This window comes from Paracoccus angustae, assembly GCF_042648745.1.
Lineage (GTDB): Bacteria > Pseudomonadota > Alphaproteobacteria > Rhodobacterales > Rhodobacteraceae > Paracoccus > Paracoccus angustae.
Genome location: NZ_JBHRXY010000012.1, coordinates 1 through 96,803 on the forward strand (window position 1 = coordinate 1; position 96,803 = coordinate 96,803).

The 96,803-nt window shown below is 67.5% G+C and carries 91 protein-coding genes, 1 pseudogene and 1 riboswitch; of the genes and pseudogenes, 43 read left to right on the forward strand and 49 right to left on the reverse strand.

Features of this window, described 5'->3' with window-relative positions:
* Positions 1-167: 167 nt before the first annotated feature.
* The 4 genes from ACFOM8_RS13895 to ACFOM8_RS13910 form a co-directional block, all read right to left on the reverse strand.
* Positions 168-791 (reverse strand): protein-methionine-sulfoxide reductase heme-binding subunit MsrQ, encoded by a 624-nt coding sequence (locus ACFOM8_RS13895; RefSeq protein WP_377762306.1) that lies wholly within the window; start codon positions 789-791, stop codon positions 168-170.
* On the reverse strand, positions 791-1,687 hold the full coding sequence (msrP, locus tag ACFOM8_RS13900) for a protein-methionine-sulfoxide reductase catalytic subunit MsrP (protein ID WP_377762308.1): 897 nt from the start codon (positions 1,685-1,687) through the stop codon (positions 791-793). The genes ACFOM8_RS13895 and msrP overlap by 1 nt, the downstream gene beginning before the upstream one ends.
* Positions 1,688-1,772: 85 nt before the next feature.
* The gene (recQ, locus tag ACFOM8_RS13905; RefSeq protein ID WP_377762310.1) at positions 1,773-3,803 is read right to left on the reverse strand and encodes a DNA helicase RecQ; all 2,031 of its coding nucleotides are present in this window, start codon (positions 3,801-3,803) and stop codon (positions 1,773-1,775) included.
* On the reverse strand, positions 3,803-4,096 hold the full coding sequence (locus ACFOM8_RS13910) for a YggT family protein (protein WP_377762471.1): 294 nt from the start codon (positions 4,094-4,096) through the stop codon (positions 3,803-3,805). Before ACFOM8_RS13910 ends, recQ begins: the two co-directional genes overlap by 1 nt.
* Positions 4,097-4,227: 131 nt before the next feature.
* Between ACFOM8_RS13910 and ACFOM8_RS13915 the strand changes: the two genes are divergently transcribed.
* The 6 genes from ACFOM8_RS13915 to ACFOM8_RS13940 all read left to right on the forward strand — a co-directional run bounded on the left by ACFOM8_RS13915 (position 4,228) and on the right by ACFOM8_RS13940 (position 9,835).
* Positions 4,228-4,788 (forward strand): acyl-CoA thioesterase, encoded by a 561-nt coding sequence (locus ACFOM8_RS13915; RefSeq protein WP_377762312.1) that lies wholly within the window; start codon positions 4,228-4,230, stop codon positions 4,786-4,788.
* Positions 4,789-4,832: 44 nt separating this feature from the next.
* Positions 4,833-6,203 carry an MFS transporter gene (locus tag ACFOM8_RS13920; protein WP_377762314.1) on the forward strand — a complete coding sequence of 457 codons (1,371 nt, stop codon included), beginning with the start codon at positions 4,833-4,835 and terminating at the stop codon, positions 6,201-6,203.
* On the forward strand, positions 6,200-7,063 hold the full coding sequence (mepA, locus tag ACFOM8_RS13925; protein ID WP_377762316.1) for a penicillin-insensitive murein endopeptidase: 864 nt from the start codon (positions 6,200-6,202) through the stop codon (positions 7,061-7,063). The genes ACFOM8_RS13920 and mepA overlap by 4 nt, the downstream gene beginning before the upstream one ends.
* Positions 7,036-7,929 (forward strand): esterase-like activity of phytase family protein, encoded by an 894-nt coding sequence (locus tag ACFOM8_RS13930; RefSeq protein WP_377762318.1) that lies wholly within the window; start codon positions 7,036-7,038, stop codon positions 7,927-7,929. Before mepA ends, ACFOM8_RS13930 begins: the two co-directional genes overlap by 28 nt.
* Before the next feature lie 89 nt (positions 7,930-8,018).
* Positions 8,019-8,621 (forward strand): VUT family protein, encoded by a 603-nt coding sequence (locus tag ACFOM8_RS13935; RefSeq protein ID WP_377762320.1) that lies wholly within the window; start codon positions 8,019-8,021, stop codon positions 8,619-8,621.
* 311 nt (positions 8,622-8,932) lie between these two features.
* The gene (locus ACFOM8_RS13940; RefSeq protein ID WP_377762321.1) at positions 8,933-9,835 is read left to right on the forward strand and encodes a DMT family transporter; all 903 of its coding nucleotides are present in this window, start codon (positions 8,933-8,935) and stop codon (positions 9,833-9,835) included.
* 1 nt (position 9,836) lies between these two features.
* Here the strand turns inward: ACFOM8_RS13940 and ACFOM8_RS13945 are convergent, their stop codons facing one another.
* The gene (locus ACFOM8_RS13945; protein WP_377762323.1) at positions 9,837-11,012 is read right to left on the reverse strand and encodes an acetyl-CoA C-acyltransferase family protein; all 1,176 of its coding nucleotides are present in this window, start codon (positions 11,010-11,012) and stop codon (positions 9,837-9,839) included.
* Between the two features lie 119 nt (positions 11,013-11,131).
* On the opposite strand from ACFOM8_RS13945, the gene ACFOM8_RS13950 reads away from it, so the two are divergent.
* The 4 genes from ACFOM8_RS13950 (at position 11,132) to ACFOM8_RS13965 (ending at position 14,098) form a co-directional block, all read left to right on the forward strand.
* The gene (locus ACFOM8_RS13950) at positions 11,132-11,488 is read left to right on the forward strand and encodes a winged helix-turn-helix domain-containing protein (protein ID WP_377762325.1); all 357 of its coding nucleotides are present in this window, start codon (positions 11,132-11,134) and stop codon (positions 11,486-11,488) included.
* A complete protein-coding gene (glpK, locus tag ACFOM8_RS13955; RefSeq protein WP_377762327.1) occupies positions 11,485-12,963 on the forward strand; it encodes a glycerol kinase GlpK in 1,479 nt (492 codons plus the stop codon). The genes ACFOM8_RS13950 and glpK overlap by 4 nt, the downstream gene beginning before the upstream one ends.
* A gap of 70 nt (positions 12,964-13,033) precedes the next feature.
* Positions 13,034-13,615, forward strand: a complete 582-nt coding sequence (locus tag ACFOM8_RS13960; protein WP_377762329.1) for a transglycosylase SLT domain-containing protein — start codon at positions 13,034-13,036, stop codon at positions 13,613-13,615.
* 57 nt (positions 13,616-13,672) lie between these two features.
* Positions 13,673-14,098 carry a PaaI family thioesterase gene (locus ACFOM8_RS13965; protein ID WP_377762331.1) on the forward strand — a complete coding sequence of 142 codons (426 nt, stop codon included), beginning with the start codon at positions 13,673-13,675 and terminating at the stop codon, positions 14,096-14,098.
* Here the strand turns inward: ACFOM8_RS13965 and ACFOM8_RS13970 are convergent.
* From ACFOM8_RS13970 to ACFOM8_RS13995, 6 genes are all read right to left on the reverse strand, one after another.
* Positions 14,086-14,304, reverse strand: a complete 219-nt coding sequence (locus ACFOM8_RS13970; RefSeq protein ID WP_377762333.1) for a hypothetical protein — start codon at positions 14,302-14,304, stop codon at positions 14,086-14,088. The genes ACFOM8_RS13965 and ACFOM8_RS13970 overlap by 13 nt on opposite strands.
* A 96-nt stretch (positions 14,305-14,400) precedes the next feature.
* Positions 14,401-15,609 carry a BaiN/RdsA family NAD(P)/FAD-dependent oxidoreductase gene (locus ACFOM8_RS13975; protein WP_377762335.1) on the reverse strand — a complete coding sequence of 403 codons (1,209 nt, stop codon included), beginning with the start codon at positions 15,607-15,609 and terminating at the stop codon, positions 14,401-14,403.
* Positions 15,606-16,634, reverse strand: a complete 1,029-nt coding sequence (holA, locus tag ACFOM8_RS13980) for a DNA polymerase III subunit delta (RefSeq protein WP_377762337.1) — start codon at positions 16,632-16,634, stop codon at positions 15,606-15,608. The genes ACFOM8_RS13975 and holA overlap by 4 nt, the downstream gene beginning before the upstream one ends.
* Before the next feature lie 7 nt (positions 16,635-16,641).
* Positions 16,642-17,124 carry an LPS assembly lipoprotein LptE gene (gene lptE, locus ACFOM8_RS13985; protein ID WP_377762339.1) on the reverse strand — a complete coding sequence of 161 codons (483 nt, stop codon included), beginning with the start codon at positions 17,122-17,124 and terminating at the stop codon, positions 16,642-16,644.
* Positions 17,111-19,648 carry a leucine--tRNA ligase gene (leuS, locus tag ACFOM8_RS13990; protein WP_377762341.1) on the reverse strand — a complete coding sequence of 846 codons (2,538 nt, stop codon included), beginning with the start codon at positions 19,646-19,648 and terminating at the stop codon, positions 17,111-17,113. Before leuS ends, lptE begins: the two co-directional genes overlap by 14 nt.
* A 93-nt stretch (positions 19,649-19,741) precedes the next feature.
* Positions 19,742-20,221 (reverse strand): DUF3576 domain-containing protein, encoded by a 480-nt coding sequence (locus ACFOM8_RS13995; protein WP_377762343.1) that lies wholly within the window; start codon positions 20,219-20,221, stop codon positions 19,742-19,744.
* A gap of 268 nt (positions 20,222-20,489) precedes the next feature.
* Between ACFOM8_RS13995 and ACFOM8_RS14000 the strand changes: the two genes are divergently transcribed.
* The 7 genes from ACFOM8_RS14000 to hspQ all read left to right on the forward strand — a co-directional run bounded on the left by ACFOM8_RS14000 (position 20,490) and on the right by hspQ (position 26,909).
* Complete coding sequence (locus ACFOM8_RS14000) at positions 20,490-21,554, forward strand: porin (RefSeq protein WP_377762345.1); 1,065 nt, start codon at positions 20,490-20,492, stop codon at positions 21,552-21,554.
* Positions 21,555-21,623: 69 nt separating this feature from the next.
* Positions 21,624-22,277: a YggS family pyridoxal phosphate-dependent enzyme gene (locus ACFOM8_RS14005; RefSeq protein ID WP_377762347.1), complete on the forward strand. Its 654-nt coding sequence runs from the start codon at positions 21,624-21,626 to the stop codon at positions 22,275-22,277.
* Positions 22,278-22,364: 87 nt separating this feature from the next.
* The gene (locus ACFOM8_RS14010; RefSeq protein WP_377762348.1) at positions 22,365-23,513 is read left to right on the forward strand and encodes a phosphoserine transaminase; all 1,149 of its coding nucleotides are present in this window, start codon (positions 22,365-22,367) and stop codon (positions 23,511-23,513) included.
* Positions 23,514-23,607: 94 nt separating this feature from the next.
* Positions 23,608-25,197: a phosphoglycerate dehydrogenase gene (gene serA / locus ACFOM8_RS14015; protein ID WP_377762350.1), complete on the forward strand. Its 1,590-nt coding sequence runs from the start codon at positions 23,608-23,610 to the stop codon at positions 25,195-25,197.
* Positions 25,198-25,253: 56 nt separating this feature from the next.
* Positions 25,254-25,991, forward strand: a complete 738-nt coding sequence (locus ACFOM8_RS14020; protein WP_377762352.1) for a metallophosphoesterase — start codon at positions 25,254-25,256, stop codon at positions 25,989-25,991.
* Positions 25,982-26,446, forward strand: a complete 465-nt coding sequence (locus ACFOM8_RS14025; protein ID WP_377762353.1) for a CreA family protein — start codon at positions 25,982-25,984, stop codon at positions 26,444-26,446. Before ACFOM8_RS14020 ends, ACFOM8_RS14025 begins: the two co-directional genes overlap by 10 nt.
* Positions 26,447-26,576: 130 nt before the next feature.
* On the forward strand, positions 26,577-26,909 hold the full coding sequence (hspQ, locus tag ACFOM8_RS14030; RefSeq protein WP_377762355.1) for a heat shock protein HspQ: 333 nt from the start codon (positions 26,577-26,579) through the stop codon (positions 26,907-26,909).
* On the opposite strand, the gene ACFOM8_RS14035 is transcribed toward hspQ, so the two are convergent.
* Both ACFOM8_RS14035 and ACFOM8_RS14040 read right to left on the reverse strand, forming a co-directional pair.
* On the reverse strand, positions 26,902-27,321 hold the full coding sequence (locus ACFOM8_RS14035) for an ATP-binding protein (RefSeq protein WP_377762357.1): 420 nt from the start codon (positions 27,319-27,321) through the stop codon (positions 26,902-26,904). The genes hspQ and ACFOM8_RS14035 overlap by 8 nt on opposite strands.
* 70 nt (positions 27,322-27,391) lie before the next feature.
* Positions 27,392-27,718, reverse strand: a complete 327-nt coding sequence (locus ACFOM8_RS14040; protein ID WP_377762359.1) for an STAS domain-containing protein — start codon at positions 27,716-27,718, stop codon at positions 27,392-27,394.
* 274 nt (positions 27,719-27,992) lie between these two features.
* Here ACFOM8_RS14040 and ACFOM8_RS14045 point away from each other — a divergent pair, with 274 nt between their 5' ends.
* From ACFOM8_RS14045 to ACFOM8_RS14065, 5 genes are all read left to right on the forward strand, one after another.
* The gene (locus tag ACFOM8_RS14045) at positions 27,993-29,402 is read left to right on the forward strand and encodes a circularly permuted type 2 ATP-grasp protein (protein ID WP_377762361.1); all 1,410 of its coding nucleotides are present in this window, start codon (positions 27,993-27,995) and stop codon (positions 29,400-29,402) included.
* A 15-nt stretch (positions 29,403-29,417) separates the two neighbouring features.
* Positions 29,418-30,374, forward strand: a complete 957-nt coding sequence (locus ACFOM8_RS14050; protein WP_377762362.1) for an alpha-E domain-containing protein — start codon at positions 29,418-29,420, stop codon at positions 30,372-30,374.
* Positions 30,375-30,377: 3 nt separating this feature from the next.
* On the forward strand, positions 30,378-31,220 hold the full coding sequence (locus tag ACFOM8_RS14055) for a transglutaminase family protein (RefSeq protein WP_377762364.1): 843 nt from the start codon (positions 30,378-30,380) through the stop codon (positions 31,218-31,220).
* 109 nt (positions 31,221-31,329) lie between these two features.
* Positions 31,330-32,055: a peptidase gene (locus ACFOM8_RS14060; protein ID WP_377762366.1), complete on the forward strand. Its 726-nt coding sequence runs from the start codon at positions 31,330-31,332 to the stop codon at positions 32,053-32,055.
* A 94-nt stretch (positions 32,056-32,149) separates the two neighbouring features.
* Positions 32,150-34,429, forward strand: a complete 2,280-nt coding sequence (locus tag ACFOM8_RS14065; protein WP_377762368.1) for an NADP-dependent malic enzyme — start codon at positions 32,150-32,152, stop codon at positions 34,427-34,429.
* Between the two features lie 22 nt (positions 34,430-34,451).
* Here the strand turns inward: ACFOM8_RS14065 and ACFOM8_RS14070 are convergent, their stop codons facing one another.
* On the reverse strand, positions 34,452-35,600 hold the full coding sequence (locus tag ACFOM8_RS14070; protein ID WP_377762370.1) for a calcium-binding protein: 1,149 nt from the start codon (positions 35,598-35,600) through the stop codon (positions 34,452-34,454).
* 23 nt (positions 35,601-35,623) lie between these two features.
* On the reverse strand, positions 35,624-36,553 hold the full coding sequence (gene trhO, locus ACFOM8_RS14075; protein WP_377762372.1) for an oxygen-dependent tRNA uridine(34) hydroxylase TrhO: 930 nt from the start codon (positions 36,551-36,553) through the stop codon (positions 35,624-35,626).
* A gap of 95 nt (positions 36,554-36,648) precedes the next feature.
* Here trhO and pncA point away from each other — a divergent pair, with 95 nt between their 5' ends.
* Entirely contained in the window at positions 36,649-37,245 is a 597-nt protein-coding gene (gene pncA / locus ACFOM8_RS14080; protein WP_377762374.1) for a bifunctional nicotinamidase/pyrazinamidase, read from the forward strand.
* A 5-nt stretch (positions 37,246-37,250) separates the two neighbouring features.
* Entirely contained in the window at positions 37,251-38,543 is a 1,293-nt protein-coding gene (pncB, locus tag ACFOM8_RS14085; protein WP_377762376.1) for a nicotinate phosphoribosyltransferase, read from the forward strand.
* Positions 38,544-38,549: 6 nt separating this feature from the next.
* Here pncB and ACFOM8_RS14090 read toward each other — a convergent pair whose 3' ends face one another.
* The 6 genes from ACFOM8_RS14090 to ACFOM8_RS14115 all read right to left on the reverse strand — a co-directional run bounded on the left by ACFOM8_RS14090 (position 38,550) and on the right by ACFOM8_RS14115 (position 42,789).
* The gene (locus ACFOM8_RS14090; RefSeq protein ID WP_377762378.1) at positions 38,550-39,986 is read right to left on the reverse strand and encodes an inorganic phosphate transporter; all 1,437 of its coding nucleotides are present in this window, start codon (positions 39,984-39,986) and stop codon (positions 38,550-38,552) included.
* A 9-nt stretch (positions 39,987-39,995) separates the two neighbouring features.
* Positions 39,996-40,448 (reverse strand): NUDIX hydrolase, encoded by a 453-nt coding sequence (locus tag ACFOM8_RS14095; RefSeq protein WP_377762380.1) that lies wholly within the window; start codon positions 40,446-40,448, stop codon positions 39,996-39,998.
* Complete coding sequence (arfB, locus tag ACFOM8_RS14100) at positions 40,445-40,867, reverse strand: alternative ribosome rescue aminoacyl-tRNA hydrolase ArfB (RefSeq protein WP_377762382.1); 423 nt, start codon at positions 40,865-40,867, stop codon at positions 40,445-40,447. Before arfB ends, ACFOM8_RS14095 begins: the two co-directional genes overlap by 4 nt.
* Positions 40,868-40,952: 85 nt before the next feature.
* Positions 40,953-41,810 carry a carbon-nitrogen hydrolase family protein gene (locus ACFOM8_RS14105; RefSeq protein ID WP_377762384.1) on the reverse strand — a complete coding sequence of 286 codons (858 nt, stop codon included), beginning with the start codon at positions 41,808-41,810 and terminating at the stop codon, positions 40,953-40,955.
* Positions 41,807-42,391: a GNAT family N-acetyltransferase gene (locus ACFOM8_RS14110; RefSeq protein WP_377762386.1), complete on the reverse strand. Its 585-nt coding sequence runs from the start codon at positions 42,389-42,391 to the stop codon at positions 41,807-41,809. Before ACFOM8_RS14110 ends, ACFOM8_RS14105 begins: the two co-directional genes overlap by 4 nt.
* Positions 42,388-42,789 (reverse strand): ketosteroid isomerase-related protein, encoded by a 402-nt coding sequence (locus tag ACFOM8_RS14115; RefSeq protein ID WP_377762388.1) that lies wholly within the window; start codon positions 42,787-42,789, stop codon positions 42,388-42,390. Before ACFOM8_RS14115 ends, ACFOM8_RS14110 begins: the two co-directional genes overlap by 4 nt.
* Positions 42,790-42,927: 138 nt before the next feature.
* Between ACFOM8_RS14115 and ACFOM8_RS14120 the strand changes: the two genes are divergently transcribed.
* Positions 42,928-44,316, forward strand: coding sequence for a phosphomannomutase (locus tag ACFOM8_RS14120; protein ID WP_377762390.1), 1,389 nt, complete (start codon positions 42,928-42,930; stop codon positions 44,314-44,316).
* 118 nt (positions 44,317-44,434) lie between these two features.
* On the opposite strand, the gene ACFOM8_RS14125 is transcribed toward ACFOM8_RS14120, so the two are convergent.
* From ACFOM8_RS14125 to cysQ, 8 genes are all read right to left on the reverse strand, one after another.
* Positions 44,435-45,826: a hypothetical protein gene (locus ACFOM8_RS14125; RefSeq protein WP_377762392.1), complete on the reverse strand. Its 1,392-nt coding sequence runs from the start codon at positions 45,824-45,826 to the stop codon at positions 44,435-44,437.
* Entirely contained in the window at positions 45,823-47,526 is a 1,704-nt protein-coding gene (locus tag ACFOM8_RS14130) for a DUF5927 domain-containing protein (protein WP_377762394.1), read from the reverse strand. The genes ACFOM8_RS14125 and ACFOM8_RS14130 overlap by 4 nt, the downstream gene beginning before the upstream one ends.
* Positions 47,523-48,578, reverse strand: a complete 1,056-nt coding sequence (locus ACFOM8_RS14135; RefSeq protein WP_377762396.1) for a glycosyltransferase family 2 protein — start codon at positions 48,576-48,578, stop codon at positions 47,523-47,525. The genes ACFOM8_RS14130 and ACFOM8_RS14135 overlap by 4 nt, the downstream gene beginning before the upstream one ends.
* A gap of 66 nt (positions 48,579-48,644) precedes the next feature.
* Positions 48,645-49,694 (reverse strand): glycosyltransferase family 2 protein, encoded by a 1,050-nt coding sequence (locus ACFOM8_RS14140; RefSeq protein ID WP_377762398.1) that lies wholly within the window; start codon positions 49,692-49,694, stop codon positions 48,645-48,647.
* Positions 49,691-50,677 carry a UDP-glucose 4-epimerase GalE gene (gene galE / locus ACFOM8_RS14145; protein ID WP_377762399.1) on the reverse strand — a complete coding sequence of 329 codons (987 nt, stop codon included), beginning with the start codon at positions 50,675-50,677 and terminating at the stop codon, positions 49,691-49,693. Before galE ends, ACFOM8_RS14140 begins: the two co-directional genes overlap by 4 nt.
* A 4-nt stretch (positions 50,678-50,681) precedes the next feature.
* Positions 50,682-51,578 (reverse strand): UTP--glucose-1-phosphate uridylyltransferase, encoded by an 897-nt coding sequence (locus ACFOM8_RS14150; RefSeq protein WP_377762401.1) that lies wholly within the window; start codon positions 51,576-51,578, stop codon positions 50,682-50,684.
* A 176-nt stretch (positions 51,579-51,754) separates the two neighbouring features.
* On the reverse strand, positions 51,755-52,555 hold the full coding sequence (locus ACFOM8_RS14155; protein WP_377762403.1) for a 3-deoxy-manno-octulosonate cytidylyltransferase: 801 nt from the start codon (positions 52,553-52,555) through the stop codon (positions 51,755-51,757).
* 1 nt (position 52,556) lies between these two features.
* Positions 52,557-53,354 (reverse strand): 3'(2'),5'-bisphosphate nucleotidase CysQ, encoded by a 798-nt coding sequence (gene cysQ, locus ACFOM8_RS14160; protein ID WP_377762405.1) that lies wholly within the window; start codon positions 53,352-53,354, stop codon positions 52,557-52,559.
* 130 nt (positions 53,355-53,484) lie between these two features.
* Between cysQ and ACFOM8_RS14165 the strand changes: the two genes are divergently transcribed.
* The 8 genes from ACFOM8_RS14165 to ACFOM8_RS14200 all read left to right on the forward strand — a co-directional run bounded on the left by ACFOM8_RS14165 (position 53,485) and on the right by ACFOM8_RS14200 (position 63,047).
* Positions 53,485-54,306, forward strand: coding sequence for an ABC transporter permease (locus tag ACFOM8_RS14165; RefSeq protein WP_377762407.1), 822 nt, complete (start codon positions 53,485-53,487; stop codon positions 54,304-54,306).
* Between the two features lie 165 nt (positions 54,307-54,471).
* Entirely contained in the window at positions 54,472-56,388 is a 1,917-nt protein-coding gene (dnaK, locus tag ACFOM8_RS14170; RefSeq protein WP_377762408.1) for a molecular chaperone DnaK, read from the forward strand.
* An 80-nt stretch (positions 56,389-56,468) separates the two neighbouring features.
* Positions 56,469-57,629, forward strand: coding sequence for a molecular chaperone DnaJ (dnaJ, locus tag ACFOM8_RS14175; RefSeq protein ID WP_377762409.1), 1,161 nt, complete (start codon positions 56,469-56,471; stop codon positions 57,627-57,629).
* 48 nt (positions 57,630-57,677) lie between these two features.
* Complete coding sequence (gene radC, locus ACFOM8_RS14180; RefSeq protein ID WP_377762411.1) at positions 57,678-58,445, forward strand: RadC family protein; 768 nt, start codon at positions 57,678-57,680, stop codon at positions 58,443-58,445.
* A gap of 267 nt (positions 58,446-58,712) precedes the next feature.
* On the forward strand, positions 58,713-59,273 hold the full coding sequence (petA, locus tag ACFOM8_RS14185) for a ubiquinol-cytochrome c reductase iron-sulfur subunit (protein ID WP_377762413.1): 561 nt from the start codon (positions 58,713-58,715) through the stop codon (positions 59,271-59,273).
* Positions 59,274-59,285: 12 nt separating this feature from the next.
* A complete protein-coding gene (gene petB / locus ACFOM8_RS14190) occupies positions 59,286-60,608 on the forward strand; it encodes a cytochrome b (protein ID WP_377762415.1) in 1,323 nt (440 codons plus the stop codon).
* A 631-nt stretch (positions 60,609-61,239) separates the two neighbouring features.
* Entirely contained in the window at positions 61,240-62,052 is an 813-nt protein-coding gene (locus ACFOM8_RS14195; protein WP_377762472.1) for a cytochrome c1, read from the forward strand.
* 110 nt (positions 62,053-62,162) lie between these two features.
* Positions 62,163-63,047 carry a ribokinase gene (locus ACFOM8_RS14200; RefSeq protein ID WP_377762417.1) on the forward strand — a complete coding sequence of 295 codons (885 nt, stop codon included), beginning with the start codon at positions 62,163-62,165 and terminating at the stop codon, positions 63,045-63,047.
* Here ACFOM8_RS14200 and phoB read toward each other — a convergent pair.
* The 8 genes from phoB to mutS form a co-directional block, all read right to left on the reverse strand.
* A complete protein-coding gene (gene phoB / locus ACFOM8_RS14205; RefSeq protein ID WP_377762419.1) occupies positions 63,044-63,733 on the reverse strand; it encodes a phosphate regulon transcriptional regulator PhoB in 690 nt (229 codons plus the stop codon). The two genes, ACFOM8_RS14200 and phoB, sit on opposite strands and share 4 nt — an antisense overlap.
* Positions 63,734-63,737: 4 nt before the next feature.
* Positions 63,738-64,463 carry a phosphate signaling complex protein PhoU gene (phoU, locus tag ACFOM8_RS14210; protein ID WP_377762421.1) on the reverse strand — a complete coding sequence of 242 codons (726 nt, stop codon included), beginning with the start codon at positions 64,461-64,463 and terminating at the stop codon, positions 63,738-63,740.
* A gap of 24 nt (positions 64,464-64,487) precedes the next feature.
* A complete protein-coding gene (pstB, locus tag ACFOM8_RS14215) occupies positions 64,488-65,285 on the reverse strand; it encodes a phosphate ABC transporter ATP-binding protein PstB (protein ID WP_377762423.1) in 798 nt (265 codons plus the stop codon).
* A gap of 21 nt (positions 65,286-65,306) precedes the next feature.
* A complete protein-coding gene (gene pstA, locus ACFOM8_RS14220) occupies positions 65,307-66,665 on the reverse strand; it encodes a phosphate ABC transporter permease PstA (RefSeq protein ID WP_377762424.1) in 1,359 nt (452 codons plus the stop codon).
* On the reverse strand, positions 66,662-67,867 hold the full coding sequence (gene pstC, locus ACFOM8_RS14225; RefSeq protein WP_377762426.1) for a phosphate ABC transporter permease subunit PstC: 1,206 nt from the start codon (positions 67,865-67,867) through the stop codon (positions 66,662-66,664). Before pstC ends, pstA begins: the two co-directional genes overlap by 4 nt.
* 62 nt (positions 67,868-67,929) lie before the next feature.
* On the reverse strand, positions 67,930-68,958 hold the full coding sequence (locus ACFOM8_RS14230; RefSeq protein WP_377762428.1) for a substrate-binding domain-containing protein: 1,029 nt from the start codon (positions 68,956-68,958) through the stop codon (positions 67,930-67,932).
* A 124-nt stretch (positions 68,959-69,082) separates the two neighbouring features.
* Positions 69,083-70,198, reverse strand: a complete 1,116-nt coding sequence (gene aroC / locus ACFOM8_RS14235; protein ID WP_377762430.1) for a chorismate synthase — start codon at positions 70,196-70,198, stop codon at positions 69,083-69,085.
* Complete coding sequence (gene mutS / locus ACFOM8_RS14240; RefSeq protein ID WP_377762431.1) at positions 70,195-72,840, reverse strand: DNA mismatch repair protein MutS; 2,646 nt, start codon at positions 72,838-72,840, stop codon at positions 70,195-70,197. The genes aroC and mutS overlap by 4 nt, the downstream gene beginning before the upstream one ends.
* A gap of 47 nt (positions 72,841-72,887) precedes the next feature.
* Positions 72,888-72,984, forward strand: a riboswitch (TPP riboswitch).
* Between the two features lie 31 nt (positions 72,985-73,015).
* On the opposite strand from mutS, the gene ACFOM8_RS14245 reads away from it, so the two are divergent.
* The 3 genes from ACFOM8_RS14245 to ACFOM8_RS14255 are packed head-to-tail and all read left to right on the forward strand — an operon-like array spanning position 73,016 to position 76,204.
* Positions 73,016-73,996, forward strand: coding sequence for a thiamine ABC transporter substrate-binding protein (locus tag ACFOM8_RS14245; protein WP_377762433.1), 981 nt, complete (start codon positions 73,016-73,018; stop codon positions 73,994-73,996).
* A complete protein-coding gene (locus ACFOM8_RS14250) occupies positions 73,972-75,519 on the forward strand; it encodes a thiamine/thiamine pyrophosphate ABC transporter permease ThiP (RefSeq protein ID WP_377762435.1) in 1,548 nt (515 codons plus the stop codon). Before ACFOM8_RS14245 ends, ACFOM8_RS14250 begins: the two co-directional genes overlap by 25 nt.
* Positions 75,512-76,204, forward strand: a complete 693-nt coding sequence (locus tag ACFOM8_RS14255) for a thiamine ABC transporter ATP-binding protein (RefSeq protein WP_377762437.1) — start codon at positions 75,512-75,514, stop codon at positions 76,202-76,204. The genes ACFOM8_RS14250 and ACFOM8_RS14255 overlap by 8 nt, the downstream gene beginning before the upstream one ends.
* Here ACFOM8_RS14255 and truB read toward each other — a convergent pair.
* The 3 genes from truB to rbfA form a co-directional block, all read right to left on the reverse strand.
* Entirely contained in the window at positions 76,201-77,094 is an 894-nt protein-coding gene (gene truB, locus ACFOM8_RS14260) for a tRNA pseudouridine(55) synthase TruB (protein WP_377762439.1), read from the reverse strand. The two genes, ACFOM8_RS14255 and truB, sit on opposite strands and share 4 nt — an antisense overlap.
* Positions 77,095-77,202: 108 nt before the next feature.
* Positions 77,203-77,958, reverse strand: coding sequence for a phosphodiester glycosidase family protein (locus tag ACFOM8_RS14265; RefSeq protein ID WP_377762474.1), 756 nt, complete (start codon positions 77,956-77,958; stop codon positions 77,203-77,205).
* Positions 77,948-78,361 (reverse strand): 30S ribosome-binding factor RbfA, encoded by a 414-nt coding sequence (gene rbfA, locus ACFOM8_RS14270; protein ID WP_377762441.1) that lies wholly within the window; start codon positions 78,359-78,361, stop codon positions 77,948-77,950. Before rbfA ends, ACFOM8_RS14265 begins: the two co-directional genes overlap by 11 nt.
* A gap of 72 nt (positions 78,362-78,433) precedes the next feature.
* Here rbfA and dapB point away from each other — a divergent pair, with 72 nt between their 5' ends.
* Positions 78,434-79,270 (forward strand): 4-hydroxy-tetrahydrodipicolinate reductase, encoded by an 837-nt coding sequence (dapB, locus tag ACFOM8_RS14275; protein ID WP_377762443.1) that lies wholly within the window; start codon positions 78,434-78,436, stop codon positions 79,268-79,270.
* Between the two features lie 289 nt (positions 79,271-79,559).
* Here the strand turns inward: dapB and ACFOM8_RS14280 are convergent, their stop codons facing one another.
* Entirely contained in the window at positions 79,560-80,162 is a 603-nt protein-coding gene (locus ACFOM8_RS14280) for a COG3650 family protein (protein WP_377762445.1), read from the reverse strand.
* A 103-nt stretch (positions 80,163-80,265) separates the two neighbouring features.
* Here ACFOM8_RS14280 and tsaE point away from each other — a divergent pair, with 103 nt between their 5' ends.
* Genes tsaE through trxA form a run of 5 tightly spaced genes read left to right on the forward strand, consistent with a single transcriptional unit; the run spans position 80,266 to position 89,021 of the window.
* A complete protein-coding gene (gene tsaE, locus ACFOM8_RS14285; RefSeq protein ID WP_377762447.1) occupies positions 80,266-81,666 on the forward strand; it encodes a tRNA (adenosine(37)-N6)-threonylcarbamoyltransferase complex ATPase subunit type 1 TsaE in 1,401 nt (466 codons plus the stop codon).
* A complete protein-coding gene (locus tag ACFOM8_RS14290; RefSeq protein WP_377762449.1) occupies positions 81,654-82,322 on the forward strand; it encodes a nucleotidyltransferase family protein in 669 nt (222 codons plus the stop codon). The genes tsaE and ACFOM8_RS14290 overlap by 13 nt, the downstream gene beginning before the upstream one ends.
* Positions 82,315-85,278 carry a double-strand break repair protein AddB gene (gene addB / locus ACFOM8_RS14295; RefSeq protein ID WP_377762451.1) on the forward strand — a complete coding sequence of 988 codons (2,964 nt, stop codon included), beginning with the start codon at positions 82,315-82,317 and terminating at the stop codon, positions 85,276-85,278. Before ACFOM8_RS14290 ends, addB begins: the two co-directional genes overlap by 8 nt.
* Positions 85,271-88,642, forward strand: coding sequence for a double-strand break repair helicase AddA (addA, locus tag ACFOM8_RS14300; RefSeq protein ID WP_377762453.1), 3,372 nt, complete (start codon positions 85,271-85,273; stop codon positions 88,640-88,642). Before addB ends, addA begins: the two co-directional genes overlap by 8 nt.
* A gap of 58 nt (positions 88,643-88,700) precedes the next feature.
* Entirely contained in the window at positions 88,701-89,021 is a 321-nt protein-coding gene (gene trxA / locus ACFOM8_RS14305) for a thioredoxin (protein WP_377762455.1), read from the forward strand.
* A 347-nt stretch (positions 89,022-89,368) separates the two neighbouring features.
* Here trxA and ACFOM8_RS14310 read toward each other — a convergent pair.
* The 4 genes and pseudogenes from ACFOM8_RS14310 to ACFOM8_RS14325 form a co-directional block, all read right to left on the reverse strand.
* Positions 89,369-89,515, reverse strand: a pseudogene (locus tag ACFOM8_RS14310) (IS630 family transposase); the annotation flags it as partial.
* A 709-nt stretch (positions 89,516-90,224) separates the two neighbouring features.
* Complete coding sequence (locus ACFOM8_RS14315) at positions 90,225-90,515, reverse strand: BrnA antitoxin family protein (protein WP_377762457.1); 291 nt, start codon at positions 90,513-90,515, stop codon at positions 90,225-90,227.
* Complete coding sequence (locus ACFOM8_RS14320; RefSeq protein WP_377762459.1) at positions 90,512-90,760, reverse strand: BrnT family toxin; 249 nt, start codon at positions 90,758-90,760, stop codon at positions 90,512-90,514. Before ACFOM8_RS14320 ends, ACFOM8_RS14315 begins: the two co-directional genes overlap by 4 nt.
* 148 nt (positions 90,761-90,908) lie before the next feature.
* Positions 90,909-91,259 carry a zincin-like metallopeptidase domain-containing protein gene (locus ACFOM8_RS14325; protein ID WP_449301496.1) on the reverse strand — a complete coding sequence of 117 codons (351 nt, stop codon included), beginning with the start codon at positions 91,257-91,259 and terminating at the stop codon, positions 90,909-90,911.
* A 43-nt stretch (positions 91,260-91,302) separates the two neighbouring features.
* On the opposite strand from ACFOM8_RS14325, the gene ACFOM8_RS14330 reads away from it, so the two are divergent.
* On the forward strand, positions 91,303-91,473 hold the full coding sequence (locus tag ACFOM8_RS14330; RefSeq protein WP_377762461.1) for a hypothetical protein: 171 nt from the start codon (positions 91,303-91,305) through the stop codon (positions 91,471-91,473).
* Here the strand turns inward: ACFOM8_RS14330 and ACFOM8_RS14335 are convergent.
* From ACFOM8_RS14335 to ACFOM8_RS14350, 4 genes are all read right to left on the reverse strand, one after another.
* Positions 91,452-94,394, reverse strand: a complete 2,943-nt coding sequence (locus tag ACFOM8_RS14335; protein WP_377762463.1) for an FAD-binding and (Fe-S)-binding domain-containing protein — start codon at positions 94,392-94,394, stop codon at positions 91,452-91,454. The genes ACFOM8_RS14330 and ACFOM8_RS14335 overlap by 22 nt on opposite strands.
* A gap of 246 nt (positions 94,395-94,640) precedes the next feature.
* Positions 94,641-95,327, reverse strand: coding sequence for a GntR family transcriptional regulator (locus ACFOM8_RS14340; RefSeq protein WP_377762465.1), 687 nt, complete (start codon positions 95,325-95,327; stop codon positions 94,641-94,643).
* A 138-nt stretch (positions 95,328-95,465) separates the two neighbouring features.
* Positions 95,466-96,254, reverse strand: a complete 789-nt coding sequence (locus ACFOM8_RS14345; protein ID WP_377762467.1) for a GntR family transcriptional regulator — start codon at positions 96,252-96,254, stop codon at positions 95,466-95,468.
* Positions 96,251-96,676, reverse strand: a complete 426-nt coding sequence (locus tag ACFOM8_RS14350) for a GlcG/HbpS family heme-binding protein (protein WP_377762469.1) — start codon at positions 96,674-96,676, stop codon at positions 96,251-96,253. The genes ACFOM8_RS14345 and ACFOM8_RS14350 overlap by 4 nt, the downstream gene beginning before the upstream one ends.
* Positions 96,677-96,803 lie beyond the last annotated feature (127 nt).

A 96,803-nucleotide genomic window follows, 5' to 3' on the forward strand; every position in this document is an offset into this window, starting at 1 on the left:
TTCCTCAAGGTCCACAAACCAAAAAGCCCGCTTCCCCGTCCCCATCAGCGTTCCCGCCTTCGGTGAAGCGGTATTTACGGAGAGCCGTCAGAAGCCGCAAGTCCCTTTGCGCATTTTTTTTCGCCGAACCGTTACATTTTTCATAACATGCTGTTTAACAAAGATCATTACTTGGCCGCCGCCGGGGCGCCCCAGCGGATCGGCCGCGGAACCGCGATTCGGGACGCCAGAAGCAGCAGAATCGCGGACAGCCACAGGACCGGCTCCAGGGGGAATGTCTTCAAGGCCCAGATCCAGTGCAGCGTCACCAGGGGCGCGGCCAGATAGGCAAGCCGATGCAGCCTGCGCCAGGCCTGCGCGCCCATGCGGCGGACCGACCAGTTGTTCGAGGTGATCGCCAGCGCAAGCAGCATGACAAAGGCGGCCATCCCGAAGACCAGATAAGGTCGCTTGACCACGTCGCGCGCCATCGCGCCCCACAGCAGCGCCATGTCCATCAGCATCCAGGACAGCACATGCAGCCCGGCATAGGTGAAGCACAGCAGGCCCAAGGCGCGGCGGAAGCGCATGAAGCTTATGCCCAGGATGCGCAGGGCGGGCGTCACCGCCAGGCTGGCAACCAGGAAATAAAGCGCCGTGCGTCCCAGCCGGTGTTCGATGTCGCGGATCGGATCGATCCCCAGGCCGCCCGTCAGGGTGTCCCAGACCAGCAGCGCCAAGGGAACCAGCCCGCCCAGCCACAAGGCCCAGACCGGAAGGCGGCGCAGCCAGCCATTCAGCGCGGCCCGCATCAATAATCCTTCGCCAGATCCATTCCGGCGTAAAGCCGGGCCACCTGGTCGCCATAGCCGTTGAACATCAGCGTTTCCTCGCGCCCGCCGAACAGGCCCGCGCCGATGCGGCGTTCGGTGGCCTGGGACCAGCGGGGATGGTCCACCTGCGGGTTCACGTTGGCGTAAAAGCCGTATTCACGGGGCTGCATGGCCTGCCAGGTCGAGACCGGCTGGCGGTCGGTCAGGGTGATCCTGACGATCGACTTGATGGACTTGAAGCCGTATTTCCACGGCACCACCAGCCGGATCGGCGCGCCGTTCTGGTTGGGCAGCGCCTCGCCGTAAAGCCCGGTGGCCAAAATGGTCAGCGGGTGCATGGCCTCGTCCAGGCGCAGGCCCTCCTTGTAGGGCCAGTCGAGGATCGGGCGGTTCTGCCCCGGCATCTGTTCCGGGCGGTGCAGCGTTTCAAAGGCCACGAACTTCGCGCCGGGCTGCACGCCCGCCCTGTCCAGCACCCCGGCCAGGGGCACGCCGATCCAGGGGATCACCATCGACCATGCCTCGACGCAGCGCAGGCGGTAGATGCGCTCCTCCAGCGCGTTCGCGGGGGCGAGGTCGTCCACCGCGTAGCTGCCGGGGCGGTCCACCATGCCGCCGATCTCGACCGACCAGGGGTCGGTGTCCAGTGCGCCCGCGCGGCGCGCGGGATCGGTCTTGTCCATGCCGAATTCGTAGAAGTTGTTGTAGTTGGTGATCTCCTCCAGCGTGTTGGGCGTCTGATCCGTCGAATAAGGCGACGGCTTGCCGGTCAGCGCCCAGGCGGGCGCGGCCAGCGCGGCGGCGCCCGCGGCGATAAAGGCGCGGCGGTTCAGGTAGTCTTTCTTCGGCGTGACATCGGACCAGCGAAGCGGCATGGCGTTTCTCCCATCGGGCACAGGCGCAACGCGGATCATAGGCGCGCCGCGCCGCGATGCCTGTTCACATTACCCTGAAAAGATGTCAGGCGTCCGCGATTTCCCGCAGAAAAGCCTCGCCGAACCGGTCCAGCCGGGCCTCGTCCAGGTGGCGGGCCAGCCCGGCCCGATCGGCGGGCCTCGCCTCCGCGATGCGGCGGATCTGGGCGGTGGAACAGGACAAGGGCTTTTCCGTGCCGTCCGGCCCGCGCAGCAGGTCGGCCTGCACCGCGACCAGCCGGTCGAACAGCGCGCCTTCGGGGCGGCCGGCCAGCTTGCGGCGCTGCGGGTGCATATCCGGCACGTCGCCCGCGATGACCGACAGGAAGTCGCGGCCATAGCTTTCCAGCTTCTTGGCGCCCACCCCGCCGACTTGGGCCATCTGGTCTAGGGTCCGGGGGCGTTTTTCGGCCATCTCGATCAGGGTGCGGTCGGGAAAGATGACATAGGCGGGCACCCGCGCGGCCTCGGCCAGGGCGCGGCGCTTGGCCTTGAGCGCCGAAAGCAGCGGCTCGTCCTCCTCGCTGACCTGGGTGCGCAACACGGTGGCGGGCTTCGAGCTGGTGGTGTCGTGGCGCAGGGTCACGCTTTCCTCGCCGCGCAGGATCGGGTGCGCGGCGGCGGTCAGGTGCAGGGCGCCGTGGCGTTCGGGATCGGGGCGGCACAGGTCGCGGCCCATCATCTGCCGGAAGATCGCCTGCCATTGGGCACGGTTGTGTTCGCGCCCCACGCCAAAGGTCGGCAGGCGGTCGTGGCCGCGCTCGCGCACCTTGTCGGTGGTGCTGCCGGTGAGGATGTCGATCAGATGCGTGGCGCCGAACCATTCCCCCGTGCGCACCATCGCCGACAATGCCTTGCGCACCGCCTGCGTGGCATCGAACAGCCGGGGCGGGGCCAGGCACAGGTCGCAGTTCCCGCAATCCCCCGCCGGATCCTCGCCGAAATAGGCCAGGAGCTTGCGGCGGCGGCAGCCGGTCGCCTCGGCCAGGCCCAGAAGCGCGTTCAGGCGGGCGTGGTCGGCGGACTTGCGGGCCGGCTCGGCCAGGCCTTCGTCGATCTGGGTGCGGCGCAGGCGGATGTCGTCGGGACCGTAAAGGGTCAGCGTGTCGGCCGGATCGCCGTCGCGGCCCGCCCGGCCGATTTCCTGGTAATAGCCCTCGATGGACTTGGGCAGGTCGGCGTGCAGCACCCAGCGGATGTCGGGCTTGTCGATGCCCATGCCGAAGGCGATGGTGGCCACCACGATCAGCCCGTCCTCGCGCTGGAACCGCGCCTCGACCTGCCGCCGCGTCTCGGCCTCCAGCCCCGCGTGATAGGCCACCGCCGCGTGTCCCGCCTCGGTCAGCGCCTGCGCCAGCGTTTCGGTCCGCGCCCGGCTGGCGCAATAAACGATCCCCGACTGCCCGCGCCGGGCCGCAACGAAAGCCATCACCTGCTTGCGCGGGCTGTCCTTGGGCTGGAAGGCCAGCCGCAGGTTGGGCCGGTCGAAGCCGCGCAGAAAGGTCACGGGGGCCTGGCCGTCGAACAGGCGCGCGACGATCTCGGCCCGGGTTTCCACGTCCGCCGTGGCGGTGAAGGCCGCCAGCGGCACGTCCAGCGCGCGCTTGAGATCCCCGATGCGCAGGTAGTCGGGGCGGAAGTCGTGACCCCACTGGCTGACGCAATGCGCCTCGTCCACGGCGATGGCGGTCACGCCCGCGCGCCGCAGCAAGGGCAGCGTCCCGCCCGAGGCCAGCCGTTCCGGCGCCATGTAGAGAAGCTTCAGCTCGCCCCGCGACAAGGCCCCGAACACGGCGTCGGTTTCCTCGTCGGTGTTGCCGCTGGTCAGCGCGCCCGCCGCCACCCCCGCCTCGCGCAGCGCGCGCACCTGGTCGCGCATCAAGGCGATCAGCGGGGATATGACCACCGTCACCCCGTCCCGCATCAGCGCGGGCAACTGGAAGCACAGCGACTTGCCGCCGCCCGTGGGCATGATCGCCAGCACGTCGCGGCCCCGGGCCACGGCCTCGACGATCTCTTGCTGGCCGGGGCGGAAACCGTCGAAGCCCCAGACCTGTCGCAGCAAGTCCCCCGGCATCACATCCCGTAAAAGAAGCCCGCGTTGTTGGCCAGCGCGCGTTGCAGGATGATGATGATAATGAACAGCACCAAGGGTGCCAGATCCAGCCCGCCGGTGTTCGGCAGCACGCCCCGGATCGGACGGTAGATCGGCTCCAGCAGACGGTTGAGGCCGTCCCACAGCTGCGCCACGAGCGGCTGGCGCAGGTTCAGCACCTGGAAGTTGATAAGCCAGGACATGATGATGTGGACGATCATCACGAACCACACCACTTGCAGGATCAGTTGCAAGGCCTCGTAAAGCGTTCCCATCATGCCCTCTTTCCGTGTTCGGGCCTGTTATGGGGATGCGCGCCCCCCTTCGCAAGCAAGTTGCCGCAGCGTCCTGGTTGACGATCGCGTGGGCCGGGGCCACCCCTGCCCGGCAACCCCCAGGAGGCGCGATGTATCCCCTGTTCCGCTTCGCCAAGGAGATGGTCAAGTTCCGCAACGCCCCGCGGCTTGCGGTGACGGAAACGCATGTCTCGACCCATGTCTGCTGGCCCTGGGATCTGGACCCCTGGATCGAGTTGAACAACGGCCGCACCCTGACCCTGTTCGACCTGGGCCGCATCCCCATGGCGCAGCGCAGCGGGCTGATCCCGATCCTGCGGCGGCGGGGATGGGGCATCACGGTGGCGGGCAGCTCGGTCCGCTACCGCCGCCGGATCCGCGCCTTCGACCGCTTCACGATGATGTCGCGCGTGGCGGGATGGGATCACCGCTTCCTTTACATGGACCAGTCGATGTGGAAGGGCGGGGATTGCTGCAATCAGGTGCTGATCCGCGCCGCCATCACCTCGGCCCGGGGCATCGTGCCCCCGGCCGAGGTGATGGCGGCGCTTGGCGCCTCGGCCGACAGCCCGCCCCTGCCCGGCTGGATCGCCGCCTGGGCCGAGGCGGACGCCCTGCGCCCCTGGCCGCCCGAGCTTCCCCCTGACGCAAAAGCCCACTTGCCAGCCTGACGGCCCTTGGGCCTTATGACGCCGAACGCGCGCAAGAGGGGCGGATGGACCGCAAACGGATCTGGGGCTGGTGGTTCTTCGACTGGGCCAGCCAGCCTTTTCATACGCTTCTGCTGACCTTCGTCTTCTCGGTCTATTTCGCCGAGGTCGCGCAGCGCCATTTCCTGAACGTCAGCGGCGATCTGCGGCTGGCGGGCGCGCAGGCCCAGGCCTTGTGGGGATACGGGCTGTCGGCCGCCGGCATCGTGATCGCCCTTTGCGCGCCGATCCTGGGGGCGGTCGCCGACACGACGGGGCGGCGGATGCCGTGGATCCGGTTCTTCTCGGTGCTTTACGTCGCGGGCTCCGCCGGGCTGTGGCTTCTGATGCCCCAGCAGCCCGCCTTGATCCAGGCGGTGGTGCTGTTCGGCATCGGCCTGATCGGGGTCGAGTTCGCCACCATCTTCACCAATGCCCTGCTGCCGGGCCTCGCCCCGCGGAACGAGATCGGGCGGCTGTCGGGATCCGGCTATGCCTTCGGATACCTGGGCGGCGTCCTGTCGCTGGCGGTCATGCTGGCGTTGTTCCAGGAAACGCCGGGGGGCAAGACGCTGATCGGCATTGAGCCGCTGTTCGGCCTGGATCCGGCGGCGCGGGAAGGCACGCGCTTTGTCGGTCCCTTTGTGGCGATCTGGTATGCCGCCTTTATGATCCCCTTCTTTCTCTGGGTCCGCGAGCCGCGCGGCCCGCGCCGGCCCGTCCGCATCGGCGCCGCCATGGCGGATCTGGTGGCGCTGATCCGCAGCCTGCGCCACCGCCGCAGCCTTGCCGCCTGGCTGGCGTCGTCCATGCTGTCGCGCGACGCGCTGAACGCGCTTTACGGGTTCGGCGGCGTTTATGCGGGCACGGTGCTGGGCTGGCCGGTCTTCCTGGCGGGCGTCTTCGGCGTGGTCAGCGCCGTGGCCGCCGCCATCGTCAGCTGGGCGGGCGGGCGGGCGGACCGGGCTTACGGCCCCAAGCCCGTGATCGTCGCCACCATCCTGATCCTGACTGGCGTCTGCCTGGTCGTGGTCGGCATGGACCGCCAGACGCTGTTCGGCCTGGCCGTGCCGCAAACCCCCGTCTTGGGGCGGTTTTTCGTGCCCGATCTGGTGTTCTTCCTGTGCGGCGCGTTGATCGGCGGCGCGGGCGGCGCGCTGCAAGCCGCAAGCCGCACCATGATGGTCCGCCACACGACCGAGGCCCGCGCCGCCGAGGGTTTCGGCCTTTACGCCCTGTCCGGCAAGGCCACGGCTTTCCTTGCCCCCCTGCTGATCGCGATCGTCACCGATGCCAGCGGCAACCAGCGGATCGGCATTTCGCCGCTGATCGCGCTATTCATCCTGGCGCTGATCCTGCTAGTCTGGGTCAAACCCGAAGGAGAGGTAGAGCAGTGATCCGAAAAATCCTGACCGCCGCCGCCATCGTGGCTGGCCTTGTCCTGCCCGCGTCCGCCGACCCGCTGGCCAAGGATGTCTTCGGCAGCTTCCGGGCCGCGTCCCGGGGTCCGGCCGTTTCCATCGGCTTTTACTCCAAGGGCTGCGGGCAGGGTTTCGTGCAGCTGCCCGAAAGCGGGCCGAGCTGGCAGGCCATGCGCCTGTCCCGCAACCGCAACTGGGGCCATCCCGAGCTGGTGAACTTCCTGATGGGCCTGTCGCAGGCCGCCCGGCAGGCGGGCTGGCGCGGCCTTTACATCGGCGACATGAGCCAGCCGCGCGGCGGGCCGATGACCTCGGGACATGCCAGCCACCAGCTCGGGCTGGACGCCGACATCTGGATGCTGCCGCCGTCTTCCCTGAACCTGTCGCCCCAGCAGCGCGAGAACCTGTCCTCGGTGTCGATCACCGACCGGCGGGGGATCGGGCTGACGAATGTCTGGAACGGCGGCCACATGGCGATCATGCGCGCCGCCGCCCGCGATCTGCGCGTGGAACGCATCCTGGTCGATCCGGTCGCCAAGGTGGCGATGTGCCAGATGGAGCGCGGCGATCGGTCCTGGCTGCGCAAGGTGCGCCCCATCAACGCCCACAACTATCACTTTCATGTCCGGCTGTCCTGTCCGCGCGGATCGGTCTGCGACCGCCAGCCCGCGCCCCCGCCCGGCGACGGCTGCGCCGAGGCCGCCGAATGGATCAGGAACCGCATCGACCCCGGCCGGGTCGCGCCCACGCCGCCCGATCCCGATTACCGCCATCCCCGAACCTTCCGTCTTTCCGAACTGCCGTCCCAATGCCGCACCGTCGCCGGCGCGCCCTAGGCGCGCTGTTACCGCTGTTCCTGACGGCGGCCGGCCTTCCCGCGTCGGCGGCCTCGCTGGACTATGTCGGCACCTTTGTCTGGTCCGGGGACGACGACAGCTTCGGCGGCTTTTCCGCCGTCGAACTGAACGCGGACGGCAGCCGCTTCCATGCGCTGACCGACCGCGCGAATCTGTACTGGGGCAGCATCGACCGCGATTCGCAGGGCGTGATCCGCGCGCTGAACATCGCGGGGCGCGCGCATCTGAAGGACAGCAAGGGCATCCCCCTGCCCCCCGGCTATACCGGCGACAGCGAGGGGCTGGCCCTGGGCGAGAACGGCCGCATCTGGATCAGCTTCGAAGGCCTGGACCGCGTCGCCCGCTATGACGATCCCGACGCCAGGGCGGCGGCGCTGCGCCCGCCGCCGAAAACGCCGGGCATGCGGATCAATTCGGGGCTGGAGGCGCTGGCGATCCGGGACGGCACCCTTTACGCCGTGCCCGAACGCTCGGGGCGCGAGGACCAGCCCTTTCCGATCCTGACCTTCCGCGACAACCGATGGGGCCGGGCGGGGGACATCCGGCGCGATCCACGCTGGCTGGCGGTGGCCGCCGATTTCGGCCCGGACGGCTGGTTCTACCTGCTGGAGCGCGACTTCCGGGGCATCCTGGGCTTTGCCTCGCGCGTCAGGCGGATGCAGCTGACCGAGAAAGGCCCCGTGAACGAGGAAATCCTGCTGACCACCCGGCCCCTTCAATACGACAACCTGGAAGGGCTGGCGGTCTGGCACGACGGACAGGGGATCCGGATCACCATGATCTCGGACGACAATTTCCTGGCCTTGCAGCGCACCGAACTGGTCGAATACCGGCTGCGCGATTGACAAGCGCCCGCCCGCTCGCCTAAGGCGCGCTGTCCCGCGGCGCGCGCGGGGCCGAGTTGTTCCGCGACCTTGTAAAACGGAAACCGTCAATGACCCGCTTTCTGCCCGGCATCCTTGCCATGGCCATCATCGTCGTGGCCTCGAACATCCTTGTGCAGTTCACGGTCGGCCTTTGGCTGACCTGGGGCGCCTTCACCTATCCCTTCGCCTTTCTCGTCACCGACGTGATGAACCGCGTCTACGGCGCCCCCGCCGCGCGCCGCGTCGTGCTGGCGGGCTTTGTCATCGGCGTGATCTGCTCGCTGGTCGCGGCGGGCATCGACAAGACCACCCTGCGAATCGCGGTCGGCTCGGGCGCGGCGTTTCTTGTCGCGCAGCTGACCGACATCGCGATCTTCGACGCCTTCCGCAGCCGCCGCTGGTGGGTCGCGCCCTTTCTGTCATCCTTCGCGGGCTCGGCGCTCGACACCGCGCTGTTCTTCGGAATCGCCTTCAGCGCCGCCCTGCCCCACGACATCAACACCGGCTGGGCCAACGAGGCCGTTCCGCTGCTTGGCCAAGGGCCGGTCACGGCGCTGTGGGTTTCGTTGGCAACTGCCGACTGGATGGTCAAGATGAGCCTGGCGGTACTGGCCCTTGTGCCTTTCCGGCTGATCGTGCGCAATTTGTTGCGGGCCGGGCGAACAATCTGATTGACACACCCCCGATCTGTGGCACCCTTCCCTTGCAACGGCAACCAATTGAAAGGAGGTGGTCCAGTGTCGAGAGTGATATTGGAGAGAGGTGTCGGAACAGTCAGGGGGGCCGTGGCCTGAGGGCAGCCCCAAGGGTCGTAAACCCTGGTTGGGACCGGAACATCCGCCATCCCTAACCGGACCATCTCCGTGGATCTCGCGGGCCGCCTTGATCTAGGGCGGCCCGTTCCTTTCGGGGCCCGCGCCCACTTGCCTTGACCGCGCGGATGGGGGACTGCTTGGCGGTTCGCCGCTGACAAGGGCCGGTCATGTCCCATCACAACGCCCGCCTGGGGGCCGCCTACAACCTGCGGGGCGCCGTTTTCATGGTGCTGTCCATGGCGGGCTTCGCCGTCGAGGATTCGCTGCTGAAGCAGGCCGCCGTCAGCCTGCCCCCGGGGCAGGTGCTGATCACCTTCGGCGCCTTCGGCACCGCGGCCTTCGCCGTCCTGTCGCTTCTGGCGGGCGAGGCGCCCCTGACCCGCGCCATGCTGGGCCGCGCGATGATCCTGCGGTCGCTGTCCGAGGTGACCGGCCGGCTGTTCTACATGCTGGCCATTGCGCTGACGCCGCTGTCCACCGCCTCGGCCATCCTTCAGGCGACGCCGCTGGTGGTGATGGTGGGCGCGGCCGTGCTGTTCCACGAACGGATCGGCCCGCGCCGCTGGCTGGCCGTGGCCCTGGGCTTCGGGGGCGTTCTGCTGATCCTGCGGCCGGGGACCGAAGGGTTCGGGCCGCTGTCGCTGCTGGCGATCATGGCGATGCTGGGCTTTGCCGGACGCGACCTGGCGACCCGCGCCGCGCCGGTGTCGCTGTCCTTCCGGCAGCTGGGCGTGGCGGGCTTTTTCATGCTGATCGTTGCCGGACTGATCGTTCTGCCCTTCGGTGGCCCGCCGGCCGCGCCCGACGGGGCAACCTGGGCCGGCCTTCTGGCGGCCTCGGCCACGGGGGTCTGCGCCTATGCGCTCCTGACGGCAGCAATGCGCACCGGACAGGTCGGCGCGGTGACGCCTTTCCGCTATACCCGCCTGATCTTCGCGATGGTCGCGGGTGTCGCGCTGTTCGGCGAACGCCCCGACCGCTGGACGATCGCCGGCAGCGCCGTGATCATCCTGGCGGGGATCGTGGCCCTGCGCCTGTCGCGGCAGCCCGCAACCGCGCAGGCCGCCTGAGTCACATCCGCTCGATCGCCAGGGCGATCCCCTGCCCGCCGCCGATGCACATGGTGATCAACGCGCGTCTGCCGCCGATCCGTTCGAGCTCATGCAGCGCCTTGATGGTGATGATCGCGCCGGTCGCGCCGACCGGGTGGCCCAGGGCGATGGCCCCGCCATTGGGGTTCACGCGGGCCGGATCCAGCCCGAGGCCCTTGTTCACCGCCAGGGCCTGCGCCGCAAAGGCCTCGTTCGATTCGATCACGTCGAAATCGTCCGCCGACAGGCCGGTCTTTTCCAGCAGCCGCCGCACCGCCGGAACCGGGCCGATCCCCATCACCTCGGGCCGCACGCCCGCCACCGCATGGCCGAGGATCCGCGCCCGGGGCGTCAGCCCCGCCGCCTGCGCCGCATCGGCCCGCGCCAGCACAAGGGCCGCCGCGCCGTCGTTGATGCCGCTTGCGTTGCCCGCCGTCACGCTGCCGTCCTTCTTGAAGACGGCCTTCAGTCCCGCCAGCTTGTCCAGCGCGGTTTCCTTGGGATGTTCGTCGGCATCGAAGACCACCGGACCCTTGCGGCCCTTGACCTCGACCGGGACGATCTGGTCCTTGAAACGCCCTTCGGCGATCGCGGCCGCCGCGCGGCGCTGCGATTCCAAGGCGAATTCGTCCTGCGCCTGGCGGCTGATGTCGTGTTCGGCCGCGACGTTCTCCGCCGTCACGCCCATGTGGCCCGTGCCCATCGGGCAGGTCAGCGCACCGGTCATCATGTCCAGCATCCGCTGGTCGCCCATCTTGGCCCCAAACCGCGCCGAGGAAACGGCATAAGGCGCGCGGCTCATGCTTTCGGCCCCGCCCGCGACCGCGAAATCCGCCTCGCCCAGCATCAGAACCTGGGCGGCGGACACGATGGCCTGCGCCCCCGACCCGCAGAGCCGGTTCACGTTCATCGCGGGCGTGGCGTCGGGAATGCCCGCAGACAGCATCGCCACGCGCGACAGATACATGTCGCGGGGTTCCGTGTTGATCACATGGCCGAAAACCACCTGCCCGATCCGGTCGGGCGCGACCCCCGCCCGTTCCATCGCGGCGCGGGTCACGATCGCCGCCAGGTCGATCGGCGGAATGGCGGCCAGGCTGCCGCCGAAGGTGCCGATGGCGGTGCGGGCGCCGGACAGGATGACAATCTCGGACATGATGACCCTCTGCTGGTTTTCCGGGCAGCATAGGCGAGGCAAACCGACAGGCCAAGCCCGCCGTGGCGTCGCAGGGAAACCGGGGCTAACCTGCTGCAAAGACGGGAAACCGAATCGCGATGAACAGGGACGCCCCCCGCATCAAGCTGCGGCTGGAATACGACGCGCCGCTGGTGCTGGGGCCGGGCAAGGCGCAGCTTTTGCGGCTGATCGGGCAGTTGGGCTCCATCTCGGCCGCAGGGCGCCGGATGGGGATGAGCTACAAGCGCGCCTGGTCCCTGGTCGAGGAGATGAACGCGGCCTTTGCCGCGCCCCTGGTGGACAGCAGCCGGGGCGGCGCGGGCGGCGGCGGGGCCGCGGTGACGCCGACCGGCCAGGCGGTGCTGCGTCACTTCGATGCTTTGGAACGATTGCTGCGGGACAAGGGGGCCGCCGACCTGGCGGCCATCGGTGCGCTGATGAAAGGGGAGGATTGATGACGATTCTGGCGATGGATCAGGGGACGACCTCGTCCCGGGCGGTGGTGTTCAGCGACGGCTTGCAGGTGCAGGCCGCCGCGCAGCACGAATTCCCCCAGCATTTCCCCCGCTCGGGTTGGGTCGAACACGACCCCGGGGACATCTGGACCTCCAGCGCCGGAACCGCCCGCGCCGCCATCGAAAAGGCGGGCGCCCCCCGCATCGACGCCATCGGCATCACCAACCAGCGCGAGACCGTGGTGATCTGGGACCGCGAAACCGGCCAGCCCGTCCACCGCGCCATCGTCTGGCAGGACCGCCGCACCGCCGACCTGTGCGACCGGCTGCGCGACGAAGGGGCCGAGGATCAGGTGACGGACACCACCGGCCTGCTGCTGGATCCCTATTTCAGCGCCACGAAGATCGCTTGGCTGCTGGATCACGTGGAAGGCGCCCGCGCGCGCGCCGAAGCGGGCGGGTTGGCCTTTGGCACCATCGACAGCTTCCTGATCTGGAAGCTGACCGGGGGCCGGGCGCATGTGACGGATGCCACAAACGCCAGCCGCACGCTGCTGTACGACATCCGCAAGGGCGATTGGTCGGACGACATGTGCCGCCTGTTCGGCGTCCCCCGCGCCCTGCTGCCCGAGGTACGCGACAGCGCCGACGATTTCGGCACCACCCGCCCCGATCTGTTCGGGCGGGAGATCCCCATCACCGGGGTCGCGGGCGACCAGCAGGCGGCGACCGTGGGCCAGGCCTGTTTCCGGCCCGGCATGATGAAATCGACCTACGGCACCGGCTGCTTCGCGCTGCTGAACACGGGCGACCAGGCGATCCGGTCGAAAAACCGCCTGCTGACCACCATCGCCTATCGCCTGGACGGCCAAACCACCTACGCCCTGGAAGGCAGCATCTTCATCGCCGGCGCCGTGGTGCAATGGCTGCGCGACGGGCTGCGGCTGATCCGCGAGGCGCAGGAAACGCAGGCTCTCTCGCAGCAGGCCGACGACTGCCAGCAGGTCATCATGGTTCCGGCCTTTACCGGACTTGGCGCGCCTCACTGGGCGCCCAACGCCCGGGGCGCCATTTTCGGCCTGACCCGCAACACCGGCCCCGCGGAATTTGCCCGCGCCGCCCTGGAAAGCGTGGGCTTCCAGACCCGCGACCTGCTTCAGGCGATGCGCGCCGACTGGCCCGCGGCGGGCGAGGCCGTGCTGCGCGTCGATGGCGGCATGACCGCCAGCGAACCGGCCATGCAGTTCCTGGCCGACATCCTGGGCGCCCCCGTGGACCGGCCGAAGAACCCCGAAACGACCGCCCAGGGCGCCGCCTGGCTTGCGGGCTATCGCGCGGGTCTCTGCCCGGCGCCCGACGAATACGCCAAGGCCTGGCAGCTTGACCGCCGGTTCGAACCCCGAATGTCCGGGGAGGTCCGGGATCGGCGATACTCCGCCTGGACCCGCGCGGTGCAGGCGGTGCTGGCGGTCTGATCTTCCGGCTTTGTGATTTCACCCCCGCGTGATTTTCCGTAAGATCGCCCCAAAACGACAAGAGGGCAGGATGAGCAGGCTTCTGAAACTCGCGATTGTCGGGCTGGTCGCGTCATGCGGCGGCGGCAACTATTCGGCGCCCCGTCAGCTGGACAACGCCTGCGCCATCGTGGCCGAACGGCCCGCCTATTACCGGGCGATGAAGGCCACGGAACGCAAATGGGGCATTCCGATCCATGTCCAGATGGCCGCGATCCACCAGGAATCGAAGTTCATCGGCGACGCGCGCACCCCCCATCAATACGCGCTCGGGGTGATTCCCATCGGCCGCCAGTCCAGCGCCTTCGGCTATTCCCAGGCTCTCGACGGCACGTGGGAGGAATACCAGAAGGAAACCGGCAACCGCCGCGCCAAGCGCGACAACATCCGCCACGCGACGGATTTCATGGGCTGGTACATGCACAATTCCTCGCGCAGGTTGGGCATCTCGAAATGGGACGCGACGGGACAATATCTGGCCTATCACGAAGGCCGGTCGGGATTCGCGCGCCAGTCCTATCTGGGCAAGCCCTGGCTGGTGCGGGTGGCGAACCAGGTGGGCCAGCGCGCGCAGATGTATCGCGCGCAGCTGGTGGCCTGCCGCAAGGCGTGAGGGCTTGCCCCGGCGCGCCTGCCCGGTTGATATGACCGGGCAGCGGAAGGGAAGCCCATGAACGACGATCACATCAGGCGCGATGCCGACGACCAGCCCGAATTCGCCGTCCATATCGGCGCGCGCCTTGTGTCCGCCACGCCGGAACGGGTGGAGTTCGAGATGCCCGTGACGCAGGCGCTCGCCAACCGCAACGGCGTGCTGCACGGCGGCGCGATCATGGGCCTGGCCGACAATGCCGGCGGCACCGGCACCTTTCTGAACCTGCCCCAGGGGAAATCGACCACCACGCTGGAAAGCAAGACCAACTTCCTGCGCCCCGTCCGGCTGGGCGACGTGGCCCGCGCCGTCAGCCTGCCGCTGCATATCGGGCGGACCACGCAGATCTGGCAGACCACCGTGAGCCGAGGCGACGGAAAGGTCGCGGCCATCGTCACGCAAACGCAGCTGGTGATCGACTGGAAGGCCGGTCAAAGCCAGTAGGTGTCGCGAAACACATGGGCGGGGATCCGGTCGCGGGTCAGGCCCATCCGGGCCAGTTCCTCGTCGGACCTCGCCTCCAAGGCCTCGATTTCGGCGCAGCGGGCCCGCGCTTCGAGATAGGCGTTCATGCCCTGGCCGAACCGGTTGAAGAAGGCGTCGATGCGGCTGCGCGTTTCGGGCGCGAAATGCGTGATCGTGTAGGCCATCGGAAACCCTTTCCTTGCGGTTGTCGGTTTCCTCCCATGCCCGGCAGGATAGGTCGCGGCCTTTGTCCCATCAAGAGCGCAAAAGCCGCAAGCGGCTCAGCACCGGTCCAAGGCGGCCAGACGCGCGGCGGCTGCCCGCCCGGCGCGCAGACCGCTGCCCAGGCAGGCGGTCAGCAGATAACCGCCGGTCGGCGCCTCCCAATCCAGCATCTCTCCGGCCACGAAGACACCAGGCATGGCGCGCAGCTCCTGCGTGTCTGCCACCGCTTCCCAAGTCACGCCGCCAGCGGACGAGATCGCGGTCTCCAGCCCCATCGGCCCGTCATGAAGCAGCGGCAAGGCCTTCGCCCGCGCCGCCCAATCCGCCGGATCCGTCGGCAAGGGCCTGCCCCATTCCAGCAGCAACGCGACCTTGACGGGATCCTCCAGCACCCGGCGCAGCCGGTTGCCCAGGGACAGCTTGCCCTTCGCCTTCGCAAATCGCGCGGCCAGCGCCGCGTGATCCAGATCGGGCGCCAGATCGACATGGCCCGCCGCCCCGTCGCGCAGCGCCGCCGAGATCTCGTAAACCCCGCCGCCCTCGATGCCCTTGGCACCGATCACCCATTCGCCCCGGCTGACCAGACCGCCCGCCGCCAGCGCGGTCCCCTTGACCGCCGTTCCGAAATGCCGCGCCATCGGTTCGGACCAGGCCGCCCGGAACCCCATGTTGGCGGGCCGGAACGGCGCCACCGCGACCCCCTCCGCCTTCAGCCAAGGCACCCAGGCCGCATCCGACCCCAGCCGGGGCCAGCTTGCCCCGCCAAGCGCCAGCACCGCCACGCGGGGCCGGATCACCCGCACCCCTTCGGGCGTGTCGAACCGGAACCCGCCGCCGATCCAGCGCCAGCGGGTCCGCAGCTCCGCCCCGCCCGCCCGCAACCTCGCCAGCCAGGCCCGCAGCAGCGGCGAGGCCTTCATTCCCACCGGAAACACCCGTCCGGTCGATCCGGTGAACAGCTCGATCCCCAACCCCCTCGCCCAGGCCATCACCTCGGACGGGCCGAACCGGCTTTCATCTTCGTCTAAATATCCCGGGGTCCGGGGCAGAGCCCCGGTGCCGACGGCGAACCTGCGCGCAAACGCCCCGAACGGCTCGTTCTTGGTCAGGTTCAGCCCCGACTTTCCGGCCATCAGGAACTTTCGCGCGGGCGTGGGCATCGCCTCGGCCACCACGACGCTGCGGCCCGGCGCCGTCAGCGCCTCGGCCGCCATCAGCCCGGCAGGCCCCGCCCCGACGATCAGCGCATCGACCGCTTCGCTCACCGCCGTCCCCGGGGCGTCATCGCCAGGCGGATCAGCGCGCGTTCGACCAAGGCCATCTGCGGCGCGCGGGTGGTGCTGCGCAGGGTCAGGTCGCAGTCCAGCAGCGACCGCACCGCGTCCTCCAGCGGCCCCATGCCCCAGCCTTGCGCCTGCCGCGCCATGCGATCGCGGCGCGGGCCGAAGACCGGCGGTCGCATCCGCGACAGCGCCGCCCCCGGCCCCGCGGGGTCGGCGGCGGCAAGATGCAGGGCGCGGAAATGGCGCAGCGCGGCGATGCAGAGCGTGACCGGGTTCACGCCCTGGCCCTCGATGCGGCGCATCATGGGGCCGAACTCGGCCTCGCGGCGCTCGGCGACGATGTGGATCAGCTCGTCCAGATCGGCCTCGACGGTGGCGGGGGCCAGCAGGGCGATTTCATCGGCCGTCAGCGGGGTGTCGTCGCCGTGCTTGTAAAGCCCGATCTTCTCGATGGTCTGGCGCAGGTCGCCGGGATCCAGCGCGCGGGCCAGATCCATCATGTCCTTCATCGCAGGCGGGGGCACCTGGCGCAGACCGGCGTCCGCCAGCCAGCGCGCGACCTCCTCCTCGGCCGGCGGGTCGTCGTAGATGGGGGCGGTCACGGCGGTCGGGTGCGGCTCGAACAGCTTGCGCAGGGCCGAGGATTTGCCCAAGGCCCCCGCCGTCACCACCATCGCCGCATCGCCGGGCTTCCATTCCGACAGCGCGGCGCGAATCGCGTCGGCGGCAAGATCCGGCGCATCTTCGGCCAGCACCACGCGCGGGCCGGGGAAAAAGCCCACCTCCTTGATCGCGTCCAGCAGCTGCGCGGGATCCTTCTTCAGGCCCGCGCCGGACAGGCGGGTCAGGCGCATCTCCTCGTCGGCCTTCTCGCCGACCAGGGCCTTGACCGCCTCGGCCCGCTTCATCGCGACCCGCATGGCGTCCCCGCCATAGATCAGCAGCGCCGGGCGCGAGGGGTCGGGCCGCGCCAGATAGCGCGCGATTTCCGCGCCCCTGAGGATCATGCGGGAATCATCCGGGCAGTTGCGCGGATGCCGCCAGCAGCCGCGTGACCACCTGATCGGCCAGCATCTCGGCCAGGCGGGACCGGGCGTCGCCCTCGGCCGACAGCGTGGCGATGGTGGTGCCGGTCGTGGAGTAAGAGGTGAAGTTGCTGACCCGCCCCTGCGCCAGCACCCGGCCCGCCCGGTCGGTCAGGACGAAATCGGCGGTGCCGTTGAGGGAATAGCGGTTCGTCACCTCGTCGGTGGTGATGGCCTGCGGCACGACGCCCACGTTGATGCGGTAATCCAGATCGTAATCCGCGCCCTCGCCCCCCAGCCGTTCGGCCAGGCGGCGGTTGAAGGCGAAATCCTGATAGGTTCGGGGATCGCGCGGCCGGACCTTGCCGAACAGCCGCCGGCCCGCGCCGTTCGGGCCGTAAACCGGCGTCAACCCGCAGCCCGCCAGCGCCAGCAGCCCCGAAAGGGCGGTCCGGCGGTCAGGCGACCACATTGACGATCCGCCCCGGCACGACGATCAGCTTCTTGGGGGCGGCACCCTCCAGGAAGCGGCGCACGGTCTCGTCGGCCAGCACCATGGCCTCGATCTGGTCGGCGGGCATGTCCTTGGCGACCGAAATCTCGGCCCGGCGCTTGCCGTTGATCTGGATCGGCAGAATGACGGTCTCGTTCTCCAGCATCGCGGGGTCCGCCTTGGGCCAGGGCGCATCGACCAGCAGGCCCTGCCCGCCCGCCATGGACCAGACATCCTCGGCCAGGTGCGGCACCATCGGTCCCATCAGCTGCGCCAGGATCCGCAGAACGGCGCGGCGGGCCTCGCCGCCTGCCTTGGACTTGCCGACGGCGTTCGCCAGTTCATAGATTTTCGCCACGGCCTTGTTGAAGGCGAAGCCCTCGATGGCTTTCGTGACATCGGCGATGGCGCGATGCGCGGCGCGGGTCAGGTCGGGATCGTCGCCCCCCTCGCCCGGCTCGTCGGCCAGACGCCAGACGCGGGCCAGGAACTTGTTCGCGGCCTCGGCCCCGGCGGCGGTCCATTCCACGTCCCGTTCGGGCGGGCTGTCGGACAGCATGAACCAGCGCGCGGTGTCGGCCCCGAAGGACTGCACGATATTGACCGGATCGACGACGTTCTTCTTGGACTTCGACATCTTGGCCGAAGGGATGATCTCGACCGGCGTCCCGTCGGCCAGCCTGCCGTCCGTCACGTCCTCGGGCAGGTGGTAAACCGGACGGCCCCGGTTGTCGCGGGTCATGTAGATCTCGTGCGTGACCATGCCCTGCGTGAACAGCGCGTCGAACGGCTCCTTCGCGCTGTCCGGCAGATGCCCGGTCCTGACCATCGCCCGGGCGAAGAACCGCGAATACAGCAGGTGCAGGATCGCGTGCTCGATGCCGCCGATATACTGGTCCACGTTCATCCAGTAGTCCGCATCCGCCCGGTCGGTCGGCGTCGCGGCATGGGGCGAGGTGAAGCGCGCGTAGTACCACGACGAATCGACGAAGGTGTCCATTGTGTCCGTTTCGCGCAGGGCCGCGCCGCCACATTGCGGGCAGGTGGCCTGCCGCCAAGTCGGATGGCGGTCCAGCGGATTGCCCGGCACGTCGAAACTGACGTCCTGCGGCAGCAGCACCGGCAGGTTCCCCTTGGCCTCGGGCACCGTGCCGCAGGCGTCGCAGTGCAGGACCGGGATCGGGCAGCCCCAATAGCGCTGGCGCGAGATGCCCCAGTCGCGCAGGCGGAACTTGGTCACGCCCTCGCCATAGCCGTTCGCTTCGGCATGGGCGATGGCGGCGTCCACCGCGGCCTCTCCGGTCTGGTCGGCCTTGCCCGCGAAGCCGCGGACATAGGTGACGGCTTCGGATTTCAGCGGCACATAGGGCGCCTTGGCGACCAGGGCGTCGGCCTGGTCCAGCGACATGCCGCGTTCGCCGAAGGTGGCGCGGATCGGCAGCCCGTATTTCGTCGCGAACTCGTGGTCCCGCTCGTCATGGGCGGGCGAGCCGAAGATCGCGCCGGTGCCGTAATCCATCAGCACGAAGTTCGCGATCCAGATCGGCAGGCGCCACCCTTCATCCAGCGGATGCTTGACGGTCAGGCCGGTGTCGAAGCCCAGCTTGGGCGCGGTCTCGATAGCCTCCTCGGTGGTGCCGATCTTGCGGCATTCCTCGACGAAAGCCGCCACTTTCGGGTCCGCCGCGGCCAGATCGCGGATCAGGGGATGATCCGGCGACAGCGCCACAAAGGACGCCCCCATCAGCGTGTCGGGGCGGGTGGTGTAAACCTCGATGGCGGCGAACCCCTCGGGCGCATCCACCGTTTCGAACCGGAACTGCAATCCGCGCGACTTGCCGATCCAGTTGGCCTGCATCAGCCGCACCTTGTCGGGCCAGCCGGTCAGCCCGTCCAAGGCGGACAGAAGTTCGTCCGAATAATCCGAGATGCGGAAGAACCATTGCGTCAGTTCGCGCCGTTCCACCGTCGCGCCGGACCGCCAGCCCTTGCCGTCGATGACCTGTTCGTTGGCAAGCACCGTCATGTCCACCGGATCCCAGTTCACCTGGGCCGACTTTCGGGTGATCAGCCCGGCCTCCAGCATGTCCAGGAACATCGCCTGCTGCTGGTGGACGTAATCGTCGTCGCAGGTGGCGAACTCGCGGCTCCAGTCGATGGACAGGCCCAGCGGCTTCAACTGCTCGCGCATGGTGGCGATGTTGGCATAGGTCCAGTCGCGCGGATGGCCGCCCTGCTCCATCGCGGCGTTCTCGGCGGGCATCCCGAAGGCGTCCCACCCCATCGGGTGCAGCACGCTGAACCCTTGCGCGCGCTTGAAGCGCGCCACCACGTCGCCCATCGTGTAGTTGCGCACATGGCCCATGTGGATGCGCCCCGACGGATAGGGGAACATTTCAAGCACGTAATACTTGGGACGCTCGTCGCGGGTGGCGGCAAAGCTGCCCGCATCCGCCCAGGCGGCTTGCCAGCGGGATTCGGTGCTGGAGGGATCATAGGGCATCGTGCGGACCTTTGGCGTCATTCGTCGCGCCCGGGTTTATACGCCGCCCCCCATCGGGTCCAGCCCGTAGGGCGGGGTTTCACCCCGCCATGGTCAAAGCCGCCCGTCCTGGATCCGCAACTGGCGGGCGCGGGTCAGGATCGCGTCCTCGACCGCGCGCACGGTGCCGGGCTCCACCGCCGCCCCGCCGGGGCCTTGCAGCGACAGCTTCAGGCTGCGCGCGTCCAGCGCCGGATCGGCGATCTTGATGGTGGCGCGATAGGACCGCCCGCCGCCCGGCGGCGTGCCGTAGCCGGTCTGGATGACGCCGGTAAAGGGATCGACGGTCTGCACCGGCAGGAAGTTCAGCACTTCCAGGCTGGCGTTCCAAAGGTACTTGTTCACGCCGACGCTGGTGTTGGGGTTCTCCGAACTGCGGAAGGTGTCCCAGATCGTCGTGCGCCGAACCTCGGGACGCATGTCGGAACCGCCATAGGACGCGCTGTTCCGCGCGCCGGCGTTGCCGCCGCAGGCGGCCAGTCCGGCGCAAAGGGCCGTTGCGATCACCAGGCGCGCGGCTTGTGCGGTCTTCATGCGGTCCCCCGTCCTTGTCGGCGTCTTTCCTGTCGGCGCAAGCCTTAGCGCGGATCGCCCCCGCCCCACAAGCGCCTTGGTCCGGGCGCCGCGGGCGGGCGGCGGGAACGTTCACAAGAAGGTGTGGCCCTTGTGCATCACAGGATCGGCCAAGGCCGGGGGGGCCGCGCGATTCCGTTGCATCGTGAGTGCGGACGGGGGAAACAAGCAGCATACCCAAGGCGGTAATGCCGGTTTGGGCATCAGAGAGACAAGAGGGAACTTGACCATGAAAAAGGCTCTTATCGCCTCCACCGCGCTGGTCCTGACCGCCGGCGCCGCCGCCGCCGACGTGACCATCTCGGGCTACGGCCGCACCGGCGTGATCTATTACGAAGACGGCCTGCAGAACGAGGTGGTTGAAGGCGGCATCCTCCGCAGCGGCAGCGACTCGCAAGTGATCTCGCGCCTGCGGATGAACATCGACGCCGCGACCTCAACTGACCAGGGCGTGGACTTCGGTGCCCGCTTCCGCATCCAGTGGGACCAGAACGGCGACAACTCTGGCGAACTGAACGCCGGCAAGCTGTACGTCACCTCCAGCGGGCTGACCGTTGAAGTCGGCAACGTTGATACCGCGCTTGACTCGGCCGGCCTGATCTACGGTTCGGAACTGGGTTCCTACGACCGCTCGGTCGGCGGCAACGCCCTGGGTTCGTTCTTTGCTTATGAAAGCGAAGCTTACGAAGACGATGACCGCCTGGGCGTCGCGGCGACCTACGCCGTGGAAAACCTGGAAGTCCGCTTCTCGTATGTGGACCCGGATCAGACCGGCCTGAATGAAGATTTCATCCCTGACGATCCGTTTTCGGGTGATGATGAAGAATTCAATGCCAAGGAAGAATTCAGCTTCTCGGTGGACTACACCTGGAACGAGCGCCTGGAACTCTCGGGCGGCTTCGCTTTGAACGGCGCTGGCATTGACGATCACGACGTGTACTTCGTCGGTGCCCGTTACGCGGTCATGGAAAACGCCCGCATCGGCCTGAACTGGATCGACAACGGCGATGCCGGCAGCCTCACCGGCATCAGCAGCGACCCGACCAACCCGAACGTCATCGAAGACTTCGGCAACACCGTCACGCTGTATGGCGACTACACGCTGGCCGACGGCCTGACCAACATCGAAGCCTATATCGCCAACAACAGCGGCGACTGGACGCAGAAGGAAACCGACAACTCGTTCGGTATCGGCGTCAACTACGACCTGGGCGGTGCCCGTCTGGGCGCCTCGCTTCAGCGCGACTACCAAGAGCGCGTGACCGCCGACATGGGCGTGCGCTTCGACTTCTGATCCCCGGATCGGACGTCAAACTCGAGAGCGGGCCTTGCGCCCGCTCTTTTCTTTTTGTCTTGTCGCCGCATGGGGCTGGATGACATCAGGCGCCGCATTGCCGCGGCCGAGGAACGGGCCGGACGCGCGCCGGGCAGCGTCACGCTGATCGCCGTCAGCAAGGTGCAGCCCGAAGGCCGCGTAACCGCCGTGCTGGACGCGGGCCATCGCGTCTTCGGCGAAAACTACGTGCAGGAAGCGCAGGGCAAGTGGCCCGGCTGGCGCGACCGCTGGCCGGGCGTGGAATTGCACATGATCGGCCCGCTGCAATCGAACAAGGCCCGCGCGGCGGTGGATCTGTTCGATGCCATCCATACGCTTGACCGCATGACCCTGGCCCGCAAGCTCGCGCCGCAGATCGCCCAGAAGGGCCGCGGCCCGCGGCTGTTCATCCAGGTCAACACCGGGGACGAGCCGCAAAAGGCCGGGATTCTCGCGGACGAACTGCCGGTCTTCCTGTCCTCCTGCCGCGACCTGGGCCTGTCGCCCCAGGGCCTGATGTGCATCCCGCCCGAGAACCAGGATCCCCTGCCCCATTTCCGTCTGCTGCGCGGCCTGGCCGCCGATCACGGGCTGCCCGATCTGTCCATGGGCATGAGCGCGGATTTCGAGGCGGCGATCGCCGAAGGCGCGACCCATGTCCGCATCGGATCGGCCATCTTCGGCGCGCGCGGCCACGGCTGATTCTTTCTTGCAAAACCCATCCGTCCCGCGTATTCCCGGCGGCGGGACACCCTTCCCCAACGAAGGGCTTTTAGCTGGAAGGCTAGCATGAAAGATCTGACGATCCCGGCCGCGCGCCCGGTCAATCCGCGCTTTTCCTCGGGCCCCTGCGCCAAGATCCCCCATTACAGCCTGGACCTGCTGGCGGACGCTCCGCTTGGCCGCTCGCATCGCGCCGCCGTCGGCAAGGCGAAGCTGGCCGAGGCGATCGAGCTGACGCGCGAGGTCCTGGGCGTTCCCGCCGATTACCGCATCGGCATCGTACCCGGCTCCGACACCGGCGCGGTCGAGATGGCGATGTGGTCCCTGCTGGGCGCCCGCCCGGTCGAGATGCTGGCTTGGGAAAGCTTTGGCGAAGGCTGGGTCACGGATGCCGTCAAGCAGCTGAAGCTGGACGCGACGGTGCGCAAGGCCGACTATGGCAGGATCGTGGATTTCGCGCAGGTCGATTTCGACAAGGATGTCGTGTTCACCTGGAACGGCACCACCAGCGGCGTGCGCGTGCCCAGCGGCGATGCGATCCCCGCCGACCGGGCGGGCCTGACCATCTGCGACGCGACTTCGGCCGCCTTCGCGATGGACCTGCCCTGGGACAAGCTGGATGTGGTCACGTTCAGCTGGCAGAAGGTGCTGGGCGGCGAAGGCGCGCACGGGATGCTGATCCTGTCGCCGCGCGCGGTGGAACGGCTGGAAACCCATACCCCCGCCTGGCCGCTGCCCAAGATCTTCCGCATGACCAAGAACGGCAAGCTGATCGAGGGCATCTTCAAGGGCGAAACGATCAACACGCCCTCGATGCTGGCGGTCGAGGATTACCTGGTCGCGCTGAAATGGGCGCAATCGCTTGGCGGCGTCCGGGCCCTGATCGCGCGGGCCGATGCCAATGCCAAGGCCGTGCGCGACTTCATCGCGGACAAGGACTGGATCGCCGATCTGGCCGCCGATCCGGCCACCGCGTCCAACACCAGCGTCTGCCTGCGCTTCACCGATCCCGCCATCGCCGACGGCGCCGCCTTTGCCAAGGCCGTCGCCAAGCGGCTGGAAAAGGAAGGCGTGGCGCTCGACGCGGGTGCCTATCGCGATGCGCCGGCGGGACTGCGGATCTGGTGCGGCTCGACGGTCGAGACCGGCGATGTCGCGGCCCTGATGCCGTGGATCGAATGGGCCTATCGCGCCGAACTGGCCGCGCAGGAGTGAAGGCCGGGGGCTAGCCCCCGGACCCCCAGGATATTTTCACGAAGATGAACAGCGCCCTTGGGTGAAGGGTGCCGCACAGGAAGGATGAACTGAGATGCCGAAGGTTCTCGTGTCGGACAAGCTGTCGGAAACCGCGGTCCAGATCTTTCGCGACCGCGGGGTCGAGGTCGATTACCTGCCCGACCTGGGCAAGGACAAGGACCGGCTGGCCGCCGTGATCGGGCAGTATGACGGCCTTGCGATCCGCTCTGCGACAAAGGTCACGGAAAAGCTGTTGCAGAATGCCACCAACCTCAAGGTGATCGGCCGCGCCGGGATCGGGGTCGACAACGTGGACATTCCGGCGGCGTCGAAAAAGGGCGTGATCGTGATGAACACGCCCTTCGGCAACAGCGTCACCACAGCCGAACACGCCATCGCCATGATGTTCGCCGTGGCGCGCCAGCTGCCCGAGGCCAGCGCCAGCACCCATGCGGGCAAGTGGGAAAAGAACCGCTTCATGGGGGTCGAGCTGTTCAACAAGACCCTGGGCGTGGTCGGCGCGGGCAACATCGGGTCGATCGTCATCGACCGCGCGTTGGGGTTGCACATGAAGGTGCTGGCCTATGACCCCTTCCTGTCGCCCGAGCGCGCCAAGGAGATCGGCGTGACCAAGGTCGAACTGGACGAGCTGCTGGGCCGCGCGGACTTCATCACCTTCCACGTGCCGCTGACGGAAAAGACGCGCAACATCTTGTCGCGCGAGGCCATCGCCAAGCTGAAGCCGGGCGCGCGCATCATCAACTGCGCCCGCGGCGGCCTGGTGGATGAGGAAGCCCTGGCCGATGCGCTGAAGGAAGGCCGCGTCGCAGGCGCCGCCTTTGACGTCTTCGCGGAGGAACCCGCCACCAACAGCCCGCTGTTCAACCTGCCGAACGTGGTTGTGACTCCGCATCTGGGCGCCTCCACCACCGAGGCCCAGGAGAACGTCGCCCTTCAGGTGGCCGAGCAGATGTCGGACTATCTGCTGACCGGCGCGGTGCAGAACGCGCTGAACATGCCCTCGGTCACGGCCGAGGAAGCCGCCGTCATGGGGCCGTGGATCAAGCTTGCGGGCCATCTGGGCGCCTTCGTGGGCCAGATGACCGAGGAGCCGATCAAGGCGATCAACGTTCTGTACGACGGCGTGGCGGCCACGATGAACCTGAACGCCCTGAACGCATCCGTCATCGCGGGCGTGATGAAGGCCACGAACCCGGACGTGAACATGGTCTCGGCCCCGGTCATGGCCAAGGAACGCGGCGTGCAGGTGGCTACCACCACCCAGGACAAGGCGGGCGTGTTCGAGGGCTATGTCAAGCTGACGGTTGTCACCGACACGCGCGAACGGTCGATCGCGGGCACGGTCTTCAGCGACGGCAAGCCCCGCTTCATCCAGATTCGCGGCATCACCGTCGATGCGGAAGTGGGGGCGCACATGCTTTATACCCGCAACAAGGACGTGCCGGGCGTGATCGGCGCGCTTGGCACGACCTTGGGCGATCTGGGCGTCAACATCGCCAACTTCACCCTGGGCCGGTCGGCGCAGGGCAACGACGCCATCGCGATCCTGTATCTGGACGAGCCGATCAGCGATGCCGCCCTGGCCGCGCTGCAAGCCACCGGCAAATTCCTGCAAGCCCGCCGCTTGCAGTTCGCCGTTTGACGATCCCGCCGCGTCCCCCTAACCAGGGGGCGCGGCTTTCATCAGGCGGGGCGGGGATGCGGCTTTACGTCATCGGCGATGTCCACGGGCATCTGGACCAGTTGAAGGCCGCGCATGAGCGGATTTTCCGCGACGGCGGCCGGAACGCGGTTATCGCCCATGTGGGCGATCTGATCGACCGGGGGCCGGATTCGCGCGGCGTTGTGGAGTATCTGATGACCGGCCAGGCCCAAGGCCGCCCCTGGACAGTGACGCGCGGCAATCACGACCGTTTCCTGCCGCAATACCTGCTGCAACCCGATTGGGTCGATCCGGGCCTCAGTTCCAAGCTGCACTGGACGCTGCATTCCGGCCTGGGCGCGCCCGAGACGCTGCGCTCCTACGGGGTCGATACCGCCCTGGGGCCCGAGCGGATGCTGGCCGAGGCCAAGCGCGCCGTGCCGGCCGATCACGTCAGCTATCTGGCCTCGCTGCCGCTGTATTTCCTTCATCCCCTGGCGCTGGTCGTTCATGCGGGCATCCGGCCCGGCGTCGATCTGCAAGACCAGGTGGAGGAGGACCTGGTCTGGATCCGGCAGGGGTTCCTGAACAGCCCCGTGGATCATGGCCCGCTGGTCGTCCATGGTCACACCGCGATCCAGACGGCGACCCATTACGGCAACCGCCTGAACGTCGACGGCGGCGCGGCCTATGGCCGCCCGCTTTGCGCGGTGGCGATCGAGAAGGGCGCGGTGCATCTTCTGACCGACGAAGGCCGTGTCCACCTGCAACCAGAGAACCTGCCATGCGAATGATCTTTGCCGCGTTGCTGATGCTGCCCGCCCTGGCCCGGGCCGAGGAGATCGCCCAGATCGGCGTGGACTGGATGGGCAATGACATCGTCATCGAGGCCATCGCCGATCCCGAGGTGGGCGGCGTGACCTGCCACCTGGCCTATTTCGAACGATCCGTCCTGGACCGCCTCAGCCAGGGCAACTGGTTCGAGGATCCCTCGAACAGCGCCATCCAGTGCAGCCGCACCGGGCCGGTCGATGTCGGCGCGCTGCGACCGGGCCAGCCCGCCGACGTGTTCAGCGAAGGGCGGTCGCTGTTGTTCAAGTCGCTGCGGGTGAAGCGCATCTACGACGCGGAAAACCGCGTGCTGGTTTATCTGGCCCATGCCAGCGAGCTGGGCGAGGGATCGGCCAAGATGTCGATGTCCACCGTGCCCCTGCTGGCCGAGGACAAGGGCGCTCGGCCCGCCAGGTAAGGCCGTCCGCTGTGGCCCCCGGGTCGCGGCACCCCCGGAAATCGTGCAAATGCTGGTGATCTGGTGGACAGAATCGCCCGGCGGGATTAGAACGCCCGTCAGCCTTGTCCCCAAGCGCAGTGGAACATTCATGCAGGCACATCATCGAATCGCCAAATACGGCCTGGGCCAGGTCGTCCGTCATCGGAACCGGCCGTTCCGCGGGGTGATCTTCGACGTGGACCCCGAATTCGCGAACACCCAGGAATGGTACGATTCGATCCCCGAAGACGCGCGCCCGGCCAAGGACCAGCCCTTCTACCACCTTTACGCCGAAACCGAGGCGACCTATTACGTCGCCTATGTCTCGGAACAGAACCTGATGCCCGACCAGTCGGGCGAGCCCCTGGACCATCCCGAAGTGGTCGAGATGTTCGGCGATTTCGAGGACGGGCGCTATCCGCTGATGGGTCTGCTCAACTGACCTGGTGATAGGGCACGGTGAAGGCCAGGCAGTTGCGGTGGTCTTCGCGATAATAGCACAGCGACTGCGTCAGCCCCTGGATCAGGAACCAGCCGAAGCCGCCTTCCGGAAGATCCAGCGGATCCAGCGCGGGCAGGCCGCGCGGCTTCAGGCAGTCGGCGGGCAGCTTGCCGCCATCGTCGGTGATCGCGCAGGACAGGCCGCCGTCCTGCATGACGATGCACAGGTGCATGCACCCGGCCCCCACCCCCTGGGTGGCGGCATGTTCGGCCACGTTGTTCATCACCTCGGCCAGGACCAGCTCCAGCCGGCCCAACGCATCGGCATCGACCGCCTCCGCGAAGCGGTTGCGCAGGTCCACCAGGGTCTTGCGGACCTCGTGGGGGTCGGCATGCAGGACGCGGTGGAACATCGGCTGCGATCTGGTCGCGGAACGGGGTTGCGGGCCGGCATTCTGCCGTTCGGTATGGGACATCGTTACTCTACTCCTGTTGGGGGACGGCGGGGCGGATGTCGAAAACAGTGTCCATCCGCGTCAGCCGGAACACGCGTTCCACATTGGGGGTCAGCCCTTCCAGAACCAGCGGAAGGGCCTCGGGCAGGGCCTTGCGCACCGCGATCATCGCGCCCAGGCCCGAGCTGTCCATGAAATCGACCCGGCGCATGTCCAGCCGGACGGGCTTTTTCCCGCGCAGCACGATCTCGCGCAGGCGGTCCTTGAACCGGGTGGCGATGGCCGCGTCGATGCGCGCATCCTCGACCGTGATGATCATGTGGTCTTCGGTTTCGTTGACGATCAGTGTCGGCATTCTGTTCCCCTGCTTCCCATGACCAGCCCTAGGGCAAAAAGGTTACCATCCCGTAAGCGCCGCCGCCGCGGCCCGCCCCGGCCAGGCATTGATGACGCCCTGCCCAAAACTTCGGCACGGCCCGCCGCCGCCGCTTCCGTTTGCCTGCGTTCCGCCCTGATCCTGCGGAACTTTCGCGCAGAAACCGCCATTCCCCTGTGGACTTGGCAAAAACCGTCTCCGATCATCAGGGGGAAGAAGGCCTGCGAAGGGTCCGGTGTCAGCGGGTGGACTCATGACGTATTACAACGAGATGTTCGAGGGATCGCGGGTCCGCGAACCCTATGCGCGGCTCAGCCAATGGGTCGAGACGATGCCCGCCGATTTCCGGCAGATGAAGCAGGCCGAGGCCGAGGCCCTGTTCCGCCGCATCGGCATCACCTTCGCCGTCTATGGCGAGGGCGGCGACCCGGACCGGCTGATCCCCTTCGACATGATGCCCCGCGTCTTCGAGCAGGCCGAATGGCGCCGCCTGGAACGCGGCATCAAGCAGCGGGCCCGCGCCCTGAACGCGTTCCTGCGCGACGTTTACGGCCGGGCCGAGATCGTGCGCGCGGGCCGCATCCCCGCCCGGCTGGTTTACCAGAACGAGGCTTATGAAAAGGCCGTGGTGGGCGTCGTGCCCCCGCGCGGGGTTTATTCCCACATCATCGGCATCGACCTGGTGCGCACCGCCAAGGACCAGTTCTACGTGCTGGAGGACAACTGCCGCACCCCTTCGGGCGTCAGCTACATGCTGGAAAACCGCGAGATCATGATGCGGATGTTCCCCGGCCTGTTCCGGGGCAACCGGATCGAGCCGGTGGACCAGTATCCCGATCTGCTGCGCCGCACGCTGGAATCGGTCGCCCCCGCCAAGTGCCACGACCGGCCCACCTGCGTGGTTCTGACGCCGGGCCATTTCAACAGCGCCTATTACGAGCACAGCTTCCTTGCGAACCTCATGGGCGTCGAACTGGTCGAAGGGGCCGATCTGTTCGTGGACGGCGAATTCGTCTACATGCGCACGACCCAGGGGCCGAAGCGCGTCGATGTGATCTACCGCCGGATCGACGACCCGTTCCTGGATCCCCTGTGCTTCCGCCCCGATTCGATGCTGGGCGTGCCGGGGCTGATGGATGTCTATCGGTCCGGGGGCGTGTCGATCTGTTCGGCCCCGGGCGCGGGCGTGGCCGACGACAAGGCGATCTATACCTTTGTGCCGGAAATGGTCCGCTTCTATCTGGGCGAGGAACCCTTGCTCCAGAACGTCCAGACCTGGACGCTGTGGAAGAACGACGACTACCGGTACGTCATGGAGAACCTGCCCGACCTGGTGGTGAAGGAGGTCCACGGGTCGGGCGGCTACGGGATGCTGGTCGGCCCGAAGTCCACCAGGGAGGAGATCGAGGCCTTTCGCGCCAAGATCGAGGCCGATCCCGGCAACTACATCGCCCAGCCGACGCTGGCCTTGTCCACCTGCCCCACCTTTGTCGCCGAAGGCCTGGCGCCCCGCCACGTGGACCTGCGGCCCTATTGCCTGTGCGGCGACCGGATCGAGCTTGTGCCGGGCGGGCTGACCCGCGTGGCATTGCGCGAAGGCAGCCTTGTCGTGAACTCGTCTCAGGGCGGGGGCGTCAAGGACACCTGGGTCCTGTCGGAATAAAAGGGGGTAACGCTCATGCTCAGCCGCACCGCCGCCAACCTGTTCTGGATGGGCCGCCACCTGGAACGCGCCGACACCGCCGCCCGTCTGCTGGACGTGGGCCACCGCATCACGCTGCTGCCCAACACCGCCTCGGGCTATCAGAACGAATGGAACTCGCTGTTGCAGGCGTCCGGCACCGCCAACCTGTTCGCCGAGAAATACGGCGAGATCAGCCAGGAGAACATCGAGGAGTTCATCTTCTTCGACCGCCAGAACCCGTCGTCGGTCCTGTCCTGCGTCGAAAAGGCGCGCGAGGCGGGGCGCATCGTGCGCACCGCGCTGACCAGCCAGGTCTGGGACGCGCTGAACGTCGCCTATCAGGATCTGCGCAGGCTTGAACGCACGCCGCGCGACAAGCTGGACACGGGGTCGCTGACGGATTTCACCACCAGCCACACCTCGACCGTCAGGGGCGCGATCAACGCCACCCAACTGCGCAACGACGGCTGGCATTTCATGAACCTGGGCTATGGCCTGGAACGGGCTGACGCCACCGCGCGCCTTCTGGACGTGAAATACTATGTGCTTCTGCCCCGGATCGAGTTCGTGGGATCGGGGCTGGACACCTATCAATGGCAGGTGATCCTGCGCGCCTTGTCGGCGCACCGCGCCTATCACTGGGCTTATGGCGGCGACATCACGGCGGCCCGCGTGGCGGATTTCCTGATCCTGAACGGCGAAAGCCCGCGGTCGCTGATCACCTCGCTTTACGAGGCGGTGTGGAACCTGGAAGGCATCGCCAAGCGATACGGAGAAACGGTGCCAACCAATGCGCGGGACAAGGCGCGCGAGGTGCTGGGCCGCTTGCAGGCCCATGACATCGACATGATCTTCGACGAAGGTCTGCACGAGTTCCTGACCTGGTTCATCGGCGAGATCGGCACGATCTCGACCCTGGTGCACGAGGATTACCTGCTGGGGGGATCGTAAGGGATGAAGCTGCGCATCGTTCACCAGACGGTTTACCGTTACGACCGGCCGGTCAGAAACCTGGTCCAAAGCCTGCGCCTGACGCCCTCGGTCTTCGAAGGGCAGCGGGCCCATGACTGGGTGATCGAGGTCGGCGGCGGCATCCGCGGCCCCGGTTTCCGCGACGGCGCCGGCGACTGGATCGAGGGCTGGACCGTGCGCGGCCCCACCGAGGAGGTGACAGTCGCCGTCACCGGCCGGATCGAGACGCGCGACACCGCGGGCGTCCTGCGCGGCCACCGCGAGCTGATCCACCCCCTGGCCTATGGGCGCGGCACGGCGGCGACCAGGGCCGATGCGGCGCTGCGGGAATTGGCCGCATCGGTCACGGAGGCCGCGGATTCGCTGGATCTGGCCCACAGGCTGTCCGCCGCCGTGTCGGACGCCATCGCCTATGCCCCCGGCCGGACGGAATTCCACACCACCGCGGCCGAGGCCTTGGCGCAGGGCGAAGGCGTCTGCCAAGACCATGCCCATGCCCTGATCAGCGTCGCCCGCCTGCGCGGCCTGCCCGCGCGCTATGTCTCGGGCTACCTGCAAGCCGCCGCAGCAGGCGAGGCGCATGAGGCCGCCCATGCCTGGGCCGAGATCCATGTGGACCGCCTGGGTTGGGTGGGCTTCGATCCGGCGAACCGCTGCTGCCCCGACGAACGCTATGTCCGGCTGGGGTCGGGGCTGGATGCGTCCGACGCGGCTCCGATCCGGGGGATCGCCGCGGGCCAGGGCGCCGAGACGCTGGATGTCGCGGTGAATGTCGAGGACGTGGAACGCCTCCAGACGCAGAGCCAGAGCCAGACGCAAAGCTAGCCGGGCGCGCTTCGCCCCGGGGGAGATCTGGACAAAGGCGAAAGGCGGATTGCGACCGGACCGCGCGGCCATTAGATTGCGGCGCGACCATCATGGGGAAGACGCGGCCATGACCTATTGCGTCGGCTTGAAGCTGAATGCCGGACTGGTGCTGCTGTCGGACACGCGCACCAATGCCGGGCTGGACAACATTGCCTGCTATCGCAAGATGTTCTTCTTCGAACAGCCGGGCGAACGCGCCATCGTGGTGATGACCGCCGGGTCGCTGTCGGTCACGCAGACCACGCTGGCCCGCCTGGCCGAGGCCATCCATGATGAGATGGCGGACGAGACGACCTCGATCATGAAGGCGCAGACCATGTTGCAGGTCGCCACGATCATCGGCGACACCCTGTCGCGCACGCGTCGGGAGATCGCCGAACAGTGCCGCGACCTGCGCCAGCAGGCCTCGGCCTCCATGATCGTTGCGGGCCAGCGCTGCGGCGGCGACATGCGGATGTATCTGATCTATCCCGAAGGCAATTTCATCGAGGCGACCGAGGACACGCCCTTTTTGCAGATCGGCGAACACAAATACGGCAAGCCCATCCTGGACCGCGTGGTGACGCCCGCGACCAGCCTGGCCGATGCGCAGAAAGCCGTGCTGCTGTCGATGGATTCGACGCTGCGGTCGAACCTGTCGGTCGGAATGCCCCTGGATCTGGCGATCATCGAAAAGGACGCCTGCGCCGTCACCACCCGCCGCCGGATCGGAGACGGCGACGCCGACTTCGCCCGGATGAGCGCGGCCTGGTCCGCCGCCCTGCGCGAGAGCTTCGTCAAGGTCAGCATGTGACCCGTCCGATTGCGCAACACAGCCTTGCCCGCGAAGCCTGTTGAGCCAGCGGTGACGCGACGTTAAACGGGATCACCAGTCCCGGAGAAGCACCATGGCCGACAAGACCCCCCGCAGCGCCCGCATCACCCCCGAGGAGGCCCTGGCCTATCACATGGAGCCGCGCCCGGGGAAATTCGACGTGGTGGCATCCACCCCCATGGCGACGCAGCGCGACCTGTCGCTGGCCTATTCGCCGGGCGTCGCGGTGCCCGTCCAGGCCATCGCCGACCGGCCCGAAACGGCCTATGATTACACCACCAAGGGCAACATGGTGGCCGTGATTTCCAACGGAACGGCGATCCTGGGAATGGGGAACCTGGGCGCGCTGGCCTCGAAGCCGGTGATGGAGGGCAAGGCGGTGCTGTTCAAGCGGTTCGCCGACGTGAACGCCATCGACATCGAGCTGGACACCGAGGACGCGGACGAGTTCGTCAACGCCGTGCGCCTGATGGGACCGACCTTCGGCGGCATCAACCTCGAGGACATCAAGGCGCCCGAATGCTTCATCATCGAGCAGCGCCTGAAGGAAATGATGGACATTCCGGTCTTTCACGACGACCAGCACGGCACGGCGGTGATCTGCGCTGCGGGCCTGCTGAACGCGCTGGAACTTTCGGGCAAGAAGATCGAGGACGTGAAGATCGTCCTGAACGGCGCGGGCGCCGCCGGGATCGCCTGCCTGGAACTGCTGAAGTCGATGGGCGCGCGGCATGAAAACTGCATCATGGCCGACACCAAGGGCGTCATCTGGCAGGGCCGGACCGAGGGGATGAACCAGTGGAAATCGGCCCATGCGGTCGCGACCGAGGCGCGCACGCTGGAGGACGCCCTGCGCGGCGCCGACGTGTTCCTGGGCGTGTCGGCCAAGGGCGCGGTGACGCAGGCCATGGTGGAAAGCATGGCCGACAACCCGGTGATCTTCGCGATGGCCAATCCCGACCCCGAGATCACGCCCGAGGACGCCCATGCCGTCCGCCCCGACGCCATCGTCGCCACCGGGCGCAGCGACTATCCGAACCAGGTCAACAACGTCCTGGGCTTTCCCTACCTGTTCCGGGGCGCGCTGGACATCCATGCCCGCGCCATCAACGACGAGATGAAGATCGCCTGCGCCGAGGCGCTGGCCGCCCTTGCGCGCGAGGATGTGCCCGACGAGGTGGCGGTGGCCTATGGCCGCAAGCTGCAATTCGGCCGCGACTACATCATCCCGACGCCCTTCGATCCGCGCCTGATCCATGTCGTGCCGCCCGCGGTGGCGCGCGCGGGCATGGACACCGGCGTGGCCCGCCGCCCGATCATCGACATGGAGGGTTATGTCCAGTCGCTGAAGAACCGCATGGATCCGACCGCCGCCATCCTGCAAGGCATCCATGCCCGCGCCCGCCAAAGCCAGGCGCGCATGATCTTTGCCGAAGGCGACGACCCCCGCGTGCTGCGCGCCGCCGTCGCCTGGCAGCGCGGCGGCATGGGCCAGGCCCTGGTCGTGGGCCGCGAGGCCGATGTGAAGGAAAAGCTGGAAACGGCGGGCCTGGGCGACGCGGTGCGCGAACTGACGGTGGTGAACGCCGCCAATTCCCGGCATCTGGATGCGTATCACGAGTTCCTTTACGCCCGCCTGCAACGCAAGGGCGTGGACCGCGAGGACGCGCACAAGCTGGCCAACCGCGACCGCCATGTCTTTGCCGCCCTGATGCTGGCGCATGGCCATGGCGACGGGCTTGTCACCGGCGCGACCCGCAAGAACGCCCCGGTGCTGGCGCAACTGGGCAAGGTCTTCGACCTGCGCCCGCAGGACGGGGCCGTCGGCGTGTCCGCCGTCCTGCACAAGGGCCGGATCGTGCTGATCGGCGACACCCTGGTCCATGAATGGCCCGAAGCCGAGGATCTGGCCGACATCGCCACCCGCGGCGCCGCCGTGGCGCGCGGCCTGGGGCTTGAACCCCGCGTGGCCTTTCTGTCCTTCTCGAACTTCGGCTATCCGGTCAGCGAACGCGCGATCAAGATGGCCGAGGCGCCCAAGGTCCTGGACCGCCGCGGCGTCGATTTCGAATACGAGGGCGAGATGACCGTGGATGTGGCGCTGAACATGGACTCGGCCGCGCGCTATCCCTTCAGCCGCCTGACAGGGCCTGCCAATGTGCTGGTCGTGCCCGCGCGCCATTCGGCGTCCATCAGCGTCAAGCTGATGCAGGAAATGGCGGGCGCCACGGTGATCGGCCCGATCCTGACCGGCGTGCCGCAGCCGATCCAGATCTGTTCCACCACCTCGACCGTGAACGACATCCTGAACATGGCGGCGATCTCGGCAGGCGGATTGGGAACGGGGCGGTAAGGGGCGCCCCGCCCCTGGGTCATCAGGTAAAAACGAAATCCTCGGGCCCAAGCCGGGCGTGATCGACATTCGTCAGGATGACGGTCACGTCGCCGAAGGCGATCCGGGCATCCGCGCCGATGTCGGCAATCCTGACCTGCCCGAAGGCTTCGGCCCCGCCGCTGATGACGATGCGGTCAAGCCCGTCCTGATAATCCGCGATCCGGTCGGCACCGTCGCCCCTGGCAAACAGGAACTGATCCGCGCCGATCCCGCCAGCCAGCGTATCGGCCCCGGTTCCGCCCTGGAGGCGGTCGTTGCCTGCCTGCCCCAGCAGGCGGTCGTTGCCCGCCATGCCCACGAGCGCGTCATTGCCCGTCCCCGCCGTCAAGGTGTTCGCCAGTCCGTTGCCGACGATCCGGTCATTGCCCGCGCCGGTCACGACGTTTTCGACATTGCGGATGGTGTCCAGTCCCAGGCCGGCGTTCTGAGCGGCAACCTTCGAAAGATTGACCGAAACGGCCAGGCTGGCCGCGAAGCGGATCGTGTCCGTGCCCGCTCCGCCATCGAGGGTGTCGTTGCCCAGTCCACCCTCCAGGGTGTCGGCACCACGGCCACCTGACAGACTATTGTTGCCAGCATTGCCGACGATCAGGTTGGAAAGCCCATTGCCGGTGCCGTTGATCGCGGCCTTGCCTTGCAAAAGAAGGTTTTCCAGATTGGCGCCCAGGGTCCAGCTGACCCAGGCGTTCACCTGATCGGCAGGATTCGGGTCGTTGTCGTAGTAAGGACTGTAAATCTCGGTTATTTCGTCACGCAGATGATTGACAACGTAGGTGTCGCCGCCATCGCCGCCAGTCATCGTGTCTATGCCCTGGCCGCCGTCCAGAAGTCCGCCCGCGTCGCCTCCGATGATCCGGTCATTTCCAGCGCCTCCCCGAAGGATTGAATAATCCCCTATCCAAGCATCCAGGACGTCATTGCCGTCGCCGCCATCCAGCAGGTTGGTTTCAGCGCCACCTCGCAAGGTGTCATTTCCCGCATCCCCGAAAATTTTGTTGCCGTGCAGAAACGCGCCCGACAGTTCGTCATCTCCGGCGTATCCGTGCATTTGAACCACATCGCCATACGGAAACACATTGTCTGCCTTGAGACGGTTGTTCCCTGTAGTACCCTTGTAAATCAGCGCCATTGCAAACCCCGTTTGGAATCACGTCAAGGCGTACAGGGACTTTCTCGACCTGGCGAGAGGACAATTCCTTCGAACTTCAACTCGCCCCGCGCGACCTGCCGCTGCCGTTCCCGGAACCGCGCCCGGTCAGCCTCGTCGTATTCCCCGACGCAACAATGGCAACAAACGCCTTCCTCGTATTCCGGCCGCTCGCGGTCCTCGGGGGCCAGGGGGCGGCGGCAGGCGTGGCAGAGGCCATGGCGGCCCTGCTGCAAGCCGTGGGTCAGGCTGACGCGCCCGTCGAAGACGAAACACTCGCCCTGCCACAGGCTGTCCCGTGCGGGCACGTCCTCCAGGTATTTCAGGATCCCGCCTTTCAGGTGGAACACGTCGCCCACGCCCTGCGACAGCAGCCAGTTCGTCGATTTCTCGCAGCGGATGCCGCCGGTGCAGAACATGGCGATGCGCTTGCCCGCGAAGCGGTCCGCATTGGCCCGCCACCATGCCGGAAAGTCGCGGAAGCTGCGGGTGCCCGGATCGACGGCGCCGGCGAAACTGCCGATGGCGACCTCGTAATCATTGCGGGTGTCGATCACCGCCACGTCGGGCGCGGTGATCAGCGCGTTCCAGTCGGCGGGCTCGACATAGTGACCGACCGAGGCGCGGGGATCGACATCGGGCTGGCCCATCGTCACGATCTCGCGTTTCAGACGCACCTTCATCTTGCCGAAGGGCATGGCGTCCGCCGCGCTTTCCTTCCATTCCAGCCCCGCGCAGCCCGGCAGGGCCCGGATATGGGCCAGCACCGCGTCGATGCCCCGCCGCGTCCCGGCGATGGTGCCGTTGATCCCCTCGGCCGCAAGCAGCAGCGTGCCGCGAACGCCATGGGCGCAGGCCGTCCGGGCCAGCGGACCTTTCAGTGCGGCAGGGTCGGCAAAGCGGGTAAAGTGATACAGCGCGGCAACGGTCAGCATGGGCGCGGCCTTAGCCAGCAATGCCCGGTCTTGCAAGCCATTGACCCCAGGGCGCGCAGTTCCTAGGCATGATCATCCCGGGAAAGGGGGAACCGATGCCGCGCGCCCTGATCGTTATCGACATGCAGATCGACTTCTGCCCCGGCGGCGCCCTGGCCGTGGCGGGCGGGGACGACATCGTGGCCCCCATCAACGCCCTGATGGCCGATCACGACGCCGTGGTGCTGACCCAGGACTGGCACCCGGCAAACCATGCCAGCTTTGCCGCCAACCACCCGGGCGCGGATCCGTTCAGCCTGATGCAGATGCCGTACGGCCCGCAGGTGCTGTGGCCCGGCCATTGCGTGATCGGCACGAAGGGCGCGGATTTCCACCCCGGCTTGGACCGGAACCGCGCCGATCTGGTGATCCGCAAGGGCTTCCGTCCGGGGATCGACAGCTATTCCGCCTTTTTCGAGAACGACCATGCCACCCCCACCGGCCTGGCCGGATACCTGCGCGACCGGGGCCTGACGGACCTGTTCTTCGTGGGCCTGGCCCATGACTTCTGCGTCGCCTGGAGCGCGATGGACGCCGCGAAGCTGGGCTTCACCGCCACCGTGATCGAATCCGCGACCCGCGCGATCGACCTGGACGGCAGCCGCGACCGCGCCCGCGCCGGCATGGCTGCCGCGGGCGTCAAACTGGAGTAAAGCCGATGGTCGATATCGCCACCCGCGTCTACAACCACAAGTGGAAGATCGACCCCATCGTCCGGTCTCTGATCGACACGGACTTCTACAAGCTTTTAATGTGCCAGTCGATTTTTCGCAACCGGCCCGATACCGTTGTCCGCTTCAGCCTGATCAACCGCACCAAATCCATCCGCCTGGCCGAGCTGATCGACGAAGCCGAGCTGCGCGAACAGCTGGATCATGTCCGGGGCCTGCGGCTGACGCGCGGGGAATCCACCTGGCTGCGCGGCAACACGTTCTACGGCAAGCGCCAGATGTTCCGCCCCGATTTCATGGAGTTCCTGGAGAACCTGCGCCTGCCCCCCTATCAGCTGGACAAGCGCGACGGGCAATACGAACTGACCTTTGAAGGCCGCTGGCCCGAGGTGATGCTGTGGGAAATTCCGGCGCTTGCCATCCTGATGGAGCTTCGGTCCCGCGCCGTCCTGCAAACCCTGGGGCGTTTCGAATTGCAGGTGCTGTATGCCCGCGCCATGACGCGCCTGTGGGAAAAGATCGAGGTGCTGCGCACCCTGCCCGACCTGCGCATCGCCGATTTCGGCACGCGGCGGCGCCACAGCTTCCTGTGGCAGGACTGGGCCGTGCAGGCCATGATCGAGGGACTGGGGGAACGCTTCACCGGCACCTCGAACTGCCTGATCGCCATGCGCCGCGACATCGAGGCCATCGGCACCAACGCCCATGAGCTGCCGATGGTTTATGCCGCCCTGGCCGACACGGACGAGGAGTTGCGCCGCGCCCCTTACGAGGTTCTGGCCGACTGGCACGAGGAACACGACGGCAACCTGCGCATGATTCTGCCCGACACCTACGGGACCGAAGGCTTCCTCAAGGGCGCGCCCGACTGGCTGGCGGGCTGGACCGGCATCCGCATCGACAGCGGCGACCCCGCCGAAGGGGCCGAAACCGCGATCCGCTGGTGGCGGGAACGCGGCGAGGATCCGCGCCGCAAGCTGGTCATCTTTTCGGACGGGCTGGATGTCGCCAAGATCGTCGAGCTGCACCACCAGTTCCATGGCCGCGTGAAGGTCAGCTTCGGCTGGGGCACGCTGCTGACCAACGATTTCCGAGGGCTGGTCGCGGGCGACGGGCTTGCGCCCTTCAGCCTGGTCTGCAAGGCGGTGTCGGCCGATGGGCGTCCCACGGTCAAGCTGTCCGACAACCCCGCCAAGGCCACCGGCCCGGCCGAGGAGCTGGCGCGCTATCGCCGCGTCTTCGGGACAGGCCAGCAGGCCCGGCTGGACGTGGTGGTCTGAAGCCGCCTAGAGCCCCGCCAGCCGCAGCATCGCCAGGCAGCACAACCCGCCCAAAGCCGCCGTGACCGGCACCGTCACCGCCCAGGCGGCGGTGATGGTGGCGACGTGGCTGCGGCGGATCAGTTGGCGGCGGCGGCGTTCCTCGACCGGCAGCAAGGCCCGCTGGCGGTCGGCGCGCCGGTCCAGCAGCTCGCGCACGAAGCCCACGCCGAAGACGCCGCCCACGGCCACATGCGTGGACGAGACCGGCAACCCCCAGGCGGACGCGACCAGCACGATCAGGGCGGTCGCCAGCGTGATGCAGAAGGCGCGGGCGGGGTTCAGGCGGGTGATCCCCTCGCCCACCATGCCGACCAGGCGGCGGCCGAACAGAACGGCGCCAAGCGCGATGGCCGCGCCCGCCACCGCCAGCAACAGCAACGGCGCGGGCAACTCCCCCTGGTGGTCCGGCGTCAGGATCACCAGCAGCGGTCCCGCGACATTGCCCGCATCGCCGGCGCCATGGGCAAAGGCCATCATCACGGCGGCAAACAGCAGGGGCTGGCGCAAGAGACGCTTCATCCCCGGCTTGTCGTCCCCCGCCTGGACAAGCAGCCGGTTGACGCGGCCGCGCATCAGCAGCGCCGTGGCCAGCCCCGCCGCGGCGCCGGGCAGCAGGGCTTGGGGCAGGCGCAGCGACAGCACGGGCAGCAGCGCCGCGACATAGGCGACGAACAGCCCGACCATGGCGCCGATCAGCGGCGGCAGCCAGGCGCGGGCGGCGCGGCCGCGATCCGGCGCCTCGGCCACCTTGAGCCGCAGCAGCGCCAGCAGCGCCCCGGCCAAGACCGCCGCCGCCAGGGGCGTCAGCATCCAGGCCAGGGCCATGGCGGCGATCCCCCCCCAGGATACCGCCGCCGATCCCGCCGCCGCCAGTCCCGCTCCGGCAATGGCGCCGACAATGGAATGCGAGGTCGAGACCGGCAGGTTCGCCCCCGTCGCGATCGTGATCCAGCCCGCCGCCGCGATCAGCGCGGCCAGCATGACGATCTGCCCGGCCTCCCCGGTCAGAACGGCAGTGTCCACGATCCCCTCGGCCAGCCGATAAGTGACGGCATGGCCCGCCAGGGCCGCGCCCGCGATTTCCGCCAGGCCCACAAGCGCAAGGCCGGGACCGATGGCGATCGCCCCCGCCCCGACCGCCGGTCCCAGCGAGTTCGCGATGTCGTTCGCCCCGATGGACAGGCCCAGCCAGCCCGCCACGATAAAGCCCGCGCCGACGGCGATCAGGCCGGGCTGATGGCCGGTGACGCCCAGGGCCAGGAAGATCAGCGACACCGCCAGCAGAATCCCGGCCCCCAGTTGCAGAACGGGGCGGAGGGCATGGAACTGGGCGGATTCGGCAATCGTGATCCGCCCCAGATCCTTGTCGAGCGTGCGGTAGTCGCGGTTGGGCCGGGTCATGCCCGCATGTCAGCCGGACAGCTTTGGCAATGCAAGCAGGATCTTCCTCAAATCTGGCTCAACCACAAGTTGTGCCGCTTCCCGAGGCGAAAACCAGCGCCGCTTGCGCTGCCCGGCTTCGGGGAAGTCGGGCCGCATGTGTTCGGCATCCATCAGAAAAACGCGAACCTCGACCGGGACGGACCAGCCCCTGTCCTGTTCCTTGTCATAGCGATAGCGGCCGATCTCGGTCTCGTGGACATGCCCTTCGACGCCCGCTTCCTCCCAGGCTTCGGTGGCGGCGGCGCCGGGCAGGGTCTTGCCCTCCATCGGCCAGCCCTTGGGAATGACCCAGCGGCCCGTGCCGCGGCTGGTGATCAGCAGAACCTCGCCGGTGTCCGGGCGGCGGCAGATCGCGCCGACCTGCATGGCGGCGGGGCGCCAGCCCAGCAGCAGGCGCAGCGATTGGCCCCAGGGCATCATTCGCCATCCTCCACCCTGCCGCGCAGGGTCTTGACCTCTCCGCGGGTGGCCTTGGCCTTGAGGCGCCGCTGCTGGCTGCCCCATGTGGGCTTTGTCGCGACCCGCCGCTTGACGGGTTCGGCGGCGCGCCCGATCAGGTCGGCCAGCCTTTCGCGCGCGATGTCGCGGTTGCGGGTCTGGCTGCGGGTTTCCTGCGACAGGATCACCACCGCGCCGTCGCGCGTCCAACGCCGCCCCGCCAGCCGTTCCAGGCGGCGCTTCACGGCGTCGGGCAGGTTCGGCGAACGCGCGGCCTCGAACCGCAGCTCGACCGCGGTTTCGACCTTGTTGACGTTCTGCCCGCCCGGTCCCTGGGATCTGGTGAACTGCTCGGTCAGCTCCCACTCCTCGATGGTGATGGTGTCGTTGATATGCAGCATTGCCGCGAAACATGGCCCGAAAAGACGGCGTGGAAGGTGCCGACCTTGATAAAACGCAATCCGTTAAAAAAGAGTTGCCTGCCCGTCAGCCCGTCAGCCCGATGCCATCGCTTTCCGGCCAATGGGCAAAGGGCAGAACCGCGCCGTTCCGGCGGCTGTCGGACACGCGGGACAGATCGACCTCGGCCGTCACCCAGCCGGGCCGGTCCATCGGACCTTCCGCGATGATCCCGGTTTCCGGCCAGAAGCCGTCGGGCGGGCCGTAAATGGCCGCGCGCCCCCGGTTTTCGTCCAGCGCGGGCATCCAGTCGCAGGCTCCGACCGTGGGCGACTGCACCACGACGCATTGGCTTTCCAGGGCGCGCGCCATCGCACCGATGCGCACGCGGTTGAAGCCCGCCACCGTGTCGGTGCAGCTCGGCACCAGCAGCAGTTCCGCGCCCGCCTGCGCCAGCACCCGTCCCAGCAGCGGAAATTCGCTGTCATAGCAGATCAGAACCCCGATCCGGCCAAGCGCCGTATCGAAGATCCGCAAGCCCGGGGCGCCCGTCACATCCCAAGCCTCGCGTTCGAACCGGGTCATGATCTGCTTGTCCTGATGGCCGATGATGCCTTCGGGACCATAAAGAACCGCGCGGTTGACCGGACGCGGCCCTTCAAAGACCGGCCCCGAGGCGCCGAGGATGTGGCACCCATGCGCTGCCGCCAGCCGCAGATGCAGCGCCTGGACCTGCGGCCAGTGCCGCCCGGCCTCGTGCAGCGAGGCTTCCAGATCGCCCGCCGCGTCGCGCCCGCCCAGCGAGGCAAGCTCCATCGCGCCGTATTCGGGAAACACCAGCAGGTCGGCGCCACCGGCCTCGGCGACCCAGCGGGCCAGCTTCGCCTCGTAGTCGGCAAAGCTGTCGAACCAGTCGATGGGATAGGCGCTGGCGGCGATCTTCACAGGCGGCGCATCCAGAATTGCAGGGGTTTCTCGGTTTCGGCGGCCTCGCCCAGATCCTTCCAGGAAAAATGCGCGATGACGCCGGGCAGCGGCTCATAGCCCCGCTTGCGCCAGAACCCGTCCAGAGGGCGATAGCCGGCCGGCCGGGCCGGATGTCCGGCCGGGCGGATCACGCTGCAAAAGGCGCTGTGGGTCAGGCCAAGATCGCGGGCATGGGCTTCGCGCGCGTCGAAAAAAGCATGGCCGATGCCCTGGCCGCGATATTCGGGCAGCAGCACCGATTCGGCGCAGTAGAAGATCTGGTCCAACGGCTCGGGCCGGTCGGCAAAGGCCGCGGCGAAATCGGCGGCGTGGTCGGCCATGGGCGCGCCGGTGGCGGCGCCGACGACGCGGGCGCCCTCCATCGCCGCCACGACCACCGCGCCGGGCGACTGATAGGCGCGCAGGTAGTCGCGTTCGTAATCCTCGTTTCCATCGTAAAGATAGGGGAAGTCGCGGAACACGCGGATGCGCAGACGCGCGACATCCTCCAGCGCGGCGGCCAGGGCTTCTCCGGTCAGGACGCGCGTGGTGACGCTCATCGGCTGACCTGCCGCATCCAGTCGGCCAGGTTGTAATAGGTCGTCACGCGGGCGATCCTGCCGTCGCGGATGGTGAAAAAGGCGCCCGCAGGCAGGCGGTAGGTCTGGCCCTTCGCCTCGGGCAGGCCTTCGTCGGTCTTCAGGTAGGTGCCGTTCACCACGAACTCCGCCGCCGCGCGGTCTCCCGCCTCGTTGGCGAAGACCACCATGTCGGTCAGGGTTTCCTTGTAGCTTGCCGTCATGTGCGCGTTGAACTCGGCAAACAGCGCCTTGCCCCGGCGGATGCCGCCTTCGTTCACGTGATGCTCCACCTCGTCGTGCAGCAGGGCCAGCATGTCGTCGGTGCGGCCCGCGTTGAAGGCGTCGTAATAGGCGGCGATTAAGGATTTCGTATCCATTTGTCCCTCTCGTGCGTTTGCCCCCGTCTAGCGCGGCCCGCGCTTGGCGTCACTTGGTCCGAAAGGACCACTGCCTTGAATTTCCGGGCCAAGCTGTTAGCGATTGAACCAACCCTTGCGCATAAAGGATCCGCGCCCATGTCTGACCGCAGCAACCTTGGCCCCCGAGAGATCACCTGCTTCAAAGCCTACGACGTGCGCGGCGAGTTGGGCAAGAACCTGGACGCCGACGTGGCTTACCGGATCGGCCGGGCCTTCGCCCAGGCTCGCGGGGCCAAGCGGGTCGTGGTGGGCCGCGACAGCCGCGAAAGTTCGCCGGAACTGGCCGCCGCGCTGATCGAGGGGCTGACGGACGGCGGTGCCGACGTGCTGGACCTGGGCCTGGCGGGAACCGAGGAGGTGTATTTCCACACCGGCTTTCACGACACCGACGGCGGGATCGAGGTCACCGCGTCCCACAACCCGATCAACTACAACGGCATGAAGATCGTGGGGCGTGGCTCCGCCCCGCTGGATCCGGCGACCGAATTGCCGCCGATCGTCGAACTGGCGACCTCGGGCAGCTTCGCGCCTGCGGCCAAGGGCAGCGTCACCGATTTCAGCCATGCGCGCGCCGATTACGCGCGTGCCATGGCGGATTTCGTGGATGTCTCGGTGCTGAAGCCCATGAAGATCGTGGTGAACGCCGGAAACGGCACGGCGGGCCCGACCTTTGACGCCATCGCGGCGGAACTGGAACGGCGCGGCGCGCCGCTGACCTTTGTGCGGATGCACCACAATGTCGATTCCAGCTTTCCGAACGGCATTCCGAACCCGCTGCTGCCCGAGAACCAGCCCGTCACGGTCGAGAAGGTCAAGGCCGAGAATGCCGACCTGGGCGTGGCCTGGGACGGCGATTTCGACCGCTGCTTCTTTTTCGACGAGAACGGCCGCTTCATTCCGGGCGAGTACATCGTGGGCCTTCTGGGCGCGGCCTTTCTGGAAAAGTCGCCGGGCGAAAAGGTCGTCCACGATCCCCGCGTGATCATGAACACCAGGGCGATGATCCGAGAGGCGGGCGGCGAGGCGGTGGTCAGCAAGACCGGCCATGCCTTTATCAAGCGCAAGATGCGCGACGTGGGCGCGATCTATGGCGGCGAGATGTCGGCGCACCATTACTTTCGCGACTTCTATTACTGCGACAGCGGCATGATCCCCTGGCTGCTGATGGTGGAACTGCTGTCGCGCAAGGGCCAGACCCTGGCCGAACTGCTGGAGGAGCGGATGCGGCTTTATCCGTCCTCGGGCGAGACGAACTATCACATCGACGATCCCGACGCGGCGATTGCCCGCCTGATCGAGAAATACGAGCCGCAGGCAAGGGAACGCGACGACTTGGACGGCGTGTCGCTGGATTTCGGGAATTGGCGCTTCAATTTGCGCAAGTCGAACACGGAACCCGTGGTGCGGCTGAACCTGGAATCGGACGGGGACGCGGGTTTGGTGAAGGAAAAGCAGGCGGAACTGGCGGCGCTGTTGCAGGGCTAGGCGCACAAGGGGCGACGCCGGGGGTGACACCGGGGGCGATGCTGGGGGCTTCGCGCCCCCAGACCCCCGCGGGATATTTGGACAAAGGTGAAAGCCTTTTCGACGGCACGGGGACAGGTCAAGGCAGGAGGTCGAAACCGAAGGCGATGTAGTCGCGCCCATAGGCCGCACGCGCGGCTTCGGCCAGGGTCTTGTCGCGCAGCGCAGTCGGAACCATCGCGGGCGCGACGACGTCCAGCCGGGAATCCTCGATGCCCGCCGCCCGCGCCAGATGCCGCAGATCCTCGGCCAGCCGGTCCTCGCGCGCCAGCATGTCGGGAACGGCAAAGCGGGCGAAACCGGACAACACCTCGGTCTGGCTGGCCCACATCGGATGGGTCGGCAGCGAGGTCTGCCCATGGAGGTTCCGGCGCAGAAAGGCCAGGAAATCGGCAAACACGCCAATCCGGGCATCGCCTGTCAGATCCGTCCCTTCGGCGGGCAGCGCCACGCGGTGCAGGCGTCGCAGCAGATCGCGCTGTTCGGCACTGCCGCGCGTCAGCACGTGATCAAAGGCATGCCAGGCGCGCAGCAGGGGATGGCGCAGGACCGCGAAACCGCGGTGGCCGGGGCGGGCGCGCTTCCATTGGCGCAGGGTGGACTGGGTGAAGCCGCCCTCGACCGGACCCAAAGCCGCCAGCCAGTCTCGGACCGCCCGGTCCGGCCCTGCCTTCAAGGGCATGAACACCAGCCCCCTTCCGGCATCGGCGGCGACAAAGCTGGGCACCGCAGGCCCGCGCCGGGGTTCGAAATTCGGCAAACGGTGCAGCCCGAAGGGGTCCATGCCCGAAAGGTCGGCCTGCATCGCGTCGAAATTGGCGACCTTTCGCGCCAGTTCCTGAGGGTTCTGGGGAACCTGGTCGCGGGCCGGTTCCACCCGGTCCAGGTCGGTGCGGCCCAGCCAATGCAGCAGACCGGTCATCACGTCGGCGTCGCGCAGATCCTCATAACCCAGCCAGAAGGCCGATTGCCCGGTCGCCTGAAGGCGGGCGACGAGATCCAGCCGAAACGCTTCGGTTGCGGCCAGCATCGCGCGGAACTCCTCTCCGTCAAAGGTGATGCGCGCGGGGATCGGGGTTTCCGTCTCGTTCAGCTTCCACTGGTTGGTTTCCCAGGCCAGCCGGGTCGAGACGTAGCTGTCCAGCGGATTGCGCGTCAGGACGATCTTGGCGCAGCGCCGGTCCGCGATGATCGGGTCCAGCACGCGCGGGTCGTGGTCGTGGAAATAGCGGAACCCCGCCAGATGCCCCGGCCTGCCGGTCAGCCGCGCCAGCAGGACCAGGGGGTCGGCCTCGCGTTCGGCGCGCGTGACGCCCAGCATCTCGTTCTTGTCGGGCCAGCCCATCATGTAGGGATTGAAGGCCTCGCCAAAGCAGGTGACGCCCTTGACGGCGTTCAGCGTCGCCTCGAGCAGGTTCGACCCGGTGCGCATCTCGGCGAAGATCACGAAGCTGCGGAAGCCCTGGCTCATTCTGCGGCCGCCCTTTCATGGGTCGGAGGTTCGATGGGGGGCAGATCCTCGCCCGTCAGGCGCGGGTGCAGGCCCGAATTGCGCAGCCGCCGCAGCAGCTGGTCCAGCCCGGTCAGATCGCGCATTGCCGGCAGCGCGGTCACGGGCGCGGAATGCGGGTCGATCCGCAACATGAAGTCCTGAAGGAGCCCCCCGGGGTTCATCAGGAACTCGCCCAGGTCGTGCCGGTGCAGCCGGGCGCGGACCCAGACCGAGTTCAGAACGTCCAGATGCGCAAGCTCGGTCCGCTGAAGATGCGCAAAGGCCCGCCGCACGTCGTCGAAGGGCATCCCCGAATGCAGAAGCGGCAGCTTCCAGGCGCCGGTGACGACCAGCATATGCGCATTGGGATCGGTGGCCATGAACCAGGTCAGCGCCTGGTTGTCGCGCGGGCCGAACTGGAACACCTGCATCCGGTCCGTGATGCGGATCAGCGAGGTCAGGAACCCCTGCGGGTCGTGGTCGCGCACCTGGGGGTGCGACGAGATCGCGCCCGGCCCGATCGGCGGCCGCCCCCCGAACTCGACCCCTTCCGGCGCCAGCAGGTGGCCGTGGACATCGCAGGACAGGTGCTGGCGCAGCCAGTCCTCGAAGCCGTGGAAGATGTCGCCCGGCCCCTGGATGACCGCGTAGGCGGCCGAGGTCTTGCCGTTTTCCGCGTCCTTGCGGGGAAAGCGGCTTTGCATGTAAAGCCCCGGCCGTCCCAGCACCCTGCGGCGCACGGTCTGGTTGATGATGCGGGAAATCCGCGCGGGCTGCGGCGGATCGACCTGCGGGGGGCCCTCGGCGGGCAGCGGGAAATGCGCCAGCAGGCCCGTGGCGCCGGGCCAGACCTTGCGGGCCACGAAGCAGCGCGATTCGGCCAGCATGGGGATGTGATCGTCGTAAAGCAGGTAGGGCCGGCCCATGTGGTCGAACTTGGCCATGGTCAGCGACCAGCTTTCGATCCGGGTCGAATGGCGCCGCACCAGCGTCTGGAAGTAGCTTTCGTCGGGTATCCAGACAAGGCGGAAGAAGCGGTCGAATTCCGCCCGGCGCGGATCCTCCAGGATCGCGCGCAGGGTTTTTGCCGTCAGGCACCACCATTGCGACCCCAGATGCGGCGTCAGCCCGCCAGGCATCCGCCGCCGGATGCGCCAGCGCCGCTGCCAGTCCACGAAACGGTCGAACAGCCAGCGGTGCTTTTTCCAGTCGAAGGGGAAGAACAGCGTGAAGCGTTCGGCGTTCAGCCCGCCGACCGTCCAGCCCGCGTCGCGGGTGCTGACGCTTTCGATATGGTCGCGGTCGGGATCGGCCCCCAGATAGGCGATCAGATCACCGACAGGCCGCAGCGGCAGGCAGGATCCCGAGGCCAGATAAACATGGGTCGTGTCGGGAAAGCGCGCCAGCAGTTCGGCCGCCGCGTCCTGGGTGGCGCGCACCAGGCTGAAGCGTCCCCAGGAACAGCGGTGGCGCTTGCTAAAGATGACGGGGCCGCAATCCTTCAACGCATCCCGCAGCCCGGCCAGGCGCGCGGCCGCGACCTTGGCATCGACATGGATCGCCGCCCGCGCCCCGCCGCCGGTCCAGATGCGCGCCAGCCGCGCCACCATGTCCAGATCCCCGTGGCACAGCAGCACCACGCCCAGCCGCACTGTTTCCAGGCGCACCGTTCCCGTCATGCCCAGCTCCCGCGGGAGATCAGGCCCAGATCCTCCAGCTGCCGCCAGCCCAGGTATTCGCGCGACTCGCCGCACCACAGCCGCACTCCGCGATGCAGCCCCGCGTGATAGGCCCGGTATTCCTGACTGTTGCCGTAATGCTGCCGGCGGTCCAGTTCCTCGGCCGACTTGGCGGCCAAAGAGGACAGGAACTTGGCATGGAGCAGGCAGCCCGAGACCTGCTCGCCCCCGTTTTCGTCGTAGACGCGGTTCAACCCGCGCGGCAGCAGCATGTGGGTGGAACTGACATAGGCATAGCGCCGGTGCCACTTGACCAGCGGGATCTTGTTCAGCGCCGGCCCGGACAGCGGATCCCGGGCGAAAAAGGCCCGGGTCCGGGGGCCGCCCTGGATCCACAGGTTGCCGAAGTGGGAATTCTTCTGGATCGAGTAGTTGGCCGGATCGAACCAGCGGGCGACACGGAAGGGATCCTCGCCCTCGGCGCAGATCGCATCCTCGACCGGACCCTTGGGATACATGTCCAGAAGCATGGCGGGAAAGGACCGGCGGCCGGTGGAATCCAGCCAGCCGGTCAGCGCCGCCAGCGGACGGCGGTCGCAATGGGGATAAACCAGGAATTCGTCGGGATCGACCGTCAGGCACCAGTGATCCCGGCCATGGCGCAACAGCAGCCAGCCGATCCAGTCCATGCCGAAGCGCGCGTCCTTGTAGCCGTGGTCGGTCCACCACAGCGACACGTCGGGTTGCCGGCGCAGGTAATCCGTGCCGCCGTCCGTGCTGGCATTGTCCACCATCAGGAAATGCCGCACGCCCATGGCGCGGTAATAGTCCAGGAAGTAAGGCAGCCGGACGCGTTCGTCGCGCAGCGTGACAAAGCACAGGATGTCGCTTGGTCCGATCTGCCCGGTGCGGTCGGACAAAGGCCGCAGCGCGCGCCTGCGCCGGACCGCCCGCCCGATCAGGCGCTGGCGTTCCAGGCGGCGGCGCAGCCGTTGCCTGATCGAATGCGTGCCTAGCCCCGGCATTGCCACCCTTGCCCGTCGAAACCGCATCGTTCGTCCGTCGTGATGCCTGCAATGCTACGGCTGCACGTATTTGGCAAGGCTGTCCGGCACCCGTCAACCGCCGGTCGCAAGCCAGTCGCCTGCGCCCATCAGCCCCAGGTCCAGCAACTGCCGCCAGTCCCGATACCGGACCGAGCCGTCGTGCCACAGCACCGGCGCCCGGGCGACGGCCTGGTGATAAGGGCGATAAAGCCCGGGATCGATGAAATGCTGGCCGCGCCGCAGCTCCTCGGCCGCGCGGGCGGCGCTGTCGGGCAGGAACTTGCTGTGCAGCAGGATGCCCGACAGGCGCGGGTCGCCGGGGCCGTCGTATTCGTCGTTCAGGCGGGGCGGCAGAAGGGAATGGGTGGAATTGACATAAACATACCGCCGGTTCCAGCGCACCAGCGGCAGCTTGTTCAGGGTCGGTCCGCGCCCGGGCGCGTCGGGAAAGAACACCCGCTCGCGCACGCCGCCCCGCAGGATGCGGTTGCGCTTGGGGGGCACGACCGCGCAGCGATAAGGCGCGGCGTCGAACCAGGGCAGCTGCTCGGTCGGGGGGGCCTCGGGCCCGGCCTCGGCCCGGTCCAGGGGGCCGCGCGGATACAGATCCAGCATCATCGCGCCCAGGGCGGGACGGCCCACCGCCTCCAGATGGGACACCAGATCCGGCAGGGCGCGGCGGTCCCAGTCGGGATAGATCAGCAATTCGTCCGCATCGGCGGTCACGCACCAATGCCCGTGGCCGTGGCGGAACAGCAGCGCGCCAAGCCAATCCATTCCGAAGCGGGACGCCCGGTATCCACCCGCCGCCCGCCACAGCGACACGTCAGGCTGGTCCCGCAGGAAACCGTCGGTGCCGTCCGTGCTGGCATTGTCCACCATCAGGAAATGCCCGACGCCCAGGCGGCGGTAATGGTCCAGGAACTGCGGCAGGCGCAGCATCTCGTTGCGCACGGCGGCAAAGGCCAGGATGTCGCCCGGCTGGATCGCCGCCGTGCGGTCGGCCAGCGGCGTCAGCTCGCCGCCCGCGCGCAGGCAGCGCCACAGCAGCTTGCGCCGTTTCCATCGCTGGCGATAGGCCGACCACGCCCGCCGCACGGCGTTTGGCCGGTCCCCGGTCACGCCCGATAGGCGCCGTTCTGGTGCCAGCGCCAGGCGTCCGCGATCATCTGCGGCATTGTGGAGCGTTGCGGCCGCCAGTCCAGTTCCGCCTTGGCGCGGGTGCTGCCGCAGACCAGCCTGACCGCGTCCCCGCCCCGGCGCGGGCCATCAACCATCGGCACCGCCCGGTTGGTGACATGGCGCGTCGCGTCCACGACCTCGCGGACCGAAAAGCCCGAACCCGTGCCCAGGCAGAAGACCCGGCTGCCGCGCCCCGCGCGCAGCCATTCCAATCCCTTCACATGGGCATCGACCAGATCCATGACATGAACGTAATCGCGGATGCAGGTCCCGTCCGGGGTCGGATAGTCGGTCCCGTGCACGGTCAGCGCCGCGCGCCTGCCGTCCACCGCATCCAGGATCAGGGGGATCAGATGCGTCTCGGGGCGGTGATGCTCGCCCACCTCGCCGTCCGGGTCGGCGCCCGCCACGTTGAAGTAACGGAAGATCACCGAGCGCAGCCCGTGCGAGGCGCCGAAATCGGCCAGCATGTCCTCGATCGCGCGCTTGGAGGCGCCATAGGCGTTCAGCGGCGCCTGCGGGGTCTGCTCGTCCAGAACCTCGCCGTCGCGGTCGCCATAGGTGGCGCAGGTCGAGGAGAAGACCACATCCAGGCAGCCCGCGCCGATGGCGGCTTCGATCAGGTTCAGCGAGCCGCCGACGTTGTTGCGCCAGTATTTGCCCGGCTCCGCCATGGCCTCGCCGACCTGGCTGAGGGCCGCGAAATGCAGAACGGCCACGGGCTTGTGGGCGGCGAAGGCCGCGTCCAGCGCCGCCCGGTCCAGCAGGTCGGCCTGCACCAGGGGGCCGAACTTCACGGCGTCGCGCCAGCCCGTGGACAGGTTGTCCAGCGTCACCGGCAGGTATCCCGCCGCCGCCAGCGCCTTGCAGGCGTGCGAGCCGATATAGCCCGCGCCGCCGGTCACCAGAACCGTCCGCGCCATGCGCTTATTCGGCCGCCCGGCGCATGGACATGATGTCGTGCAGGTATTCGGCGAATTCTTCCTTCAGCTCGTCGCGTTCCAGGCCAAAGGCCACGGTCGCCTGAAGAAAGCCCGCCTTCGACCCGCAGTCGAAGCGCTGCCCGCGGAAGCGCAGGCCGTAAACGCCGCGCCCGGCCTCGATCTCGTCGGCGATGGCGTCGGTCAGCTGGATTTCCCCGCCCGATCCGGCCTTCAGCTTGTTGAGGTTCCCCATCACGGTCGGCGCCAGGATATAGCGGCCGATCACCGCCAGGTTCGACGGCGCCGTGCCCAGGGGGGGCTTCTCGACCATGCCGCGCGCCTTGACGATGGCGCCCATGTCCTCGGCCACGTCCAGAACGCCGTAGGCCTGCGCCTTCTCGGGGGCGACCTCCATGGTGGCGACCATGCTGCCGCCGGTTTCGCCGTAAGCCTCGATCATCTGTTGCAGGCAGGGCGGATCGCCCATGATCACGTCGTCGGTCAGCACCACCGCGAAGGGTTCGTCGTCGGTCAGCAGCCGCCGCGCGCACCAGACCGCATGGCCCAGGCCAAGCGCCTTGTGCTGGCGGATATAGGCGATGGCGCCCGATTCCATGTTGGTGGTGCGCAGGATTTCCAGCAGGTCGTTCTTGCCTGATTTCTTGAGGCTGCTTTCCAGTTCGTGCGCATGGTCGAAATAATCTTCCAGCGCGCCCTTGCCCCGCGAGGTCACGAAAATGAACTCGGTGATGCCCGCCGCCCGCGCCTCGTCGATGGCGTACTGGATCAGCGGCCGGTCGACCAGGGTCATGATCTCTTTCGGGATGCTTTTTGTGGCCGGAAGAAAGCGCGTGCCCAGACCAGCTACGGGAAAGATGGCCTTGGTTACCTTACGAGTCATGAAACGACACCTTTGTTGATCCTTGCGGCAGCCATAGGCTGAACGGGGCATAACGCCAAGTCACCCGCGAATGTTTCATCCTGCAAGCCGAATCACCAGAGCGTCGGCGATTTGACGCCCAGGCGATCAAAGGCCGACAACGATTCTCGACAAACGCGCCCGAATCGCAAGATGCTTCAATCCAGCCCCATCTCCTTCATCATGGCTTCCAGGCGCGGCACGTCCTCGGGGTTGTTCAGCTCCCAGAACCGGCGGCCGCGCGCCTCGACCTCCACGCAAAGGATCCGGCGCCCGCGTTCCAGGAAACGCAGCTGTTCCAGGCCCTCCAGCCGCTCCAGCCGGCCCTCGTCCCAGGCGGCGTATTCGGCCAGCGCCGCGGGGCGATAGGCGTAAACGCCGACATGGTGGAAGACCGGGCTTGGCGCGTCCGCACCGATGTCGCCCGCCGCAAAGGGGATCACTTCCTTGGAAAAATAAAGCGCCTGGCGGTCATGGCCGAAAACCGCCGTGGTTCCGCCCACGCGGCCCGCATGGCGGTCGGCGATCAGGTCGGCGCGCATCTGCCCCGTGCAGCGCAGAACCGGGGTCGCCACGTCCGAGGCGGGATCGGCGCGCAGGCCCGCCACCAGATCCTCGACGAACCAGGCGGGGGTCAGGGGCGCGTCGCCTTGCAGGTTCACCACGATCTCGGGCGAGACGCCCAGGTTCGCCACGGCCTCGGCGCAGCGCTCGGTGCCGTTGCGGCAAGACGCGCCGGTCATCACCACCTCGGCCCCGAAGGCCTGGGCATGATCGCGGATGCGGTCGTCGTCGGTGGCGACAACCACGCGGTCCACGCCGCCGACCGCCATGGCCGCGTCCCAGCTGCGCCGGATCAGGCTGCGCGGCTGGCCGGACGCGCCGCGCAGGCCGACAAGCGGCTTGCCCGGATAGCGGGTCGAGGCATGGCGGGCGGGGATCACGATCAGAACCGACATGTCAGGCCTTCACCAGCAGCACGCCCGGGGCAAAGGCGATGAAGAAGGGGTTCTCGAAACCGGGCTTGCCATAGGTGAGCGGCGTGTGGTCGTCAAAGCGCACGACCTCTCCGCCCGCGCCGCGCAGCACCGCATCGCCCGCCGCCGTGTCCCATTCCATCGTCCGGCCGAGGCGCGGATACAGATCCGCCTCGCCGGTGGCGACAAGGCAGAATTTCAGCGAGGATCCGGCGCTGGTCATGTCGCGCACGGCATACCGGGCGATGTAATTGTCGGTTGCCGCGTCCCGGTGCGACTTCGACGCCACCACCATCAACCCGCGGTTGTCGGGGATCGGATTGACGCCGATGGGCGCCGTCTGGCCGGGCGCATCGCCGAAGGGGCCATGCTCCTCGACCGAGCGGCCGTCGGCGGTGGTATAGAACAGCCGGCCCTTGGCGGGGGCGTAAACCACGCCGCGCAGCGGCACGCCGTCTTCGACATAGGCGATGTTGACGGTGAAATCCCCGCGCCGCTGCACGAATTCCTTTGTGCCGTCCAGGGGATCCACGATCAGAAAAGTCTGCGCCGTTTGCGCGTGGCTCGCGGCCTGCTCCTCGGTGATCAGGGGAATGTCGGGAAAGGCCGCGCGCAGCCCTTCGGCGATCAGCGCATCGGCGGCCTCGTCCGCGGCGGTGACGGGCGATTCGTCGGACTTGGCGCGGATGTCGAAATCCTCGGCCCCGTAGATCTCCATGATGCGCGCGCCGGCCTGCAACGCAAGGCGCCGCATTTCCAGTGTCAGTCGTTCAAATTGCATCCAGTTTCCTTCCGCGACGGCCGCATCAGCGCAGCCCCGCCGATTGTGACGGGGGCGAGACTTCCTTATGATCGGGGCCAGCGGCTTGGGCAAGCGCCCGCGGGCCGAAAGGCGAAAGGGACGCGCGGGCTTGTTCAACCAGCGGAAGAACGACACGATCATCCAGGCCGCGGGAACGACGCTGGGGCTGATCTATCACCAGACGGTCTACAACCTGCGCAACGACCACCGCAACGCGATCGTGGGCCTGCTGCTGACCGTTCTGCAATCGGGCATCTTCCTGATGGCCTTTCTGATGATCTACCTGATCATGGGGGTGCGCCAGTCGCCGATCCGGGGGGATTTCATCCTGTATCTGCTGTCCGGCATCTTCATGTTCATGGTCCACACGCAGGCCTCGGGCGCGGTGGCGGGCAGCCATTCGGTTTCGGGCGGGCTGATCAAGCACGAGCCGCTGAACCCCGCGATCCTGATCGCCTCGGCGGCCCTGGCGGTGCTGTATCGCCAGACGATCAGCTGCATCGCGATCCTGTGGCTGTATCATGTGCTGGCGGCGCCGATCCGGTTCGACTTCTGGCCGGGCTGTCTGGCGATGTATCTGCTGGCCTGGTTCTCGGGCGGCTGCATCGGGCTGGTCTTTCTGGGCCTCCGGCCCTGGTCGCCGCGCGCCTCCAGGCTGATCACCACCGCCTTTCAGCGCATCAACATGTTCGCGTCGGGCAAGATGTTCGTGGGCAACGTGGTGCCCAACGTGCTGCTGCCCTGGTTCATCTGGAACCCGCTGTTCCACGTCATCGACCAGCAGCGGGGGTTTCTGTTCATCAATTACACGCCGCTCAAGACCGATCCGCTTTACGCGCTGTGGTTTTCCCTGGCCGCCATGATGCTGGGGCTTCTGATCAACTTCACCACCCGCAAATACGAATCGCTGAGCTGGGGCGCGGCCGACTGAGCCCTGCAAATTGCCCGCATCCGGCGCTTGCGGGGGTTGAAACCATGCCTATATACACCCCGAAGCGTCCGGGAAGCCGGACCTGGAAACGTGTTTTTGGGATCGGGCCTCGGGGGCCGAAACGGACCCGAAGTCCAGTGAAATCGCCGCAAGAAGGAAACAAGCATGTCAAAAGTCATCGGCATCGACCTCGGCACCACGAACAGCTGCGTCGCGATCATGGACGGCAGCCAGCCCAAGGTCATCGAGAACAGCGAAGGCGCCCGCACCACGCCCTCCATCGTGGGCTTCACGGACGGCGAGCGCCTTGTCGGCCAGCCGGCCAAGCGCCAGGCGGTCACGAACCCCACCAACACCGTTTTCGCCGTGAAACGCCTGATCGGCCGCCGCATCGGCGACGAGGCCGTGGAAAAGGACAAGAAGCTTGTCCCCTACAACATCGTGGACGGCGGCAACGGCGACGCCTGGGTCGAGGTGAAGGGTGAAAAGTATTCCCCCGCCCAGGTCAGCGCGATGATCCTTCAGAAGATGAAGGAAACCGCCGAATCCTATCTGGGCGAGCCGGTGACGCAGGCCGTCATCACGGTGCCCGCCTATTTCAACGACGCGCAGCGCCAGGCGACCAAGGACGCGGGCAAGATCGCGGGCCTTGAGGTCCTGCGCATCATCAACGAACCGACCGCGGCCGCGCTGGCCTACGGCCTGGACAAGAAGGACAGCAAGACCATCGCGGTCTATGACCTCGGCGGCGGCACCTTTGACATCACCATCCTGGAGATCGACGACGGCCTGTTCGAGGTGAAGTCCACCAACGGCGACACCTTCCTGGGCGGCGAAGACTTCGACATGCGGATCGTGAACTACCTCGCCGAGGAGTTCAAGAAAGAGCATGGCGTCGATCTGACCAAGGACAAGATGGCCCTTCAGCGCCTGAAGGAAGCCGCCGAAAAGGCCAAGATCGAGCTGTCGTCGTCCTCGCAGACCGAAATCAACCAGCCCTTCATCTCGATGGACAAGAACAGCGGCACGCCGCTGCACCTGGTCATCAAGCTGACCCGCGCGAAACTGGAATCGCTGGTCGGGGACCTGATCAAGCGCACCATGAAGCCGGTCGCTGACGCGCTGAAGGACGCCGGCGTGTCGAAGTCCGACATCGACGAGGTCGTTCTGGTCGGCGGCATGACCCGCATGCCCAAGGTGATCGAGGCCGTCACCGAGTTCTTCGGCAAGGAGCCCCACAAGGGCGTCAACCCTGACGAGGTCGTGGCGCTCGGCGCGGCCATTCAGGCCGGCGTGCTGCAAGGCGATGTGAAGGACGTGGTTCTGCTGGACGTGACGCCCTTGTCGCTGGGCATCGAGACCCTGGGCGGCGTGTTCACCCGCCTGATCGACCGCAACACCACGATCCCGACCAAGAAGTCGCAGATCTTCTCGACCGCCGAGGACAACCAGAACGCCGTGACGATCCGGGTGTTCCAGGGCGAACGCGAGATGGCGGCCGACAACAAGCTTCTGGGCCAGTTCAACCTGGAGGACATCCCGCCCGCGCCGCGCGGCCTGCCGCAGATCGAGGTGACCTTCGACATCGACGCCAACGGCATCGTGTCGGTTTCGGCCAAGGACAAGGGCACCGGCAAGACGCAGAACATCACCATCCAAGCTTCGGGCGGCCTGACCGACGAGGATATCGAGCGGATGGTGAAGGACGCCGAAGCCAATGCCGAGGCCGACAAGTCCCGCCGCGAACTGGTCGAGGCCAAGAACCAGGCCGAAAGCCTGATCCACTCGACCAAGAAGTCGCTTGAGGAGCATGGCGACAAGGTCGACGGCTCGACGGTCGAGGCGATCGAACTCGCGATCGGCGCGCTCGAGGAAGCGGTCAAGTCGGACGACGCGGGCAAGATCCGCGGCGGCATCCAGAACGTGATGGATGCGTCGATGAAGCTGGGAGAGGCCATCTACAAGTCGTCCCAGGCCGCGGCCGAGGGCGGCAGCGACGACGGCGACCAGCCGCGCGACGTCGATGACGACATCGTGGATGCCGATTTTGAGGATCTCGGCGAAGACAAGAAGCGCGGCTGATCCGGGCCGCACCCTTTCGGGGCCGGTCCGTGCGACAACGCGGGCCGGCCGTTTCGTTGGGGAACCAGACAGGACGAAAGATGGCCAAGCGTTGCTATTACGAGGTTCTGGGCGTGACGCGCGGGGCATCGGCCGAGGAAATCAAGAAGGCCTATCGCCAAAAGGCGAAGGAACTTCACCCTGACCGCAACAAGGGCAATCCCCAGGCCGAAGCCCATTTCAAGGAAGCCAACGAGGCTTACGACTGCCTCAAGGACGAACAAAAGAAGGCCGCCTACGACCGCTTCGGCCACGCGGCGTTCGAAGGCGGCATGGGCAACGGCTTTGGCGGGCGCGGCGCCCACCCGGGCGACTTCGGCACAGCCTTCGCCGACGTGTTCGAGGATCTGTTCGGCGACATGATGGGCCGCCGCGGCGGTGGAGGCGGCCGGTCACGGGCGCAACGCGGCCAGGATCTGCGCTACAACCTGCGTGTGAGCCTCGAGGAAGCCTATGCGGGCCTGAAGAAATCCATCACCGTTCCAGGCTCGGTCGCCTGCGAGGAATGCGAGGGCACCGGGGCCGAGGGCGCGACCCAGCCGACCGCCTGCCCCACCTGTGCGGGCATGGGCAAGGTCCGCGCCCAGCAAGGCTTCTTCACGGTCGAACGCACCTGCCCCACCTGCGGCGGCCAGGGCCAGATCGTCAAGAACCCCTGCAAGGCCTGCCACGGCGCGGGCCGCACCGAACGCGAGCGCACCTTGTCGGTCAACATTCCGGCGGGCGTGGAAACCGGCACCCGCATTCGTTTGGCGGGCGAGGGCGAGGCCGGTCTGCGCGGCGGTCCGGCGGGCGATCTTTACATCTTCATCGAGGTCAAGGAACACCCGATCTTCCTGCGCGACGGCAAGGTTCTGGCCTGCCAGGTGCCGGTCAGCATGGCCACCGCCGCCCTGGGCGGCGAGGTCGAGGTGCCCACGATCGACGGCGGCCGCGCCCGCGTGAAGGTTCCGGCGGGCAGCCAGTCCGGCCGCCAGATGCGCCTGCGCGGCAAGGGCATGCCGCCCCTGCGCCACGGCCCCGGCGCCACGGGCGAGGCGGGCGACATGCTGATCGAGCTGGTGGTCGAAACCCCCGTGAACCTGACCGCCCGCCAGCGCGAACTGCTGCGCGAGTTCGAGGCCGAACAGGCCGACAACAGCCCGCAGTCGGACAGCTTCTTCAACAAGGTGAAAAGCTTCTGGGACGGGATGCGGGGCTGACAGGCCCCGTTAACCGTTTCTTCACCGGCCCGGGTCCATGCTGATCCCATGGACTCGAATCGCACCTTCGGCGAAATGCCCCTGCCGCTGTTCCAGCCCGCCCCGGACGAGGCGGCGCCGGTGCCGCTTGCCCCGGGAAAGGCGCCCTCCTATCTGGCCGATCACCGCGCCCGGCTGCGCGACCGCTTTCTGGCGGGCGGCGCGTCCGCCATGCCGGATTACGAACTGCTGGAACTGGTGCTGTTCCGCGCCATTCCGCGCCAGGACGTGAAGCCGCTGGCCCGCCGCTTGATCGAAACCTTTGGCGACTTGAACCGGGTTCTGACCGCTCCCGCCGCGCGGCTGGAACAGGTCTCGGGCGTCGGCCCCGCCGTTGTCACCGAACTGAAGATCGTCGAGGCCGCGGCGCAGCGCATGGCCCGGGCCCGTGTCATGCACCGCCCGGTGCTGTCCGGCTGGGACGCGCTTCTGGATTACTGCCACACCGCCATGGCGCATCGCGAGATCGAACAGTTCCGCGTCCTCTACCTCGACCGCAAGAACGTCCTGATCGCGGACGAGGAACAGGCCCGCGGCACGGTCGATCACGTGCCCGTCTACCCGCGCGAGATCATCCGCCGGGCGCTGGAACTGAACGCCTCGGCGCTGATCCTGGTTCACAACCATCCTTCGGGCGATCCGACGCCCTCGGATGCGGACATCACCATGACCGCCCGCATCGCCCAGGCCGCCGACAGCATGGGAATCACCATTCACGACCACCTGATCATCGGCAAGTCGCGCGAACTGAGCTTTCGCAGCCAGGGCCTGCTTTAGACTTCTTCTTTGCCCAAGCACCCTCGGGGGTGAAGGCCGCGCCGGCGGCCGAGGGGGCTGAAGGCCCCCTGCCCGCCCCCGGACCTGCGACGAAATGCCCGCGACAATTTTCCAACAGGGGTTGATCCATGGACCGGCGCGGCCGGGCATACCGGCTGGACTGACGGATAATTGAAGGCTAGAACCGCCAGCGCGAAGGCTGCGACGATACGCGGCCCGGATTGTCGTATCGGCCGGTTGCTCCGGCCCGAATTGGAGAATACACCCGTGTCCCACGCAGACGAACACGTAGGCACCCGGAGGGATTTCCTCTATTATGCCACGGCGGGCGCAGGCACGGTGGCTGCCGGAGCCGCCGCCTGGACGCTTGTCAACCAGATGAACCCCTCGGCCGATGTTCAGGCGCTGGCCTCGATCCAGGTCGATGTCAGCGGGGTCGCGGAAGGCACGCAGCTGACCGTGAAATGGCTGGGCAAGCCCGTGTTCATCCGCCGCCGCACCGCCGAGGAGATCGAGGCCGGCCGCGCGGTCGATGTCAGCGAACTGATCGACCCCAACGCGCAGAACGCCAACGACCCCAGCCTGCCCGCCACGGATGAAAACCGCACCCTGGACGAGGCCGGCGAATGGCTGGTCCAGATCGGCGTCTGCACCCATCTGGGCTGCGTTCCCATCGGCGACGGCGCGGGCGACTTCGGCGGCTGGTTCTGCCCTTGCCACGGCTCGCATTACGACACCGCCGGGCGCATCCGCCGCGGCCCCGCGCCGCAGAACCTGCACATTCCCGTCGCCGAGTTCCTCGACGACACCACCATCAAGCTGGGCTGAGGAGGGATCTCGATGGCCGGAATTCCGCACGACCATTACGAGCCCAGGACGGGCTTCGAAAAGTGGCTTCACCGCCGCCTGCCGATCGCCGGGGTGATCTACGACACGATCATGATCCCCACGCCCAAGAACCTGAACTGGATGTGGATCTGGGGCATCGTTCTGATGTTCTGCCTGGTGCTCCAGATCGTCACCGGCATCGTTCTGGTGATGCACTACACGCCGCATGTGGACATGGCCTTCGCGTCGGTCGAACACATCATGCGCAATGTGAACGGCGGCTACATGCTGCGGTACCTGCACGCGAACGGCGCCTCGCTGTTCTTTGTGGCGGTTTATCTGCACATCTTCCGCAACCTGTATTACGGCAGCTACAAGGCGCCGCGCGAAGTCACCTGGATCATCGGGATGCTGATCTATCTGGCGATGATGGCGACCGCCTTTATGGGATACGTGCTGCCCTGGGGCCAGATGTCCTTCTGGGGCGCCACGGTGATCACCGGCCTGTTCGGCGCGATCCCCGGCGTCGGCGGCGCGGTGCAGCAATGGCTGCTGGGCGGACCGGCGGTGGACAACGCCACGCTGAACCGCTTCTTCTCGCTGCATTACCTGCTGCCCTTCATCATCGCGGCCCTGGCCATTGTCCATGTCTGGGCCTTCCACACCACCGGCAACAACAACCCCACCGGGGTCGAGGTGCGCCGCACCAGCAAGGAAGACGCCGCCAAGGACACCCTGCCCTTCTGGCCCTATTTCGTGCTGAAGGATCTGTTCGCGCTTGGCGTCGTGCTGGTGGTCTTCTTTGCGGTGGTGGGTTTCATGCCGAACTATCTGGGCCACCCCGACAACTACATCGAGGCGAACCCGCTGGCGACGCCCGCCCATATCGTGCCGGAATGGTATTTCCTGCCCTTCTACGCGATCCTGCGCGCCTTCACCGCCGATGTCTGGATCGTGCAGATCGTCCAGTTCCTGTCCTTCGGCATCATCGACGCCAAGTTCTTCGGCGTGCTGGCGATGTTCGGCGCGATCCTGGTCATGGCGCTGGTGCCCTGGCTGGACACCAGCCGGGTCCGCTCGGGCCGCTATCGCCCGCAGTTCAAATGGTGGTTCTGGCTCCTGGCCTTTGACTTCATGCTGCTGATGTGGTGCGGCGCCATGCCTGCCGAGGAACCCTATGCCACGATCTCGCTGATCGCCTCGGCCTATTGGTTTGCCTATTTCCTGGTCATCCTGCCCCTGCTGGGCGTGATCGAGAAACCCGAGCCGATGCCCGCCACGATCGAGGAAGACTACCTTGCGCATTACGACGCGCCCACGCGCATGGCCGAGTAAGGAGAGCGACACAATGATCCTGAGAACCAAGACGCTCTCGGCTGCTCTGGCCCTGGCGATCTCTGCCGGGGGCGCGGCCCTTGCGCAGGACGCGGTCACGCCGGTTCCGGCGCCCCAGGGCGCCGGCACGCAGCAGTCGTCCGAACCGGCCATCGGCCAAACCCCGGCGGGCCAGCCCGACGCAGGCCAGCCCGACGCAGGCCAGGCCCCCGCGGGCCAGGCTCCGGCCACTTCGCCCGCCGCCACGGTGGAGGCCGGGTCGGGAGAGTCCCCAACCGGAGAGCGCGCGACCGCGCCGACGCAATCCTCGGAACCCACCTCGACGCAAAGCCCGGCCGAGCAGACCCCGATGGAGGCCCCCGAGGTCCCCGCGGTGACGCCCGCGCCGGATGCGGGCGCGCAAGCCGTCCCCGGCGGCACGACCGGCGCCGCCCCGGCGGCCGAGCAAGCGCCCGCGGCCGAGGCCCCTGCCGCTGAAGCCCCTGCCGCCGACACCCCTGCCGCCGAGGATCCCGCCGCCGATGCCGCGGGCGAGCCTGCCGGCGACGCCGTCCAGGTGACCCCCGGCGACGAGGCCGCCGTTCCGGCCGAGACGACCGGCAGCGTCGTGGCCGAGGAAGGCCATGACGACATCGAAGGCACGCCCGAGGACGACGCCAGCGAGGCCGAGGCCCATTCCGCCGCCGAGGGCGAGCAAGAGGAAGCCGCCAGCGATGGCGCGGCCCATATCGAGGACATCGCCTTCAGCTTCGAAGGCCCCTTCGGCAAGTTCGACCAGTTCCAGCTGCAACGCGGGTTGCAGGTCTATACCGAGGTTTGCGCGGCCTGCCACGGCATGAAGTTCGTGCCGATCCGCACGCTGCACGACGCCGGCGGCCCCGGCCTGCCCGAGGATCAGGTCCGAGCCTATGCCGCCAACCTGTCGCCCATCCTGGACCCGGAAACCGGCGAGGAACGTCCCCGCCTGCCGACGGATCATTTCCCCGCCATCACGGGCGAGGGCATGGGACCGGACCTGTCGCTGATGGCCAAGGCGCGGGCGGCCTTTCACGGCCCCTACGGCACCGGGATCAGCCAGCTGGTGAACGGCATTGGCGGACCGGAATACATCCACGCGCTCCTGACCGGCTATACCGGCGAGGAGGTCGAGCAGGCGGGCACGGTGCTGTATCAGAACACCGCCTTTTCCAGCGGCAACATCGCCATGCCGCCGCCCTTGTCGGACGATCTGGTCACCTACGAGGACGGCACGCCCGCCACGGTCGACCAGATGGCCCGCGACGTGTCGGCCTTCCTGATGTGGACCGCCGAACCCAAGCTGACCCATCGCAAGCAGGTCGGGCTGGTGTCGGTGCTGCTGCTGGTCGTGCTGACCTCGCTGTTGTATCTGACGAACAAGCGGCTGTGGGCGCCGCACAAGCGCAAGCTGCACCACAAGCGCTGATCGGCAGCCTCGGCGAACCGGACGCGCCCCCCTGCGGGGCGCGTTTTTCATTGCTGGACAAGCCTCCCGGTTCCGGCAACATCCCCTTCCGAAAAGGGAGCATCCATTCCATGGCAATCTGGAACCTCGGTTCGATCAATATCGACCATGTCTATCGGCTGGACCACCTGCCCCGCCCGGGCGAGACGCTGGCCGCCCGCAGCTATGCCCAGGGTCTGGGCGGCAAGGGCGCGAACCAGTCGATCGCCGCGGCCCGCGCGGGGGCCATCACCCAACACCTGGGCGCCATGGGCACGGGTGACGACTGGGTGGTCGAGCGGCTGGCCGACCGCGGCATCTGCACCGTCCATATCGCCCGCCTGCCGGGCCAGGTCACCGGCCACGCCAACATCCTGCTGGACAGCCGGGCCGAGAACGCCATCGTCATCCATCCGGGCGCCAACCGGGCCATCACGCCCGCCATGCTGGAAAAGCCCTTGTCGGCCATCAAGGCGCAGGACACGCTGCTGATCCAGAACGAAACCAGCTGCCAGGTCGAGGCCGCGCGGATCGCGCGGCAGGCGGGCGCCCGCGTGATCTATTCCGCCGCCCCCTTCGACCTGGCGGCGTTGCGGGCCGTCCTGCCCCATGCCACGATCCTGGCCATGAACGCGGGCGAGGCCGAGGAACTGTTCGCGGCCATGCCGGGGGATCTGCCGGTCCAGGGCCTGCTGATCACCCGCGGGGGCGAGGGCGCCGAATACCGCGACCTGACCACCGGCACCGTTCATCGGCAGGCGGCCTTTGCGGTCGATCCGGTCGACACGACGGGTGCGGGCGACACCTTCACCGGCTATTTCGCCGCAAGCCTCGACCGGGGGGACGATGTTCCGGCGGCCCTGCGGCTGGCATCGGGCGCGGCCGCCCTGAAGGTCACGCGGCATGGGGCGGGCGACGCCATTCCCGGCCTGGAGGAAGTCCTGGCCTTTGTCGCGAACCGGCCTGACGCCGCCTAGCCCAGAGAATAGCCGGTGCCGCGCACCGTGCGCACCGGATTGCTGCCGCCGTTCTGCATCAGCGCCTTGCGCAGGCGGCCCACATGCACGTCTATGGTGCGCGTGTCCACATAGATGTCGCGTCCCCAGACCCGGTCCAGCAGCTGTTCGCGCGTCCAGACCCGGCCCGGCTTTTCCATCAGCGTGGACAGCAGGCGGAACTCGGTCGGACCCAGGTGCAGCGCCTGGCCCGCGCGGAAGACGCGGTGTTCGGCAGCGTCCAGGATGATGTCGCCGAAGGACAGCCGCTCGCCCATGCTGGCGGGGCGGGTGCGGCGCAGCTGGGTTCGCAGGCGGGCCATCAGCTCGACCACGGAATAGGGTTTGACGACGTAATCGTCGGCCCCGGTTTCCAGGCCGCGCACGCGGTCGGTTTCCTCGCTGCGCGCGGACAGCATGATGATCGGGATGCTTCGCGTCGCGGGATCGGCCTTGACCTGGCGGCAGACCTCGATCCCCGACACCTTTGGCAGCATCCAGTCCAGCACCATCAGGTCGGGCTGTTCCTCCTGGACCAGCAGCAACGCATCCTCGCCGTTGTCGGCGACCACGACGGAAAAGCCTTCGGCCTCAAGGTTGTATTGCAGCACCTCGCGCTGCGCGCCTTCATCCTCGACCACCAACACGCAGGGGGATTGCCGCGACATCGCGTCAGGCCTCGGCCGCCACGTCCGGTCCCATGCCGGGCACGCTGTTGTCCTTGGGGCGGCTTTCGTCGGGCAACTCGCCGGTGACCAGATAGATCACCTGTTCGGCGATGGCGGTGGCCAGATCGCCCATCCGTTCGACGTTCTTGGCGATGAAATGCAGGTGCATGCAGGCGGTGATGTTGCGGGGGTCTTCCATCATGTGGGTCAGGAACTCGCGGAACAGCGCGTTGTACATCTGGTCCACCTCCAGATCGCGCTGGCGCACATCCGCGGCCAGCCCGGCATCGCGGCGGATATAGCTGTCGAGCGCGTCCTGGACCATCTTGCCCACCGCATGGCTCATCCGGCGCAGCGCCAGGCCCGCGCCCTCGATGGGCGGCATCTGGGACAGGACATGGGTGCGCTTGGCGATGTTCTTGGCGTAATCGCCCACCCGTTCCAGCGAATGCGAGATCTTCATCACCGCCAGAACCATGCGCAGGTCGGTCGCGGTCGGCGCGCGCAGGGCGATCAGGCGGGCCGCGTCCTCGTTGATCTGCGATTCCAGCGCGTCGATGGCCTTGTCGCGGCGGCGGACCTGTTCGGCCAGTTCCTCGTCGCGGGTTTCCAGGGCGGTGGCGGCGTCCGAAATGGCGGCCTCGACCATGCCGCCCATCTTGACGGCCAGGGCCTGGATGGTTTCCAGGTCGCGGTCGAAGGCCGAGGAGATATGCTTCTCGCGGTTCATGTGTCCTGCCCCTTTATGGAAATGTCAGCCGATCCGGCCCGAGATATAGGCCTCGGTCCGGCTGTCCTTCGGCTTGGTGAAGATGTCGTCGGTGTCGCCGTATTCCACCAGGTTGCCCAGGTGGAAGAAGGCCGTCTTCTGGCTGACCCGCGCCGCCTGCTGCATGGAATGGGTGACGATCACGACCGAGAACTGGCTGCGCAGCTCCTCGATCAGTTCCTCGACCTGGGCGGTGGCGATGGGGTCCAGCGCCGAGCAAGGCTCGTCCATCAGCAGCACCTCGGGCGAGGTGGCCACCGCGCGGGCGATGCACAGCCGCTGCTGCTGGCCGCCCGACAGCCCGGTGCCGGGTTCCGACAAGCGGTCCTTGACCTCGTTCCACAGGGCCGCGCCGCGCAGGGCCTTTTCGACGATGGCGTCAAGCTCGGCCCGGTTGCGGGCCAGGCCGTGGATGCGGGGGCCGTAGGCCACGTTGTCGTAGATCGACTTCGGAAACGGGTTCGGCTTCTGGAAGACCATGCCCACCTTGGCGCGCAGCTGCACGGGATCCACGCGGCGGTCATAGACATCCTCGCCGTCCAGCAGGATCTCGCCCTCGACCCGGGCGATGGGGATGGTGTCGTTCATGCGGTTGATGCAGCGCAGAAAGGTGGACTTGCCGCAGCCCGAGGGGCCGATAAAGGCCGTCACGGTCTTGTCCAGGATGTCCACGTCCACATCCTTCAACGCGTGCTTGTCGCCGTAATAGACCTGCACCTTGCGGGCCTGGATCTTGATGTCGTCCTGGGTCACGGCTTTCTCCACGCGGCTCGTGTCGTACATATGTGGATTCCTTTGGGACAATTACCACCGGCGCTCGAACTTGCGGCGCAGCCAGATGGCAAGCACGTTCATGCACAGAAGAAAGATCAGCAGCACGATGATCGCGCCCGAGGCCCGTTCGATGAAGGCCGGATCCGACCGCTGCGTCCAGTTGTAGACCTGCACCGGCAGGGCCGATGCCGGGTCGAACAACCCTTGCGGCAGCCCGCCGGGCATGTCGCGGATAAAGGCCACCATGCCGATCAGCAGCAAGGGCGCGGTTTCGCCCAGGGCCTGCGCCAGCCCCAGGATCATGCCCGTGAGAATGCCGGGCGTGGCCAGCGGCAGCACGTGGTGAAAGACCGACTGCATCTTGGACGCCCCCACCCCAAGCGCCGCGTCGCGGATCGAGGGCGGCACCGCCTTCAGCGCGGCCCGGGTCGGGATGATGATGCGCGGCAGCGTCATCAGCGTCAGCACCAGCCCGCCCACGATGGGCGCCGATTGCGGCAGCCCCGCGAAGTTGATGAAGGCCGCCAGTCCCAGGATGCCGAAAACGATGGAGGGCACCGCGGCCAGGTTCGAGATGTTGACCTCGATGATGTCGGTGATGCGGTTCTTGGGGGCGAACTCCTCGAGATAGATGGAGGCCGCGACGCCGATGGGCACCGCCAGCACCAGCACCACCAGCATCATGTAGAACGACCCGACGATCGCGGCCCCCACGCCGGCGGCTTCGGGCCGCTGGTCGGACGCGTCGGCGAACTTCAGGAAGTTCCAGTTGAAGCGGGTCACGATCTCGCCCCGGTCGGCAAGCTCCTGGGCCAGTTGCAGCTGCTGGGGCGAGGTGTTGCTGTCGCGCGCCGCGCTGTCCATGGTCACGCGGCCCTTGAAATAGCCGTCGATGCGGCCGCCCGTCAGCACGTCGAACTCGACGGTCTGCCCGATCAGCTCGGGGTTCGCCAGAACGCGGTTGCGCACCTGGGCCGAGGCTTCCCTGGAAATCAGGTTGTCGATGTCCTTTTCGGACAATCCCTCGATCTGGATGTTGTGGCGGGCGACCGTCGCCTCGACGGCGGCGTCCAGGACGCGGCCATAGGACAGGGTCAGCACCTTGGCCATTTCCGCCGGGTCGCGGTTGCCCTTGGGATCCAGGATTTCCGCGTCCAGTTCCACGGGGATGTTCAGATAGGTCTGGCGGAATGCGCCCGCGCCGCCCGTCAGGATCGTCGCCAGCAGCACCACAAGCGCGATCATGGAAATGGCGATGGCCGCGGCGCCGTAGAGGCGGAAGCGTTTCTCGGCGGCGTTGCGGGCCTTGGTGCGCGCGTCCTGCGTCAGCAGCGACGCGGGCTTGCGGTCGGACACGGCGGCGGCGGAGGACAGCGGCATGTCGGTCATTCGTATTGCTCGCGATATTTGCGCACGATGTAGAGCGCGACCACGTTCAGCGCCAAGGTGATGACGAACAGCGTCAGGCCCAGGGCAAAGGCCACCAGCGTCTCGGGCGAGTTGAAGTCGCTGTCGCCGGTCAGCTGGCTGACGATCTTGACGGTGATGGTGGTCATCGCCTCCAGCGGATTGAGGCTCATCTGGGCTGCGGCACCGGCGCCCAGGACCACGATCATCGTCTCGCCGATGGCGCGGCTGGCGGCCAGCAGGACCGCGCCGACGATGCCCGGAAGGGCTGCGGGCAGCACCACTTGGCGCACGGTCTCGGACGGGGTGGACCCCAGGCCCAGGGCCCCGTCGCGCAGGGATTGCGGCACGGCGTTGATGATGTCGTCCGACAGCGAGGAAACGAAGGGGATCAGCATGATGCCCATCACCAGACCGGCGGTCAGAACCGAGGTGCCCGAATTGCCCAGACCCAGCGGCTGCGCGAAGTAGTCGCGCAGCAAGGGCCCCACGGTGATCAGCGCGAACAGGCCATAGACGATGGTGGGGATGCCCGCCAGAACCTCGATGGCGGGCTTCACGAAGCCGCGCACCCGGCGGGACGCGTATTCCGACATGTAGACGGCGGCGAACAGGCCGATGGGCACCGCCACCAAAAGCGCGATGGCCGACACATACATGGTGCCCCACAGCAAGGGCACGATGCCCAGCTGCGAATTGCCCTGGAAGCGCGGCGTCCATTCGGTGCCGAAGAAAAAGGTCTTCCAGTCGTAAAGCTGGAAGAAACGCCCGGTTTCGAACAGCAGCGACAGGACGATCCCGGCGGTGGTCACGATGGCGATCAGCGAACACAGCATCAGAAGGCCAAGAACCATCCGCTCGACCGCGTTGCGGGCCTGGTATTGCTGGCCGATCCGCATCACGCCCAGACCAAGGCCCGCAATGGCGGCGATCAGGGCGACGACGCCCGCGACCTGCATGGCCTCGACGCGCAGGACGCCCATCAGGCGCAGGATGGAGGCCGCCGCCATCACCGCCAGCGCGGGCAGCAGCGCGGTCAGCGCGACGCTGTAGCCGTGATAGGTGGGGCGGCTGTGCAGCTTGCGGGTGTCGGACCCGGCCGCCGCGAAGGCGCGGCTGCGGCCGACGATGTAACCGGCGGCGGCCAGCAGGAAACTTGCAAACAACGCCCATGACAGCGGCATTCGGGCAATCCTTTACGAAAGGCGGCAAGGCGGCACGGGCTGTCCCGTGCCGCCCGTTTGCATCACTGCATCGTCGTTCCGGCGGCAACGGCTTCCTGGGTCGCGGCCAGCTCGGGGTCGGACACCAGGCCGTATTCGGCCAGCGGGCCGTCGGGGCCGGCGATCTCGTCGGAAACGAAGAACTGCACGAATTCGGGCAGGCCGGGGATCACGTCGAAATGCGCGGTCTTGACGTAGAAGAACAACGGGCGCGACACCGGGTATTCGCCCGAGGCGATGGTCTCGGTCGAGGGCGTGACGCCGCCGATGGTGCCGACCTTCAGCTTGTCGGTGTTGTTTTCGTAAAAGGACAGGCCGAACACGCCGATGCCGTTGGGCGAGCTTTCGATGCGGGCCAGCGTTTCCGTGTAATCGCCGTCGATGTCCACGGCGCGGCCGTCGGTGCGCAGCGTGGTGCAGGCTTCCTCGGCCGCGTCCTCGTCCATGCCCGAGGCGACAAAGGCCTCCATGGCGCCCGATTCCTCGCAGCCGGCCATGATGACCTTTTCCTCGAAGACTTCGCGGGTGCCGTGCTTGGTGCCGGGGATAAAGGCCAGGATTTCCTGGTCGGGCATATCCGGGTTCACCTCGTTCCAGTTGGCCGCGGTATTGTCCACGACCTGGCCGTCGCGCACGACCTTGGCGGACAGGGCGTTGAACCAGTCGGCCGGGGTATAGGCGAAGTCCGGGCCGGAAGCCGAGTTGGCGAAGACGATCCCGTCATAGCCGATGCGGACCTCCATGATGTCGGTCACGCCGTTGGCGGTGCAGGTTTCGCGTTCCGCGTCGCGCATCGGGCGGCTGGCATTGGCGATGTCGATGGTGTTCTCGCCCACGCCTTCGCAGAACTTCTGCAGGCCGCTGCCGGTGCCGCCGGATTCCACAACGGGAACGGGGAAGTCCATGTTCTCGCCGAACAGTTCGGCCACGATGGTCGAATAGGGCAGCACGGTGGACGACCCCGAGACCTGGATCTGGTCGCGGGCGGCCGCAGTGGTGGCCGAAGCGGCAATCACGGCCAGGGCCGAGACGGTGACTTTCACGGTGGACATGGATCTCTCCTGTTTTCTTCACGCCCAGGCTGGGGCTGAGCGTGACCTAAGCGTCCGTGATGACGCTTGTGCGAAAGAAGCATGACCGTTTTATGACAAGTCGCGGATTTTTGAACGTTCCGCGTCAGTTTTCCGGCGATCCGCCGATCCGGCCCCGCCGCCCGCCGGTCTGGGCGCGGTCCAGCAGCAGGTGGTCCAGGATCACGCAGGCGGCCATGGCCTCGGCCACCGGCACCGCGCGGATGCCCACGCAGGGGTCGTGACGGCCCTTGGTGATCAGGTCGATCTCGGCCCCGTGCCGGTCGATGGTCCGGCGGGGGGTGGTGATCGAACTGGTGGGCTTGACCGAGAAGCGCACCACGATCGGCTGGCCGGTGCTGATGCCGCCCAGGATGCCGCCCGCGTGGTTGGACAGATAGACCGGGCCGTCGTTGCCCATGCGGATCTCGTCGGCGTTGTCCGTGCCTGTCAGGGCCGCGGCCCCCATGCCTTCGCCGATCTCGACGCCCTTCACGGCGTTGATCGACATCATCGCGGCGGCCAGGTCGGTGTCCAGCTTGGCGTAAACCGGTGCGCCGAGGCCGGGGGGGCAGCCTTCCACAAGAACCTCGATGGCGGCGCCCACGCTGTTCTGGTCCTTGCGGATCGAGTCCAGATAGTCGGACCACGCCTCCACGGCGGTGGCGTCGGGCAGGAAGAAGGGGTTTTCGCCGATGGCATTGGCGTCGAAGCGCGCCCGGTCCAGATGCAGCGCGCCCATCTGCACCATGTATCCGGTGATCCGCAGATCGGGCAGCAAGTCGCGCAGCACGGCCTGCGCCACGCCCCCCGCCGCCACCCGCGCGGCCGTTTCCCGCGCCGACGACCGCCCGCCGCCGCGATAATCGCGGTGACCGTATTTCAGGTGATAGGCGATGTCGGCATGTCCCGGGCGGAAGGCCTGCGCGATGTCCCCGTAATCCTTGGACCGCTGGTCGGCGTTCTCGATCATCAGCTGGACCGGCGTGCCGGTGGTGCGGCCCTCGAAGACGCCCGACAGGATGCGCACCTGGTCGGCCTCGCGCCGCTGGGTGGTGTGCCTGGAGGTGCCGGGGCGGCGGCGGTCCAGGAACTGCTGGACATACGCTTCGTCCAGGGTCACGCCGGGGGGAACGCCATCGACGGTGGCGCCAAGCGCGGGGCCGTGGCTTTCGCCCCAGGTGGTGAACCGGAACGCGCGGCCGAAGGTGTTGAAGCTCATGCGGTGTCTCCGGTCAGGGCTTTCAGTTCATAGATCAGATCCAGCGCCTCGCGCGGGGTCAGGGCGTCGGGGTGGATGTCCTTCATGCGCGCGTCCAGCGGGCTTTGCTTGGCCTTGACGGGCGGCGGCGCGGGCGGCATGGCGCGGAACAGCGGCAGGTCGTCGATCAAGGCTGCGGGGCGCGCGGCGCCCTCTCGTTCGCCCGATTCCAGCGCATCCAGCACGGCGCGCGCCCGGTCCACCACGGATGCGGGCAGCCCCGCCAGCTTTGCCACCTGCACGCCGTAGCTGCGGTCGGCGGCGCCCTTGCGCACCTCGTGGAGGAAGATCACCTCGCCCTCCCATTCGCGCACCGCGACGGTGGCGTTTTCCACGCCGTCCAGCTTGGCCGACAGGGCCGTCATCTCGTGGTAATGGGTGGCGAACAGGGCGCGGCAGCGGTTCGCGGCGTGCAGATGCTCCATCACCGCCCAGGCGATGGACAACCCGTCCCAGGTGGCGGTGCCGCGGCCGATCTCGTCCAGGATCACCAGGGCGCGGTCGTCGGCCTGGTTCAGGATGGCGGCGGTTTCCACCATTTCCACCATAAAGGTGGACCGGCCCCGCGCCAGATCGTCGGCGGCGCCCACGCGGCTGAAAAGCTGGCTGACCACACCGATATGGGCGCGGCGGGCGGGCACAAAGGCGCCCGCCTGCGCCAGCACGGCGATCAGCGCGTTCTGGCGCAGAAAGGTCGATTTGCCCGCCATGTTCGGCCCGGTCAGCAGCCAGATCGCCGGGGTGTCGCCTTCGGTCAGCGCGCAGTCGTTGGCGACAAAGCTTTCCGCCTTGCGTCGCAGCGCGCGTTCCACGACCGGGTGACGGCCCCCTTCGATCACAAAGGCGCGGCTGTCATCGACCAGGGGCCGCGTCCAGCCCTCGCCCGCCGCGATGTCGGCAAGGGCGGCGGCCAGGTCGATCTCGGCCAGGGCGCGGGCCGCCTGGCCGATGAGCGCGGCCCGGTCCAGCACCGCCCGGCGCAGACGGTCGAAGATGCCGCGCTCGATCTCCAGCGCGCGGTCGCGGGCGTTGAGGATGCGCGTTTCCAGTTCCGACAGATCGACGGTGGTGAAGCGGATCTGGTTCGCGGTGGTCTGGCGGTGGATAAAGGTCGCGTTCAGCGGCGGCGCCATCATGCGTTCGGCATGGGTGGCCGTCGTTTCGATGAAATAGCCCAGCACGTTGTTGTGCTTGATCTTGAGGCTTTGGACGCCAGCCAGTGCGGCATAATCCGCCTGCATTCCGGCGATCACGCCCCGGCCTTCGTCGCGCAGCCGGCGGGTCTGGTCCAGATCGGCGTCGTGGCCCGCCGCGACAAAGCCGCCGTCGCGGGCCAGCAGCGGCGGTTCGGCCACAAGCGCCGCGTCCAGCAGGGCGATCAATTCGTCGTGCCCGGTCAGGTCGCGCACGGCATCCGCCAGCACCGGCGCCGCGTCGTCCGGCAGCCGGGCCGCGATCGCCGCCCCCTGCGCCAGCCCCGCCCGGATCGCGGCCAGGTCGCGCGGCCCGCCCCGGTCCAGCGCCAGCCGCGACAAGGCGCGGTCCATGTCGGGCACGCGCGCCAGGGCCGTGCGCAGGTCGGCCGTCAGGCGCGGGTCATCCACCAGCATCGCCACCGCGTCCTGCCGGGCGTGGATCAGCGCCAGATCGCGGGACGGGGCGCCGATGCGGCGTTCCAGCAGCCGCGCCCCCGCCGCCGTGACCGTCCGGTCGATGGCCGCCAGCAGCGAGCCCTCGCGCCCGCCCCCCAGGGCCTGCGTCAGTTCCAGGTTGCGCCGGGTGGCCGCGTCGATCCCCATCGCTCCGCCCGCGCGTTCGCGGACCGGCGGGCGCAGCAGGGGCAGCTTGCCCTTCTGCGTCAGCTCCAGGTAATCGACGATGGCCCCCATGGCCGCCAGTTCGGCGCGGGTGAAGCTGCCGAAGCCGTCCAGCGTTTCCACCCCGTAAAGCGCGCAAAGCCGCCGCTGCCCCGCCGCGCTGTCAAAGGCGGACGCGTGCAGGTCGGTCAGCGCCGCCCCGGCATCCTCGACCAGATCGCGCAACTCGTGCCCCGCCGCCAGCACCTCGCGCGGGGCCAGGCGGGCCAGTTCCGGGGCCAGCCGCGCCAGGGCGCAGTCCATCACCTGAAAGGCGCCGGTGGAAATGTCCGCCCAGGCCAGGGCGCAATCGTCCCGCACCCGGGCAAAGGCCGCCAGATAGTTGTGCCGCCGCGCTTCCAGCAGCGATTCCTCGGTCAGCGTTCCGGGCGTCACCAGCCGCACCACGTCGCGGGCCACCACCGACTTCGACCCGCGCTTCTTCGCCTCGGCCGGATCCTCCATCTGCTCGGCGATGGCGACGCGGAACCCCTTGCGGATCAGCGTCAGCAGATAGGATTCGGCCGAATGAACCGGCACGCCGCACATCGGGATGGGTTCCCCGCCATGAGTGCCGCGTTTCGTCAGGGCGATGTCCAGGGCGCCCGCGGCGGCCACCGCGTCGTCAAAGAACATCTCGTAGAAGTCGCCCATGCGATAGAACAGCAGCGCGCCGGGATTGGCGTCCCGGATCGCCAGGTACTGCGCCATCATCGGGGTCGGCTGGTCGGTGCTGTCCTTTGTCATGGCGGCGTTTCTAGCCGCTTGCGCGGGCGCATGAAATCCCTACATTTGGGCGCACCTCGGGGGGCCATCCGGCTGAGACGCGCATGCGGACCCGTTGAACCTGATCCGGCTAAAACCGGCGGAGGGAAGGTGACGCTGCCCTTTCTTTCGTGATCCTTTCGGAAAGGAGACGGCGATGAGACTGCCCCTGATGCTTGCCCTGCTGGCCGCCACCCCCGCCACCGCGCAGGACAAGCCCGTCCTGACCGTCTATGCGGGCGAATCCATTGCCAGCGAATGGGGCCCCGGCCCCCAGATCGAAAAGGGTTTCGAGGCCTTCTGCGCCTGCGACCTGCGCTTTGTCGCGGGCGACGAGCTGTCGCGCATCCTGATGGAGGGCGAGCGGACCGAGGCCGACATCGTTTTCGGCCTGAACACCGACGTGACCGCCCGCGCCCGCGCATCCGGCCTGTTCGCGCCGCACGGGCAGGACACGACCGGGCTGTCGCTGCCCATCGCATGGACGGACGACATCTTCCTGCCCTACAACTGGGGCGAGACGGCCTTCATGTACAACGAAACCCGACTGGAAAACCCGCCCGCCAGTTTCGCCGAACTGCTGGAGGCCCCCGACGACCTGAAGATCGTGATCCAGGATCCGCGGTCCTCGGTGTCGGGCCTGGCGCTGCTGCTGTGGGTCAAGGCGGTTTACGGCGATGACGCGCCTCAGGCCTGGGCCAAGCTGGCCCCCAAGGTGCTGACCGTGACCAAGGGCTGGTCGGAATCCTACGGGATGTTCACGGAAGGAGAGGCCGACATGGTTCTGTCCTACACCACCTCGCCCGCCTATCACATCGCGTCCGAGAACGACACGACCAAGAAGGCCGCGATCTTTCCCGAAGGCCATTACTTCATGGCCGAGGTCGCGGCCCGGGTCCGCACCACCGACCAGCCGGAACTGGCCCAACGCTTCATGGACTGGATCCTGACCCCGGAATTCCAGGCGACGGTTCCGCTGGCCAACTGGTCCCTGCCCGCCAAGCTGCCCCAGGCGGACTGGCCGCCCGTCATGCGCGACCTGCCGCGCCCCGAAAAGACCCTGTTCTATTCCGAAAACGAGGCCGAGGCGCTGCGGCCAACCGCGCTCGACGAATGGCTGCGGGCATTCTCGGGCTGACGCGGGCCGAGGCGGGGGGCGCCGCCGTTGCCGCCGGGCTGGCGCTGCTGATCGGGGGCACGCTGGCCGCCGTCGCCTGGGCGGCGCAGGGGTTGGGGGGCCTTGGTCCCTGGGACTGGCGGGCGGTCTGGTTCACGCTGTGGCAGGCCGCCGCGTCGGCCGCGCTGTCGGCCTTGCTGGCGGTTCCCGTGGCGCGCGCCCTGGCGCGGCGGCGCTTTGCGGGACGCGGGGCGCTGGTGACGCTGCTGGGCGCGCCTTTCATCCTGCCGGTGATCGTGGCGGTCATGGGGCTGGTGTCGGTGTTCGGCCGCAACGGCGCGGTCAACGACGGGCTGCGCGCCCTGGGCCTGCCCGAGATCTCGATCTATGGCTGGCAAGGCGTGATCCTGGCGCACGTGTTCTTCAACCTGCCCTTGTCGGTGCGGCTGGTTCTGCAAGGCTGGCAGGCGATTCCGGCCGAACGCTTCCGCCTGGCCGCGTCCCTGGGCTTTGGTCCCCGCGACACCGCGCGGCACCTGGAACGCCCGATGCTGCGCGCCGTGCTGCCGGGCGTCTGGCTGGCGGTGTTCCTGGTCTGCCTGACCAGCTTCACCGTGGCGCTGGCGCTTGGCGGCGGGCCGCGCGCCACAACGGTGGAACTGGCGATCTACCAGGCGTTCCGTTTCGACTTCGACCTGGGCCGGGCGGCCAGCCTGGGGCTGATCCAGATCGCGATCTGCGTGGCGGCGATGATGCTGGCGCGCTGGATCACCATGCCGGCGGCCTTCGGAGCGGGGTTGGATGCGGATCACATGCCCATGGCACCGGGCGGCTGGCACCGGCTCGGCGACGCGCTTGTGATCACAGGGGCCGCAGGGTTCCTGATCGGACCCATCGCCACCGTCACCCTGCGCGGGCTGCCGCAGATCCCCGGCCTGCCGCCCGAGGTCTGGGATGCCGCGCTGCGGTCGGTGGTGATGGCGCTGATCTCGGCCACGCTGGCGCTGGTTCTGTCGCTGGTGCTGGCCTTGTCGTTGGCGCGGGGGCGGATGCGGTGGGTGGAAACCGCCGGGATGCTGCCGCTGATCGCCTCGCCGCTGGTGCTGGGAACGGGACTGTTCATCATGCTGCGCCCCTGGATGGGCCCGCAATCTATGGCCTTGCCGGTGACGGTGGCGATCAACGCGGTCATGGCCCTGCCCTTCGGCCTGCGCGCGCTGATCCCGGCGGCGCGGACCCTGCACGGGGATTACGGACGGCTGGCCGATTCGCTGGACCTGCGCGGCTTCGCGCGGCTGCGGCTGCTGACCCTGCCGCGCCTGGCCCGCCCCTTGGGCTTTGCCGGCGGGCTGGCGGCGGCGCTGGCCATGGGGGATCTGGGCGTGATCACGTTGTTCGGCGGCGACCGCCCGACGCTGCCCTTGCAGATGTATCAGCTGATGAATTCCTATCGTCTGGACGACGCCTCGGGCTGCGCGGTGCTGCTGATGGCGATCAGCTTCGGCCTGTTCTGGGCTTTCGACAAGGGGGGCAGGCTTGCTTGAGTTCGACGGCATCCGCGTCACGCGCGGCTCCTTCGCCCTGTCCGCCGACCTGAGCGTGCCCAAGGGGACGCGGGTGGCGGTGATCGGCCCCTCGGGGTCGGGGAAATCCACGCTGCTGTCGCTGGTGGGCGGGTTTCTTGCGCCCGACCGGGGGCGGATGCGGGTGGACGGGCAGGACATCACCGGAATGCCGCCGGGGCGGCGGCCCGTGTCGATGCTGTTCCAGGACCAGAACCTGTTTCCGCATCTGACGGTCGCGCAGAACGTGGGCCTGGGCCTGCGCCCCGACGGGCGCCTGACCGATCCGCAGCGCGCCCGCGTGGCGCAGGTGCTGGACGAGGTCGGACTGGAGGGGATGGAAACGCGCAAGCCCGCAAATCTGTCCGGCGGCCAGCAAGGCCGGGTGGCGCTGGCCCGCGTGCTGCTGCGCGCCCGGCCCGTGCTGCTGCTGGACGAACCCTTCGCGGCGCTCGGTCCCGCGCTCAAGGCCGAGATGCTGGCCCTGCTGGGGCGCATCGCCGACCGGACCGGGGCCACGGTGCTGATGGTCACCCACGACCCCGCCGACGCGCGCAGCTTCGCGCCGCAGACGATCCTGGTGGACGGCGGCGCGGCGCATCCGCCGGTGCCCACCGGACCGCTGCTGGACAATCCGCCGCCGGGGCTGCGGGCTTATCTGGGCTAAAGGTTGAAGACCCGTTCCGGCTGAACCAGCCCGCCTTGATACCTGCCGATGCAGACCGGCCCCTTGGCGTCGGAAACCCAGACCAGATCGCCCCATTCCGCCGTGCCCGTCACCTGTCCGGGATTGCCGTTGCGGATGCGCACCGCGCCTTCGGGGGTGGCGCGCAGCATGGGCAGGTCGGCCAGCGCGGTTTCCAGCGGCAAAAGCCGCGTGTCCAGCCAGGCCTGAGCCTCGCGGTCGATCCTGTCGAAGGGCACCGCGTCCTCGGCCTCGAACGGGCCGGACCAGATGCGGCGCAGATGGGCCACATGGCCCAGGCAGCCCAGGGCGCGGCCCAGGTCGCGGGCGATCGAGCGGACATACCCGCCCTTGCCGCAGACCATCTCCAGCCGCGCGGTTTCGGCGCCGCATTCCAGCAGGGTCAGGCTTTCGACCCACAGCGGGCGGGCGGCGAGATCCAGTTCCTCGCCTTGCCGCGCCAGGTCATAGGCGCGTTCGCCATCGACCTTTACGGCGGAAAAGGCCGGGGGGATCTGCATGATGTCGCCGATGAACGCGGGCAGCGCGGCCTCGATCGCGGCGCGGTCGGGGCGGGCGTCCGACCTGCGCACCACCTCGCCCGAGGCATCGTCGGTCGCCGTCTCGGCCCCCCAGTTCACCGTGAAGTCATAGCATTTCAGCGCATCGGCGACGGTGGCGACGGTCTTGGTGGCCTCGCCCAGGGCCACGGCCAGGACGCCCGTCGCATCCGGGTCCAGCGTCCCCGCATGGCCCGCCTTTTTCGCATCCAGCGCCCAGCGGACCTTGGCCACAACGGCCGTCGAGCCGACCCCCGCGGGCTTGTCCACGATCAGCCAGCCATTGATGTCGCGGCCCTTCTTGCGTGCCATGTCCAACCTCTGCCCTGCAAAGGCGGCGGCATAGCCAGCCGCCGGCGCAGCGTCAACCGGCCCCAATCGACCGGCCCCCGTCAACCGGCCCCCGTCAACCGACCCCCGTCAACCGGCGCCGTCCACCAGCCCGATGATCGGCCCCAGCGAGCGCCCGAAATCCGCCCGGTTCACCCCCGGCGCGTAGAGCCTGCTGATCGAGCCGTCGAAATACAGCGCATCGCGCACGCCCAACCCGTCGCGGAACAGCCGTCCGAATTCGTGAAACGTCACCGCCCGGTCGGAAATCGCGAACCACGCCGTCTGCCCGTCGGGCGACACGCCCACGCCGTTGCGGATATAGCGGCTGTCCGAATCGGCTAGGAAACGCGGATGCAGGTCGCCGTCGATCACCAGCATCGGCCCGGATTGCGTGGCCAGGCGGCAATCGGGGCGGACATCCGCGAAAGCGCGGCTTTCGATCACCTGAAAGGGCTTTGCCCCGCCGGTGCAGAAAACCCCGTTCGGCAGCATCCCGAAGTTGTCGTTGCTGGCCCCGGTGACGATGGGCTGCACCTCGACCCCGTCGATCACCAGCAGGCCCACGGGGCGGTGATCGGCGTGATACATGCCCGCGTTCATCGCAAAGGCCAGGCTTTCGCCCCGACCCAGCGTCGCGCGGACATTGGCGAAGTTCTTCAGCGGCTGGCCATCCGAACCGTCCTGCCACAAGCGCAGCGCGGGTTCCTGCGCGGCGGACACCTCGCACACCACATAGCCCCGGCCGTCATGGGTCATGCGCCCGCAGCCGTCCGCCGCAGCCGGGATCGCCCAGGCCAGCAGCATCCCCACCGCCACGCCCAGGGGGCGCAGGTCAATCGGCATCGCCATCCGCGCCTTCCACATCGCGGCGGACGCGCTCGTCGGCGAACATGCGGCGGGTGTCGTCCAGCCGGTCAAAGGTCTCGTCCAGCTGAAAGCGCAGTTGCGGCGCGTATTTCAGCGTCATCGCCTTGGCGACCAGGTGGCGCAACTCGGGCGCGTTGCGGCGCAGGGCGGCCAGGGCGTCCTCGGCCCCCTGCCCGCCCAGGGGCAGCACATAGGCCGTCGCGACCTTGAGGTCGGGCGAGGTGCGCACCTCGCCCACGGTGATCGAATGGCGGTTCAGGTCCGGGTCGTGGACATCGGCGCGCGCCAGCACGTCGGACAGGGTGCGGCGGATCAGTTCGCCCACGCGAAGCTGGCGCTGCGAGGGGCCGGAGCCATGGGAAAAGCGGTTCTGTGCCATGCGTCCCGATGTAGGGGGTCGCGGGCCGCGCCGCAACGGGATATGACGCGGCAAACCCCAGCCGGAGGCCCCATGAGCGATTTGCAGAACCCTGACACGCCCGTCCTGCCCGGAATCGTCGTCACCGGCGCATCGGGGCGGATGGGACGGATGCTGGTGCGGCTGATCGCGGAAAACCCCGCGGTGCGGCTGGCGGGCGCGCTGGAGCGGCCGGGTCATGCGTGGATCGGACGCGACGCGGGCGAATGCATGGACGGCGCCCCCCTGGGCGTGACGGTCAGCGACGACGCGGTGTCGGCCATCGCCCAGGCGCAGGCGGTGATCGACTTCACCGCGCCCGCAGCCACGGTGGCCTTTGCCGAACTGACCGCCCAGGCCCGCGCGGTGCACGTGATCGGCACCACCGGGCTGGAAGCGTCGCATCTGGAACACCTCAGGGCCGCAGCACGCCACGCGCCGATCATCCGCGCGGGCAACATGAGCCTGGGAGTGAACCTGCTGACCGGCCTCGCGCGCAAGGTCGCCGCCGCCCTGGGCGAGGACTGGGACATCGAGGTGGTCGAGGCCCATCACCGCATGAAGGTCGATGCGCCCTCGGGCACCGCGCTGATGCTGGGCGAGGCCGCCGCCGAGGGACGCGGCAGGACGCTGGCCGAGTTGCGCACGCCCGCCCGCGAAGGGATCACCGGGGCGCGGGCGCCCGGGTCCATCGGCTTTGCCGCCATTCGCGGCGGCGACGTGGTGGGCGAGCATGACGTGATCTTCGCGGGCGAGGGCGAACGGATCGTGCTGCGGCACCTGGCGACGGACCGGGCGATCTTCGCGCGCGGCGCCATCCGCGCGGCGATCTGGGGCCAGGACAAGGGTCCGGGGGAATACGACATGCAGGACGTGCTGGGGCTGAACTGAAGACGCGGCAACGGCGGGGTGGAACCACGCCCCACGGCGACCTTTCCTTTGCCGGTCCCTCTGCCGGGCCCTTAGCCGGGCGGGATCAGGAGACACGTTTGCCTCCGCCGCCCGCCAAGCGACCTCGCCATCAGGGATGGCGCCGTTCCGCAACTGCGAACCTTCAAGGCCCGGCGGTTCGGGCGGACGTGGCGCGACGTGGCGAGAACGATGGCCTTCGCCAGATCAGCGTCCTTTACGGCTTCGCCGGTCCCGCAGGGCAGGGTTCCGCCCCGCGCCACGCGTCCCTTCACGGCTGGATCGTGCAGCAGCCCGACAGCATCCTTGGGCTGTCCCCATGGATCACCAGCGTTGCCGACAGTCCGAACAGCCGGTCCGACATGCCGTCCGAACAGATCTGCGGATGCGAAAACAGCGTCATGTCCCGCGCCACCAGCACCCGCGCCGGATCGCGGAAGACGCCGGTGTCCAGAACCGCCTGAACCGCCCGCCGGTCGCCCGCCCGATCCTCGGGGCTGCGCAGGACCAGATCGCCGCCTTCGACCTTGGCGTCCCAGAACGGCTCGGTCCCCAGGCAGCGGAATGCGGCGGGCAGTTCGCCTTCCTGCCAGACATCGGTGCGGTAGGACAGATAGCGCGCCGACACCCAGCCGGATCCTTCGGCGGCGTTGACCCGCGCCCAGCCCCGGCGTTCCTCGACCACCTCGATCGCCGTGGCGTCGGGGGCCAGGGCGCCGATGATCGCGGCTCCGGCATCCGGTTCGGCCCGGATGTTCAAAACATCGTTGGCGGCGACCCCCGAAACGTCGAACAGGCTGGGCAGGATGTATTCCTGGGTGGCCAGGGCCGGGCCGGCCAGGGCAAGCGTCAGGACAAGGGCGGTGCGGAACATGGTGGCCTCCTTTGCGGGGCAGTCTAGCGACTTTGGCGCCACAACGCACGGGGCCCGTTCACGGATGGTTCCCCCGGCGCCCCGAAGCCGCTAGAAACGCCCCATGACCACGCGCCTGACCGCCGACGAAACCCTGACCGCCGCCCTGGCGCGGATGCTGGCCGCCACCCTGCGGCCCGGCGACACGATCCTGCTGGACGGGCCGGTCGGCGCGGGCAAGACCCATTTCGCCCGCGCCTTTGTCCGCGCCCGCCAGGGCGATGCGGCCGAGGACGTGCCCAGCCCCACCTTTACCCTGGTTCAGACCTATCGCGACCCACAGGGCACCGAGATCTGGCACGCCGACCTTTACCGCCTGACCGATCCGTCCGAACTGGCCGAACTGGGGCTGGACGAGGCGCTGACCGACGCCGTCTGCCTGATCGAATGGCCCGACCGGCTTGATCGGCTGCCGGACGGCGCCATCACGGTTTCCATCGCCGCCCAGGCGGACCCCGACCTGCGCGAGATCACCCTGATCGCGCCGGACGCCGACCGCATCGCCGCCCGTGCGGCTTTCGTGGCGGGGGCGGGCTGGGGAGATGCGCGGGTGCTGCCCCTGGCGGGAGACGCCTCGGCCCGGCGGTTCTTCCGGTTGACCGGCGCGCGGGGCAGCGCGGTGCTGATGGACGACCCCTCGGGGGCCTGCGGGCCGTTCGCGGCGATGACGGACTGGCTGCGGGGCCACGGCTTCGGCGCGCCCGCGATCCTGGCAAGCGACCCGACGGCGGGGCTGCTGCTGGTCGAGGATCTGGGCGACGATCTGGTCGCTCGCGTGCTGGAACGCGACCCCGGCATGGCGCCCGCGGTCTATGACCGGATCACGGATTTCCTGGTCGATCTGCACCGCCGTCCGGTTCCCGGCTTTGTGGCGGCCCTGGACGGGCCCGCGCTTGCCGAACAGGTCGGGCTGTTCGCGGACTGGTATCCGCAGGCGGCCGGCGGGGCGGGAGGCGACGACATCGCCCCGCTGATCGCGGCGCTTCATGCCGATCTGGCCGCCGATGTGCCGCCGGTCCTGGCCTTGCGCGACTTCCACGCCGAGAACCTCCTTTGGCGGGGCGACGCGCCCCTGGGCCTTGTCGACTATCAGGACGCGGTGGCCTGCCATCCGGCCTATGACCTGGCGTCCGCCTTGCAGGACGCGCGCCGCGCGGTGGATCCCGGCATCGAAGCCGCCTGCGTCGGCCGCTATCTGGCGGCGACCGGGCTGGATCCCGACCGCTTCCGCGCCGCCTATGCGCTGCTGGGGGCGCAGCGGAACCTGCGGATCCTGGGAATCTTCACCCGGCTGTGCCTCCGCGACGGCAAGGCGCGGTACCTGGACTTCATGCCTCGGGTCTGGGGATACGTGCGGCGCAACCTGGCCCATCCGGCGCTTGCCCCGCTGGCGCAGGCGGTGGCCGCCCTGCCCGCCCCCGACGCCGCCGTCATCGAAAGGATCCGCGCCAGATGCGCCCGCTGATGATCTTTGCCGCAGGCCTGGGCACGCGGATGCGGCCCCTGACGGACACACGCCCCAAGCCGCTGATCCCGGTCGGTGACCGGACGCTGCTGGACCGGGCGATCGCCCTGGGGCGAAAGGCCGGCGCGGCGCCGATCGTGGTCAACACGCATTACCTGGGCGGCCAGATCGCCGCGCATCTGGCGGGGCGGGACATCGCCATCAGCGACGAGCCCGGCACGATCCTGGACACGGGCGGCGGCTTGCGCCAGGCCCTGCCGCTGCTGGGCCAAGGTCCGGTGATGACGCTGAACCCCGACGTGGTCTGGACCGGGCCGAACCCGCTGGCCGCGCTCAACGCCGCCTGGCGCGAGGACATGGACGCGTTGCTGATGCTGGTGCCGCTGGACCGGGCCTCTGGACGGCAGGGGGCGGGGGATTTCTCGCTGGACGCCGCAGGCCGGATCAGCCGCCGGGGCGATTTCGTTTACGGCGGCGCGCAGATCATCCGGCCCGACCGGCTGGCCGAGATTCCCGACCGGGTGTTTTCGCTCAACCGCCTGTGGGATCTGCTGATCGCCGAGGGGCGCGCCCACGGCATCGCCCATTCCGGCGGCTGGTGCGACGTAGGCTACCCGCAGGCGATCCCCCTGGCGGAAAGGATGCTGCATGGCTGATCCCGTGTTCCGAGGTCTTTACGCCTTGCCGCCCGGCGTCGATTTCGCCCATGAGTTCGTGGCGGGCTTTCTGGACCGCATGGAAGGCCAGCCGCCCGAGGCGATGGCCCGCGTCACCATCTACGCCAACGCCTCGCGCACCCTGGCCGAGATGAAATGCGCCTTCGATCTGCGCGGCCCGCTGCTGCTGCCGCGCCTTTTGCCGGTCACGAACCTGGACACGCCCGCCATGCTGGGCCAGCCGACCGCCGCGCCCCTGGCCCGGCGGCTGCAACTGGCCCGGCTGGTGGCAAGGCTGCTGGACGCGCGGCGCGACCTGGCGGCGGGCCATTCCATCGCCTTTCTGGCGCGGTCCCTGGCCACCCTGATGCACGAGATGCAGACCGAGGGGCTGACGCCCGCCGCGCTGGAAGGCATCGACACCGGCGATCACGCCCGCCACTGGCAGAACGCCCTGGCCTTTCTGCGGATCGCGGCGGCCTTTCACCTGGACGGTCCGCCGGTGGACCGCCCCGCGCGCCAGCGCCTGGCCGCGGAAACCCTGGTGCGGGATTGGGCGCGGGGGGTCAACCTGCCGCCGGGGCCGGTGATCGTCGCGGGATCGACCGGATCGCATGGCGCGACCCGGCTGTTCATGGAGGCCGTGGCCGCCCTGCCCGAAGGCGCGGTGGTTCTGCCCGGCTTCGACTTCGATCAACCCCTGCCGGTCTGGGAAAGTCTGGAGCATGGGGCCGAGGATCATCCCCAATCGCGCTTTGCGCCGCTGATCCGCGCCGGGGGCCGGCCGGCCCGCTGGACCGACACGCCCCCGCCCGTGCCCGACCGCAACCGGCTGCTGTCCCTGGCCCTGCGGCCCGCGCCCGTCACCGATCAGTGGATCGCCGAAGGCCCGCGTTTGCCCGACCTGATCGCGCCGACCCAGGGGCTGACCCTGATCGAGGCCGACCAGCCCGGCCAGGAGGCCGAGGTGATCGCCCTGCTGTTGCGCGACGCCGCCGAACGCGAGGCCCGCGCCACGCTGATCGCGGCGGACGGCAACCTGATCCGGCGCGTGAACGCCGCGCTGGACCGCTGGCACCTGCGGCCCGACGAAGGCGCGGGCCAGCCCTTGTCGCTGACCGCCCACGGCCTGTTCCTGCGCCAGATCGCCGCGCTGTTCGGCCAGGCGCTGACCATCGACCGCCTGCTGATCCTGCTCAAGCATCCGCTGACGGTCACGGGATCGGCGCTGCTGCACCTCAACGACGCGCGCAGGCTGGCCCGCGACCTGGAACTGCACCTGCGCCGCAACGGCCCGGCCTTTCCCGACGGCATGTGTTTGCGCGATTGGGCCACGCGCGGCGACGGGGCCCGCCAGATCTGGGCCGAATGGCTGGCCGACCTGCTGGACCGGATCACGCCCCTGGCGCGCGACCGCGCGCCGCGTCCGCTGCCCGACCGGCTGCACGATCTTCTCGCCCTGGCCGAACTGTGGGCGGCGGGGCCCGGCGGCAGCGCCGGGGACTCGAAGCTGTGGCAGGACAAGGCGGGCACGCTGCTGCGCGCCACAGTGGACCACCTGGCCGAACACGCGGCCGAGGGGCCGAGCCTCGGCCCGACGGAATTCTGTTCGCTGCTGCTGGACGAGTTGCGCCAGCATTCCGTGCGGATCGAGGGCGGCGCCCATCACCTGATCCACATCCGCGGCCCGCGCGAGGCCCGCATCGTGGGCGAGGGCACGGTGATCCTGTCGGGCCTGAACGAGGGCGGCTGGCCGCAGCCCCTGACGCCCGATCCCTGGCTGTCGCGGCAGATGCGGGCGCAAGCGGGCCTGCCCCTGCCGGAAACCCTGATCGGTCTGGCGGCCCACGACTTCCAGCAGGTCATGGGGCTGGAACAGGTGGTCCTGACCCGCGCCCGCCGCGATGCCGAGGCCGAGACGATCCCGTCGCGCTGGCTGAACCGGCTGACCAACCTGATGACCGGCCTGCCCGAAAGGAACGGTCCCCAGGCCCTGGCCGCGATGCGCGCGCGCGGCAATGCCTGGCTGGCCCGCGCCGCCGCCCTGTCGCGGCCCCCGGTGACGGTCGGGCCCGCCGTTCGTCCTTCGCCCGTCCCGCCCGCGCCGCCGTTCCGGGAACTGCCGGTCACGGATGTCTCGTTGCTGATCCGCGACCCTTACGCGGTTTATGCCAAGCGCGTGCTGGGCCTGCGCCCGCTGCCCTCGCTGCGGCCGGAACCCGATGCGTCCCTGCGCGGCCAGACGCTGCACGCCATTGTCGAGGCGCTGGTCGCGTCGAAACCCGCGCCCGACACGCCCCCCGCGGAGCTGAAGGCGCGGTTCCTGCGGCTGACGGCCGAGATCCTGCTGCGCGACGTGCCCTGGCCCGCCACCCGCGCCTTCTGGGCCGCGCGGATGGAACGCATCGCCGACCGGATCGTCGCGGACGAGCTGGCCCGGCTGGCGCAGGGCCGCCCGGTGGTGGTGGAAAAGCGCGGCCGCGTGGCGCTGCCGGGGATGGATTTCGTGCTGACCGCCCGCCCCGACCGGATCGACCTGCTGCATGACGGGTCCGTGATGATCTATGACTACAAGTCCGGCAAGCCGCCGACCGACAAGCAGATCGCCACCTTCGACAAGCAGCTGATCCTGGAGGCCGCGATGGTCCGGCGCGGCGGTTTCGACGCGCTCGGCCCGGCGGATGTCGCGGGCATCAGCTATATCCAGCTGGGCGGCGAGGGCGAAACCCATCCACGCACCTATTCCCCGCAGCTCGAATCCGAGAACTGGGAAGGCTTCGTGCGGCTGGTCGCGGCCTATCTGTCGGGCGAGATCGGATTCACGGCGATGCGCGCGCCCGAACAGACCGGCTATGCGGGCGATTACGATCATCTGGCGCGATACGGCGAATGGTCGCCTGCCGATGCGCCGCGCCCGGAACGGGTGGGGGTTGAAAAAAGGAATGGGCATGGATGAAGCCAGCCTCAACCAGATCGCGGCGGCCGATCCGGCCCGGTCCACCTGGCTGACGGCCAATGCCGGATCGGGCAAGACCCGCGTGTTGACCGACCGCGTGGCGCGGCTGCTGCTGGCCGGGACCGCGCCCGAACGCATCCTGTGCCTGACCTATACCAAGGCCGCCGCGACCGAGATGCAGAACCGCCTGCTCAAGCGCCTCGGCCAATGGGCCATGCTGCCCGAACCCGATCTGCGGCGCGAACTGGCCGAACTGGGCGAAGGGGGCGACCCGGATCTGGCCCAGGCCCGCCGTCTGTTCGCCCGCGCCATCGAAACGCCGGGCGGGCTGAAGGTCCAGACCATCCACAGCTTCTGCGCGGCCCTGCTGCGGCGCTTTCCGCTGGAAGCGGGGGTGCCCATGGGCTTCATGGAGCTGGACGACCGGTCCGCCCGCGCCCTGCGCGCCCAGATCGTCGAGGACATGGCCGCCGAAGACGCGCCCGCGATCCGCGACCTGACGGCGCTGGTGTCGGGCGACAACCTGGACGCCTTTCTGGCGGGCCTGTCGGAAGCGGATTACCCCCGCGAACCCGATCCCGCGCCGATCTGGCGGTCCATGGGCCTGCCGCCGGGCCTGGACGAGCCCGCGCTGCTGGCCCGGGTCTTTCACGGCGGCGAAGGCGACCTGTTCGCGGCCCTGGTGCCGATCCTGCTGGCCAGCGGCCCCAAGGACTGCAAGCTGGCCGAGCAGCTTTCGGGGGGAAACTGGCGCGACCCCGGCCTGCCCGAGCTGCATCTTCTGTGCAAGTGCCTGCTGTTCGGGGCGACGGCCCGGGTGCCCTTCGGCCCCAAGATCGGCGACATCCCCACCAAGGCGCTCCGCGAGGGCCGCTGCGCGCCCTTCATGGCCGACCTTGAGGCCCTGATGAGCCGCGTGGCCGATGCCCGCCCGCTGTGCATGGGCCTGGCGCTGGCGCGGAAGACGCTGGCGCTGCACCGCTTCGGTCACGAATTCACCCGCAGGCTGGCCATCCAGAAGGCCACCCATGGCTGGCTGGATTTCGACGACCTGATCCGCCGCACCGCCGGACTGCTGGAGGAATCCTCCATGGCGCAATGGGTCCTGTGGCGGCTGGACGGCGGCATCGACCATATCCTGGTCGATGAGGCGCAGGACACCAGCCCCGACCAATGGCGGGTGATCCGGCGGCTGACCGACGAATTCACCAGCGGCGCGGGCGCCCATGACCGGCCCCGCACGCTGTTCGTGGTGGGCGATCCCAAGCAGTCGATCTATTCCTTTCAGGGCGCCGACATCGCCGTCTTCGAGGCGATGCGCGACCGCTTCCGCCAGGACTTCGAGGCCGCGCGCCAGCCCATGCAGCAGCGCGGCCTGGCCCATTCGTTCCGGTCCTCGCCCGCGATCCTGTCGCTGGTCGACACGGTGTTTTCGGGCGACGCGGCCCATGGCCTGGGCGATCCGCCCCGCCATATCGCCTTTCGCGCCGCCATGCCGGGCCGCGTGGACATCTGGCCGCCCCTGCCCGAACCGGAAAGGCCCGAGAACGGCGACTGGACCCGGCCCGTGGACGCGCCGGCGGAAAACGCCGCCGACACGCAGCTGGCCCGCGCCGTGGTGCGGCAGGTGCGCCAGATCATCGGCACGCCGATCCGCGACGGCAAGACCGGCGGGGTCCGCGCCATCGGACCAGGCGACATCCAGATCCTGGTCCAGCGGCGGGCCGGGCTGTTCGACGACCTGATCCGCGAACTGAAGGCCGCGGGCCTGCCCGTGGCCGGGGCCGACCGGCTGAAGCTGGCCGCCGAACTGGCGGTGCGCGACATCATCGCGACCCTGGCGGTGGTCTCGACGCCCGAGGACGACCTGTGCCTGGCCGCCGTTCTGAAATCGCCGCTGTTCGGCCTGTCCGAGGACGACCTGTATCGCCTGGCTGCCGGGCGCGGGCGGCAGTTCCTGTGGGAACGGCTGCGCGAATCGCCTTGTCGCGGGGCCTTCGAGGTTCTCTACGACCTGATGGACCAGGCCGACTACCTGCGGCCCTATGACCTGATCTCGCGCCTGCTGGTCCGCCATGGCGGACGCGCCGCGCTTTTGTCCCGCCTGGGCCCCGAGGCCGAGGACGGCATCGACGAGCTGCTGTCCCAGGCCTTGGCCTATGACACGGTGGAAACGCCCTCGCTGACGGGTTTCCTGGTCTGGCTGGGCAGCGACGACGTGCAGATCAAGCGGCAGCTGCCGGGCGGCGCGGGCGGCCTGATCCGGGTGATGACCGTGCACGGCTCGAAGGGGCTGGAAAGCCCCGTGGTGATCCTGCCCGAAACGAAGAAGCGCAAACCCGGACGCGGCCAGCCCCTGATCCGGCTGGGCGAGATGCCCGCCTGGCGCGGCCTTGCCGCCGAGCGTCCCGATCCCGTGGCCCTGGCCGTGGCCGACCACGAGCAGCGGCAGGAGGAGGAACGCCGCCGCCTGCTGTATGTCGCCATGACCCGGGCCGAAAGCTGGCTGATCGTGGCCGCCGCGGGCGACACGGGCGCGGGGCTGGAATCCTGGCATTCCATGATCGCGGTGGGCGCCGTGCGGTGCGGCCTGGAACGCACCCATGTCGAGATCGACGGCATCGGCACGGCGGAACGGCTGTTCTTCGGCGCCTGGCCCGACGAGGCGGTGGCGCCGGACCCGACCTTCGCCCCCCCGGCCCGCGCGCCCGAATGGGCCCATCGCCGTGCCCCCGCGCCGCCGCCCCGGATTCTGGCCGTCGCCGCCACCGCGCTTGGCGGCGCCAAGGTCATCGGCGAGGGGACCGGGGACGCCGATCCCGCTGCGGCCATGCTGCGCGGCACGCGGCTGCACCTGCTGCTGGAACATCTGCCCCACCAGCCTGCGGCCGACTGGCCCCGCGTCGCGCGCGGCCTGCTGGCCGGGGCCGAGGGCGGCTTGCCCGGGGCCGACGAACTGGCCGACCTGCTGGCCGAGGCCGCCGCCGTGATCAACGCCCCCGACCTGGCCGCCGTGATGACGCCCGACCCCTCGGCCCAGGTTCTGACCGAGGTGGCGCTGACCGCCCCCTTGCCGGGCCTTGGCCCGGTTCATGGCGCCATCGACCGGCTGATCATCACGGAGGCGCGGATCCTGGCCGTGGACTACAAGTCGAACGCGGTCGTTCCCGAGCGCCCCGAGGACACGCCCGAGGGGATCCTGCGGCAGATGGCCGCCTATCGGGCGGCGCTGCGGATGATCTGGCCCGCCCGCGCGGTCGAGGTCCGCATCCTGTGGACCGCCACGCGCAGCCTGATGCCGATCCCCGATCCGATCCTTGACCGCGTCATGGCCGCCCTTGACCCAAGGGCCCTGGCTTCATAGCTGTTGAAACGAAGCCTTGCCGCATCCCGCCGGCATGTCCCTTGCAAGGAGCGATAGAATGGCCACCCATCCCGTCACCGACAGCCAGTTCGACACCGAGGTCCGCCAGTCCGACACCCCCGTGATCGTGGATTTCTGGGCCGAATGGTGCGGCCCCTGCAAGCAGATCGGCCCCGCGCTGGAGGAGCTGTCGGAAGAATACGCCGGCAAGGTCAAGATCGTGAAGGTCAACATCGACGAGAACCAGGAACAGGCCGCGGCCCTGGGCGTGCGCGGCATCCCTGCGCTGTTCATGTTCAAGGGCGGCGAAGTCGTGTCGAACCGCATGGGCGCCGCCCCCAAGGCCGCGCTGAAGAACTGGATCGAGGAATCGATCTGATCCGTCCCGCGTGACGGTCAAGGGCGGCGGCCTCGGCTTGGGCGAAGGCCGCCGCCCGCGATACCCGATGCGGATGCCGCCGGACCGGACGGGCCTTGAAGATCCGGCCTTTCGGGGTGGCCATGGCGACCGGCTCGTGGTCTGGAAGGACCGGCACTGGCGCAAGCGGCCTTGCAGCGGGATCGGCATGTGATCGCCCCGCAAGGGATCGGGCCCCGGCAGCACGCGATGGCTCAGCCTGCCCGCTAAATCGCGCGCGGCCCGTCAAATCGACCGACCGGGGATCGAAGCGCGCCCGGGCGACCGGCCAGGACCAGCGTTCCCCGTGACGCGCTAGTCACCCGAATCTAAAGTTCGCCACATAGGTTCTGCTGTGTTCGCTGGCAGAAGCGTTTGACCGACGCGAGGATTTCGTCGGCGGATTTGACCCATCGGTAGGGCTTGGGGTTCTCGTTGTGCGTGTCGATGAAGGCGATGATGTCAGCCTCCAGGTCGGCGGTGGCGCACCCCCGCATCCCGTGCGGGGGCCAGACGGCACAGGAGGGACTTTCTTGCCGCGCGAGGAATGCCGGACGCGCGCGGACGGCAGGGGAAGAAAGTCACGACGCCGCCGTTGCGCCCTAAGCCCGCGAGGCGCAACCGGTCTTCGGTCAGATCAGGCCATGCACGAGGCCACGCGGTGCGGTGGAAACAATCCATTGCCGGATAAGATGGCTGCCCTGGGCACACGCAAGAACGCACGAGGAGAGATCATCTGCGGTCTTGTTACCCCGTCTTGGCCAAGGCCCGCTGCGCATCCGCCTCCCCGACCCAGCCGCCTCGGGCCGCGACCGGCCCTTTGTGTCCTGGCAATGTACGAGCAATTGCGCCTTGTTCAGGCTGACGAGCCACCGCAATCACCAGGCCCCGACCGTGATCGAGCCGGGTGTCGCAAGACAGATCACCAAGGCTCATGACGAAACGCTGAGGAAAATTCGCGCCAAAGATGGGACCCGCATCTCCCGCCGCCCAGGTTCATGACCGATGGACGGACCAGGGTGTCGGATCATGGCCTGTGCAGTACCGTCGTGCAGGCGCCGAAGGACTAACCAAACCTGTGATCCGCCGCCGTGAAGAGATGGCCGTTGGCAAGCAGCCGCCACAGGAAAGGTCGTGAACGGCTTGCGAGCTGTCTTTGGCGGCAGGGGTGACCTTGCCTCTCCGTCACAGCCCTGCGGCGTCACGCAAGGCACGGTTCATGCGGGTCTGCCAGCCCGGCCCACTGGCCTTGAAGCGGGCCACCACGTCCTGATCCAGGCGCAGGGACACGGCCACCTTTGGTGTGTCCGCCCTGGGCCGCCCACCGGCATTCTGGCGGAGAGCCTCGGCCAGTGCTGGGAATGCCTCGGAAAAGGGCCGGGACTGGGCGAGTTGCGCGTCGGTGGCTTCCGGCGCATCGGGATCGCTAGCGATCATGCGCTGGATCTGATCTTCGGTCAGGTGCTTGGACGTCATAGCAGGCTCCTTTCCCTTTCGCTGGCTGGCCGCATGGAGATCACCGATACGCCTTCGGTGCCCAAGGTCGCGAACACCACGGCGACGTTGCCGTCTGCCAGCCGGCCGATGGCCATGTACCGATCGTCCTTGGCCGGAACCACGAGCGAGGCCAGAAAGAACGCCTCGTCGAGATCGGCGAAGTCCAACCCATGCTTGGCAAGATTGGTACGCCGCTTCGGCTCATCCCAGACGATCATCAGCATGGGTTTCTGTATATACGAAAACCGTCGCAACAATCAAGCATCTCGGATGTCGCCCGGCTTGGGACACGGCAGCAGTGGTTTGATAGGGATTGCTGCCTGACAAGGGTCCGAAGCAAGACTGCCCGCCCCGATCCTCGTGCGCGGTGAGTCACAGCCGCCAGGTGCGGGCGAGCATCGCCGCACGGACGATAGCGCGGTTGTCCTCGCGCAGCACCGCGAGCCAGGAACCGATGTAGTCGGCATGGCGCACAGTCGGCACGATATCGAGCGCCGCGCAGCAGAAGACCGCCGCCATTTCGGCCACAAGCTCCTCGAAGGCATAGGCGCGCGAGCCGAACGCCCCCCACAAGTCGCGGCCCAGCCGGAACGGGTGGCCGGTCGCGTGGCCCATCTCGTGGAGCGCCGTCCGGTGCCAGTTGATCGGCTCGTGATAGGCATGCGGCGGCGGCACCTGCACATGGTCGAGGGCTGACGCGTAATAGGCCTCGTCAGGCCGAATTCCTCCCTTGGCAACCTGACGCCCCTCGAAGCGCGCCGGACGCTTGCGCTACCTGATGGCTCCACGCCCGGCGCGCTTGCCACAAACGATCGGCTTGGCTACCAATCTCAACCCGTTCAATGCCAATCAAACCTTTTGCTCGGTCATACCATTCTCCAGTGCAGCTTTGGAAGCTTTTTCCAAAGCAACACATCAGCCCTTCTGCAAGGCTTGATCCAGAACAAGCGCGACATGGATGGCGTCCCGACCAGTTCCGTCGTGAATCTGGTGCCGGCAACTGGTTCCATCAGCGACGATCAGGTCTCCTGCAGCCGCCTTCCGCACCGCAGGCAGCAGCGACAACTCGGCCATCTTCTTAGATACCTCGATATTCTCGGTCGCATAGCCGAAGGCGCCAGACATGCCGCAGCAAGAGCTTTCAATCACATTCACCTCAAGTCCCGGAACACTGCGAAGAACGGTTTCAACCGATCCCATAACGGCAAAAGCCTTCTGGTGGCAGTGGCCGTGAAGATGCGCAATCCGGCCGCCCTGATCGGCCAGTGGAAGTTGTATTTGCCCGGTCCGGAGGTCGGCTGCCAGGACCTCCTCGAAGAGAAGAGCCTTGCCCTGGATGAATGCTGTTTCAGTGGCGGGCAGCAGCGCCGTCATCTCGTCGCGGAAGCCCATGATGCAAGATGGCTCTAGCCCGATTACACGCGCACCGCGCTCTACAAAGGGCCGCAAGGCATCGAGCGACCGCTTGGCCTCGGACCGCGCGGCATCGGTCTGACCCGCGGCAAGATAAGTCCGGCCGCAGCACATGGGCCTGCTGCCGCCCAGTGAAGGCTGAACCCGGTGCAGGCGATATCCCGCGGCGACCAGAACGCGCTTCGCTGCCTCCAGGTTCTCGGGTTCGAAATAGCGGTTGAATGTATCTCCGAACAGGATCAGGTCGCGTCCGTCCCCGACAACGTCTTCGCGTCGGGCAATGCGATCTGTTTCCTTCCAGGGACGCCGCCATTTCGGCAGACTGCGCTGCGCCGAGAAACCTATCATCCTTTCGGAAAGCCTCGCCACCAAGGGGATGCGGTCACGCAGGTTCAGCAAGGGCGCGATCCAGCTGGCGTAGCGTGCGTATCGAGGAAGATGGGCAATCAGCTTTTCGCGTAGCGGTAGCCCATGTTTGCCGAAGTAGTGGTGCAGGAACTCGATCTTCATGCGCGCCATGTCGACGCCTGTCGGGCAATCGCGCTTGCAGCCCTTGCAGGACACGCACAAGTCCAGGGTGGCCTTCATCTCGGGCGAGGTGAAGGCGTCCGGTCCCAGCTGCCCTGAGATAGCCAACCGCAAGGAGTTCGCCCTGCCCCGTGTCAGGTGCTGTTCGTCAAGCGTTGCACGGTAGGATGGGCACATGGTGCCGCCAGCCAGCTTTCGACAGGTTCCGTTGTTGTTGCACATCTCGACTGCGGAGCCGAAGCCGCCCCAGTCGGACCAATCAAGCGCAGTCTGTCGCGGCTCTGTCACAGCATAGCCGGGCTTGAAGCGCATCAGGCTGCGATCGTCCATCTTCAATGGCCTGACGATCTTGTTGGGATTCAGTTTGTTCTGGGGATCGAACTCATCCTTGACGGCTTCAAAGGCGCGGGTCAGCTTTGCGCCGAACAACGGCTCGACAAATTCCGAACGCGAGATGCCGTCGCCGTGCTCTCCGGAAAAAGAGTCTTTATACTTCTGAACAAGATCGGCAGTTTCCTCGGCAATGGCACGCATCTTGCGCACCCCGTCTTCCTCTTTCATGTTCAGGATCGGACGAACGTGCAGGCAGCCCACCGAGGCATGGGCGTACCAGGTACCCACGGTGCCGTGCCGTGAAAAGACATCGGTCACGGCATCAGTATAATCGGCCAGATGTTCCAGGGGCACAGCGCAGTCCTCGATGAAGGAGATCGGCTTGCCGTCACCCTTCATCGACATCATGATGTTCAGGCAGGCTTCGCGAACCTCCCAGACAGGCTTCTGACGCGCAGGCTCGATCACCTCGACCACCGCATCCGGGAAGCCATAGTCCGACATGCATTGGTCAAGCCGCTTCAGATCGTGTTTCAACGCTTCAAGATCGTCACCCGCGAACTCCACCAAAAGCAGGCAATTCGGCGTACCCCTGGTGATGTCCCCAAGTGTCTTCACGAACAAGGGAATATCGGCGCCCAGAACCAGCACGTTGTTGTCGACCAGTTCGACGGCAACCGGATCAAGGTCGACGATATGCTGTGTCGTCTCCATGGCCTGGCGGAAGTTTGGAAAATGGCAGACACCCATTACCCGATGCTTGGACAAGGTTGACAGCTTCAACGTAACGCCCGTTGTCAGGGCTAGCGTGCCTTCGGAGCCGACCAGCAGATGCGAGTAGTTTGGCTGCTCGGGAAGAAGTTCGTCCAGATTATAGCCACCGACACGGCGCTGAACCTTTGGAAAGATAGTCTCGATGTCGGTCCTGTGCAGTTGGGCAAGCGCAGTGAGCCTTTCCATGATGCCACGCGTCCGTGGAGAAAGGTCGTTTGACAGTGGCCCCATGCCTAGCGAAAACTGCTCGCCGTCATGGAACATTCCGTCCATGGCGAGGACGTTGTCGACGGTCTTTCCGAAGCGCAGCGAGCGCGCGCCGGACGAGTTGTTGCCGCACATGCCACCGATGGTACAGCGCGAGGCGGTCGAGGGCTCGACCGGGAAGAACAAGCCGTCCTTGCGCAAAAAGTCATTGAGGGTGTTGAGCACCGTACCGGGGCGGACACGCACCGATCGTGCCGCAGGGTCGTAGTCCGTCACACCATTGAAGTAACGCGACATGTCCAGAATCAAACCGTTTCCGATGGGCTGGCCATTCTGGGATGTACCACCGCCCCGTGCGATAACCGGCACGTCATGGGCAGCAGCAACCGTCAGGGCGGCCTGGATATCGGCCTCATGCTTCGGAAAGACCACGCCCTTGGGCATGATCTGGTAGATCGAGGCATCGGTGGCATAGCGCCCGCGCGTGAAGTTGTCGAAGCGGACCTCGCCCTCCATTTGCTTGCGCAGCGCTGTCTCTAGGGCTTGGCTGCGGGCAACGCTGCGAGCAGCCGGGGGGGTAAGTTGCGTGTTGGGTGCGTTCATTTGCCTACACTTCCATGCTGCCAGGCGCGCCAAGGAGAGCGCGGTGATCATTGTGAAGATTCAAGCGGATGGCAGGCGATAGATCGCATAATCTCTCGCAAGAGAGATGCAACCAAGCAAGCAAGGTCGGACAGCTCCTGCAAGCCCTGCCCCGAACGAATCTAGAGTACGAACAGCAAGAGTATAGTTAAACAGAAAATGAATTCAATTTTTATCTTTTCGTGTGTTAGATATCGAATTGTGGATTCACACGTCAGTTCTGATCCCACGCAGAACAGCTTCTTGGGTCTGACGGAGGTGTGCGAAAAGGAGCGCGGCAATGCCGTTGGCATCGCGCCTGCGCAGGGCATCCAGGATCAATTCATGCTCATGTACTGCTGTCCGCCACCGCTCGCCATCCTCATCCTGATTGGCCGCATAGCGCACCCGGCGCAGTCGGGCCTGTAGGGTTCGGGCCATGGTCGACAAAGCATCATTGCGGGCATTCAGAAAGATGCTCTCGTGAATCTTCTGGTTACAAAAGAAGTATCCGGATCGGTCCTTCCGCAGATACCGCGCATACATCTCGTGATGGAGTGCTTCGATTTCTCCAAACTCCTCATCGGAGATTTTTTCACAGGCCAGACGACCCGCAAGTGCTTCAAGCCCCCCCATGAGATCGAACAGTTCCTTGATCTCATGAACGCTCAGGGCTTTCATGCGTGCTCCGCGGTTTGGCAGAAGCTCTACCAATCCTTCTGATGCGAGAACCTTTAGAGCCTCTCGCATGGGGGTGCGCGAAACTCCGAACAACATGCAAAGCTCCCGCTCAGGAATGCGCCCACCATCGGCAATATCGCTTTCCACCAGATAGTTTCTGAGACGCTCCAGGATTTCGAGATGAAGAGTTCCGCCTCGTTCTGCCGCCCGAGCTTCAAGGTTAAGATCGCTCATCCAGGTACCCCCATCGTACAACTAAAAGATAGCTGTGGATGGGCTATGATGCAAAGGCTGTGCCATAAAGAGAGTTCAATTTGCTGTACTAGGCAAATTAAATTGAATTCAAATTTTCTATGGCCTTGCCTGCGCCTGTTACCCTGCTGGCCGAAAATCTGCCTTCCTGCCGAGGTGGTGACTGACTGTCTTGAGCTTGTTTTCAAGGTGCCGGCGAAGGGTAGCAGCAAGTCGTTCGCCGTTTCTTGCCAGCAGATGTTTGATGATCTCTTCATGCTCATCCACGGCCTGCGCCCAGCGTGCAGGTGTCATGTTGGCGACATAGCGAGCACGCTGTACCCTGGCGGACAAAGATCGATAATGGGTCGTAAGCGTCTGGTTCCTGGCTGCAGCGAGCAGCGCCTCATGTATCTTCTGGTTGGCCGTGAAGTAGCTGTCGAGGTCCAGATCACGATAGTGGCCCAGCATCTGTTGATGCAGAGCCTGTATTTCCGCGATTTCTTGATCAGTGATATTCCGACAGGCGAGCTCGCCAGCCAAAGCTTCCAGAGCGCCCATGACAGGGAAAACCTCATCAAGGTCTTCCTGTGTGATCTGGCTAACACGGGCTCCCCGATTTGGTTCAAGGACAACCAAGCCTTCGCTAGCCAGAACCTTCAATGCTTCACGCAAGGGTGTGCGAGAGACGGAATATGCGTCGCACAGGTCTTTCTCCGGGATCTTCACACCGGGCGGCAAGGTACCATGGATGATCAAATCCCGCAGTGTCTGAGTCAGTTCTTCATGAAGTGACTTTCGCCGCAGGTCTTTTGTTGGTTCTGTGAGGTAATTCATTCCAGACACACAGCCTTTAGGTTCGACAGCCAATCCAGACCGGAAATCTATATCCAAACCCATAATGTTGCCACCACGTTCTGCTCGCTTCATCCGGGATCAGCAACCAGCCCAAGCTTTTCAATCGCGTGGATCGCACAGGCTTCATCATTATCCGAACTATCACCCGTGATGCCTATGGCACCGATAATGACATCCTCTTTCTTGATCAGGACACCTCCGGGCACTGGGACAAGACTGCCCCCTGCAATGGAGTTCATGGCCTGAATGAAGTAGGGTTGTTCCTGCGCCCTCTGGAAAAGGGCACGGGAGCCCAACCCCATCCCAATGGCTCCTCTGGCTTTGCCTTGCGCAATGTCAGGGCGCAGCAGGCTGGTCCCATCCTGGCGCAGCAGCACTTTCAACTGTCCGGAAGCGTCCAGGACCGCAACCGTCAGAGGCTTGAGCTTGAGCTCGTGTGCTCGCGAAAGGCACTGGCCTGCAAGATCTTGAGCAAGTTCCAGAGTAAGCGTCATTTGTGTTCAACCTTGGCTATCAAATGAGGAGGTTTATCGCTGATCGAATATTCAGATATCGACCTGGACAGCCTTTCCCTGCTGTTTGGCCAGTTCGACCACGGCGTTTGCGACTGCCAGATCCTGC

Coding starts and splice junctions, on each gene's coding strand:
- ACFOM8_RS13895 (WP_377762306.1), bottom strand. CDS start 791: ATGCGGGCCGCGCTGAATGGCTGGCTGCGCCGCCTTCCGGTCTGGGCC.
- ACFOM8_RS14065 (WP_377762368.1), top strand. CDS start 32,150: ATGGCCGACAAGACCCCCCGCAGCGCCCGCATCACCCCCGAGGAGGCC.
- ACFOM8_RS13930 (WP_377762318.1), top strand. CDS start 7,036: ATGCCGCACCGTCGCCGGCGCGCCCTAGGCGCGCTGTTACCGCTGTTC.
- arfB (WP_377762382.1), bottom strand. CDS start 40,867: ATGCTGCATATCAACGACACCATCACCATCGAGGAGTGGGAGCTGACC.
- ACFOM8_RS13950 (WP_377762325.1), top strand. CDS start 11,132: ATGAACAGGGACGCCCCCCGCATCAAGCTGCGGCTGGAATACGACGCG.
- ACFOM8_RS13965 (WP_377762331.1), top strand. CDS start 13,673: ATGAACGACGATCACATCAGGCGCGATGCCGACGACCAGCCCGAATTC.
- lptE (WP_377762339.1), bottom strand. CDS start 17,124: ATGTGGTCGCCTGACCGCCGGACCGCCCTTTCGGGGCTGCTGGCGCTG.
- ACFOM8_RS13945 (WP_377762323.1), bottom strand. CDS start 11,012: ATGTCCGAGATTGTCATCCTGTCCGGCGCCCGCACCGCCATCGGCACC.
- ACFOM8_RS14035 (WP_377762357.1), bottom strand. CDS start 27,321: ATGTTCCACCGCGTCCTGCATGCCGACCCCCACGAGGTCCGCAAGACC.
- pncB (WP_377762376.1), top strand. CDS start 37,251: ATGGTCGATATCGCCACCCGCGTCTACAACCACAAGTGGAAGATCGAC.
- pstB (WP_377762423.1), bottom strand. CDS start 65,285: ATGTACGACACGAGCCGCGTGGAGAAAGCCGTGACCCAGGACGACATC.
- radC (WP_377762411.1), top strand. CDS start 57,678: ATGGACTCGAATCGCACCTTCGGCGAAATGCCCCTGCCGCTGTTCCAG.
- ACFOM8_RS14110 (WP_377762386.1), bottom strand. CDS start 42,391: ATGAGCGTCACCACGCGCGTCCTGACCGGAGAAGCCCTGGCCGCCGCG.
- ACFOM8_RS13960 (WP_377762329.1), top strand. CDS start 13,034: ATGAGCAGGCTTCTGAAACTCGCGATTGTCGGGCTGGTCGCGTCATGC.
- ACFOM8_RS14345 (WP_377762467.1), bottom strand. CDS start 96,254: ATGAAGCGAGCAGAACGTGGTGGCAACATTATGGGTTTGGATATAGAT.
- ACFOM8_RS14250 (WP_377762435.1), top strand. CDS start 73,972: ATGGCTGCGGGCATTCTCGGGCTGACGCGGGCCGAGGCGGGGGGCGCC.
- trxA (WP_377762455.1), top strand. CDS start 88,701: ATGGCCACCCATCCCGTCACCGACAGCCAGTTCGACACCGAGGTCCGC.
- ACFOM8_RS13920 (WP_377762314.1), top strand. CDS start 4,833: ATGGACCGCAAACGGATCTGGGGCTGGTGGTTCTTCGACTGGGCCAGC.
- galE (WP_377762399.1), bottom strand. CDS start 50,677: ATGGCGCGGACGGTTCTGGTGACCGGCGGCGCGGGCTATATCGGCTCG.
- pstA (WP_377762424.1), bottom strand. CDS start 66,665: ATGACCGACATGCCGCTGTCCTCCGCCGCCGCCGTGTCCGACCGCAAG.
- tsaE (WP_377762447.1), top strand. CDS start 80,266: ATGACCACGCGCCTGACCGCCGACGAAACCCTGACCGCCGCCCTGGCG.
- dapB (WP_377762443.1), top strand. CDS start 78,434: ATGAGCGATTTGCAGAACCCTGACACGCCCGTCCTGCCCGGAATCGTC.
- ACFOM8_RS14150 (WP_377762401.1), bottom strand. CDS start 51,578: ATGACTCGTAAGGTAACCAAGGCCATCTTTCCCGTAGCTGGTCTGGGC.
- ACFOM8_RS14060 (WP_377762366.1), top strand. CDS start 31,330: ATGACCTATTGCGTCGGCTTGAAGCTGAATGCCGGACTGGTGCTGCTG.
- ACFOM8_RS14040 (WP_377762359.1), bottom strand. CDS start 27,718: ATGCCGACACTGATCGTCAACGAAACCGAAGACCACATGATCATCACG.
- ACFOM8_RS14120 (WP_377762390.1), top strand. CDS start 42,928: ATGTCTGACCGCAGCAACCTTGGCCCCCGAGAGATCACCTGCTTCAAA.
- dnaK (WP_377762408.1), top strand. CDS start 54,472: ATGTCAAAAGTCATCGGCATCGACCTCGGCACCACGAACAGCTGCGTC.
- ACFOM8_RS14230 (WP_377762428.1), bottom strand. CDS start 68,958: ATGTCCACCGTGAAAGTCACCGTCTCGGCCCTGGCCGTGATTGCCGCT.
- holA (WP_377762337.1), bottom strand. CDS start 16,634: ATGATCCTCAGGGGCGCGGAAATCGCGCGCTATCTGGCGCGGCCCGAC.
- ACFOM8_RS14340 (WP_377762465.1), bottom strand. CDS start 95,327: ATGAGCGATCTTAACCTTGAAGCTCGGGCGGCAGAACGAGGCGGAACT.
- ACFOM8_RS13935 (WP_377762320.1), top strand. CDS start 8,019: ATGACCCGCTTTCTGCCCGGCATCCTTGCCATGGCCATCATCGTCGTG.
- ACFOM8_RS14055 (WP_377762364.1), top strand. CDS start 30,378: ATGAAGCTGCGCATCGTTCACCAGACGGTTTACCGTTACGACCGGCCG.
- phoU (WP_377762421.1), bottom strand. CDS start 64,463: ATGAACCGCGAGAAGCATATCTCCTCGGCCTTCGACCGCGACCTGGAA.
- ACFOM8_RS14050 (WP_377762362.1), top strand. CDS start 29,418: ATGCTCAGCCGCACCGCCGCCAACCTGTTCTGGATGGGCCGCCACCTG.
- ACFOM8_RS14135 (WP_377762396.1), bottom strand. CDS start 48,578: ATGCGGTTTCGACGGGCAAGGGTGGCAATGCCGGGGCTAGGCACGCAT.
- ACFOM8_RS14025 (WP_377762353.1), top strand. CDS start 25,982: ATGCGAATGATCTTTGCCGCGTTGCTGATGCTGCCCGCCCTGGCCCGG.
- ACFOM8_RS14130 (WP_377762394.1), bottom strand. CDS start 47,526: ATGACGGGAACGGTGCGCCTGGAAACAGTGCGGCTGGGCGTGGTGCTG.
- aroC (WP_377762430.1), bottom strand. CDS start 70,198: ATGAGCTTCAACACCTTCGGCCGCGCGTTCCGGTTCACCACCTGGGGC.
- ACFOM8_RS14005 (WP_377762347.1), top strand. CDS start 21,624: ATGGGGCTGGATGACATCAGGCGCCGCATTGCCGCGGCCGAGGAACGG.
- trhO (WP_377762372.1), bottom strand. CDS start 36,553: ATGCTGACCGTTGCCGCGCTGTATCACTTTACCCGCTTTGCCGACCCT.
- hspQ (WP_377762355.1), top strand. CDS start 26,577: ATGCAGGCACATCATCGAATCGCCAAATACGGCCTGGGCCAGGTCGTC.
- pncA (WP_377762374.1), top strand. CDS start 36,649: ATGCCGCGCGCCCTGATCGTTATCGACATGCAGATCGACTTCTGCCCC.
- ACFOM8_RS14010 (WP_377762348.1), top strand. CDS start 22,365: ATGAAAGATCTGACGATCCCGGCCGCGCGCCCGGTCAATCCGCGCTTT.
- addB (WP_377762451.1), top strand. CDS start 82,315: ATGGCTGATCCCGTGTTCCGAGGTCTTTACGCCTTGCCGCCCGGCGTC.
- dnaJ (WP_377762409.1), top strand. CDS start 56,469: ATGGCCAAGCGTTGCTATTACGAGGTTCTGGGCGTGACGCGCGGGGCA.
- ACFOM8_RS14000 (WP_377762345.1), top strand. CDS start 20,490: ATGAAAAAGGCTCTTATCGCCTCCACCGCGCTGGTCCTGACCGCCGGC.
- rbfA (WP_377762441.1), bottom strand. CDS start 78,361: ATGGCACAGAACCGCTTTTCCCATGGCTCCGGCCCCTCGCAGCGCCAG.
- msrP (WP_377762308.1), bottom strand. CDS start 1,687: ATGCCGCTTCGCTGGTCCGATGTCACGCCGAAGAAAGACTACCTGAAC.
- ACFOM8_RS14350 (WP_377762469.1), bottom strand. CDS start 96,676: ATGACGCTTACTCTGGAACTTGCTCAAGATCTTGCAGGCCAGTGCCTT.
- leuS (WP_377762341.1), bottom strand. CDS start 19,648: ATGCCCTATGATCCCTCCAGCACCGAATCCCGCTGGCAAGCCGCCTGG.
- ACFOM8_RS14125 (WP_377762392.1), bottom strand. CDS start 45,826: ATGAGCCAGGGCTTCCGCAGCTTCGTGATCTTCGCCGAGATGCGCACC.
- ACFOM8_RS14115 (WP_377762388.1), bottom strand. CDS start 42,789: ATGGATACGAAATCCTTAATCGCCGCCTATTACGACGCCTTCAACGCG.
- ACFOM8_RS13970 (WP_377762333.1), bottom strand. CDS start 14,304: ATGGCCTACACGATCACGCATTTCGCGCCCGAAACGCGCAGCCGCATC.
- ACFOM8_RS14155 (WP_377762403.1), bottom strand. CDS start 52,555: ATGTCGGTTCTGATCGTGATCCCCGCCCGCCATGCCTCGACCCGCTAT.
- serA (WP_377762350.1), top strand. CDS start 23,608: ATGCCGAAGGTTCTCGTGTCGGACAAGCTGTCGGAAACCGCGGTCCAG.
- ACFOM8_RS14090 (WP_377762378.1), bottom strand. CDS start 39,986: ATGACCCGGCCCAACCGCGACTACCGCACGCTCGACAAGGATCTGGGG.
- ACFOM8_RS14070 (WP_377762370.1), bottom strand. CDS start 35,600: ATGGCGCTGATTTACAAGGGTACTACAGGGAACAACCGTCTCAAGGCA.
- ACFOM8_RS14320 (WP_377762459.1), bottom strand. CDS start 90,760: ATGCTGATGATCGTCTGGGATGAGCCGAAGCGGCGTACCAATCTTGCC.
- petB (WP_377762415.1), top strand. CDS start 59,286: ATGGCCGGAATTCCGCACGACCATTACGAGCCCAGGACGGGCTTCGAA.
- ACFOM8_RS14245 (WP_377762433.1), top strand. CDS start 73,016: ATGAGACTGCCCCTGATGCTTGCCCTGCTGGCCGCCACCCCCGCCACC.
- ACFOM8_RS14095 (WP_377762380.1), bottom strand. CDS start 40,448: ATGATGCCCTGGGGCCAATCGCTGCGCCTGCTGCTGGGCTGGCGCCCC.
- phoB (WP_377762419.1), bottom strand. CDS start 63,733: ATGTCGCGGCAATCCCCCTGCGTGTTGGTGGTCGAGGATGAAGGCGCG.
- ACFOM8_RS13940 (WP_377762321.1), top strand. CDS start 8,933: ATGTCCCATCACAACGCCCGCCTGGGGGCCGCCTACAACCTGCGGGGC.
- ACFOM8_RS14265 (WP_377762474.1), bottom strand. CDS start 77,958: ATGCCGATTGACCTGCGCCCCCTGGGCGTGGCGGTGGGGATGCTGCTG.
- ACFOM8_RS14335 (WP_377762463.1), bottom strand. CDS start 94,394: ATGAACGCACCCAACACGCAACTTACCCCCCCGGCTGCTCGCAGCGTT.
- ACFOM8_RS14045 (WP_377762361.1), top strand. CDS start 27,993: ATGACGTATTACAACGAGATGTTCGAGGGATCGCGGGTCCGCGAACCC.
- recQ (WP_377762310.1), bottom strand. CDS start 3,803: ATGCCGGGGGACTTGCTGCGACAGGTCTGGGGCTTCGACGGTTTCCGC.
- ACFOM8_RS13915 (WP_377762312.1), top strand. CDS start 4,228: ATGTATCCCCTGTTCCGCTTCGCCAAGGAGATGGTCAAGTTCCGCAAC.
- ACFOM8_RS14280 (WP_377762445.1), bottom strand. CDS start 80,162: ATGTTCCGCACCGCCCTTGTCCTGACGCTTGCCCTGGCCGGCCCGGCC.
- ACFOM8_RS14200 (WP_377762417.1), top strand. CDS start 62,163: ATGGCAATCTGGAACCTCGGTTCGATCAATATCGACCATGTCTATCGG.
- ACFOM8_RS14290 (WP_377762449.1), top strand. CDS start 81,654: ATGCGCCCGCTGATGATCTTTGCCGCAGGCCTGGGCACGCGGATGCGG.
- mutS (WP_377762431.1), bottom strand. CDS start 72,840: ATGACAAAGGACAGCACCGACCAGCCGACCCCGATGATGGCGCAGTAC.
- cysQ (WP_377762405.1), bottom strand. CDS start 53,354: ATGCAATTTGAACGACTGACACTGGAAATGCGGCGCCTTGCGTTGCAG.
- addA (WP_377762453.1), top strand. CDS start 85,271: ATGGATGAAGCCAGCCTCAACCAGATCGCGGCGGCCGATCCGGCCCGG.
- ACFOM8_RS14315 (WP_377762457.1), bottom strand. CDS start 90,515: ATGACGTCCAAGCACCTGACCGAAGATCAGATCCAGCGCATGATCGCT.
- ACFOM8_RS13910 (WP_377762471.1), bottom strand. CDS start 4,096: ATGGGAACGCTTTACGAGGCCTTGCAACTGATCCTGCAAGTGGTGTGG.
- ACFOM8_RS14020 (WP_377762352.1), top strand. CDS start 25,254: ATGCGGCTTTACGTCATCGGCGATGTCCACGGGCATCTGGACCAGTTG.
- pstC (WP_377762426.1), bottom strand. CDS start 67,867: ATGCCGCTGTCATGGGCGTTGTTTGCAAGTTTCCTGCTGGCCGCCGCC.
- ACFOM8_RS13995 (WP_377762343.1), bottom strand. CDS start 20,221: ATGAAGACCGCACAAGCCGCGCGCCTGGTGATCGCAACGGCCCTTTGC.
- truB (WP_377762439.1), bottom strand. CDS start 77,094: ATGGCACGCAAGAAGGGCCGCGACATCAATGGCTGGCTGATCGTGGAC.